This is a genomic window from Polaromonas sp. P1_G1 (genome assembly GCF_056405595.1).
Window position 1 is genome coordinate 1 of sequence record NZ_JBFUBU010000008.1, and the last position, 113,030, is coordinate 113,030.

Consider the following 113,030-nt stretch of genomic DNA (forward strand, 5'->3'; position numbering starts at 1 on the left):
CCGCAGTCTGGGTCCCTACGCTTCGCTACGGGCAACCTGCGGTGCTCGAGCCAAGCGGGGTCCGGCTAAACTCGCTTCGCTCAGACAACGCCGGCCCTGATCCGCTTGTCTCTGCGCTCCTCGGCCCAGCCAGGACGGGGCAATCGGGAACGGGGACAGAAGACAAACACCAAAGAACAAACCAAGACAAACAAGGACTCGCCATGGCGAGTCCTTGTTTCTTCAGGTATTCGGTATTGGTATCCGGCTGTTTGGTATTTCTCTCCCCGCTCCCACCCCTTGTGGATGCGCCGAGGAGCGGAGGTTCAGGCGGATCAGGGATCGCGTTGTTTGAGCCGAAGGCGAGTTTAGCGAGACCCCGCCTGGACCGAGCACCGCAGGTTGCCCGCAGCGAAGCGAAGGGACGCAGCAACCAGGGTCGCCTTTTCTTTTGCTTACTTTTCTTTTGGCGAAGCAAAAGAAAAGTGAGTAGCCGCCGGGCTACCCCCGGCCAACCGCCCTCAGCAAAGAGCACAGAGGAGAGGAAGCGCACTAGCCGGAGCAAGACCGGCTCGATCAACCGGCTTGCGACCCCCGATGCGCCCACCCAGTAGTGTGCTTCTCAACATAACTAAACAACTCATACATAGCCATCGCCATAGCCCCAATCACCACCAACCCGGCAAACGCCAACGCCAGCCGTTGCTGCGACCCGGCACTCTGCATGAGGTAGCCAATCCCCGAATCCCCAGCCGTCATTTCGGCCAGCACCGTGCCGACAAAAGCCAGCGTGATCGACACCTTGAGCGAGGCAAAAAAGTAGGGCATGGACCTCGGCAGGCCGACCTTGATGAGCACGTCACGGCGTTTGGCGCCGAGCACGCGCAGCACGTCTTCAAGCTCGGGCTCGAGCGTGGCCAGGCCGGTGGCCATGTTGACGGTGATGGGGAAAAACGAGATAAGGAAAGCGGTCAGGATGCCGGGGCCTATGCCTATGCCGAACCAGACGATGAGGATGGGCACGATGGCCGCCTTGGGCACGGCGTTGAAGGCCACCAGCAGCGGGTAGACCGCCGCATAGGCCAGGCGCGACGAACCGACCAGGAAACCCAGCAGCACGCCAACGACGATGGACAGGCCGAAACCGACCATCGTGACCCAGAAGGTTTTCCAGGCGGCTTCGGCAATCGGGCCGGCGAATTCGGCCATGGCCTGGGCAATCGCCAGCGGCGCCGGGAAGATGAACTCGGGCACCGAGAAACCCGCGCACACGGCCTGCCATAGCGCCACCACCAGCGCCAGCAGCAGCCATGGCGCCCAGCGTTCCAGCTGTTTGTTGTTCATATTCATGGCTGCGCTCCGCCGCGCATCGCGCCTATGTGGCCGCGCAGTTCGTGCACGATGTCGCTGAATTCGCGGGTGTAAGTGACTTCCAGGTCGCGCGGGCGCGGCAGGTCGATTTCGCGCCGGACGACAAAACGGCCCGGGCTTTTGCTCATCACGTACACCGTGTCGGCCAGGAACACCGACTCGCGCAAATCATGGGTGACCAGGATCACGTTGAAGCGCTGCTCGGTCCAGAGGTCGCGCAGGATGCACCACAGCTCTTCGCGTGTGAAGGCGTCGAGCGCGCCGAAGGGCTCGTCGAGCAGCAGCATCTTGGGTTCGTGGATCAGCGCGCGGCAGATGCTCACGCGCTGCTGCATGCCGCCCGAGAGCTGCCAGGGGAATTTGTCCTCGTATCCGGCCAGGCCTACCTTTTGCAGCAGCCGGCGCGCGCGTTCTTCGAACTCCTTGCGTTTGGCCTTGAACTGGCTGCGGTAGGGCTCGACGATTTCGAGCGGCAGCAGCACATTGCCGACCGTGGTGCGCCAGGGCAGCAGCGAAGGCGCCTGAAAGGCCATGCCCGAGATCTTGAGCGGCCCGGTCACGGGCCGGCCGTCGATCAGGATGCGGCCCGCCGAGGGCATCTTCAGGCCGGTGGCCAGTTTCATGAAGGTGGACTTGCCGCAGCCCGAAGGCCCGACGATGGCGATGAACTCTCCTTGGCGCACCTGAAGGTCTATGGCCTCGACGGAAAATTGTTTGCGCGCGAGCAGCTCGTCGTTGTAGGCGAGCCAGACGTCCTTGAAGTCGACGAAAGGATTATTGTCGGCAGTAGCCAGGGACATGCTTATTTCTTGGGGACCGGCAGCACATTGAGTTCAGCCGCCATGGGCAGGAAGCTGCCGTTCCACACCAGGGCAGGGTCCACGCGGGTCTTGGTGCCGAAGGCGTCGGACACCTGCGAGGCCATCAGCGTGAGGCGCGGGGCTTTGACCTGGCCGAAGCCCTCGGCGCGCGCGTCGGGGCTGTTGATCACGGTGTCTATGGCCAGGCGCAGGCGGCGCACTTCGAGCGGCACGTTGATGATGCCGTCGCGCGCCTTGACGAATTCAATCGCAGCGGCCGGGTCGGCCACCACGTCTTTCACGCCCTTGGTGAAAGCCTGCAGGAAAGCCTTGACGGCGGCCGGATTCTCCTTGATGAGCTTGGGCGAGGCGATCACGACGTTGCCGTAGTGCTTCACGCCGAAGTCGGCATAGGGCAGCACCACCACATCCTCGGCCTTGACGCCGCGCGCCTCGAGGTTGAGCAGCGAGGTAAAGGTGAAGCCGGTGATGGCGTCCACGTCGCCGCGCGCCAGCATGGTCTCGCGCAGCGGCGGGTCCATGGTGACCCACTGGAAGCCGGTGACCTTGTTGGCCTTGGCAAAGACCGGGAAGGCGCGGCGGCCGGCRTCGAACACCGGTGCGCCCATTTTTTTACCGTTGAGGTCGGCGGGCGTCTTGATGCCCGATTTCTTGAGCGCCATGACCGAGGCCGGCGTGTTGTTGTAGACCATCATCACGGCCACGGGTTTGTTGGGTGCGTCGGGATTGTTGGCATGGAACTCCATGACCGAGGCTAGGTCGGCAAAACCCATGTCGTAGGTGCCCGAAGCCACACGCGTGACCGCGCCACCCGAGCCGTTGCCGGCATCCACCGTCACGTCGAGCTTGTTGGMCTTGAAATAACCCTTGGCCACCGGCGTGAGGAAGAGGGCGGCGGGACCCTCAAAACGCCAGTCGAGCTGGAACTTGATGGGCGTGTTCTGCGCGTGGGCGAGGCTGAAGGCCGCGGTGGCGGCAAGCAGGCCGGCGGCCCTGGCGAGTTGCGCGGCGGAAAACAGGGGCATGCGATAGGTCATGGGGTGGTCCTGGGCCAAAAAAGTGAGCACTGGCCGCCCGGAGGAGCGGCAGCGGGAGCTACGGGAGGATTAGCAAAAACAATGCCGTGCCTGGTGGGCGAGGGGGCAAAACATCCTCGCCGACACGGCGTGCGGCCTATTTTCGGCGAAAGTCGCGCCGGGCTTGCCGCTTTTGCGGTTTTTTCCGTCCGTGATTACCCCCGAAGCGGGGGCATCGCGCCAAGGGCTCAGGCCAGCAGGTCGCGCAGCGTGCGCGCAATCACCTTGGTGGCGCGGCGCAGGTCTTCGAGATCGAGGCGCTCGTYGGCGCGCTTGGCGTGCGACTCGAGCACGGTGCGCGGGCCGGCGCCGTAGATCACGCCGGGAATGCCGGCCTCGGCATACAGGCGCACGTCGGTATAGAGCGGCGTGCCCATGGCCGGGATCTTCTGGCCGAACAGGGCCTCGCCGTGTTTCTGGATGGCTTCGACCAAAGGTTTGTTGCCGGGCAGCGGCCGCATGGAATTGGCCAGCAGCAGGCGCTTGATGTCGACGGTGATGCCCTTGCGTTCAGCCGCCGCGTCGGCGATCACCTTGCGGATAGTGGCTTCGACTTCGGCCGGGTTCTCTTCGGGGATCATGCGGCGGTCCAGCTTGAACATCACCTTGCCGGGSACCACGTTGGTGTTGGTACCGCCTTCGATGCGGCCCACGTTGAGGTAGGGGTGTTTGATGCCCTCGACTTTGGACGTGACCTGCTGGTACAGCGCGTTCTGCATATACAGCGCGTTGAGGATGTGCACCGCGCCCTGCAAGGCGTCGACGCCGGTGTCGGGAATCGCGGCGTGCGCCATCTTGCCGTGCACCGTGACTTCCATCTGCAGGCAGCCGTTGTGGGCGGTGACGACTTCATACGAGAAGCCGGCCGCGATCAGCAGGTCGGGTTTGGTGAGGCCCTGCTTGAGCAGCCAGCCCGGGCCCATCTCGCCGCCGAACTCTTCGTCATAGGTGAAGTGCAGCTCAACCGCGCCCTTGAGCGGCGCGCCCAGCGCTTCGAGCGCGCGAACCGCGAAGGTGAAGCTCGCGAAATCGCATTTGCTGACGGCCGAGGCGCGACCGTAGATCTTGCCGTCCACGATCTCGCCGCCGTAGGGGTCTTTGGTCCAGCCTTCGCCGGGCGGCACCACGTCGCCGTGGGCGTTGAGGGCGATGGTCCGGCCTTCGCCCTTGTTGCCGTACTGGCGGCACACGATCAGGTTGGTGATGGACTCCATGCCGTAGCCGCGGACTTCGGCTTCTGGAACGGGATATTTTTCAGCGTCGAAGCCGAAGGCCTTGATGAGTTCCGCGGTGCGCTCGGCATGCGGCGCGTTGTTGCCGGGCGGCGTGTCGGTGGGCACGCGTATGAGTTGCTGGAGGAAGGCGGTTTCCTCGTCGAAATGGGCGTCTATCCAACTGTCGAGCCGGGCGTAATCGGTAGGGAAGGTCATGGTGGTCAGGGCGCGAGATGGGTGAGCAGATGGGTAAAAGCCTGGATCGCAAGCTCGATGTCGTCGCTGGTGCTGCTTTCCAGCGGGTTGTGGCTGATGCCGGAGTTCTGACCGCGCACAAAAAGCATGGCCTGCGGCATCACCTTGTGCAGCTTCATGGCGTCGTGGCCGGCGCCGCTGGGCATGGCATGCAAAGGCACGCCCAGCGAATCGACCGCGCGCTCCCAGCGCTGCTGCCAGGCCGGCGCGCTGGGCGCGGCGGCGGCGCGCTCGGTCAGCTCGGTCGTGTAATGCACGCCGCGGCGCTCACAAATGGTTTTGAGCTCGGCCAGCACGTCGGCCACCAGCGCGTCGCGCTGCGCATCGACGGGCGCGCGCAGGTCCAGCGAGAACAGGCAGCGCCCCGGCACCACGTTGATGGAGCCGCTGGGCACCTGCAGCATGCCCACGGTGCCGACGGAATCGCCGTCCTGCGCGGCCCGGCGCTCCACGTAGAGCAGCAGTTCGGCGGCCGCGGCGGCCGCGTCGCGGCGGCGGTTCATGGGCGTGGTGCCGGCGTGGCTGGCCATGCCGGTGATCTCGCAGAGGTAGCGCACATTGCCGTTGATCGACGTCACGATGCCCAGCGGCAAATCGAGTTCGTTGAGCACCGGGCCTTGCTCGATGTGGACTTCGACAAACCCGAGGTAGCTGCCGGCCTCGCGTTTGATGTTGCCGATGTCTTCAGGCTTCAGGCCGGCGTTCCGCATGGCCTCGCGCATGGTGATGCCGTCGGCGTCCTTCTGGTCCAGCCACTCGGGCTTGAAGTCGCCGATCAGCGCGCCGGAACCGAGGAAGGTCGCTTTGTAGCGCTGGCCTTCCTCCTCGGCAAAGCCCACGACCTCGATGTTGAAAGGCAGGCGCTTGCCCTGGCGGTGCAACTCGCGCACACAGGCCATGGGCGCGAAGATGCCGAGCCGGCCATCGTACTTGCCGCCGTTGCGCACGGTGTCGTAGTGGCTGCCGGTGAGCAGGGTCTTGGCGCCCGGCGCCGAGGCCTTGTAGACGCCCACCACATTGCCCACCGCATCAATGCCCACCTCGTCAAAGCCACAATCCCGCATGGTGCCGCTGATGAAGGCCGCACAGGCGCGGTGCGCGTCGGTCAGGTAGGTCACCGTGAGCTGGCCTTTTTCAAGATAGCCCGGGTCGCTGTACCGCGACATGGCTTCGTGCCAGTCCCACACGTCGTTGCCCAGCGCGGGCGTGGCGGCGAACTTGTCGTTAAGCCGCAGTTCCACCACGCGGTGGATGTTGCGCAGGTTTTCCTGCAGCTCGAAGTCGGGATGGTTCTGCAGGCGGCGCGCGAAGGTGTCGATGATCTGCTGCCGTCCCAGGCCGGTGCCGCGCGGGCCGCGCACCGCGAGGATGAAAGGGAAACCGAACTTGGCGTTGTAGTCAGCGTTCAGCTTTTGCAGCGTGGCGAACTCTTCGGGTGTGCAATCGGTGAGGCCGGCCTTGCCCTGTTCGTGGGTGGATTCCGCCGTGAGGCTTTTGCTCACCATGGCCTTGCCGGCCAGTTCGGGATGCGCCTGGATGAGCTTGATCTGCGCGTCCCTGCCGGCTGCGCGCAGTACCTGGGCCATCGCGTGCTTGAGCTGCGCCAGCGAACGGAAGGGGCGGGCGTCGAGTGCTTTTTCAGCGACCCAGGGCGAGTGCTCGTAAAGCCCGTCCAGCAGCTGCAGCGCCTGGTCGCGCGGCGCGGTGTTGACCTGTTCAAGGGTGATGGCCATGTTCAGCTTTCCTGCCGGGGCGTGTAGGGGTGGGTGGCCTGCCAGTGGCGGGCGATGTCGATGCGGCGGCAGACCCAGACGCGGTCGTGCTTTTGCACATGGTCGAGGAAACGCTGCAGCGCCACGATGCGGCCGGGCCGGCCCAGCAGCCGGCAGTGCATGCCTATGCTGAGCATTTTTGGCGACTCATCGCCCTCGGCATACAGCGCGTCGAAGCTGTCGCGCAGGTAGATAAAAAAGTCCTCGGCCTGCGCGAAGCCCTGGGGCAGGGCGAAGCGCATGTCGTTGGTGTCCAGCGTGTAGGGCACGACCAGCCGGGGCACCACGGCGCCGTCGGTTCGTTTGACCTCGGTCCAGAAGGGAAGGTCGTCGCCGTAGTAGTCGCTGTCGTATTCGAGCCGGCCATCGTCGGCCACCAGGCGGCGCGTGTTGGGGCTGTCGCGGCCGGTATACCAGCCCAGCGGGCGCGTGCCGGTGAGCTTTTCGATCGCGTCCAGGCCCAGGCGCATGTGTTCGCGCTCGGTGGCTTCGTCGACCTKYTGGTAGTKGATCCAGCGSYRGCCGTGGCAGGCGATCTCRTGGCCGAGTTCGGTGAAGGCCGCGGCCACCTCGGGGTGGCGCTGCAAGGCCATGCCGACGCCGAAGACGGTCAGCGGCAGCCCGCGCTTTTCAAATTCGCGCAGGATGCGCCACACGCCCACGCGCGAGCCGTATTCGTAAATGCCTTCCATGCTCAGGTGGCGGTCGGCAAAGCTGGGCGGGTTGGCCATCTCGGACAAAAACTGCTCGGAACCGGCGTCGCCGTGCAGCACCGAGTTCTCGCCGCCTTCTTCGTAATTGAGCACGAACTGCACGGCGATGCGGGCCTGGCCGGGCCACTGCGCATGCGGCGGATTCCGGCCGTAGCCGACCAAGTCTCTGGGGTAGCTGTTGTTCATCATGACAAGGCCATCGAAATATCGTTGGTCGGCACCTTGCGGTCGAAGGCCAGGTTTTCCTCGACGTGCAGCAGGTGTTCGGTCATCAGGCGCACGGCCAGGGCCTCATCCTTGGCGGCCAGGGCCTTGACGATTTCGGCGTGCTCGTCGTTGGAGTGTTCTGCGGCGCTGGCGGTCTGGTACATCAGCGTGATCAGTGCGCAGCGCGAGATCAACTCGCCCAGCATCTGCGCCAGCACTTCATTGCCCATGAGCTCGGCCATGCGCACATGAAAATCGCCCAGCAGCTCGGTGCGGCCGGACACGTCGCCGGTGTCAAGCGCGGCTTTTTCCTGGGCCACGTGTTCTTTCAGCGCCTTGATCTTCGCGGGCGTCACCTCGCGCACAAAGGCGCGTGTCATCTCGGCTTCCAGCATGCGGCGCACGGCGAACACCTGGCGCGCTTCCATCACCGAGGGCGCCGCCACAAAGGCGCCGCGCGCCGGCTCCAGGCGTATCAGCCGGTTTTGCGAAAGCTGGAACAGCGCCTGCCGCACCAGCGTGCGCGAGACACCGAAATGGTCGGCGAGTTTTTGTTCCGCCAGCTTGGTGCCCGGGTGCAGCCTGTGCTCCACAATGGCCTTGGTCAAGGCCTCGACAATGGCGTGGGTGGTCGATGATTCCATCGGGTCATGATAGCCGTAAACCCAAAAACTGTATACACTTTTGGTAAACCGAAATCGAAACCCAAGAGCTGCTCACAAACCCAGCGAAGCGGTCCTGGCTAGGCGCGACGCCGCAGACAGTGCTGAAGGCACGGCAAGACGGCTGCACAACGCCAGGAGGGTTTTTGAGCGGCTCCCCCAACTACTACCAAGGAACGCCATGGGACTGAGCACACATGTACTCGATACGATGCACGGTTTGCCTGCAGGCGGCATGAAAGTCTCGCTGTTTACGACCCAGGCGGGGCAGGCCACGCTGGTGAAAACCTTCGTCCTCAATGACGACGGCCGCAGTCCCGACGGGCCCCTGTACGACAGCAGCAACTTGAAAGCGGGCACTTACCGCCTGGTGTTTGACGTCGCGGATTACTTCAAAGCGCGCGGCGTGGCGTTGCCCGAGCCGGCCTTCCTGGACCAGGTCAGCCTGGACTTCGGCGTGGCCGACATCACCGCGCACTACCACGTGCCCTTGCTGGTGAGCCCCTGGAGCTATTCGACCTACCGCGGCAGCTGAGCCTTTCCATGAGGCCCGTGTCATGCGGGCGTCATCTGGGACGTTAACAATCAGCTCTTTTTACTACTGAGCCTCTTCCCCCATGAACGTCAAGCCGATGGGCGCGCTGAGCCGCCGCCAAGCCCTGCTGTTGTCCGCGGGCACTGCCGCCAGCCTGGTGGCTTCCGCCGCGCTGGCACAAGGCCCTTCCAATACTCCCGCCGCTTACCCCGAACGTCCCGTCAAGATCGTGGTGCCGTTTGCGCCCGGCGCCGGCACCGACGCGATGGGGCGGCTGATCGCGCAAAAGCTCGGTGAAGTCCTGGGCGGCACGTTTGTGGTCGACAACCGCGCGGGCGCTTCGGGCGCCATCGGCACGCAGTTTGTGGCGCAGGCGCCGGCCGACGGCTACACGCTGCTGCTGGTGGCATCGCCTTTCACCACGGTGGCGGCTTCGCTGCCCAGCGCCAACTACGACCCGCTGCGCCAGTTCACGCCGGTTGGCATGATCGCCAGCGGCCCGCTGGTCTGGGCCGCCAACAAGCAGCTGCCGGCCAACAACATGAAGGAGCTGATCGCGCTGGCCAAACAGAAACCCGGCGCGCTCAACTACGGCTCCGCCGGCGCGGGCGGTGTCAACCACCTGGTGCTGGAATCGCTCAAAGCCCGCACCGGCACCTTCATCACGCACATCCCGTATCGCGGCGTGGCGCCGGCCACCATGGACATGATTGGCGGGCAGATCCAGCTTGTGACCGGCACCATTCCCGCGCTGCTGCCCTTCATCAAGAACGGCAGCGTCAAGCCGCTGGCCGTGACCAGCGCCAAACGCTCCAGCGCCTTGCCCGACGTGCCCAGCATGACGGAGTCCGGCCTGAAGGGCTTTGACGTGCTGAATTACTTCGCATTGGCCGCGCCTGCCGGCACGCCGCCGGCCGTCGTCAACACCCTGAACGCCGCCATCAACAAGATCGTGGCCATGCCGGACGTGCTGGCCCGTTTCAAGGCCGACGCTGTCGACGCCGCGCCCGGCACCCCGGCGCAACTGGGCCAGTTCATTGAGGCCGACTACCGCGCCTGGGTCAACGTCGTCAAGACGCAGAATTTGACGATTGATTGAGGGGCGCAGGTGTCGGTTTGGGTTCCGGGGCCGGGGTCGCCCGGCATGCGACTCACTTTTTTTGCTTCGCCAAAAAAAGTAAGCAAAAAAAGGCGACCCTGGTTCCTGCGTCCCCTGCGCTGCGCTCCGGGGCAACCTGCGGTGCTCGGTCCAGACGGGGTCAAAAACAACTCGCCTGCGGCTCAAACAAGTTTTTGCCCTGATCCGTCTGGACCTCCGCTCCTCGGCGCATCCACAAGGGGTGGGAGCGGAATGCAAACAGCCAACAGCCGAAGATAAAAACGGAATACCTGCAGCAGTCGGGGGCCTTAGTCAGTCCTGTCCTTCTGTGAGCGTGTCGAGTTGGAACTTGCCGCTCTTGTGCCACAGCCAGGTGTCGGTGTAGACCACCTTGCCCATGCGGGTGGGCGCTGGGAAAGGCGATGCCTTCTGGACAGTGCTTTCGATTTCAGCCATCACTTCGGGCGCGTGGCGCGGCGCGCGCATCCAGTCCAGGCGGGTCACGCGGCCGACCCTGTCGATCTCCACGTTCAGCACGCCGACGGCATACAGCAGCGGCGGCATGCGGCCCTTGTAGACACGGTCTGAATTGAGGCCATAGATGTGCGTGGCGCCGTCTTCGCGGTAGGCGCGCGGCGTGGAGGCGCTGGAGCTGCGGGCCGAACCCTGGGGGCCGGCGATGGGGCCGATCACCGGGGTGTCCGGCGCCTTGGCGGGTCCGGGCGCGGGCGTGGCGTCGGGAGCGGTCTTGCAGGCGCTCACGATGGCGGCCCCGGCCGCGGACAGCAGGGCCATCAGCCAGAAGCGCCGCGGGGCGGAAGAAGAAGTTGCAGTAGAAGGGGAGGAAGGCATCTCTGGTCTTGTCATGGTTTGCCTCTCTGGGCCTCTTGGGGCCGGCTCATGGGGTTTTGCGTATACCCGCCATCGTGCGCGGAGACCGCGCGCTGGCCGGGGGTGGTGCTAAGGTCTCATTTTGCCGACTATTCCATTTCCTTACGCTTTCAACACGTCACCAATGGTTTCCCGCAACACCGGTTTGTTACTTGACACGCTGCTGGCCCGCCTGGCCACAGCGCCGGCGGTGCTGGTGCGGGTGGCCGAAACACAGGGTTCGGTCCCGCGCGAGGCGGGCACCTGGATGGCTGTGTTCGCCGATGCCATCGTGGGCACCATAGGCGGCGGCCACCTCGAATACGAGTCCATCGCGCGGGCTCGTGCACTGCTCGGCGGCGACACCCCTGCCGATGCCGGCGCGCTGGTGCGCGTGGCGTTGGGCCCGTCGCTGGGCCAATGCTGCGGCGGTGTGGTGCAGCTGCGCTTCGAGCGGGTGGAGGCCGGCGATGCGGCGGCGCTGCGGCTGGACGCGCCGCGGCTCACGCCGGTGGCGTTGTTCGGCGGCGGCCATGTCGGCCATGCGCTCGCGCAGGTGCTCGTGCCCCTGCCGTTCGCGCTGACCTGGATAGACAGCCGCGACGGCGTGTTCCCGGACAGCGTGCCGCCGCGCGTGGTGTGCGAGCATTCGGAGCCGGTGCAGGCAGCAGTGCCTGGCCTCGCGCCGCAGTCGCGTGTGCTGATCATGAGCTTCAGCCATGCGGAAGACTTGGACATCGTGGCCGCCTGCCTGAAGCGCCAGCGTGAGCAGGGCGACTTGCCTTACATAGGGTTGATCGGCAGCAAGAGCAAATGGGCGGCCTTCTGGCACCGGCTGGAGGCCAGGGGCTTTACGGCGGAAGAACTCGCGCATGTGACCTGTCCGATAGGCGTACCCGGCATCACAGGCAAGGAGCCGGAAGTCATTGCCGTCGCTGTCGCGGCGCAGTTGTTGCAGAGCATCGATGCGGGCTGAGCCTGTGCCGTTTGGCTTTGCGCCTGACGGCAAAGGCTATAAACTCGCGTCACCAGGTCGCAGCGGAGCCGGGAACGACGTAGTCAACCACGCGTTCTCTTGTTCGTGACCCGTTTTCTGCTTACAGCGCCCGCAGTGGTGAGCAGGCTGAAATCGCGGTGCCTGCACGGGCCCCGCAAGGGTTGAGGGAATATGGAAAGCTACCTTCTGGACTGGGCCAACCTGCTGCTGCGCTGGGTCCACGTCATCACCGCCATCGCCTGGGTCGGCTCCTCGTTTTACTTCGTCTTCCTCGACAGCAGCCTCACGCCGCCGGTGGATGAAGACCTCAAGAAACAGGGCGTGAGCGGCGAGCTCTGGGCCGTGCATGGCGGCGGTTTTTACCACCCGGTCAAATTCGCCGTCAAGCCGCCGCAACTGCCGGCCCACCTGCACTGGTTTTACTGGGAAAGCTACAGCACCTGGCTGTCGGGCTTTGCGCTGTTCACGGTGTCCTACCTCTGGAACGCCGGCACCTACCTGATCGACAAATCATTGATGAACTGGTCGCCTGGCGCGGCGGCCGGTGTGGCGCTGTCTTTCTTCGTGGTGTTCTGGATGCTGTACGACGGCATCTGCCAGCTGTTCGGCAAGGGCAAAAATGGGGACGCCATCGTGGGCGCATTGGTCGCGGTGCTGGTCTGCATCGCGTCCTGGCTGGCCTGCCACTGGTTTGCCGGGCGCGCGGCCTTTTTGCTGGTGGGCGCGATGATGGCGACCGCCATGAGCGCCAATGTGTTCTTCTGGATCATCCCCGGCCAGCGCAAGGTCGTGGCCGCCATCAAGGCCGGCGAGCCTGTGGACCCGGTGCACGGCCAGCGCGGCAAGCAGCGCAGCGTGCACAACACCTACTTCACGTTGCCGGTGCTGTTCGCCATGCTCAGCAACCACTACAGCTTCACCTGGAGCCATCCGCAAAACTGGCTGGTGCTGATCCTCATGATGCTGGCCGGTGCGGCGATACGCCAGTTCTTCGTGCTGCGCCACGGCTACAAGCTGGGCCGCAACCGGCACCCGCTGCCGTATGCGCTGGTGGGTGTGGTGGTGATCATCGGCGTGATCATCTGGATGAAACCCGCGCCCATCGCTGCGGCTGCACCGGCCGCCGTCTCATCGGGCGCCGGTTATGACAAGGTGCAGGCCATCCTGGCCCAGCGCTGTTACCAGTGCCACGGGGCGCAGCTGCAGATGAAGAATGTGCGCCTCGATTCCCCCGGGGCTGTCAAGCAGCACGCGACCCAGGTCTACCAGCAAGCCGTGGTCACGCGGCTGATGCCCATGAACAACGCGACCGGCATCACCGAGGATGAGCGGCTGGCCATCAAGCAGTGGTTCGACGCGGGCGCGCGAACCGAATGATGATTACCAGCTGCTGGCCAAGCCCGCAGCCCTCGTCGACGGTTTTTCAAAATGCCGCGCCAAAAAATCCACAAAGGCCTTGACCCGGGCTGAATGCTGGTGGCGGGCCGGATACACCGCATGGATGTCGGCCGCCGGCGTTCGGTAGTTCTCCAGCACCTGCACCAGCCGGCCGCTGCGCAGGTATTTGGCGATGTCCCATTCGGCACGCATCAGGATGCCGTGGCCGTCCAGCGCCCAGTTCACCGCGATCTCGCCGTCGCTGGTGCTCAGGTTGCCGTGCACCTTGATGGCCTGCGTCTGCTTGCCTGACGCCAGGCGCCACATCCCGTAGGCCTCGTCGCCCTGACGTATGCCTATGCAGTTGTGCCGCGCCAGGTCGTGCGGCACCCGGGGTGTGCCGTGGCGGGCCAGGTAGGCCGGCGCGGCGCAGAGCAGGCGGCGATTCGGCGCGATCAGGCGCGCCACCACGCGGGCGTCGGGCGGCTCGCCGAAGCGTATGCAGACGTCAAAAGCATCTTCGGTCAGCGGCGGCGGGTTGACCGTGAGCTGCAACTGCACCTCCACCTCGGGATGGGCTTTCACGAAACGCGAGACCAGCGGCGCCACGTGGCTGCGGCCGAAACCCAGGGTGGCGTTCACGCGTAGCAGGCCCTTGGGGGCCGCCACGGCGCTGGAGACCTGCTGTTCCATGTCGTCGATGTCGGCCAGGATGCGGCGTGCATGCGTCAGGTAAATCTCGCCTTCCTGCGTGAGGCTGGCGCGTCGCGTCGTGCGGTTGAGCAACTGCACGCCCAGCCTGGCCTCCATCTGCGCCAGCCGCTTGCTGACGGCCGCGGTGCTGACGCCGAGCTCGCGCGCCGTGGCCGACAGGCTGCCGTAGCGCGCCAGCAGGTTGAAAAAAGCCATCTCCGATGGAGCGGGGTTTGCCGGATTCATTCGTAACCTGAAGTTAACAATGGTCTCACTTTAAAGGCTTTTGTTGTTCCCGCCAATCGCTACATTGGAGGCATCACCACCGGCATCACCACTGAGGAAACCATGAAGACTTACAAAATCGCCTGCATTCCCGGCGACGGCATCGGCAAGGAAGTCGTCCCGGCCGGCCAGCAAGTGTTGCAAGCGCTTGCCGCCACGCAAAAGAATTTCCGTTTTGAGTTCACGTCCTACGGCTGGGGCGGCGACTGGTACCGCAAGCACGGCGTCATGATGCCCGACAAGGGCCTGGACGAATTGCGCGGCCAGGACGCCATCCTGTTCGGCTCGGCCGGCGACCCGCACATCCCCGATCACATCACGCTGTGGGGTCTGCGCCTGAAGATCTGCCAGGGCTTCGACCAGTACGCCAACGTGCGGCCCACGCGCATACTGCCCGGCATAGACGCGCCGCTCAAGCGCTGCACGCCGGAGCAGCTCAACTGGGTCATCGTGCGCGAGAACTCCGAGGGCGAGTATTCGGGTGTGGGCGGGCGCGCCCACCAGGGCCACCCGATTGAAGTGGCAACCGATGTTTCGATGATGACGCGCGCGGGCGTCGAACGCATCATGCGCTACGCCTTCCGCCTGGCGCAGTCGCGCCCGCGCAAGCTGCTGACCGTGGTCACCAAGTCCAATGCCCAGCGCCACGCCATGGTGATGTGGGACGAGATCGCGCTGCAGATCAGCAAGGAATTCCCAGACGTTACCTGGGACAAGGAACTGGTCGACGCCTGCACCGCGCGCATGGTGAACCGCCCGGCCTCGCTGGACACCGTGGTCGCCACCAACCTGCATGCCGACATCCTGAGCGACCTGGCCGCGGCGCTAGCCGGCAGCCTGGGCATCGCGCCCACCGGCAACATAGACCCGGAACGCCGCTACCCCAGCATGTTCGAGCCCATCCACGGCTCGGCCTTCGACATCAAGGGCAAGGGCCTGGCCAACCCGGTCGGCACCTTCTGGAGCTGCGTCATGCTGCTGGAACACCTGGGCGAGGCCGAAGCCGCCGCGGTGCTGATGGCGGCGATTGAAAAAACCACCGCCAATGCCGCGCTGCACACCCGCGATCTGGGCGGGCAGGCCACCACCGCGCAGGTCACCGAGGCCGTCTGTGCGGAGGTCGGCAGCCGCCTGTTGCAGGCCGCCTGAGCCTTTCAACGCGCCGCCGGCGCGCAGTGCGCTTTTGAATGCCGGCCGGTTCCCGCTCCCAAAAAACACCCGGAGACAAAGCATGAACACCGACGTCAAAAAGTGGATAGGCATTTTCTGCATCGCGGCAACGCCCGCCGCCATGGCACAGCCTTCGCCAGCCGCCCCCGCCTGCCCCGACAAAAATGTGCAGTACTGGCAGGCCTTTCCGCCGGGCGGCGAGTCCGACCTGTCGGCGCGCCACCAGCAGGTCGTGCTCAAGAAAAAATGCCCGGTGGTCGACACCATCATCCAGTACAAGGCGGGCGCGGGCGGCGGCCTGATGTGGGGCCAGATGAACAATCTGCCCGGGGACGGCCTCAACGTCGTGGGCATCAACCTGCCGCACATCGTGTTCCAGCCCATCGAGGGCGAGGTGCAGTACAAGACGGCCGACATCGTGCCGGTGTTCTGGTTCCACTACACCCCCGACGTGCTGGTGGTGCCCGAGAAAAGCCCCATCAAAACCTTCGCGGACTTCATCGCGGCCGCCAAAAAGAACCCCGGCAAGCTCAACCTGGGCGGCTCGGGCCTGAATTCGGCCAACCATGCGGCGCATGAGCGGCTCAACGCGGCCTTCGGGATCAAGAGCACCTATGTGCCTTACAAAGGCACGGGTGACATGTCCATCGCCGTGATCGGCGCGCAGGTCGACGGTGCGGTGACCTACACGCCCTTTGCCATCAGCAACAAGGGCCGGGTGCGGCCGCTCGCGGTGGCCATGGAAAAGCGACACCCGCTGATGCCCGACGTGCCCACCTTCCGCGAGCTGGGCGTGGACTGGGTGGACGGTGCCTACCGCGGCATCGGCGTGCCCAAATCCACGCCGCCGGAAGCGCGCAAGCGCCTGTCGGACCTGTGGGCCGCGCTCAACAGCGAGCCGGAGATGAGGGAGCTCGCCGCCAGAAACGGCTTTGAACTGATCAGCGTGGGCATGGACCAGATGGATGCCTTCATGAAGGAGCGCATAGCCCTCTACACCGAAGGCGCGCGGCGGCTGGGGCTGGGGAAGAAGTGACGCCCCGCAGGCAGCTCATTCTTCCTGGAACCGGCCTTGGTCCTTGGTTCCTTAGTGAATGCTGGTGGTGTTCGAAAAGAGGTTCAGCACCACCACGCCCGCGATGATCAGCGCCATGCCCACCATGCCCCAGAGGTCTATCTTCTGCTGGTGGACGAAGAAGCTGGTGATGCTGATCAACACAATGCCCAGGCCCGACCAGATGGCATAGGTCACGCCGGTGGGAATCGACTTCATGGTCACCGTGAGCAGGTACAGCGCCGTGCCGTAGCCGGCGATGCTGACCAGCGAAGGCACCAGCCGGGTAAAACTTTCGCTGGACTTGAGCGCCGTGGTGGCGATGACTTCGGCAATGATGGCGATGCCAAGGGCCAGGTAGGCGTTCATACGGTTTCTGCTTTCTTCTTCAGGGGATGAGGGTGACAGGCCATTCTAGGCAGCGCCTGTTTTTGCCGTATCCCCCAAACCCCCGGGGCCTGCCGGGTTACTGCCCGGTTACCACGGCACAATCCGGGGTGGAGACATTTCAATGACCGCCGCCAAGACACCCATTCCCAGCACTCCCAGCATGCCCAGCAACACCACCCCCGATGCCGCCACCCAGCCGCGCGAGTTCCTCGAGCACCTGTACCGCGCCGCCGTCACGCGCGCGCTGCCGCTTGAAAACACCGCCCGCTACCTGCCCGAGCCGCCCACCAAAGCCAGCGGCGGCCGCACCATCGTGATTGGCGCGGGCAAGGCCGGCGGCTCCATGGCGCAGGCGGTCGAAGCCTTGTGGCCGGCTGAGGCGCCGCTCGAAGGCCTGGTCGTTACGCGCTACCACCACATTCCGCCCCGGCCCGATGGCCTGAAGCCGCGCATTGAAATCGTCGAGGCCGCGCACCCGGTGCCCGACGCCGCCGGGCTGGCGGCCGCCCAGCGCATCCTGGCCATGGTGCAGGGCCTGACCGAARACGACCTGGTGCTSTGYCTGATCTCGGGCGGCGGCTCKGCCCTGCTGACCTTGCCGGCCGAAGGCCTGACGCTGGAAGACAAGCAGCGCATCAACAAGGCGCTGCTCAACAGCGGCGCGAACATTTCCGAGATGAACTGCGTGCGCAAGCACCTCTCGCGCATCAAGGGCGGGCGCCTGGCCGCGGCCTGCGCGCCGGCGCGCGTGGTGACGCTCACCATTAGCGACGTGCCGGGCGATGACCCGTCCATCATCGCCAGCGGCCCCACGGTGCCCGACGCGACCAGCTGCGCCGAGGCCGTGGCGATCCTGCAGCGCTACGGCATTGAAGTGCCGGGCGCCATCATGAGCCTGCTGGAGCAGGGCGCGCTGGAAACCCCCAAGCCCGGCGACGCGGTCTTCACCGGCCATGAGGTGCACATGATCGCCACGCCCCAGCAAAGCCTGGAAGCCGCCGCCGCCGTGGCGCGCGCGGCCGGCTTGCAGGCCTGGATCCTGAGCGACGAGATGGAAGGTGAATCGCGCGAGGTCGGAAAGGTGCATGCGGCGCTGGCCCGTGCCGTGGCGCTCAAGGGCCAGCCCTTCAGCAGGCCCTGCGTGATCCTGAGCGGCGGCGAGACCACGGTCACCGTCCGCAAGCAGCCCGAAGGCACGCCGCGTGGCCGGGGCGGGCGCGCCGGCGAGTTCTGCCTGGGCCTGGCGCTCGCGCTGCAGGGCCAGCCCGGCGTCTACGCGCTGGCGGCCGACACCGACGGCATAGACGGCGTCGAAGACAATGCCGGCGCCTTTGTGGCGCCCGATACCTTGCAGCGTGCGCTGGCCCAGGGCATGAAGATAGACCCCTACCTGGACCGCAACGATGCCTATGGCTATTTTGAGCCGCTGGGCGGCCTGGTCATCACCGGGCCCACGCACACCAACGTCAACGACTTCCGCGCGCTGCTGATCCTGTAAGCGCGGCTCAAACGGCGTTCAAGCCGCCGGAACCCTGGCTGCCCGCCGTCTCGGGCGGGTGCGTGACGATGGACTTGAGTTCCGGCCTGGCCGCCTGCAGGGGCTTGAGGTCGGGCACCGGCCGGCGCAGGCTGTCGCTGCCTTCGAACACCTGTTCCAGCGCCCGGCTCGCGGCCAGCAGTTGCGCATCACCATGCAGCCGCCCGATCACCTGCAGGCCGAAGGGCATGCCGTGTTCGTCCTTGCCGCAGGGCAGGGCCAGCGCCGGGTTGGTGGCCAGCGTGACCACGTAGGTCAGGCCCAGCCAGTGGTAGTAGTTGCGCATGGCCTGGCCGTCGATGTTGCCGGCGAACAGCTCCGTCCAGGGGAAAGGCGTGACCGGCGTGACCGGTGCCAGGATCAGGTCGTATTGCTCGAAGGCTTTGGCGAAGCGGCGTGAGATGCGCGTCTGCTCCAGGTGTGCCCAGGCGCGGTCGGCCAGCGTGATGGCGGCGGCGATTTCCATGTTGGCGCGCACATTGGGCCCCAGCGTTTCGGGCGCCTTGCGGTAGGTGTCGGCAAAGGCCGCGACAAAACTCTCGGCGCGCAGCGTGTCGAAGGCGCGATCGGCGTCGCCCAGTTGCAGGTCCACCGGTTCGCAGCTGGCCACCAGCGGCCGGATGGCCTCCACGCGCTGGCGGAACACGCGGCGTATTTCCGGGTCGACGATGCACAGGCCGAAGTCTTCGGTCGTGCCGACGCGCAGTGTGGACAGGTCCGCGGGCTTGAGCGGCCAGAAGCCGGCGCCGTCCACCGGGTAGGACAGCGGGTCGCGCGCATCGGCGCCCACGCTGGCGGACAGCAGCAGCGCCGTGTCGTCCACATTGCGGCCCATGGGCCCGAGCACCGAGATGACCGACCAGCCCAGCGGCCGCGCGTCATTGGCCACCAGGCCGGGCGAAGGCCGCAGGCCGACCACGCCGCACAGCGCCGCCGGGATGCGCAGCGAGCCGCCGGTGTCCGAACCGGTGCAGATCGGCAGCATGCCGGCCGCCAGCGCCGCGGCCGAGCCGCCCGAGGAACCGCCCGCATTGAGCGCGGGGTTGAAGGGATTGCCCGTCGCGCCCCAGACCGGGTTGCGGGTGTTGGCGCCCGCGCCCATGTCGGGCACATTAGTCTTGGCCGTGACGATGGCGCCCGCCGCGCGCAGCTTGGCCACCAGCGCGTTGTCCTTGGCCGGCACGTTGCCGCGCAGTCCCACGTTGCCGTAGGTGGTCAAGAGGCCCGCCGTGTCCTGCAGGTCCTTCACGCCCAGCGGCAGCCCGTGCAGCGGCCCCAGCGGGCCGCCGCGCATCACCTGCGCCTCGGCTTCGCGCGCGGCCTCGCGTGCCCGCGTGAAGTCGGTCGCGCAGATCGCGTTGATGGCGGGGTTGAGGCTTTCGATGCGGCCTATGCAGGCGTCCATCAATTCCACCGGCGAAACCTGGCGGCTACCGATCAGGCGACGCAGTTCAACGGCGGAGATGTCTGGCAGGGTGGAGGGCATATCTGTCTCGTTCAGTCTGTTTTGTTCAATCGGTCTTGATCTGGGAACGCTCTGCCAGGGCTTTCATGCGCGCGATCTCGGCCGTGACCATGCCGGACCAGTCGGGAACCGCTGTGTAGCCGGGCTCGAAGCCGGCGGCCTTGAGCTTGTCCAGTGTTTCGGGATTCGCCATCACCGTCATCAATGCTTTTTCAAGCCGTGCCTTGACGGGCGCCGGCACGCCCTTGGGCACCACCACGGCCAGCCAGGCGTTCATGTCGACGGCCGGGTAGCCGGCCTCGGCCATGGTCGGCACGTTCGGCAGCAGGGCGGAGCGCTTGTTCATGGCCACGGCCAGCACGCGGATCTTGCCGGACTTGAGCTGCTGCGACGCGGCGACCACGGTATCGAAGGACACCGGGATCTGCCCGCCCATCAGGTCGGTCATCAGCGGGCCTGAGCCCTTGTAGGGCACATGCGTCATCTTCAGACCTGTGGCGGTGTTGAACATCGCGCCGGCGAAGTTGGAACTGGTGCCGTTGCCGAAGCTGCCGTAGAGGTATTTGTCGGGGTTGGCCTTGGCGGCGGCCACAAACTGGTGCACGTCGGTGGCGGTGACCGATGGGTTCACCAGCATCGCCAGCGCCACCGAACCCACCAGGCCGATCGCCTCAAAACCCTTGGCCGGGTCGTAGGACAGCTTGGGCTGCAGCGCCGGGTTCAGCGTGAAAGTGGAGTTCGAGCTCACGAGCAGGGTGTAGCCGTCGGGCTTGGCGCTGGCGACCGCGGCCGCGCCTATGGCGGTGCCGGCGCCTGGTTTGTTTTCGACCACCACGGGTTGGCCCAACTGGTCGCCCAGGGCCTTGCCCAGGATGCGCGCCAGCACGTCGGCCGCGCCGCCGGCCGGGAAGGGCGCGACCAGCGTCACGGGCCGCTCCGGAAAATCGGCGGCGCGGGCAGGCCCGCCCACGGCTGCCAGCCCGCAGAAGATCATGCCGCCGGCGATCAGCGTGCGGCGCAGTGCGTTGAATGACATGTGGTGCATGGTAGGCCTCTTTGAAGTGTCGGTCGATGGTGGGACGGGGACAGGCGGCAGCGTCATCGCAGGCGGGCCGGCGACAGCGCGCGGACGTCCAGGCCCTGCCGCAGCAATTCTTCGGGCAGCGCGGCCTGGCGCAGCAGGGCATCGGCCAGCGCGCTTGCGCCCGCCGCGCTCTGGATGCCGTAGCCGCCTTGGGCTGCAAGCCAGAAGAAGCCGGGGCAGGCATCGTCCTGGCCTATCACCATTTCGCCGTCGGGCACAAAAGAGCGCAGGCCGGCCCAGGTGCTCGCCGGCCGGCGTATGGTCAGGGTCGAGACGCTTTCAATCTGGTGTATGCCCATGGCGATGTCGAGCTCCTCGGGTACCACGTCGTGCGGCACCGTGGCGTTGGCATTGGCGGGCGAGCCCAGCAACTGGCCCGCGTCGGGCTTGAAGTAATAACTTTCGTCCACGCCCACCACGGCAGGCCAGTGCGAAGCGTCCACACCCTCGGGCCCCTTGAAGGTGAAGGCGCTGCGCCGGTGCGGCACCAGGCCTATGGGCCGCGCGCCGAACACGGCGCCCAGCTCGTCGGCCCAGGCCCCCGCGGCATTCACCACGGTGCGGGCGCGCAGCGTCTGGCCGTCGGCCAGTTCCACGGTCCAGCAGCGGCCATCGTGCGTAGCGCTGGTCACGCCCGCGCTGGTGCGCAGTTCGCCATCCCCATCCGCCTTGCGGCGAAAGCCGCGCAGGAAACCCTGGTGCAGGGCATGCACGTCCAGGTCCTGTGCGCCGGCGTCGTACAGCGCGCCGTGCACCAGATCGGGACGCAGGCAGGGCACATGGGCCAGCGTGGTGCCGGCGTCCAGGGTCGCCAGGCCTGGGCAACTGGGCGACAGTTCCTTGCGGGTGTCGGCCAGTTCTTTTTCCTGCCCGTGCGTGGCGAGGTAAATCACGCCGCGCGGCTGCATCAGGTCGGGCGCGAAGCCTTCGGGCGGCTGCTCGTAGAAGGCGCGGCTGGCGCGCGTCAGCGCCCGCACCATGGGCGGGCCGTAGCTTTCCATGAACATGGCGGCGGAGCGGCCTGTGGAGTGGTAACCCGGCTGGGACTCGCGCTCGAGCAGCGCGACGCTGCGCTGCCCGGCCAGACGCCAGGCCAGGGAAGCGCCCGCAATGCCGGCGCCGACGATCAGGATGTCATATTCTTTCATTCAAATTCTCTCATTTGAGAATTCTCACATGCGAGAATCATGCCTGTCCAGCCGATTTACCGGGATTACGCCTGATTTGCGCCAAACAAAGGGAAAACACCATGGCCCCACGCCCCGCCCGCCCGCCCGCCGCCGCCCCCGAAGCGGACCGGGTGCAACTGGGCCTGAGCCTGCGCGCGCACCGCAAGGCGCGGCGGCTGACGCTCAAGGACCTGTCCGGGCGTTCCGGCGTGGCGCTGTCCACCCTGTCCAAGATGGAGCTGGGCCAGATCTCGGTCAGCTATGAAAAGTTGGCCGCCGTGGCCCGGGCGCTGTCACTGGACGTGGGCCAGCTGCTGGACGCGCGGGCCGCGGCGCCGCAGCCCGGCGCGGCCAAGCCCGTGGTGGTCTGGTCCGGTGCTGGCGACGCGCCGGCCTACAGCTCGGGCAACTACGACTACCGCGCGCTGGCCGCCGGTTTCCCCGGCAAGCGCATGACGCCGATGCACGGCCGCATCCTGGCCCGAGCGCGCGACCAGTTCTCCGATTTCGTCCGCCACCCGGGGCAGGAGTTCCTGACGGTGCTGTCGGGCCGGGTGCGCATCGAATTCGAAACCGGTGAAATCATCGAGGTGGGCCGCCACGAGTCGGCTTATTTCGACAGCGGTGTCGGCCACATCTACGTCTCGCTGGGGCGCGCGGATGCGCAGGTGTTGGTGGTGATGAGCGAGTAGCCGCGGCGTCCGTACATTGGTTATCGCAGGCCGGCGCGATGCCGGACGACGTCATGGCCGCTTTCGGCCAGGTCCCAGAAAATTCCCGCCATGAGCTGCAGCCCTTCACGCGCCACGCTGCCCAGCAGATGCTCATTGGGCGCGTGCTGGCTGCAGGCCGGGTAGGAGTGCGGGAACCACAGTGTCGGCATGCCCAGCAGCTCGGCGAAGACGTCGTTGGGCAGCGAGCCGCCAAAGTTCGGCAGCAGGGACGGGGCTTTTCCGGTGCTGCGCCGGATGGAATCCAGGCCCCAGCGCACCCAGGCGTCATCGGGGTCGAGCCGGGTGGCGGCCATCGGTTCGCCGTCCGGCTGCACGTCGATGTCGTCGAAGCCGTGGGCATCGAGGTGCTCCCGGATGCGTGCCACAAAATTGGCGCTGTCGCTGCCCACGACGAAGCGTATCTGGCACAGCGCAAAAGCGCGGCCGGGAATGGCGCCGACCGGCGCGTCGGGGTTGCCGGTCTTGTAGGCCAGGACTTCCACGGTGTTCCAGCCGTAAACACGCTCGGTGGGTGTGAGGCCGGGTTCGCCCCAGTCGCTGTCGATGGCGGGATCGCCCGGGTCACCCCCGACGCTGATGGTCTTGAGCGCATCCCTGACGTTGGCCGGCAGCGAGTCAGGCAGCAGTCCCTTGACCAGTACGCGTCCTTTGGCGTCCACCAGGCTGGCGATGGCGTGGGCCAGCCGTGTGCCGGCATTGCGCAGCAGGCCGCCCCAGTTGCCGGAATGGTGGCCGCCGTCCCGCAGGTGCGCCCGCAGGCTGAAATTGAAAAAGCCGCGCGAACCCAGGAACAGGGTGGGGCTGGAGGCGGCCACGCGCGGGCCGTCGGACGCGATGAACACGTCGGCGGCGAGCTCCTCGTGGTGCAGGGCACAGAACTCGCGCAGGCCCGGTGAGCCGGTTTCTTCACCGGTCTCCAGGACGATCTTGAGGTTGTAGCCGAGCTTTCCCCCGCGTACCGCCAGCACCTGGGCCAGCGCGGCGAGGTTGATGGTGTGCTGCCCCTTGTTGTCCGCGGTGCCGCGGCCGTACCAGCGGTCCCCTTGCACCGTGACGCGCCAGGGATCAAGGCCCTCGCGCCACAGCCCCTCCTGGCCGCGCACCACGTCGCCGTGGCCGTAGGTCAGCACGCTGAAAGCCGCGTCGGCTTCGGTGCGCGTGGCCAGCAGGAAGGGCCCGCCGCCGGCATGCGGGTTGGCAAGGATGCGGTACGTGAACCCGAGCTGCGTGAGCTGGGGCGCGATGTGCTCGTCCAAGTAGGCGCGAAGCTGCGGTGCGCCGGCCGGGTTCTGGCTTTCGCTCCGGACGGCGACACGGCGTGACAGCGTTTCGAGGAAGCGTCCGTCATCGAAATAGGCGGCCGCCCTGGCCAGTGCGTCGTCTCTGCTCATGATGGGGAGGAGGTGAAGTAGTGTGAGGTGTGCGGGGGCTGGTGCTTTTCAGTCCGAACGGATATTGGCACGTTGCGCGGTGGCGCGCATGATGGGCAGGTCGTGGTCTATCAGGGCGGCGACGGCGCTGGCCGGGGCGTAAGCGGGCTCCAGGCCGTTGGCCAGCAGCTTGTCCCTGACCTCCGGGTCGGCCATGGTGTTGGCGAGCGCCAGTTCAAGGCGAACCCTCACTTCGCGCGGGATGCCCCGCGGCGCCACGATGGCGAGCCAGGAGTCCGCGTCAAAGCCCGGGTAGCCGGACTCCGCGACAGTCGGCACATTCGGCAGCAGGCTGGAGCGCCTGGCGGCGGTCACGGCAATCGGCTTGATCTTGCCGGCCTTGATCTGCGGCAGCGTGGCCGCCACCGTGTCAACAGAAAACGGGATCTGGCCGCCGACCAGGTCGGTGATGGCGGGGGCACTGCCCTTGTAGGGCACATGCTCCATCTTCAATCCCGTGGCGTTCAGGATGAGTTCACCCGCAAAGTGGCCCGTGGTGCCGGTGCCGAACGAGCCGTACATGTACTTTCCCGGCGATGCCTGCACGGCGGTGATGAGCTGCTTGATGCTGCCGACAGGCACCTGCGGATTGGCCACCAGGATCAGCGGCACACGCGCCGTCAGCGCGATGGGCTCAAAGCTCTTGACGGGGTCGTAGGGCAGCCGGGAGTTGATGGCCGGGTTGACCGTGAACGTCGACCCCGAGCTGATGAGCAGGGTATAGCCGTCCGCGGCAGCCTTGGCCACGTAGCCTGCGCCCACGATGGTGCCGCCGCCCGCGCGGTTTTCAATGACGACGGGTTGCCCCAGCCGTTCGCCCAGCTTCTGCCCCACCAGCCGGCCCACGATGTCGGTCGCGCCACCCGCGGGGAAAGGTACGACCAGCTGGATGGGCTTGACCGGATAGGCCTGCGCCCTGGCCCCCGTTGCCGCCAGCATGGCCAGCAACAGTACGGAGAGGATGCGAAGGAACTTGGGGGCTGGCTTCATGGCTTGCTTTCATCGAAAAAAAAGGCGCTGGCAACAGGCGGGGTGCGTTGAAACCTTCGCTGCGGGCTTCAGCCGTTGCGAAACAGGAAGCTGTAGGCGTTGAGCGCCGGGACGCCGCCGAGGTGGGCATACAGCACTTTCGAGCCCGCCGGGAATTCGCCCAGCCGGGTCTTCTCGATCATTCCGTGCATGGACTTGCCTTCATAGACCGGGTCGGTCAGCATGCCTTCCATGCGGGCGCACAGGCGGATGGCTTCCAGCGTCCCTTCGTTCGGCAGGCCGTATTCCGGGCCGCCGAAGCGGTCGTCCAGCACGACGTCCTTGGCCGTGATGTCGCGGCCCAGTTCGACCAGTTCTGCCGTGCCCTTCGCGATGCGCAGAATCTGGTCAAAGGTCTGCTTGGGCTTGGCCGAAGCATCGATGCCGATGACCTTGTCGGCGCGTCCATCCGCCGCGAAGCCCACCACCATGCCGGCCTGCGTGCTGCCGGTGACCGAGCAGGTCACGATGTAGTCGAACTTGAAGCCCAGCTCGGCCTCCTGCTGGCGCACTTCTTCGGCGAAGCTGACGAATCCCAGCCCGCCGCGCGGGTGTTCCGAACAGCCGGCCGGGATCGGGAAGGGCTTGCCGCCGGCCTTGCGCACGTCGTCCATCGCCTGCTCCCAGCTGGGGCGTATGCCGATGTCAAAACCGGCCGCGTCCAGGCGCACGTCGGCGCCCATGATGCGCGACATTTCGATATTGCCGACCCGGTCATACACCGCGTCGGAGTAATTCACCCAGTTCTCCTGGACCAGCACGCACTTCATGCCCAGGTGCGCGGCAACGGCGGCCACCTGGCGCGTCTGGTTGGACTGGATGCCGCCAATGGACACCAGGGTGTCGTAACCGCCTTCCAGGGCTTCGGGAATCAGGTACTCCAGTTTGCGCGTCTTGTTGCCGCCGAAAGCCAGCCCGCTGTTGCAGTCCTCACGCTTTGCGAAAAGATCGACCTTGCCGCCCAGGTGGGCGCTGAGCCGCTTGAGCGGCTGGATCGGCGTGGGGCCGAAGGTCAAAGAGTGGCGGGGGAATTTCTTGAGGTTCATGCGAATGGCTCCTGGGGTTAAGACGGGTCTCCAGGCATCAAGACTTGCGAATAAAGACGGCATACCCACGCTTTCTTCAATTGCTGCATTGATGCTCCGTTGAGGCCAATATTAAAAACAAATGACAAAATGGTGGTTGCAAAATTCTTCTAAAATTCAAAACGAATATGGTTTCCTTGCCGGGTTTTTTGATTTTTATTCTGTATAGGTTCATATGAGCACAACAAAATTTCTCGAAAAAAGCAGCGCACCGGCTTCCCTCAGGGAGGCGCTGGACCGCACGGACCGGGCGATCCTCAAGGCGCTCCAGCGCGACGCCTCGGTGTCCAATGTGGCGCTGGCGGGCAAGGTGAACCTGAGCGCACCCGCATGCCTGAGGCGCGTGGAGCGGCTCAAGGAGCTTGGCTTGATCAAAGGGGTGGTGGCGCTGCTCAACCCGCACCTGCTGGACCTTGGCATGCTGGTCATGATCGGCGTCGTGCTGGACCGGTCGACACCCGAGTCCTTCGCCAATTTCGAAAAAGCGGCGCAGACGGTGTCCGGCTGCATGGAATGCCACGTCGTGACCGGCGAGTTCGATTACTTCATGCTGGTGCGCACCCGGGACAACGACAGCTTCAATCGCCTCCATGCGGAGCAGCTGCTGTATTTGCCGGGTGTACGGCAGGTCCGTACCTTCATGGTGCTCAAGCAGGTGCTCTCGACCACTCAATTGCCGATCTAGTGCCGATCCAGTGCTGGTCAGGCTGAGATTTTTTCCCAGCTCAGGTCAAACTTCAGCAAATATTTGCGCAGCCTGTCCGCGTCGTTGACCACGCTGCGCTGCGTGCGTGATACGTTGAACAGCGCCCGGCCGGCATCACTGAGGGAGTCGCTTTTGCGGCACACCTCGATCACGGCCTGAAGCTGCAGCCGGTCAAAATAATCCAGCGTGTCCGCGGCCCCGCCCAGCAGGCCGGCGAGCGATACGGCGCCACCGCCCGCTTCCGGCTCTGTCACCTGCCACTGCCAGCGCAGTCGCGCGATCTCTGCTTCCACCAGGCCCAGGCCTATGCGGCCGTTGTCGCCCAGCGTGGCAAGGCGCGTGATGGAGGCGCTGAGGTCGCGAAAATTGCCGGTCCAGACGGCTTCACCCGACTGCGCGAAGTGTAGATACGCGGCGCGGGCTTCGGTGGTCATGCGGGTCTTGCGGCCCAGGTCTTCGGAGGCCAGCATGAGCTGGTGGTCCATATTGGGCTCGATGTCCTCCCGGCGCTGGGAGAGGCCGGGCAGGGTGTAGGTCCAGAGGTTGATGCGCGCGAACAGGTCTTCGCGAAAGCGCCCGCGCGCGACTTCCGCGCGCAGGTCCTTGTTGGTGCCGGCTATCAGCTGGAAGCTGCTTTCAACTTCCTTGTCGGCGCCCACGGGCAGGAAGCGTTTTTCCTCGACGGCCTTGAGCAGCATGGCCTGCTCGTCCAGGCCCAGTTCGCCGATTTCGTCGAGAAACAGCACGCCCTTGTCGGCGGTGCGCAGCAGGCCGGGACGGTCGCCGGCCGCGCCGGTGAAAGCGCCTTTTTTGTGGCCGAACAGCGCGGAAGCCGCGCCGTCGCCGTGCAGGGTCGCGCAGTTCACGTCGACAAAACCGCCGCCGACCTGGTGGCGTGATTTTTTGAGTTCGAAGATGCGCCGCGCCAGCATGGACTTGCCCGCGCCCGTGGGCCCGGTCAGCAGGATGGGCGCCTTGCTCTGCACGGCAATGCGCTCGATTTCCTCGATCATCGTGTTGAAGCGTGGGTTGCGCGTGGCAATGCCGCTCTTGAGGAAGGAGACGGCGTCTTCCTGCGCAACCGCCAGCCGCGCGTTGATCGCGTCGTAGCGCGACAGGTCCAGGTCTATGAGTTCATAACTGCCGGTGCCCTGGCCTTGCCGGCCCCGGGGCGGCGCCGTCTGCAGCAGCACGCCGGGAATGAAGCGCGCCTCCACCAGCAAGAAAAGGCAGATCTGCGCGACGTGCGTGCCGGTGGTGATGTGGGCCCAGTACTCCTCGCGCTCGGTGTCGAAGGCGTAGGCGCCCATCCAGTCATACAGCGCGCCGTAGACCTCGCCGAAGTCCCAGGGGTTGGCCAGGTTCATCTCGACCAGGCGGACCTCGGTACCGGGCGAGAGCTGGACCACGTCGTCGCGCACCCGCTCGGCCAGTGCCTTGCTGCGCGCGTCGTGCATCAGCTCCAGCCGGTCGACGACCAGGTCTTCATGCTGCGCGATCGACACCGTCGGTCGCCATTTCTCCCAGCGCCCCGAACCCAGGCCCGAATCCAGCTGGGTGCCCAGGAAACCTATCACGACTTTTTTCTTCATATTTCTAATGTACTAGCTTTAAAGATAGAAAAATAGGGATGTTAGTACCTCTGATTCGAAGAAATCTTTACATAAAGAAGAAAAATATTGAATTAAATCAACGATCTTCTGAGTTGGCGGAAAACTTCCAAGCGCAGCTGGCACGGCGCCTGCAATACATAGTGCGTCACCACAACGGTGAATGCAAACAAGGAACAAGAACATGGCAAACACACAACTATTTCAAAGCAGCAAAGGCGCTTTCCTGCCCGTCGCCACCGCCGTCAACGAGGCGGGTGGTGTGGCTTATGCCCTGGCACCCCGGCATGCTCTGGTGCAGTTGGCCGTAACCGGTTGCCTGAACAATGTGTACTACGCCGGTGCTGCCGAGCAATTGGACAAAGTGCTGGAACTGGCTGCACAGGTTGACGCGAGCTTCGTGGCCAAAACCGCCATCTATGCCCGTGAGCGCGGCCATATGAAAGACATGCCGGCGCTGCTGTTGGCGTCGCTGGCGACTCGCGACGTGGCATTGTTTGCCAAGGCGTTTCCCCGCGTGGTGGACAACGGCAAGATGCTGCGTAACGTGGTGCAGATTCTGCGTAGCGGCCGTGTGGGCCGTAAATCAATGGGTTCGCGCCCCAAGAAATTGGTGCAGGCCTGGTTGTGCAACGCCACCGAGAAGCAACTGCTGAACGCCAGCGTGGGTAACAGCCCGTCATTGGCCGACGTCGTGAAGATGGTTCACCCAAAACCGGCTGAAGCCTGGCGTGCCGCATGGTTTGCCTGGTTGATTGGCCGCGACTTTGACGTGAACCAGTTGCCCGAAGCGACGCGTGCTTTTGAAGCCTATAAAAAGGACCGCAGCGGTGTGGCGCCTGACGTGCCTTTTCAGATGCTGACCGCGTTGAATTTGACCACCAACCAGTGGACGCAGATTGCAAAGAACGGTTCGTGGCAGATGGTGCGGCAGAACCTCAACACCTTTGCGCGCCACGGTGTGTTTGGTACGACCAAGGCTGAGAAGGCCATTGCCGCCAAACTGCGTGATGTGCAAAGCATTGAGAAAGCCCGCGTGCTGCCCTACCAGTTGATGGCAGCTTACAAGGCTACGGACACGGCTGTGCCCCAGCAAGTGCGTGAGGCATTGCAAGATGCGATGGAAATCGCGTTGAAGAACGTGCCGGCTTTGGCGGGTAACGTGGTGGTGTGTCCTGATGTGTCGGGCTCCATGAGCTCGGCGGTGTCCGGACACCGTGGTTCTGCGACCAGTGCGGTGCGTTGTATCGACGTGGCGGCCTTGGTAGCTGCGGCCCTGCTGCGCAAGAACCCGGCGACCATGGTGCTGCCCTTCGAGCAAAAAGTCGTCAACTTGTCGTTGAACCCGCGAGACTCGGTGATGACCAACGCGGAGAAGCTGGCGGCCGTGGGAGGTGGCGGAACCAACTGCTCGGCGCCGCTGGCCCTGTTGAACGCCGGGAAGGCCAAGGCCGATCTGGTGGTGCTGGTGTCGGACAACGAGTCGTGGGTGGATAGCAAGCGTGCCGGTTCTACTCAAACCTTGCGTGAGTGGGAAGTGTTCAAGCAACGCAACCCGCAAGCCAAGTTGGTGTGTATCGACATCCAGCCCTATGCCCATACGCAGGCGATGGAACGGCCCGACATCCTGAACATCGGTGGTTTCACCGATGAGGTGTTCAAGGTGCTGGCTTTGTTTGCTGCAGGAGCATTGGGAGCCGACCATTGGGTCGGATTGATAGACGAGCTGGCTTTGTGAGCCATGACTCCATGTGTTGAGCGTCTCGCCTGAGGAATGCCGGTGTGATTACATCCAAACTGTTTTCATCACACCACCTGTTAGTCCTCAGGCGGGGACGCTTTTTTTAAGGGGTAGAGAAGAGGGTTTTCAAAAGCACGAATGCTGGTGGGATTACATCTGAACAGCCGGGGTCGTTCCCGGCCATGCAGAAGCTGAAAGGCTGATGCGTGAAAATCTCGCCGATTCTTGTCGTGTTTTTGAAAGCTCTTGAAAAGAGCGAAAAGTTTTGATTGCCAGTGGCAAATGCGGTTGGAATTACAGCACTGTTAATGCCGAGGTCGCGGGTTCGAATCCCGCCGGTGCTGCAATGGGCTTGTACCCGAGCCCATTGCAGCACCGTAGCTCAGTCTGGTAGAGCACGTATCCATTTCAACAATTTTGTTGCTGCTGGTGATCAAAAAGAAAAAAGGGTTTTGGATGAATGCCCGTGAAATTACAGGTAGACGCAGCGTGCAAACGCTCTCACGCCGGAAGGCGCGGGGTCTGGGTTCAAACCCCAGCTTGGCAACAAGTGGCGGAATTTCATTTCACAAACTTTAGTCGTCCGTTTTATTAAAAAAAAAGAAAGAAGGAAGAACAGCAATGAACTACCAACAACACGAAGTCACCGGCGGTGTACCGGTAAAAATGTGGACCAAGGGCGTGCCGGTGGAAGCCCAGGCCCTCAAGCAGCTCGAAAACTCGGCGCGCCTGCCCATTGTGTTCAAGCACGTGGCTGTGATGCCCGACGTGCACTACGGCCTGGGCRCCACCATCGGCAGCGTGATCCCGACCTTCAAGGCCATCATTCCGGCGGCTGTCGGTGTGGACATCGGCTGCGGCATGATGGCCTGCAAGACCACGCTGCGCGCCGAAGACCTGCCCGACAACCTCGGGCCGCTGCGCTCGGAAATCGAAAAGGCCGTGCCGCATGGTTCGGCACCCAAGACCTATCGCCGCAACGGCTCGGTGCGCGAAGTCGGCGCCTGGACGAATCCGCCCAGCGCGGCCGATGCTGCCTGGGGCCAGCTGGTCGATGAGTTCGAGGCGCTATGCCTGGACTATCCGCGCCTGAAGAACACCAACAACCACCGCCACATGGGAACCCTGGGCGGCGGCAACCACTTTGTCGAGGTTTGCCTCGACGAAAGCGGCGGGGTGTGGATCATGCTGCACAGCGGTTCGCGCGGGGTGGGCAATGCCATCGGCACCCACTTCATCGAACTCGCGAAGAAGGACGCGGAACTGCACCAGCGCAACCTGCCTGACAAGGACCTGGCTTACCTCGAGGAGGGTTCGCAGTACTTCGGTGACTATGTGCGCGGCGTGGGCTGGGCGCAGAAGTTCGCGCGCCTGAACCGCGAGGTGATGATGCAGGCGGCCATCGGTGCGCTGCGCAAAGTGATCAGCAAGCCGTTTGAGACGCACCTGGAGGCGGTGAACTGCCACCACAACTATGTGCAGAAGGAAACGCACTTTGGGCAGGAGGTGTTTGTGACCCGCAAGGGCGCCGTGAGCGCGAAGGCGGGGGAGCTCGGGATCATTCCCGGCAGCATGGGCGCCAAGAGTTTCATCGTGCGCGGCAAGGGCAACCCGGACAGCTTCATGAGCTGCAGCCACGGGGCCGGCCGTACCATGAGCCGCACCCAGGCCAAAAAGCTGTTCACGGTGGACGACCAGATCAAGGCGACCGAAGGCGTGGAATGCCGCAAGGACGCCGACGTGATCGACGAGATCCCGATGGCCTACAAGGACATCGATGCCGTGATGCTGGCGCAGAGCGACCTGGTGGAGGTGGTTTACACGCTCAAGCAGGTGGTGTGCGTGAAGGGATAGGGCGCGCCGCTTCGAGGGAGGAGGGCGCCCTGGTCCGGGCATTTGAAAACAAGAAACAAGAAGACAGAAAGAAGAAAAAATGATTGAACTTGATGGCTCGCAAGGCGAAGGCGGCGGGCAGATCCTGCGCACGGCCCTGGCGCTGAGCCTGGTGACGGGCAAGCCCTTTCGCGTGGACAACATCCGCGCCAGGCGGCCCAAGCCCGGCCTGATGCGCCAGCACCTGGCCTGCGTGAACGCCGCGGTGGCTGTGGGCGGTGGCCTGGGCCACAGCACGGCCCTCAATGCCGCCGGCCAGGCCGTGCAGATTGGCGAAACCTCGCTGCTGTTCACGCCCGGTGAAGTGCGTGCGGGCGATTACGAATTCGCGGTCGGCTCGGCCGGCAGCTGCATGCTGGTGCTGCAAACCGTGCTGTGGCCGCTGCTGCAGGCCAAAGAGGCCTCCACGCTGCTGCTCAGCGGCGGGACGCACAACCCGATGGCGCCTTCGATCTCTTTTCTGACCCTGCTGGCGCCTTTTTTCTCGGGCGGCGGCGATGCGCTGTTTGAGATTGAACTGCGCCGCCACGGCTTTTACCCCGCCGGCGGCGGGGAGGCGCGCGTTCGCCTGCATCCGCCCGCCCGTGGTTTTGCGGCCATCGACATCATGCAGCGCGGGGCGCTGCTGGAGGCCTATGCCGAATGCCTTCACGCGGGGCTGCCGAAGGGCGTGGCCGAGCGCGAGCTGGCCGTGCTGCGGCAGGGCCTGGGCTGGGGAGAGGACTGCCTGCGCGACCGCGGGCTGCGCAGCAACGAAGGTCCGGGCAATGCGCTGCTGGCCGTCCTGCGTTACGAGCACATCACCGAAGTCTTTGCCGCCTATGGCGAAAAGACCGTCAGCGCCGAGCAGGTCGCCCGCCGCCTGCTGCAGGAGGTCAGGGACTACCTGGCGCACCAGGCGCCGGTGGGCCCGCACCTGGCGGACCAGCTGATGATCCCGCTGGCCCTGGCGGCCATGCAGGGAAGGATGGGCCGCTACTGGGCGACGGAGCTGACCGAGCACACCCGCACGAACGCCCGCACCATTGAGGCCTTCCTGCCCGTGAGGTTCTCTTTCGAGGCGCTGGAGGAGGGTACGGTGATTTCGGTGTCCACCTGACTGATGCGTCGACCCGCGGCAGGCTGGCTTCAGCGTGCCGCGGATTTCGTCGCTGCATCGTCCAGCAGCATGGCGGCGTCTCTTCGCATCAGGACGCGCACCAGCCAGGCGAACCACGCCGCGGCAATCGCCGCCGCGATCCACACCAGCATCTGTCCCAGCCGCGCCTGGTCGTCCAGCAGGTAGGCGTTGCAGACGCGCACCGGTGAAGTCTCATACAGGTTGCCCACGACCGCCATCATCGGCAGCACATTGCCCAGGAAGAATCCCTGCACCAGCAGGCCCGCCGCCCGCCATGACAGGCGCAGGGCCGCCCCGCAGGCCAGCAGGGCCAGGCATTTGAGGATTTCAATACGGTCGTCCACCAGCGCCAGGTCCAGAACGCGGGGAATCATCAGGATCGCGAGCATCAACGCGGTCGCGAACAGGCCGCTGATGCCATGCGCGTTCCACAGGTTCAGGCGTGCCAGCCAACGGCCCGGCAGCGACGCGGCGAGCAGCCAGCCGGCCAGTATCAGCAAAGGGTATTGCACCAGCATGTGACGTGTCATGCTGGCTTCCAGTACCTGCCGCGCAGCGGGCCAGGCCAGCAGGCATAACAAGGCTGCGGCCATGACGGCCAGCGTGCCGCGCGAAGGATGGGCGGGCATCTTCATGGCGATGGCGCGGCGGCGCCTGCAAGATGCTGCGCATAGTCGAGCGTGAGCTGCTGCTCCGCGTAATCAAAGATGCGGACCAGCCGGCCTTTCTGGTCGATGACGAGAAAGGCCGCGTTGTGCTCAAAATCGCCGCGGCCGTCGGGAACCACCACGACCTGGAAATCGGCCAGCAGGCGCTGCGTTTCCTGCGAGTCCTGCACACGCACAAAGCGCCACAGCGCCGGGTCGGCGCTTAATTTCGACGCATAGGCTTGCAGCACGGCGGGCGTGTCGTGCACGCCGTCGAAGCTGATTGACAACAGCTTGACCTTGCCGCCCCGGTGCTGCAGAACTTGCTGCAGTTGTTGGAAGCTGCTGCCCATCGCCAGACAGACGCTCTGGCACCGCGTGTAGACAAAATCCACCAGCGTGACGGACTGCCCGTCGGCCAGGTGCTGCGACAGCGCCCGCGGGGCAATGCCGGGTCCATCGATGGCGACGGCCGGAGCCGGCACCGGCTGCAGGGCAACTTCAAGCCGGCGCGCGCCCTCAGCGGTCCAGACCTGGAAATCATGCGTCAGCCACGCGGCGGCGGCATAGCCCGCCAGGGCCAGCATGATGCTCAGCAAGGCGGTGCGAAACATCGAAGCGCTCAGGAGGCTTTGGCCGTCAATGCCTTGAGCTCGGCGCCGCCGTTAAAGGGGGCGGTGCGCGTGCCGGCCTTGCGTTCGGTTTCGAACAGCTCGGGTTTGATGGCACCGGCCTTGTTGGACCATTCGGAGCGGACGTAACTCGCTACCGCGGCCAGTTCGGCGTCGCTGAGTTGCGCGAAGGCCGGCATGGCGCCCTTGAAGGTGCTGCCCATGACCGTGATCTCCCCGGTGACGCCGTGCAGCAGGATGTTGGCCACGGTGCGCTCGTCGCCGGCCACCCATTCGGAACCGTCCAGCGGCGGGAACACGCCCGGTAGCCCTTTGCCGGTAGCCTGGTGGCAGGCCGCGCAATTGGCGGTGAACAGCTGTTTGCCGTTGGCCGCCGTGCTTGCGCCCGGGGCCGGGCCCGACAGGTCGGCCAGCGTGCGCCGGTCCCCGAGGTCGGCGCGGCCGAAGGAGCCGGACAGCGCGATGTAGCCCGCCCCCCACAGCACCAGTGCTGCCGCCCCAAGCAGGAAGAGCAGCGGAATGGGCTGGCCCTTTTCGGAGGGCTCGGCCTGTTCGCGCTCCTGGGCCCGGCTCTCGGATGTCTTGTCGTTCAGCATGGGGTCACCTTGTGGGGCTCAGGGCTTGGGGGAGGGCGGCAACACCGGGTAGGTGTGGTTCAGGCCCTGCAGGTACTTGACCAGGTCCAGCGCCTGGGGCGTGGGCACCACCACCTGGCCCACGTTGGGCCCGTAGGCGGGCGGCAGGGCCAGCGGCTGCTCGCCTTCGCTTTCGGCGTCTTTGGCGTCCTTGACCGTGAAGAGGTAGGGGTAGGACGGCATGATGGAGCCGGGCACGTAGGCGCGCGGCTGGTACAGGTGGCCCAGGTGCCAGTCCTTGCTGGGCTGGCGCACCCCGATGTTGAAGAGGTCGGGCCCGGTGCGCATGCTGCCCAGCAGGTGGGGCTTGTCGTAGAAATAGTCGGCCGGCACCGAGGCCCGGCCCCAGCCGCGTTCCGCGTCGGGGCCGAAATTGCGGTCGCGCGGCTGCTGGCTGTGGCAGTACACGCAGCCGTTGGCGATGTAGACCTCGCGCCCGCGCAACTGGGCGCTGGTGTAGCCCTTGAGCTGCGGCGGCGGCTTGATGTCGCGTACCTGCATATAGGGCATGACCACCAGGGCGGCTGTGGCAACGCCCAGCGCCACCATGGCGCCCGATGCCAGCTTGACTTCATTTTCCATGTGCGGCCCCCAGTTCCGTGCTTCGCGTGTCGTTGGGCCAGAACAGCGCGGCGCCCGCGCGGCCCGGGCCGAAGCGCAGTGCCATGGCCAGGAAGTGGCCGACGAACACCAGGTGGCTGAGCACCATCAGGCTGCCTCCCACGGATCGCCATTTGAGGTAGGGCAGCGTCACTTCAACCGAAGCCATGAAGGGCTGCGCGGCGTCCAGCATGGCCACGCCCTGGAGCCAGCCGCCAATCGTGAGCCCGACGAAATAGATGGTCGCCCCGACGGCCGCCAGCCAGAAATGCAGGGTGATCAGCTTTGGGTAGGGCCACTCCCAGTTCAGCACGCGGGGCATCATGAAATAGATGGCGCCGAACAGCACCATGGTGACGAAGGCATAGGCGCCCAGGTGCGCATGGGCCACCGTGAAATGGGTGAAATGGGTGATCTGGTTGACGCTGCGCAGCGCCTCCAGCGAGCCCTGCAGCGAGGACGCCAGGTACATCAGCCCGCCGAACATCATGAAGCGCAGCGTGGGCGAATAAAGCGCCAGGTGCATGCGCCCCCGTAGGGTGGCGCCCATGTTGATGCTGAAGGCGATCACGGGAATCACCATCATGATGCTTTGCACGATGGACAGCGTGACCAGCCAGCCCGGCACCGGGCCGCCTATGAGATGGTGGCCGCCGACCTGTCCGTAAAAAAAAGCCAGCGTCCAGAAGCCGAGCAGCGAGAGGTTGTAGGAGCGTATCGGCCGGCCTATGACCTTGGGCAGGAAGTAATAGATGGCGCCCACGCTGACAGGCGTGAACCACAGGCCCAGCACGTTGTGGCCGTACCACCAGTTGGTGGTGGCCTGCTGCACGCCCGTGTGCACGCCGGGCATCTTGCCGACCAGGAAGAGCAGGGCGATCCACAGCAGCGCCGCCGCCATGTACCAGACACTCACATAGAGGTGCGAAACCTTGCGGTTGACCAGCGTGAACAGCACCGGCAGGATGACCAGCGCAAAGCCGGCGAACATGAAGATCGCGATCTGCCACGGAATCTCCAGGTATTCCATGCCGTCGTTCCAGCCGGTGGCGATGGCGCCTATGCCGCCGGCGATGCCCATGTTGATCAGCGCGCCGCCCAGCATGACCCAGATGGCGCCGTACAGCCGCGTGCGCAGCAGGCGCGGCAGCAGCCAGACCACCATGCCCAGCGCGGCGTTGGTGATCCAGCCGTAGAGCACGCCGGTCAGGTGTACCGTGCGTATGCGGCCGAAGGTCAGCCAGGCATAGTCGGTCAGCCAGTCGGGCTCATGCAGCTTGATGGACGAGACCAGGCCGGCCGCCGAGCCCACCACCAGCCACAAGCAGGCAAAGGTGATGAACATGAACACCGGAAACGCGGTGGATCGGTCGGAGCTGATGCGGTCCAGCAGCTCGGCGGCATCGGCCGCGTGCGTCTGGATGCCGCCTTCCTTCACCGCCTTCTGCATGGACGCCTGCGCGGTGTCTTGCAGGGCCGGGTCGTCCACCTGGCCGACTTCGCCGCGCGCGAAGATCACCGAAGCGGCCGTCGGGTTTTCTACCAGCAGCCCCTTGCGCAGGGACCAGATGAAAACGAACAGGCCGATGATGGACAGCAGGAAGGCGCCCAGCAGGCTGATGACGGCGCTGTCCATCATGCGGCTCCTTCAGGCGGCGCCGGGCACCGCCCGCTCTTGGGGGTTGCAACAGTCATGAATCACTCCTCCGGTATTGAAGGGAAGTTCCCGCTGGCGCGAAGCTTCCTCTGGCCTTCTGGGTCGCCGCGAGCGGTGGACGCCTGCAGTGGAGCGTTCATCCTACGCCTTTGGCCTCTCGCGGGCCAGCCCACGAGCCTGGAATGCGTGCCTTGCTATGAATTTTGTAGCTTTTAGCGTCTGCCGGCGCGGGAATGGAAGCCCGCCTGGTATTTTTGTACGATTTAAGTTTGACATCATCAAGCCATGCTAGCCTCGCGCGCATGTTGAACCGCATCCCCTCCTTCCTGCGCCATGTCGGCCCGGGCGTTGTCACCGGCGCCGCCGATGACGACCCTTCCGGCATCGCCACCTACACGCAGGCAGGGGCGCAGTTCGGCACCGGGCTGCTCTGGACGGTGTTTCTGTCCTTGCCCTTCATGATCGCCATCCAGTTGGTCAGCGCCCGTATCGGGCGCGTGACCGGCAAGGGCGTGGCGGCCAACCTACGCGAGCACACGCCGCGCGCCTTTTTGATGAGCATGGTGTTTCTGCTGGTGGTGGCCAACACCATCAACATCGCGGCCGACATCGCCGCCATGGGCGAGGCCCTGCAGCTGGCCGTGGGCGGCGGCAATCATTTCCATGCGGTGGCCTTCGGCATCATCACCGTGCTGCTGCAGGTCTTTGTGCCCTACCGCAAGCTGGCGCCCATCCTCAAGTGGCTGACCCTGTTCCTGTTTGCCTACGTGATCGCCGTGTTCCTGGTGCAGGTGCAATGGGCCCAGGTGCTGCACGACCTGGTTGTTCCCAAGCTGCAGTGGACCTCGGGCTACTGGATGATGATCGTCGCGCTGCTGGGCACCACGATCTCGCCCTACCTGTTTTTCTGGCAGGCCTCGCAGGAAGTGGAAGAGCTGCGCTTGAAGGGCGGCGTGCTGGGCGCCGAAAAGAAAATCCGCCGCGACCTGCGCCGCGTCAAGCGCGACACCTACATCGGCATGTTTTTCTCCAACACCATTGCCTTCTTCATCATGGTGCTGGGCGGCGCGGTCCTGTATGCGGCCGGCATCCACGATGTGACCTCGGCCGCGCAGGCGGCGCAGGCGCTGCGGCCGCTGGCCGGCGACTTTGCCTTCGCGCTGTTCGCCGGCGGCATCATCGCCACCGGCCTGCTGGCCGTGCCGGTGCTGGCTTCGTCGGCCGCCTACGCAGTGGCCGAAGCCTTCGGCTGGCCCGAGGGCCTGGAGCGCCACTGGTACGAGGCCAAGCGCTTTTACGCCATCATCGTCATCGCCACCGTGGTCGGCACCGGCATGGACTTCACCAGCATTGACCCGATGAAGGCGCTCTATTGGAGCGCGGTGATCAACGGCGTGGTGGCCGTGCCCATCATGGCCGGCCTGATGCTGCTGGCCGGCCGCAAGTCGGTGATGGGCAATTTCACCTCGGGTTTCAAGACCACCTGGTTCGGCTGGGGTGGGGTGGTGGTGATGGGGTTTGCGGTGCTGATGATGTTGCTGGACTTGTTTCGCTCGCTCATATAGGGCGCGGCCCGTGCAGGAACATCACTCGAACTGAGCTTTCAGCGCGTCGGCCGCCGACTTGAGGATTTCCCGCGAGAGCTTTTCGTCGTTCACCGCGCGCGCCATGGAGACCGCACCCACCAGCGTGGACAGGGCTGCGATGGCCTTCATGCGTTTGGACTTCTGCTTTTCACCGGCGATAAGCTTGGTCAGCAGCGCCAGATAGCTGCCGACCTGTTGCGTATAGGCGCTGCGCGCCCGCTCATTGCTGCGGGCCACGTCGCCCGCCAGGGTGGTGACGGCGCAACTGGTGGCCAGGCTGTCGCGGTGCGCGGCGCTCAGGTAGCCGTCGACCAGCAGGGCCAGAACGGCCGCCGGCGGCTGTTGAAGGTTCTCCACGGCCTGGACGGCGCGGCCGCCGTCCAGCAATGCGCGCTCCACCGCCTCGGCCACGAGTTCGTCGCGCGAGGCGAAGTGGCGGTAGAACCCGCCGTGCGTCAGGCCCGCCTCCTTCATGAGATCGGCGACTCCGATGCCGTCGATGCCTGACTCGCGAAAGCGCGCGGCGGCCGTGCGTACCACGCGGTCGCGGCTCTCGGCCTTGTTTGCCTTGGAATGGCCCATTCGGAAAAAACCTCACATCGGTGACTTGACAGTCTGGATTATGACCGTCATCATTCCTGATGTGGATGATGATCGTCATTCAGAATGACAAAGGCTTTCCTCCACGCCCTCCTGTACTCCCAACAACCAAACCCGGCATTACCATGAAAACCTTTCTTCGCCTCGCCTTCGCGACCATGACTTCCGCCGCCGCATTCGCCGCCCCGGCCCAAGCGCTGACTGAAGCGCAGGCCCGGGCCGCCATCGCGCCCTGGTATGCGATGTTCAACCAGCCTTTCCAGGGCGATGTGGGGGCGCAGCACGACAAAGTTGTGTTGCCGGACTACAAGACCTGCTGGGGCCCGGAAGATGTGCCCGGTGGCTGCTGGGGACGCGAACAGTCGATCAAGACCATCGCCAACTTTGCCAAAACCATCCCCGACATGAAGTTCGACATCAAGGAGGTGCTGGTGTCCGGAAACCGGGTGATCGTGCGCGGCGAAGTGAGCGGCACGCCCTTCGGCGACTTCTTTGGCGTACCCTACGGCGGCAAGAGCTTCAAGATCTCGGCCATCGACATCCAGACCGTTGAGGGCGGCAAAATCGCCCGGACCTGGCACATGGAGAACTGGCTGCTGGCCCTGGGCCAGTTGCGGGCCAAGTGATCCCGGACCCTAGGCGCCATCCCGGCGCATGACCCACAAGCGCTGCGGCCCTGCACCCTTGTCGCCCAGCTTGTCATAGGGATTGCGCAGCCGGCACTTGTCGATCGACAGGCAGCCGCAGCCTATGCAGTCGTCCAGCGTGTCGCGGAGTTTCTTGAGCTGCGCCATGCGTTCGTCGAGGTCGGCGCGCCAGGCGGCCGACAGGCGTTCCCAGTCGGCGCGGCTGGGCGCGGCTTTCGCGGGCAGGGTCGCCAGGGCGGCTTCGATGTCGGCCAGTGCGATGCCTACGCGCTGCGCGACGCGCACAAAAGCCACGCGCCGCAGCATCTCGCGCGCGTAGCGGCGCTGGTTGCCCTCGGTGCGGGTGCTGCTGATCAAGCCCTTGGTTTCATAGAAATGCAGCGTAGAAACCGCCACGCCGCTGCGGCGCGCCATGTCGCCGACCGAAAGTGTGGGGAAGATGCCGGCCTGTTCCAGTTCCGTGCCCATGGGAATCCTTTTGAAAATAGTGCTTGACCTCAACTTTACTTGAGGTTCCAGACTCGGGGTTTCGCAAGCCAATCCGGCCTACCATTTCAAAGGAGTTGTCTCATGCCCAATGAATCTTCAGCCCCCACTTCCACTTCCACTTCCACTTCCACTTCCACTTCCACTCCGACTTCCGTATTTCGCATCGACAAGTTCGTGGTGCCCTCGCAGTCGATCTCCGCGTTTGTCGAGAGAATCCACCACGTCCAGCGCATGCTGGGCGAGCTGCCGGGCTGCCTGCAGAAGCACGTGCTGACCCAGACCGGCGACAGCAGCGAGTTCGATGTGGTGACGGTGGTCGAATGGGCCAATGCCGATGCGGTGGCCGCCGCCCAGGTTGTCATGCAACAGCAGCTCGCCAACGAGGGCTTTGACATCCAGGCCTTCAGGAAGAAGCTGGGCGTGCGCGGGGATTCGGGGATGTACCGCGAGGCTTGATTTTCCGTCTCTCTCGGAGCAGGCGCTCAAACGCCGCTTCAGTTGCGGGGACGCAGGCTACCGCTGTGCTTAACCACGCCTGAGCGAAGCGCTGACCCGCCTGTCGCCCCGTGAAGTGTTGGCAACGACGCGCGATGAATCCAGGCACAGTCATCTTTTCGAGAAAGGAACAAATGCGTGCGCAGTCGTTGGTACGGCTCCTTGAGGGACGTAGGAGCTGGTTGCACTGATGCGTATGCCTGAGCTACCGCCTTCCTGGGCCCATCGAAACTCACAGCCTTCGTGGCCTTGGCGCAACCAGGCCTCCTTGTTTTTTGGAATGCGCACCGTAGAGTCGCTCCCGTTCTTGCTGCTGCTTTCGGGTACCAGAGAGAAGGTCGTATCCGGCTTTAGGGCGCCGGGAGACGTGATGCCCATAAACCCACGGGCAGCCGGATCGAATTTCACAACTGCTTCGCCTGTGTCGGACAGCGAGGTGCTACGAACCCAGCAGAGGGAGGGAGAGCCTTGCGCCTCCGCGCCTGAAATAGTGAATCTCAGAACGAATATCAATAAAGCGGATCGCCACATGCGTTGCTCCCTTGCACGGCCTGATGTTGATCTGTCCAGGGGCATGAGCTTACGTCAATAATTTTGGCGAATCACCATAGCCGACGGCCCTCAGCACATTCTCCGCCGTAGCCGGCGCATCCATCACCACAAGTTGATCCCCTGGCTTTGCAGCCCCACCGCATCCCGTAACGCCTCATATACGCTGATCGCCAGCATCAGCGGCGGCTCGCCCACGGCCTTGCTGCCGAAACGCTGCCGCAGCTGCGTGGTAGCTCGTGCCAGCAGGCCCACGTCCACCCTACGGCGGTGAAGGTGGTGCCCAGCGCAATGCAGTACTGGGGCTGGCCTGGCATGTCGACAACACGTCGCAGACGCTCAAGGGCTTTCTGGACATGACGCCGGACCTTGCCGTCCCCTGACGCAAAACAAAGCGACCCGAGGGTCGCTTTGTTTCGCAGGCCCACGGCTTACCAGGGCAGGGCGTCACCCATATGGAAGAAGCCGCCGCTGGGGCCTTCCGCCGGCAAGGTGGCCAGGCGCACGCTGGTCTTGGCGCCGTCTTCCACATTCATGGGTGCTGAAGGGCCGCCCATTTCCGTGTGCACCCAACCGGGGTGGGCCGAGTTGACTTTCACGCTGCTGTCCTTGAGCTCATAGGCCAGCTGCACGGTATACGAGTTCAGCGCCGTCTTCGAGGTGTCGTAGGCCGTCGACTTCATTTCATAGATCGGCGACGCCGGGTCGGAATGCAGGGTCAGCGAACCCAGGATGCTGGCCAGGTTGACGATACGGCCGGCCGGCGCTTTTTTCAGCAGCGGCAGCAGCGCCTGCGTCAGCGCCACCGGGGCGAAGAAGTTCGTCTCCATGGTGTCGCGCAGCACTTTCTCGGGCAGGGTCGACGCGGTGTAAGGATGGCTCACGCCGGGTTCGCCTTCCAGGAAAACGCCCGCGTTGTTCACCAGGATGTCCAGCCGGCCGGCCCGTGCCTGGAAAAAGTCCGCAGCCCTGGCGCGGTCGGCCGGCTTGGTCGCGTCAAACACGATGGACTCGGCCATCACGCCATCGGCCTTCAATTTGGCCACGGCATCCATGCCCGCCTGTTCGCTGCGCACGCCGATCACCGGCAGGATGCCGAGTTTGCCAAGTTGCCGGGCGGTTTCAAAGCCCAGGCCGCGGTTGCCGCCGGTGATAAAGGCGATTTGGGTATTCAAAGGTGTGCTCATGCCGTTCTCTATGCTTTCAAGGATGGTTGGGTAGGTCCACTCGGCACCGGCACGCCTTCAAAAGAAAGAAGCACGGCCGGCTTGCCGTGCATGGCAACTGGGGCCGGGCCGCGGCTTCATAAGGGCACGGTTTTTGAATTCACTGTTGCGGGTGGGCCAACAATGGCGATGTATCCCTCTGGAAGAGGGAGCAAGAAATCCCGGCTAGGGGAGGGTTAGCGCCCGCAGTACGTGCTCAGGCGTGGCCGGCGCTTCCAGCACCACAGTCCGTTCCGGGCGCGCCGAAGCAATCGCATCCCGCAAGGCCTCATACACGCTGATCGCCAGCATCAGCGGCGGCTCGCCCACGGCCTTGCTGCCGAAGACGTTGTCTTCGCGATTCGGTTCGGGCCATAGGGCTATCTTGAAGTGTTCAGGCACGTCGCCGGTCGCCGGGATCTTGTAGGTGCTGGGCGCGTGCGTGCTCAAGAGGCCCTTGTCATTCCACACCAGTTGCTCGGTCGTGAGCCAGCCCATGCCTTGCACAAAGCCGCCTTCGATCTGGCCTATGTCTATGGCCGGGTTGATGCTGGTGCCCACGTCATGCAGGATGTCGACCTTGAGTACGCGGCTTTCGCCGGTCAGCGTGTCGATGGCRACTTCGGTGCAGGCGGCGCCGTAGGCGAAGTAATAAAACGGCCGGCCGGTCAGCGTGGCTTTGTCGTAATGGATTTTGGGCGTGCGGTAAAAGCCGTCGCTCCACAGCTGGATGCGGTTGGCATAAGCCAGCTTCACGACTTCGGTGAAAGGCCGCGCGCCTGCCGGCGTGATGACCTCGCCGCCTTCAAACTGCACGGCGCCCGCGCCGCAGCGGTCCAGGCCGGCCACGAACTGCGCGAGGTTGTCGCGTACGTTGCGGGCCGCGTACTGCGCGGCGCGCGCATTGAGGTCGGTGCCGGCCGAGGCGGCCGTGGCCGAAGCATTCGGGACCTTGCTGGTGTCGCTGGCGGTGGCCAGCACCTGGGCCAGCGGCACGCCGAGTTCGTCSGCCACGATYTGCGCGACCTTGGTGTTCAGGCCCTGGCCCATCTCGGTGCCGCCGTGGTTCACCTGCACGCTGCCGTCGGTGTAGACATGCACCAGCGCGCCGGCCTGGTTGAACAGCGTGGCGGTAAACGAAATGCCGAACTTGACGGGCGTGATCGCGATGCCGCGCTGGATGACGGGGCTGGTTTTGTTCCAGGCGGCGATGGATGCACGCCGCTGACGGTATTGGGATGACTGTTCCAGCTTGGCCAGCAGCGGTTCGAGGATGTTGTCCTCGACCTTCATCTGGTAGTGCGTCAGGTCGCGCTCGCCGATGCCGTAGAGGTTGCGCCTGCGCACGTCCAGCGGGTCCAGGCCCAGGGTGCGCGCGATGTCGCCCATGATGGCCTCGATCACGATCATGCCTTGTGGCCCGCCGAAACCGCGGAAAGCGGTATTGCTCTGGGTGTTGGTCTTGCAGCGGTAGGACGCAATCTCCACGTCCTCAAGGAAATAGGCGTTGTCGGCGTGGAAGACCGCGCGGTCGGCCACCGGGCCCGAGAGGTCTGCGCTAAAGCCGCAGTTGACTGCCATGGTCAGCTTGAGGCCGGTGAGGCGCCCCGTGCCGTCAAAACCCACGTCGTATTCGTAGGCGAAAGGATGCCGCTTGCCGGTGACCAGAAAGTCGTCGTCGCGGTCCATCCGCAGCTTGACGGGGCAATGCAGCTTGTGCGCGGCAATCGCGGCCCAGACGGCCATCTGGCCCGACTGTGTCTCCTTGCCGCCAAAGCCGCCGCCCATGCGCCGGCATTCGACGCGCACCGCATGGTTGGCGATGCCCAGCGCGTGGGAGACCCAGTGCTGGATCTCACCCGGGTGCTGGGTGCTGGAATAGACCAGCCACTGTTGTTGCTCTTGCGGCACGACGTAGGCGACCTGGCCTTCAAGGTAGAAATGCTCCTGGCCACCGACTTCCAGTGTGCCGTGCAGTGTGTGGGCCGCTTTCTTGAGTGCTGCTGTGGCATCGCCGCGTTTGACGAAGACCGGCGGCAGCACGTAGTTTTCGGCCTTGAGCGCGTCCTGCACCTTGAGCAGCGCGGGCAGGGGCTCGATATTGCACACCACCTTGCGTGCGGCGCGGCGTGCCTGCATTACGGTGTCCGCCACCACCACGCCGATGACCTGGCCTATGTGCTGCACCGTGTCCTGCGCGAACACCGGCTCGTCATGCGAAAAATTGCCTAGCACCGGGTCGCCCGGGATGTCGCGCGCGAGGATCACGTCGCGCACGCCGGGCATGGTCAGGGCGGCGGCGGTGTCAACGCCCAACAGCTTTCCATGCGCCACCGTGGACAGAATAGGCGCCGCATGCAGCGTACCCCGCAGTTCGGGAATGTCATCGACATAGGTCGCGGCGCCGGCCACCTGCGCGCGCGCGCTTTCATGCGGCGTGGAGCGGCCGGCCGCGCGCGTGGCGGCGGGCTGGCGGGCCAGCGAACGTTTTTCGGCCGGGTCGGCGGGCGGCATGCTGTCGGCCCTGGCATTGGCCGTGCGCAGTTCCGGGTCGGCCACGGCGTCGCGGCTGACGGGAATGTCCTTGGCGTTCATGCCGCCTCCTCCAGCCGGAAGGACGCCAAGTTGATCTGTTGCAGGCCCTGGCTTTCAAGCCAGTAGCGCTGCAGCAGGTTGCCCAGCACCTCGCTGCGGTAGGTGGCCGAGGCCCGCATGTCGGAAATCGGCGAGAACTCGGCGCGCAAGGTGGCCATGGCCTGGCGGACGGTGGCCTGGGTCCAGGGCTGGCCTGTCAGCGCTGCTTCAGTCTGGATGGCGCGCACCGGCGTGGCGGCCACGCCGCCCGCGCCTATCGAGGCGGTGATGACCTTGCCGTCTTCAATTTGCAGGTTGATGGCCAGGCAGACCGCGGAGATGTCGTCGTCATAGCGCTTGGAGATTTTGTAGACCCGTAGCCGTTCCGGCCCCTCACCCCAGCCCTCTCCCCAGAGGGGCGAGGGAGCCATACCGCTTTCCCTCTTTCGGCTGTTTGCTCCTTCCCCCGCTGGGGGAAGGTTGGGATGGGGGCCAACCGGCCTGGGCACCTTCACCCAAGCCAGCACCTCATCCGCCGCCATCACATTCGTGCGATAGCCGGTATAGAGCTTCTCCAGCGGCATCTCGCGGTGCCCGCGCACACTTATGAGCACCACATTCGCACCTAGCGCGATCAGCAGCGGCATGGAATCGCCAATCGGCGAGCCGTTGGCAACGTTGCCGCCCAGCGTGCCCGAGTTGCGCACCGGCAGGCCGGCAAAACGCGCCGCGAAGTTGTGCAGTTGCGGCCGGTCTTTCACCAGCGCGGCATAAGCATCGGCCAGGGTCACGGCCGCGCCTATGGCGATGTGATGCGGGTAGTGCTCCACGCGCCGCAGTTCTTCGACCTGGGTGACGTCCAGCACCTGGCCGAATTCCCTGTGCATCTTTGTGACCCACAGGCCCACGTCGGTGCAGCCGGCCACCAGTTGGGCTTCGGGCTGGTCGGCGCGGGCCCGCAGCAGGCCGGCCAGCGTGCGCGGAGCCAGGTACTCGGCTTCGGTGACTCCCGGCTCAGTGCGGACAGATTTGAGCTGGTGCAGCAGGGCGCTTTCATCGACCTTGACAGGCGGCAACGCCGCCATGGCCTGCGCGGCGTCCAGGATGGGCCGGTAGCCGGTGCAGCGGCAAAGGTTGCCTGAGAGTTCCTCTTGCGCCAGCTCACGCGTGATGGGCTGGCCCTGGCACACGTGGTTCTGGTACATGCCGAACAGGCTCATGACGAACCCGGGGGTGCAGAAGCCGCACTGGGAGCCATGCTTGTCGACCATGGCCTGTTGTGCGGGGTGCAAAGCGCCGTCTTGCGCCGCAATATCCTCAACTGTCCATAAGGCCATGCCGTCAATCGAATGCGCCAGCCGTATGCAGCTGTTGATGGCACGGTAGCGTACCTGCCCGCCGTCCGCCTCGCCCAGGACCACGGTGCAGGCGCCGCAGTCACCCTCGCCGCAGCCTTCCTTGGTGCCGGTGCAGGCCAGGTCCTCGCGCAGCAGCTCCAGCAGGGTGCGGCTGGGTGGTACATTGCTGACGGAAACAACCTCGCCCCGCCGGATGAAGCGGATAGGTCTGGAAAAAAGTGGGACAGCCATGCTTCAGGTTAAACACTCGCGCCGTGCCCGGCATATCAAAGCCCATATCAAGCGCATGGGTGAAAGGGTATGAAAGACCAGGCGCTTTTCGACAAGATAGACCTCCATCTCATCAGGGTCTTGAACACCGTGCTTACTGAACGCAGCGTATCACGCGCCGCCATCCGCCTGGGTATGTACCAGCCCGCCGTCAGCGCGGCGCTCAAGCGCCTGCGCGCGCTGGCCGGCGACCCCATCCTGGTGCGCTCGGGCGCGGGCATGGTGCCCACCGACGCGGGGCTGCGCATGATTGAGCCCTCGGCCAGCATCCTGCGCGCGGCCGGCATGCTGTTCAGCGATGCCCGGGGCTTTGACCCGGCCACGGCCGACACCACCTTTCGCCTGGCGGCCAGCGACTACCTCGACCCCCTGTTCCTGCCGCAGCTGGTCGCGCAGGTGAAGGCGCAGGCGCCGCGCTGCCGCATCGAGATCCAGCCGCTGTCGGCCGATTCCGATTACCGCGCGCAGCTGGCCCAGGGCCAGGCCGACATCGTGATCGGCAACTGGGCCGCGCCGCCCGACGACCTGCACATGGCGCGCCTGTTCGGCGACGAGGTGGTCTGCCTGGTGGCCAAGGATCACCCGGCGGTGCGCCGCGGCTGGGACAGCGCGAGCTGGCTGGAAGCCGAGCACATCGCGCCCTCGGCCCTGCACCCGGGCGCCAAGGGCGTGATCGACGAACACCTGGACACGCTGGGCCTGTCGCGCAACATCACGGTGCGCTGCCCGCATTTCGGCCTGATGCCGTCCATGGTGGCATCAAGCTTGCTGGTGATGACCACCGGCCGCCAGTATTGCGAACGTTTTGCCGGCATCCTGCCGGTCACAATACTGCCCAGCCCGATCGCCTTCCCCCGCATGATGTATTACCAGCTCTGGCATGAACGCACGCATGCCTCCAACGCCGCCAAATGGCTGCGCGACCGGGTCAAGTCGGTGGCGTCCATGCTGCGCAAGGAATAGCTGTCACCAGCCGGGCCGGCGATGCGAGCCATAAGACAATAGAAGACCAGAAGATAAAAGACGAAAAACGGGACACCACGAGACAATGACCGCAACACCGCCCCAGACCGACAGCCCTGCCGGGCCGCCCCCGCGCCTGCGGCTTGAGGGCATCAGCAAAAGTTATCCCGGCGTGGTGGCCAACAGCCATGTCTCGCTGGCCGTGCGGCCGGGCGAAATCCACGCCGTGCTCGGCGAGAACGGGGCGGGAAAGTCCACCCTGATGAAAATCATCTACGGCGCCGTCAGGCCCGACGCCGGCACCGTGGAAATGGACGGCCAGCCGGTGACGGTGCGCAACCCGCACGAGGCGCGCGCGCTGGGCATCAGCATGGTGTTCCAGCATTTCAGCCTGTTCGACACGCTCACGGTGGCTGAAAACGTCTGGCTGGGGCTGGATAAACACCTGAGCCTGGCGGAGGTCTCCAAACGCATCAGCGAGACCACACAAGCCTACGGCCTGCAGCTGGACCCGACGCGGCCGGTGCACACGCTCAGCGTGGGCGAACGCCAGCGCGTGGAGATCGTGCGCGCGCTGCTCACGCATCCCCGGCTGCTGATCCTGGACGAACCGACCTCGGTGCTGACGCCGCAGGCGGTCGAAAACCTGTTTGTCACCCTGCGCCAGCTGGCCGCGCAGGGCTGCAGCATTTTGTACATCAGCCACAAGCTGCATGAAATCCGCGCGCTGTGCACCGCCTGCACGGTGCTGCGCGGCGGAAAGGTGTCGGGCGAATGCGACCCGCGGCAGGAATCCAACGCCTCGCTGAGCCGCCTCATGATTGGCGCCGAGCCGCCCGCGCTGGAACACCGCGAGCTGCACGCCGGCGCCGTGGTGCTGGACGTCAGGCAACTCGATTTGCCCCGGGAAGAACAGTTCGGCGTCGACCTGCACCAGGTGGCCCTGCAGGTGCGCGCCGGCGAGGTGGTCGGCATTGCCGGTGTCTCGGGCAACGGCCAGAAGGAGTTGCTCTACGCGCTCTCGGGCGAAGACACCCGCGCCGCCGGCGATGCGATCGTGGTCAAGGGCCAGCCCGTGGGCAAGCTGGGGCCGGGCAGGCGGCGCGCGCTGGGGCTGCATTGTGTGCCTGAGGAGCGCCTGGGCCGCGGCGCCGTGCCCTCGCTCTCGCTGGCGCGCAACCTGCTGCTGACGCGCAAGGAGTCCGTCGCCGGCAACGGCTGGCTGAATGGCAGCGCACTGCAGGCGCAGGCCGAGCGCATCATCGCCGCCTACAAGGTCAAGTCGGGCGGGCCGCAGGCGGTGGCCAAGTCGCTGTCGGGCGGCAACCTGCAGAAATTCATCATGGGCCGCGAGATCGATGCGAAACCCGCGCTGCTCATCGTCTCGCAGCCGACCTGGGGCGTGGACGTGGGCGCGGCCACACAGRTACGCGGCGAACTGCTCAAGCTGCGCGACGCCGGCTGCGCCGTGCTGGTGGTCAGCGAGGAGCTGGAAGAACTGTTCGACATCTGCGACCGGCTCTATGTGATGGCCAAGGGCCAGCTCTCGCCCTCGCTGCCGCGCGCCGAGGCCACGGTGGAACGCGTGGGCCAGTGGATGAGCGGCCTGTGGATGCAGACGGAGGCCTCGCATGCCGCAGCTTGAAGTCCGCCCCCAGCCGTCCTCCTTCTGGAGCTACGCCTCGCCCCTGCTGGCCTTGCTGATCACGGTGCTGATAGGTGTGGCGCTATTTGTGGCGCTGGGTAAGGACCCGGTCAAGGGCCTGCAGGTATTTTTCTGGGAGCCCATCAAGTCGCCGTATGCCATCGGCGAGCTGCTGGTCAAGGCCACGCCGCTGCTCATCATCGCGCTGGGGCTGGCCGTGTGCTTTCGCTCCAATGTCTGGAACATAGGCGCCGAAGGCCAGTTCGTCATGGGTGCGGTTGCGGCCGGCGGCATCGCGCTGCTGGCGGAGAAAACCACCGGCCCCTGGATCATTCCCGCGGTGCTGCTGGCCGGCATCCTGGGCGGCATGGCCTGGGCCGGCGTGACGGCCTTGCTGCGCGACCGCTTCAACGCCAATGAAATCCTGGTCAGCCTGATGCTGGTCTACGTGGCCGACATGGTGCTCAACTTCCTGGTCTTCGGCCCCTGGAAAGACCCGAACGGCTACAACTTCCCGCAGACCAAGACCTTCGAGGCTGTGACGCAGATCCCGCGGCTTATGCAGGGTTCGCGCGTGAACATCGGCATCATCCTCGCGCTGCTGGGCGTGGCCGGGCTGTGGCTGTTTTTGTTCCGCACCTATGCGGGCTTCCGGCATGAGGTCAGCGGCCTGGCGCCGGCCGCCGCGCGTTACGCCGGCTTCTCGTCGCGCCGCGCGCTGTGGCTGGCGCTGCTCACATCCGGCGGTGCGGCGGGCCTGGCCGGTGCGCTGGAAGTCGCCGGCCCCATAGGCCAGCTCACGCCCTATGTGCCGGCGGGTTATGGTTTTGCCGCCATCATCGTGGCCTTTGTCGGGCGGCTGCACCCGGTGGGCGTGGTGTTCTCGGCCCTCCTGATGAGCATGTTCTACATTGGCGGCGAACTCGCGCAGTCGCGCCTGGGCCTGCCCAAGTCCATCACCGGCGTGTTCCAGGGCCTGTTGCTGTTCAGCCTGCTGGCCTGCGACACCCTGATCGCCTACCGCCTGAAACTGGCCAAACCCATCACCATGCCGGTGGCCACGCCGCCGTCTGCCGAAGTCCTGAAAGGAGGCGCGTGATGGATTCGACCGCGCTGCTGATCGCCGCGACGCTGAGCGCCGGCACCGTGCTGGCCATCGCGGCCCTGGGCCTGCTGATCAATGAAAAAGCCGGCATCGTCAACCTGGGCGCCGAGGGCATGATGCTGTGCGCCGCGATCGCCGGCTTTGCCACGGTGGTGCACACCGGCAACAGCTGGCTGGGCTTTGCGGCCGGCATGGCGGCCGGGGCTTTCCTTGCGGCGATCTTCGGCGTGCTGGTGATCTGGCTCAACACCAACCAGTACGCGACCGGCCTGGCGCTGAGCCTGTTCGGTGCGGGCTTTTCGGCCTTTGCCGGCATCAAGTACGTGCAGGAAAAACTGCCCGAGCAGGCGCACTACCCGATTCCCTTCCTGGCCGACGTCCCGTTGCTGGGCCCGGCGCTGTTCCGCCAGCACCCCATGGTCTATATCGCGATGGCGCTGACGGCCGGGCTCGTCTGGTTTTTGTACCGCACGCGCGCCGGCCTGGTGCTGCGCTCGGTCGGTGAAAGCCCTGAATCGGCGCATGCGCTGGGCTACCCGGTGCGGCGCATACGGCTGGCGGCCGTGGTGGCCGGCGGCGCGCTGTGCGGCCTGGCCGGCGCCTATGTGTCGGTGGCTTACACGCCGCTGTGGGTCGAGGGCATGATCGCCGGCAAGGGCTGGATCGCGCTGGCGCTCACCACCTTCGCCACCTGGCGCCCGGCACGGGTGTTGCTTGGTGCCTACCTGTTCGGCGGCGTGACCATGCTGCAGTTCCACCTGCAAAGCCTGGGCGTGAACGTGCCCACGCAGTTTTTGAGCATGCTGCCCTACCTGGCCACCATCGTGGTGCTGGTGCTGATCTCGCGTAACCCGCTGTGGATTCGCGTCAACATGCCCAGTTCCATCGGCAAGCCGTTTTACCCCGGCGCATGAGATCCTGTTCTGAGTTTCCGCCGCATAATTGCTTTTTTTTCGACGCGCCTTTTTAGCTTTTGACTTTCTTCACCTTCCTTCCACGAAAGCGAGATGACATGACTGACCTGCAAAAACGTTCCCTGCTCAAGCTGGCGGCCCTGTCCGCGGTGGCTGCGGCGGCCCTGGCGGGCTGCGGCAAAAAGGAAGAGGCCGCCCCGGCAGCTTCCGCCACCGCACCAGCCGCTTCGGCACCCGCCGCCAAGGCCGAACCCCTGAAGATCGCCTTTGCCTATGTCGGCCCGGTGGGTGACGGCGGCTGGACCTATGCGCACGACAACGGCCGCAAGGCGGTGCAGCAGGCCTACGGCGACAAGGTCATCACGAGTTTTGTTGAAAAAGTGCCCGAGTCGGCCGACGCCGAACGCGTGATCCGCGACATGGCGGCCCAGGGCAACAAGCTGATTTTCGGCACCACCTTCGGCTACATGGAACCCATGCTCAAGGTCGCAGGCGACACCAAGGACGTGAAGTTCGAGCACGCCACCGGCTACAAGCAGGCCGACAACATGCGCACCTATGACAGCCGCACCTACGAAGGCGCCTACATGGCCGGCGTGATCGCCGGCAAGATGAGCAAGACCGGCACATTGGGCGTGGTCGGCTCGGTGCCGATTCCAGAGGTGGTGCGCAACATCAACAGCTTCACACTGGGCGCGCAGTCGGTCAACCCCAAGRTCAAGACCAAGGTGGTGTGGGTSAACGARTGGTTCAACCCGCCCAAGGAAACCGAAGCCGCCACCGCCCTGATCAACGGCGGCGCCGACGTGCTGTTCCAGAACACCGACTCCTCCGCCGTGCTGCAGACCGCCGAAAAAATGGGCAAGCGCGCCTTCGGCTGGGACTCCGACATGACCGCCTACGGCCCCAAGGCCCACCTGGCCTCGGCCGTGATCAACTGGGGCCCGTACTACGTCAAGGCCGTGGGTGAGGCGCTGGAAGGCAAATGGAAAGGCAACACCGCCTCCTGGTGGGGCGTCAAGGAAGGCGCGATCGACATCGTGTCCATCGCCGCCGACGTGCCCGACGACACCAAGAAGCGCGTCGAAGAAGTGAAGGCCGGCCTGAAGGACGGCAGCTTTTCGATCTGGAAGGGCCCGATCACCGACAACACCGGCAAGGAACTGCTGGCCAAGGACGTGGTGGCCGACGACAAATTCCTGGGCGGCCTGAAGACCTACGTCAAGGGTGTTGAAGGCAAGGTTCCAGGCAACTGATGAAGTGCCTTTCCCCGGGAGCGCGGAGTATTTCTCCCTCTCCCTCTGGGAGAGGGCAGGGGCTGAGCGCTGCGGCTCTGGATGCGCCTGCGCGCATCCGGACAGCGCGAAGAAGCCCAGGCTCTGCCTGGGCTGCGGTCTGCAAGACAGGGCTGGCGGCGATTGCAATGCCGACGTTGCATGCTTTGGACGCCGCCCCCATCCCAACCTTCCCCCAGCGGGGGAAGGGGTCATACGCTGCCTTCGGGCAGCTTTTTTGTTTAGGGAGCTGACATGACTTTTTCCGTCAAACCCGTAGCAGCGGGAAGCATGCCCGCGCTGCTCATGGCGGCTTTGCTCTGCCTTGCCGGTTGTGCGACCCAGACCCGGAATGAGCCTTTGAAAGCAGAAGCTCCCGTTGAGCCCTTCAAACTGGCCTTTGCTTATGTCGATTCGGGGGAGGGGGCCTGGACTTCCGCCCACGAAAACGGCCGCAAGGCGGTGCAGCAGGCCTATGGCGGCAAGGTGGCGATCACCGTTGCGCAGAAGGTGCCTGAATCTTCCGATGCGGAGCCTGTCATCCGGAATCTTGCACGACAGGGCAACAAGCTCATCTTCGGCACGACGTTCGGCTATATGGAACCCATGCTCAAGGTCGCCAACGATAGCCGGGACGTGAAGTTTGAACACGCTACCGGCTACAAGACAACGGGGAATATGCGTGTCTATGACAGCCGGGTTTACGAAGCCTCTTATATGGCGGGCGTTGTGGCGGGCAGCATGAGCAAATCGGGGGTGCTTGGCGTGGTGGGGTCCATCCCCATCCCGGACACCGTACGAAATATCAACAGCTTCACGCTGGGTGCGCAGTCGTCCAACCCCGCCATCGTCGTCAGGGTCTCCTGGGTCAATGTCTGGTTCGATCCCATCCAGGAAGCCTCCGCGGCATCCGCATTGATCCGGGGTGGCGCGGACATTCTTTTCCAGACGACCGATTCTTTCGCCGTGATGCAAACGGCGGAAAAAATGGATAAGCGCGCGGTCGGTTGGCTGGTGGACATGAAGGCGTTCGGCCATAAGGCTCACCTGGCTTCCGCCGTGGTGAACTGGGGTCCGTATTACGTGAAGGCTGTAGGGCAAGCCATGAACGGAACCTGGACTGGCAAGGGGGGATACTGGAACGGTACAAAAGAGGGTGCTGTGGATCTGGTTTCCATCGCCGCTGACGTGCCCGCCGATACCCAAAAACGCGTCGACCAGGTCAAGGCCGGTCTCAAAGACGGCAGTTTTTCGATCTGGAAAGGCCCTATCACCGACAACACCGGCAAAACCTTGCTGGCCAGGGACGTGGTGGCGAGCGACCCATTTATCGGCGGCTTGATGGTTTATGTCAAAGGCGTCGAGGGTAGGCTTCCCGGCCGCTGATGTCCTGTTCCCTTTCCTTCTGCCCGCATATTTTGGTTGCCGTCAGATAGCGTTTTGTTTTTGGAGCTAACAATGACTTTTTCCGTCAAACCCGTCGCAGCGGACCGCCTGCCCGAACTGCTCGGGCGCATGCCCAAGGCCGAGCTGCACATGCACATCGAGGGTTCGCTGGAGCCCGAATTGATCTTCGCGCTGGCCAGCCGCAATGGCGTGCAGATTCCGTACGCCAGCGTCGAAGAACTGCGCAACGCCTACGCTTTCACCAACCTGCAGAGCTTTCTCGATATCTACTACGCCGGCGCCAGCGTGCTGATCACGGAGCAGGACTTTTACGACATGGCGCAGGCCTACCTGCGCAGGGCCGCCGCCGACAACGTGGTGCACACCGAGATGTTTTTCGACCCGCAGACGCACACGGCGCGCGGCGTGAGCATGGAAACCGTCATCACCGGCCTGCACCGCGCCTGCGTGGATGCGCAGGCCGAGCTGGGCGTCAGCGCCTCGCTGATCCTGTGTTTCCTGCGCCACCTGAGCGAGGAGGACGCGTTTGAGACGCTGGAGCAGGCCTTGCCTTTTCGCGACAAGTTCATCGGCATAGGCCTGGATTCGGGCGAGGTCGGCAACCCGCCCGAAAAGTTCGCGCGCGTGTTCGCGCGCTGCCGTGAGCTGGGCTTTCACCTGGTGGCCCATGCCGGTGAAGAAGGCCCGCCCGAATACGTCTGGACGGCGCTGGACGTGCTGAAGGTCGAGCGCGTGGACCACGGCGTGCGTTCCAGCCGCGACCCGCTGCTGATGCAGCGCCTGGCCCAGGACCGCATCGCGCTGACGGTGTGCCCGCTGTCCAACCTCAAGCTCTGCGTGTTTCCCGACCTGGCCAGCCACAACCTGCGCGAATTGCTGGACGCCGGCCTGGCGGCCACCGTCAACTCGGACGACCCGGCCTACTTCGGCGGCTACATGAACGAGAATTTCACGCAGACTTTCGCGGCCACCGGCATGGATGCCCGCCACGCCTACATGCTGGCGCGCAACAGCTTCGAGGCCAGCTTTATCGACGCCCCGGCCAAGGCGCGTTATGTGGACCGCCTCAACGAGAGCTTCGAGCGCTTCAGCTGAACACGCGGGGTTATTTCCGTCGGCGCCTGCCTCGGCGGCGACCCAAACGTATGATCCGGGTAGAACCCTGAAGCAAGCAAGGACCCCCGGGCATGGCCTCCACATCGCAGCCGCATCAAGAGTCTTCCCCCGCACCGCACGGCGCCTGGCCCATCGCCCTCGCCGGGCTGGTGGCATTGGCCGTCGCCATGGGCATAGGCCGCTTTGCCTTCACGCCGCTCTTGCCCATGATGCTCAGCGACGGCGTGGTCGACCTGCCCACGGCCAGCTGGCTGGCCAGCGCCAACTACTTCGGCTACATGCTGGGCGCGATTCTCTGCACATTGCAGCCCTGGCTGTGGGCGCGCTTCAAGGGGCTGCCCTCGCTGGCCTACTCCTCGCTGGTCCGCGCCGGGCTGGTCGCGACCGGCGTGCTCACGCTGAGCATGGGCTGGCACTTCCCCGCCGCGTGGCCGCTGCTGCGTTTCGCGGCAGGCGTGACCAGCGCGGTGGTGTTTGTGTTTACTTCGGGCTGGTGCCTGTCGCAGCTGGCCAAACGCGGCGTGCCCGCGATGGGCGGCATCATCTACGTCGGCCCGGGCGCCGGCATTGTGGTCAGCGGCCTGTTCGCCACCGGCATGGTGGCCTGGCACTGGACAGCCGCCACGGGATGGATGCTGTTCGGCGTGCTGTCGTTTGTGCTGGCGGCCCTGGTGTGGCACATCCTGCGCGGCGGCGACGAGCGCCTGGTCGCGCTGGTGCCGCGCGCGGCCGCCTTGCCCGGTGCGGCGCCCCAGCACCACGGCCATGCCGAGATGACGCTGCTGACGCTGGCCTACGGCCTGGCCGGTTTCGGCTACATCATCACCGCCACCTTTTTGCCGGTGATCGCGCGCGCGGCCCTGCCGGGCTCGGCCTGGCTGGACATGTTCTGGCCCATCTTCGGCCTGGGCGTGATGCTGGGCGCGCTGCTGGCCACGCGGATGCCGCCGGGCAAAGATTTCCGCCTGCTGCTGGCGGGCTGCTACTTCCTGCAGGCCCTGGGCATTGCGGCCAGCCTCTGGAGCCCCAGCCTCGCGGGCTTTGCATTGGGCAGCCTGATGCTGGGCATGCCCTTCACCGCCATCACCTTTTTTGCGATGCAGGAAGTGCGCCGCCTCAAGTCCGCCACGGCCGCGAGTTTCATGGGCTTGCTGACCGCCACCTACGGCGTGGGGCAAATCCTCGGCCCGCCGCTGGTCGCGGTGTTGCTCAAGCGCACGCCCAACGCGGGCGCGGGTTTCACGCTGTCGCTGGAGATAGCCGCCGCTTCGCTGCTGGTGGGCGCCGTGATGTACCTGTGGATGGCCAGGGCCTACCCGGTGCTGCCGGCGCTGCCGGCCGGCCATGCCGCCGTCGGCAAATAAAGAAGGCGTTTTCTTATCAGCCCGGGCCGGGCTGCTGCACCAGCGCCATGGCGAACTTGCCGCCGCCCACCGACCAGTCCGAGTAGTCGTTCTCGTGCATGAAGATAAAAACGTCGTCGGGCGCGACACCGGCATTGGCCTTCAGGTTGCGCGCGATGGCCGCGTAAAGCGCGCGTTTCATCGCGTCGCTGCGTCCGCGCCGCAGGGTGATCTCGACGACCACCGGTTTGTCCGAGCGCGCCATGCCGTTGAAGGTCCGGTTAAAGAAAAACTGCCGCGCATCGTAGTCGCTCACCAGGTTGAACAGCTCGTCTTCCGGCATGCCAATGCTCTCAACCAGGGCCTGGTGGATGCCGTCGACGATGCCTTGCCGGTGTTCGGTACTGGTGCTTTGGTGGACGCTGGTGCGGATAAAAGGCATGTGATTTTTCCTCAATTTAAGTAAACGGCTGGTGCGAATTCTCCCAAGTGGTTGTGATCTGGACAAACGATTTGTTGGCACGCTGTATGTGCCATAAACTCACATCATGACGCGCCGCCTCCCACCCCTGAATGCCTTGCGTGCCTTCGAAGCCGCCGCCCGCCTGGGCCGCATGACGGCCGCCGCCGAGGAGCTCTCGGTCACACCCGGCGCCATCAGCCGGCAGGTGCGGCAGCTCGAACAGGCGCTGGGCGTGCCACTGTTCGAAGGCGCCAAAAACAAGCCGCAGCTGACGGCCGCCGGCGCCTCGCTGCGGCCGGCGCTTTCCGCCGCGCTGGACCAGATGGAAGCCGCCGTGCGCGAGGTACGCAGCGGCGAGGCCGGAACGCTGGACGTGTCCTGCTTCAGCACCTTCACCGTCAAATGGCTGATTCCGCGCCTGTACGGTTTCAACGCGCTGCATCCGGAGACCGAGATCCGCCTCAGCGCGGCCGAACAGGCGGCGGACCTGGACCGCGGCCGCTACGACCTCGCCATCACGGTCGCCGAACGCGGCGCCCAAGCCTCGGCCACCTTGCTGCCGCTGTTTGTCGAGCGCCTGGGGCCTGTCATGGCGCCCGCCCTGTCGGCCAGGGCGGATGTGCGCCAGCCCCAGGACCTGGCCGGCCTGCCGTTGCTGCACACCCGCACGCGGCCCGACGCGTGGCAGACCTGGTGCGAAGCACGCGGCGCCACCTTTCCCGGGCAGGGCGGCCCGGCCTTCGAGCACTATTACTTCACGCTGGAGGCCGCGGTGGGCGGTCTGGGCGTTTGTATCGCACCCTGGCACCTGGTGATGGACGACCTGCGGGCCGGCCGCCTGGTGGCGCCGCTGGGCTTTGAGGAAAGTGCCTACCAATATGTGGCCCTGCGCCGGGCCGGACCGCATGCGCGGCTGGACAGCTTTTGCGGCTGGCTGCAAAAGCAGGCGCGCGAGATGCCTGTGCCTTGAGGCCGAAATCGGCCCGCAAATTCCCTGAAAACCCTTCATCAGCCCTGAACCGTTAAAATCAGACACTTCGGCGTGCTGTCCCGGCGCGCCCGCATCCGCTTATCTCCGGGGCCATGTAGAGGACTACCATGTATAAAAACCTCGCGACCCCCGGTCTTTCGGCTTGTGTGGGCGCCTGTTTTATTTCTCCCGCTCAACTTCCTGTTTCGCACCAGCTGCTGTCTGCAATGGCCCGTGGCCGCGTGAAAGCCGCGCCATGAGCTACCAGGTCAAGGAAATTTTCTACACGCTGCAGGGCGAGGGCGCCAATGCCGGGCGGCCCGCGGTGTTTTGCCGCTTTGCCGGCTGCAACCTCTGGTCCGGCCGCGAGCAGGACCGCGCGACGGCCGTCTGCCAGTTCTGCGACACCGACTTTGTGGGGACCGACGGCACGCTGGGCGGCAAGTTTCGGGATGCCGACGCGCTGGCCGAGCGCATTGCCGCGCAGTGGCCGGCCGGCGACAGCGCGCACCGTTTTGTGGTGATGACCGGCGGCGAGCCGCTGTTGCAGGTCGATGCGGAACTGATCGCGGCTCTGCATGCGCGCGGCTTCCAGATCGCGGTTGAAACCAACGGCACGATTGCCGCGCCTGAGGGCATTGACTGGATTTGCGTGAGCCCCAAGGCCGGCGCGCCCTGGGTGCAGCGCGCGGGCCAGGAGCTCAAGGTGGTGTGGCCGCAGCCAAGCTTTGACCTGGCCGAGCTCGAGGCCGCCGACTTCACGCATCGCTACCTGCAGCCCATGGACAACCCGCAGCGCCAGCAGAACACCGAAACGTGCATACAGCTGTGCATGGCGCGCCCGGCCTGGCGGCTCAGCCTGCAGACCCACAAGATCACGGGCATCCGATGAAAAAGCTGCCCACGCCAGAACCCATGCGCTGCGAGATCAGCCAGACTTTTTACTTTGACGCGGCCCACACGCTCAAGCGCGCCATTGAGGCCGACAGCAGCAAACGTGTGCACGGCCACACCTACAACGCCGAGGTGTTTGTCGCCGGCGAGCCCGACGCGGCCACCGGCATGGTGATGGACCTGGGCCTGGTGCGGCGTGAAATCGCCGTGCTGCGCGAGGAGCTGGACCATCATCTGCTCGACGACGTGAAAGACCTGGGCCCGCCCACACTTGAGAACCTCTGCCAGTTCATCTTCCGCAAGCTTGATGCGCGTTTGCCGGGCTTGACTTCGGTGCGCGTCTGGCGCGCTTCGCTGGGCGACGGCTGCCGAGTGAGCCGCTGAACTCTTGTTCCCTCTCCCCCTGGGAGAGGGTTAGGGTGAGGGCCATCGGCGTCCGATACACCTTATCGCGTTTTACATATCGCGGCACGCATCTGCTGCGGTAACCTAGCCCCCATGAAAGCCTACCGCGCCGCCCTGCTGTATTTCACCGGCCCCGCCCAGGCCGCCTACGAGGCCGACGGCCTGCTCGTGGTGGGCCCCGATGCGCAGGGCCGCCAGGTGGTTCAGGCCGTGGGCAGCTACCTGGCGCTGGCATCGCGCTTTGCCGAGGTGGAGACCGAACACCTGCCGGGCCGCATCATCGCGCCGGGTTTTGTGGACATGCACATCCACTACCCGCAGCTGGACGTGATCGGCTCGCCGGCCGACGGCCTGTTGCCCTGGCTTGAGAACTACACCTTTCCCGAAGAAAGCCGCTTTTCGGGTGCCGCGCATAGCGCGGAGGCGGCTGTTTTTTTCCTGGACGAGCTGCTGCGCAACGGCGTCACCACCGCGCTGGCCTTTGCCACCTCGCACACCGAATCCGTCAATGCCCTGTTCACCGAAGCGCAAAACCGCAGCCTGCGCCTGATGACGGGCAAATGCCTGATGGACCAGAACTCGCCCGAGGGCGTGCGTGACGACACCGTGCAAAGCCTGGCCGACACCGAGGCCCTGATCCAGCGCTGGCACGGCGTGGACCGGCTGGGTTATGCCATCACGCCGCGGTTTGTGCCCAGCTGCAGCGAAGCCCAGCTGCGCGGCGCCGGCGAGCTGGCCGCCAAATACCCCGACGTCTGGATTCAATCCCACGTCGCCGAAAACAAGGACGAAATCGCCTGGGTGCACAAGCTCTACCCCGAGGCGCGCAGCTATTTGGGCGTCTATGAGCAGTTCGGCCTGCTGCGCCCGCGCGCCGTCTATGCCCATTGCATCCACATCGACGACGAAGACCGCGCACTGATGCGCGCTACCGGCACGGCGGCCGCCGTCAGCCCGACCAGCAACCTCTTCCTGGGCAGCGGATTTTTTGACTACGAAGGCGCCGAGCGTATTGGTTTCCCCTACGGCCTGGCCAGCGACGTGGGCGGCGGCACTTCCTTCAGCCCCTTCCACACCATGCTCGCGGCCTATTACGTGGGCCGCGAAGGGCAGACCAAGCCCGGCCTGTCACTCACGCCACAGCAGCTGTGGTGGCAGCACACTGCGGGCGCGGCGCGCGCGCTGGGGTTGGAGGGCGTGGTGGGCAACCTGCAGCCGGGCTGCGAGGCCGACTTCGTGGTGCTCAACCCGCAGGCCACGCCGCTGCTGGCGCGCAAGACCGCGCTGGCGKCCAATCTGGGCGAGTTGCTGTTCGCGCTGATCGTGCTGGGGGATGACCGGGTGATTGAGCGGACGGTGATTTCGCAGGCCGGCGGCGGCTGAACCATCTTGCTCCCTCTCCCTCTGGGAGAGGGCAGGGGTGAGGGCTGCGGCTTGTGCAGGAGGCTGCGGCATTTCTTGCGCCGCTGGCCCTCACCCTAACCCTCTCCCAGAGGGAGAGGGGATAAAACCCGTTCAGGCCGTCACGCTGCTCTGGTTCGGAATCCCCTCCATGGGCGCCTCATCCGTCCCAATGGTCGTCCGCGTGAACGACTCCACCTGCTGGCGCGCGGCCTCGGGGTCGCGCAGCCAGTCGGCGTAGAAGCTGAAGGGGCAGTTCGGTGTTCCCTTGTCACCGTCGCCCGAATTGATCATGCCGGTGTAGCCGCGGTGCAGCAGCTTGAACAGGTGGTTCTCCGATTGGCCGTTGCGGCGGAAGTCGCGGATCAGGCTCTTGGACAGCGCCGCGTACTGCACGCCCATTTCCTCTTCGCCGCATTCGCCCAGCGTGCGGCCGTCAAAGCCTATCAGCGCCGAGTGGCCGAAATAGGAATACACGCCGTCAAAACCCGAGGCATTGGCCACCGCCACATAGGTGTTGTTAGCAAAGGCCATGGCCTTGGAGATCAAAATCTGCTGCTCCTTGGCCGGGTACATATAACCCTGGCAGCGCACGATAAGTTCGGCGCCTTTCATCGCGCAGTCGCGCCAGATCTCGGGGTAGTTGCCGTCGTCGCAGATGATCAGGCTGATCTTCATACCCTTGGGGCCGTCGCTCACATAGGTGCGGTCGCCGGGGTACCAGCCTTCAATCGGCACCCAGGGCATGATCTTGCGGTACTTCTGCACGATCTCGCCCTGGTCGTTCATCAGGATCAGCGTGTTGTAGGGCGCCTTGCGCGGGTGCTCTTCGTGCCGTTCCCCGGTCAGCGAGAACACGCCCCAGACCTTGGCGCGCCGGCAGGCGGCCGCGAAGATCTCGGTCTCAAAGCCCGGCACCGTGGCTGCGTTCTCGTGCATCTCCTTGCTGTCGTACATGATGCCGTGGGTGCTGTACTCGGGGAAGATCACCAGGTCCAGGCCCGGCAGGCCCTTCTTCATGCCTTCGAGCATGCGCGCGATGTTGTTCGCGTTCTCGACCACCTCGGCCTTGGTGTGAAGCCTGGGCATCTTGTAGTTGACCACCGCCACGCCAACGGTGTCCTTGCTGCTTGAAATGTCGCCGTGAATCATGGGGTGTTCCTTCAGTGACTGATCATCCAGGGGCGCTTGCTCGGAAAGGCCTTGTTGCCGTTGGGCGCGGTCAGCGTGGCGCCGCGTTTGCCGCTGGAGCAGCAACCGCAACCGGCCGGGTGTTTGAGCCGCGCGTAGTCGCCGGATCGCTTGGGCTCATGCCGGGCGCGCTCGTTGGTGTCCATCGCGCGGCGTGTGCCGTCCTCCATCAGTGCCAGCGAAGGCGCGACGGACAGGATTCGCGCGGAAGGGCTGCCGCAGGCCGGGCAGGCGGCCGCCTGGTTGCGCATGGAGACCGAGCGCAGTGCGTCGAAGCTGCCGCATTGCGGGCAGTCGTAGTCGTAGGTGGGCATGGCGCTTGTCTCCCGTGTCAGGGCAGGTCGTGCGACAGCGGCATGCTGATCTTGCCGTCGATGTGCTTGATCGGCCCGGATGCGTTCGGGTTGATGTCGAAGTCGAAGATGCCGGTCGGCAGCCACAGCGTGGCGCAGGAGTTCGGCACGTCGACCACGCCGCTGATGTGGCCCTGCACCGGCGCCGTGCCCAGGATGGAATAGGCCTGCGCGCCCGAGTAGCCGAACTTCTTCAGGTACTCGATGGCGTTCAGGCAGGCCTGGCGGTAGGCGACGTTCACGTCGAGGTAGTACTGCTTGCCGGCCTCGTCGACCGAGATGCCTTCAAAGATCAAATAGTCGTCGTAGCGCGGTGTGATGACGCTGGGCTTGAAGATCGGGTTCTTGATGCCGTACTTGGCCATGCCGCCCTTGATCAGCGTGACCTTCATGTGCACCCAGCCGGCCATCTCGATGGCGCCGCAGAAGGTGATTTCGCCGTCGCCCTGGCTGAAGTGCAGGTCGCCCACCGACAGGCCCGCGCCGTCGACGTAGACCGGGAAGAAGACCTTGGAGCCGCGCGACAAATCCTTGATGTCGCAGTTGCCGCCGTGCTCGCGCGGCGGCACGGTGCGCGCGCCCTCGGCCGCTGCCTTGTCGCGCGCGGCGCCCGTCATCTTGCCCATGTGGGCCGTGCCGGCCGAAGGCGGGTTGGCCAGGCCGGTGCGTGTCGGGTCGCTGTCGATCAGCGCCTGCTCGCGCGTGTTCCACATGTCCAGCATGGCCTTGTCGGGCAGGCAGCCGATCAGGCCGGGATGGATCAGGCCGGCGAAGTTCACGCCCGGCACGTGGCGCGAGCTCGTGAACATGCCCTTGAAGTCCCAGATCGATTTCTGCGCTTCGGGGAAATGGTCGGTCAAAAAGCCGCCGCCGTTCTTCTTGCTGAAGAAGCCGTTGAAACCCCAGAGGCTGTCCTGCTTGGCGCCTATGTCCAGCAGGTCGACCACCAGCAGGTCGCCGGGCTCGGCGCCCTTGACGCCGACCGGGCCCGAGAGGTAGTGCACGGTGCTCAGGTCGATGTCGCGCACGTCGTCGGCGCTGTCGTTGTTCTTGATGAAGCCGCCGGTCCAGTCGAAGGTTTCCAGGATGAAATCATCGCCCGGGTTGACCCAGCAGGCCATGGGGATGTCCGGGTGCCAGCGATTGTGGATGTTTTCGTTGAGGGTGGGTGACTTCGTCAGGTCAACCTTGATCAGCGTGTCGGTCATGCCATATCTCCTGGTGGTGATGAATAAAAAGAAAAAGAAAAATCAGACGGAAAGAAACTGCTTGATGCGCGCCGTGTCGGTGCCGGCGCGTGTGCTTTCATGCACCAGCTGCCCGCCCTCGATGACAAACAGCCGGTCGGCCACGTCCATCGCGAAGCTCAGCACCTGCTCGGAGACCACGATGGTGATTTCGCGCATCTTGCGAATTTCGTTCAGGGCTTTGGCGATGTCTTTGATGATGGAGGGCTGTATGCCCTCGGTCGGCTCGTCCAGCAGCAGCACCTTGGGGTTGGTCACCAGCGCGCGGGCAATCGCCAGCTGCTGCTGCTGGCCGCCCGACAGGTTGCCGCCCTTGCGGCCGCGCATGTCGAAGAGCACCGGGAACAGTGCGTAGATCTCGTCCGGGATCTGCTTGTGTTTGGCGTTTTCCAGGCCGGTCAGGATGTTCTCCTGCACCGTCAGCGTCGGGAAAATCATGCGGCCTTGCGGCACATAGGCCACGCCCTTGGCGACGCGCTGGTAGCTTTCGTCTTTCGAGATGTCCAGCCCGTCGACTTCAATCGTCCCGGACTTGAGCGGCAAGATGCCGATCAGCGACTTGAACAGCGTGGTCTTGCCCATGCCGTTGCGGCCCATGATGGCCACGGTTTCATTCTTCTTGGCGCTGAAGCTGATGCCGTGCAGCGCCTCGCTCTGGCCGTAGCTGACGTGGAGGTTGTTGACATTGAGCATAGGTGTTCTCCTTAGTGGCCCAGGTACACGTCGATCACGCGCGGATCGGCCTGCACTTTTTCCATCGATCCCTCGGCCAGGATCTTTCCCTGGTGCATGACGGTCACCTTGTCGGCGATGCGCTTGACGAACTCCATGTCGTGCTCGATGACGATCATGGCGCGGCCCTTGCAGATGCGTTTGAGCAGCTCGGCCGTCAGTTCGCGCTCGCGCACGCTCATGCCGGCGATGGGTTCGTCCAGCATCAGCAGTTCCGGATCCTGCATCAGCAGCATGCCGATCTCCAGCCACTGCTTTTGCCCATGCGAGAGCAAGCCGGCTTCGGTGTCCACCTGGCCGTCCAGGCCGATCTCGGCCGCCACGGCCTGCACGCGGGCCTTGACTTCTTCGCTGCGCTTGAAGAACAGCGCACCGAACACACCGCGCCCGCGCGGGAAGGACACTTCCAGGTTCTGGAACACGCTGAGGTTTTCGTAGATGGACGGCGTCTGGAACTTGCGGCCTATGCCGGAGCGCACGATCTGGTATTCGGGCAGCTTGGTCATCTCGGCGTTCTTGAACTTGATGCGGCCGTGGCTGGCGCGGGTCTTGCCGCAGATCAGGTCCAGCAGCGTGGTCTTGCCGGCACCGTTGGGTCCTATGATCACGCGCAGCTCGTTCTGGTCGACGTAAAGGTTCAGGCTGTCGATGGCCTTGAAGCCGTCGAAGGAGACCGTCAGGTCTTCGACCGACAGCACAAAGTCCTTGGGGGTCATGGCGGGAGCGATCATGGTGGCGTCCTTTGTGTCAGGTCTGCTGGCCAGTCAAGCCGGCGGGCAGCGTGTGCGTTTCATGCGTCGTCACTGCCGGCGGCGCCGTCGGAGGAGCGGCAGGCGGGGCAACTTTCTCGCGGCGCGCGAAACGCCTGGCCAGCCAGGGCTTGACGCGCTGCGTGTAGACACCGGCCAGGCCGTCGGGGAAGGCCAGCACCACGCCCAGGAACATGCCGGCCATCAGGAACAGCCAGAGGTCCGGAAAGCTCTCGGAAAAATAGGTCTTGCCGAAGTTCACCAGCAGCGCACCGTAGACCGCGCCCACCAGCGACATGCGCCCGCCGACGGCGGCGAAAATTACCATCTCAATCGAGGGAACGATGCCGACCAGCGAGGGCGACATAAAGCCGACCTGCAGGGTGAACATCGCACCGCCCACGGCCGACAGCATGGCCGCGAAGCAGAAGGCGAAGACCCGGAACATGGCCACGTCGTAACCCGAGAACCGCACGCGGTCCTCCTTGTCGCGCATGGCCAGCAGCAGCGTGCCCAGCTTGCTCTTCTGTATCCAGGTGCACAGCACGATGGCGCCCAGCAGCAAGCCCACGGTGACAAAGTAGAGGATGTACTTGGCGCTGTCGGTGCGCGTGTCCCAGCCGAGGATGGTCTTGAGGTCGGTCATGCCGTTGACGCCGCCGGTGTAGCCCTGCTGGCCGATGATGAGCACCGTGAGGATCAGCGCCACGGCCTGCGTGATGATGGCGAAGTAGACGCCGCCCACGCGCCGCTTGAACATGGCGTAGCCGATGATGAAGGCCAGCAGCGTGGGCACCACCAGGATCAGCAGCAAGGTTAGCGGGAAGGATTGAAAAGGCTTCCACCAGATCGGCAGCGCGGTGATCTGGTTCCAGTCCATGAAGTCGGGAATGCCGGGCGTGGACTGGATCTTGGTGGTGATGGGGTCGCTGGCCTCAAGCTTCAAAAACATCGCCATGCCGTAGCCGCCCAGGCCGAAGAACACACCCTGGCCCAGGCTCAGCACGCCGCCATAACCCCACAGCATCACCAGGCCCAGCGCGACGAAGGCATAGCTGAGGTATTTGCCCACGAGGTTGAGGCGAAACAAATCCAGCGCGAGCGGAAAGGCCACCAGCAGCACCAGGGCCAGCAGGGCGACGTTGCCCAGGCCGTTGCGCACTATCCATTGCTTGAGGCTGTTCATGAAAAACTCCGGTTGTCTAGATGGGAATAAGGTGAAAGCTCAGCGCCGTACCTTGGAAGCGAACAAGCCTTGCGGGCGCAGCATCAGGATGGTCACGATGGCCATCAGCGTCAGCACCTTGGCCATGGAGCCGGTCATGAAGAACTCGGCGATGGACTGGGTCTGCGCGATGCCGAAGGCCGAGACCACGGTGCCCAGCAGGCTGGCCGCGCCGCCGAAGGTGACGACCAGGAAGGCGTCAACGATGTAGAGCGAGCCGCTGGTGGGGCCGGTGGAACCGATGGTGGTGAAGGCCGCGCCGGCCACGCCGGCGATGCCGCAGCCGATGGCAAAGGTCAGGCGGTCGGTCTTTTTGGTGTTGATGCCGGTGGCGTTGGCCATCACGCGGTTGGCGACGGTGGCGCGCACGCGCAGGCCCCAGCGCGACTTGTGCAGCGCGACCAGCACGCCGCAGGTCACCACCAGCGTGAGCGCCATCACGAACAGGCCGTTGATCGGAATGTCCAGGCCGGGCGCCGGCGCCCAGGAGCCCATGAGCCAGTCGGGCAGGGTGGGGCTGACTTCCTTGGCGCCGAAGGTGGTGCGGAAGATCTGCTGCATGCCCAGCGACAGGCCCCAGGTGGCCAGCAGCGTGTCCAGCGGGCGCTTGTAAAGGTGGCGTATGAAGGCCCATTCAGCCAGCCAGCCGGCGGCGAAGGCGAAGATGAAGGCTGCCGCGATGGCAAACGGAAAGTAGGCTTGCACAAAGCCGGGCGCGTAGGCCTCCGACAGGTGCGAAAACAGGTAGATGGTGTAAGCGCCTATGGTCATGAACTCGCCGTGCGCCATGTTGATGACGCCCATCTGGCCGAAGATGATGGCCAGGCCCAGGCCCATGAGCAGCAGCACGGAAAACAGGCTGAGCCCGGCAAAGCCTTGCATCAGGCCGATGTTGAGCATTTCGGAAAGGTTCATGGTGAGGCTCCGGTGCGGCGGGTCAATCAAAAAGGCAATACCTCAGTCAAGAAAGCCCCTGCCGGCTCACCCCGCCGCATGGCGGAGTGAACCGGTAGGGGCGCTCACACTTATTGGTAGCCCTTGGGGAAGGGATTCGGTTCGATCAGGGCCGGCGACTCGGCAACCACCTTGAACTGGCCGTCGGCCTGCGCCTGGCCGATGCGGGCCTTGCTCCACAGGTGGTGGTTTTCATGCAGCTTCACGTAGCCTTCGGGCGCGGTCTTGAGCTCGATGCCGGTGGAAGCCGCGGCGATCTTGTCGACGTCGAAGCTGCCGGCTTTTTCGACCGTGGCCTTCCACAGCCAGGGGCCGAGGTAGCCGGCCTGCGTCACGTCGCCGATCACCGCGTCCTTGCCGTACTTGGCCTTGAAGGCCGTCACAAAAGCCTTGTTGTTGGGGTTGTCCAGCGACTGGAAGTACTTCATGGAGGCGTAGAAGCCGTTCATGTTTTCGCCGCCAATACCGAGCACTTCGTCCTCCGTGACAGAGATGGTCAGCAGGAACTGCTTGGCGGCGGTGACGCCGGCCGCTTTCAGCTGCTTGTAGAAGGCCACGTTGGAGCCGCCGACCACCGCGATGAAGATGCAGTCGGGTTTGGCGACCTTGATCTTGTTGATCAGCGAGTTGAAGTTGGTGTGGCCCAGCGGGTAGTACTCTTCGCCGACGACCTTGCTGCCGGTCAGGTGGGTTTCGATGTGCTTGCGGCCTATCTTCATCGAGGTGCGCGGCCAGATGTAGTCGGAGCCGACCAGGAAGAAGGTCTTGGCTTTCTTTTCTTTCGAAGCCCAGTCCAGGCCGTAGAGGATCTGTTGCGTGGCTTCCTGGCCGGTGTAGATCACGTTCTTGCTCTGCTCCAGGCCTTCGTAAAAGGTCGGGTAGTAGAGCATGCCGTTTTCTTTTTCGAAGATGGGCAGCACGGCCTTGCGCGAGGCTGAGGTCCAGCAGCCGAAGACGGCGGCGACCTTGTCGTTGACCAGCAGCTTCTTGGATTTTTCGGCGAAGGTCGGCCAGTCGGAGGCGCCGTCTTCCTTGATGACCTTGATCTTGCGGCCCAGCACGCCGCCCATGGCGTTGATCTGGTCGATGGCGAGCTGCTCGGCCTGGATGGAGCCCGTCTCGGAAATCGCCATGGTGCCGGTGGCCGAGTGCAACTGGCCCACGGTCACTTCGGTGTCGGTGACGGCCAGCTTGGTGGTGTTGACCTTGGCCGTGGGAAATTGCTGGGCTTGCGCCCAGCCGGGCAGGCCGGCCAGCGGCAGGGCCGCGGCGACGCCCTGCATGAGGCGGCGGCGGTTGATGAAGGAAGATGGATCGCGATCGTCGTTGGACATGCTGGGCTCCTGCGGTTGATGAAAAGATGAGTGGTTGAAGAGGTGAAGGCTTGCATTGAAGTCAGGTGAATCATGTTCACAAGGGGCGCGCATCCCTATACGTCAATCAACGTAGCCACCCTTTTTGGTGCAACGGGCACACTTCTTGCGGAACGCTTTGGGTGCGTTGCCGCAGCCCTACGGCCGTTTGACGGAGACCGCCTTGACCATCGCCACCCAGAAAATTTTCCGTATTCGACGCGAGTACAACGCGTGGGTGGCCGACGAATCCATCGAGGACTACGCGCTGCGCTACACGCCGCGCGGCTTTCGCAAGTGGTCGGAGTGGCGCGTGGGCAACACGGCTTTCGGCGCCATGTCCTTCCTGGCGCTGGAGGCGATAGGTGGCGCCATCGCGCTCAACTACGGCTTCACCAACGCGCTGTGGGCCATCCTGGTGGTGGGGCTGATCACCTTCTTCACCGGCCTGCCCATCAGCTATTACGCGGCGCGCTACGGCGTCGACATGGACCTGCTGACGCGCGGCGCCGGCTTCGGCTACCTGGGCTCGACCATCACCTCGCTGATCTACGCGAGCTTCACCTTCATCTTCTTCGCGCTGGAGGCGGCCATCATGGCGCTGGCGCTGCAGATGTACCTCGATATTCCCATCGCCTGGTGTTACGTGATCAGTGCGGTGGTCATCGTGCCCATGGTGGTTCGCGGCATCACGCTGATCTCGCGCCTGCAGATGTGGACGCAGCCGCTGTGGGGCGTGCTGTTGTTATTGCCCTACCTGGCGGTGCTCTGGAAGAATCCGCAGGCGTTTTCCGACTTCACGGGCCTCACCGGCCGCACCTCGGGCAGCAGCGAGTTCGACCCGCTCATGTTTGGTGCGGCGGCCACCGTGGCGTTCTCGCTTGTGGTGCAGATCGGCGAGCAGGTCGACTTTCTGCGCTTCCTGCCCGAGAAGACGCATGCGAATCGCCGGCGCTGGTGGGCGGCGGTGCTGATGGCCGGGCCGGGCTGGATAGTCCTGGGCATGCTGAAAATGCTGGGCGGCGCCTTCCTGGCTTTCCTGGTGCTGCAGCACGAGTTGCCGGCCGCCAAGGCGGTGGAGCCCACGCAGATGTACCTGGCCGGCTTCGCCTACGTCTTCAGCGACCCGGCCTGGATACTGGCCGCGACCGTGGTCTTTGTCGTGGTGTCGCAGCTCAAGATCAACCTGACCAATGCCTACGCCGGCTCGCTGGCCTGGTCCAATTTTTTCGCGCGGCTCACGCACAGCCACCCGGGGCGTGTGGTGTGGCTGGTGTTCAACGTCGCGATTGCGCTGCTGCTGATGACGCTGGACGTGTTCTCAGCGCTCGAAAAAGTACTGGGCCTTTACAGCAACGTGGCGATTGCCTGGGTGGGCGCGTTGGTGGCGGACCTCGTCATCAACAAGCCGCTGGGCCTGAGCCCGCCGGGCATCGAGTTCAAGCGCGCGCATCTGTACGACATTAACCCGGTGGGCCTGGGCTCCATGCTGCTGGCGACGGTGGTGTCGGTGTTCGCCTATACCGGCGCCATGGGCCCCAAGGCCGAGGCCTTTTCGCCTTTTATCGCGCTGGGCCTGGCACTGGTGCTGTCGCCGTTGCTGGCCTGGCTGACCAAGGGGCGCTATTACGTCGCGCGCAAGCCGCAGGCCATGGGAGTGCCCGGCCAGAGGGTGCGCTGCCACGTTTGCGAGAACGCCTTCGAGGCCGAAGACATGGCCAGCTGCCCGGCCTACGGCGCCCCCATCTGCTCGCTGTGCTGCACGCTGGAGTCGCGCTGCCACGACCGCTGCAAGACGCGCTCACGCGCCGCCGAGCAGGCTGAGGAATTTTTGAGCAAGCTGCTGCCCAGCGCGCTGTCGAGCCGCGTCAACTTCCGCGTCGGCCACTACATGGTGGTGATGCTCTCGCTGTGCGCGCTGCTGGCCACGGTGATGGGCATGGTCTACATGCAGGAGACCACCTTCCCGGCTTCGGGTGATCTCTCTAGCCTGCTGCGCTCGGCCTTTGTGAAAGTGTTCGCCATGCTGCTGCTGATCGTCGCGGTCTGCAGCTGGTGGGTGGTGCTGGGCAGCGAAAGCCGGCGCATGGCGCAGGACGAGTCGAACCGGCAGAACCAGCTGCTGTCGCGCGAGATCGAGGCGCACCAGCGCACCGACGCGGCGCTGCAGACCGCCAAGGAAGTGGCCGAGTCGGCCAACCAGGCCAAGACGCGCTACGTGGCCGGCATGACGCACGAGCTGCGCACGCCGCTCAACAGTATCCTGGGCTATTCACAAATCCTGCTGAAAAGCGAGGCGCTGGCCAGCACGCCACGCGAAGCCGTGCAGACCATACAGCGCAGCGGCGAACACCTGCTGCAGCTCGTCGACGGCCTGCTGGACCTGGCGCGCATCGAAGCCGGCCGGTTGCGGCTGGAACCGATTCCGGTGCCGTTGCCCGACTTCCTCGAAGGCCTGGTCAGCATGGTGCGGCCGCAGGCTGAGGCCAAGGGCGTGGACTTTTTCTACACCCACAGCGGCCGCATGCCGGCCTGGGTGCAGGCCGACGCCAAGCGGCTGCGACAGATCATCATCAACCTGCTGAGCAATGCGGTGATGTTCACCGACACGGGCAGCGTGAAGCTGCATGTGGACTGCCGGCGCGAGGTGATCCGCTTCGACGTGGTGGACACCGGCATAGGCATCGCGCCGCAGGACCAGCAGCGCATCTTTCTGCCCTTTGAGCGCGGCGCCGCGGGGGCGCGCCAAAGCGAGCCCGACAAGGGCAGCACCTTCAGCGTGCGCCTGTATTTGCGCGAGATCGACGACCCCGGCCCGATGGCCGACCCGCCGCACCAGATCGCCGGCTTCTTCGGCAAGCGCCGCACGCTGCTGGTGGTCGACGACCAGCCGGTGCAGCGCCAGATGCTGGCCGGCATGCTCACGCCGCTGGGCTTTGACATCAAGGAGGCGGCCAGCGGCCTGGAGTGCATAGACAGCCTCAAGGACGGCGTGCCAGACGCCATCCTGCTGGACATCAGCATGGACGACCTGGACGGCTGGGAAACTGCGCTGCAGATACGCCACCGGGGCTACGACAGCGTGCCCATCATCGTGGTGTCGGCCAATGTGTTCGAGAACCAGGCCTCGCGCCTGAAGGCCTCGGGCTGCCAGGCCTTTGTCGGCAAGCCGGTGCTCGAATCCGAGCTGATGGACGCCTTGCAACGCCACCTGGGGCTGGAGTGGGTGACTTCGGTGGTTTCGCCRGCGCCGCTGGCGGCCGGCGTGGCAGGAGAAAGCTCGCTGGGCCTGCCCGAGGAGGCTCGGGCCGGGTTGATACGCCTGGTAAAGCTGGGCCATGTGCACGGCCTGCACCGCCTGCTGGATCGCGTCGCGGCCGAAGACCCGGCGCTGGCCGCCAGTTGCGCGCGGCTGCGCGGTTTTGTGAGCCGATGCGAGCTGGAGTTGCTGCTCGATCATTTGACGGAGGGTGTCGATGCTTGAGGCCGCTGAAGAACAACAGCGACCGGTGGTGCTGGTGGTGGACGACGCCCCCAGCAGCCTGGGCATGCTGTGCGACACGCTGGAAGGCGAGGGCTATACCGTGCTGGTGGCGCGCGACGGCGACTCGGCCTTGCAGCGCCTGGAACTGGTCGCGCCCGACGCCATCCTGCTGGACGCCGTCATGCCCGGCCTCTCGGGCTTCGACACCTGCCGGCAGATCAAGGCCAACCCCGTCATGGCGCACATCCCGGTGATCTTCATGACGGGCCTGTCGGAGACGCCGCACGTGCTCGAAGGTTTTGCCTGCGGCGGCGTCGACTACGTCGTCAAGCCGCTGCGCGCCCAGGAGGTGGTGGCACGCCTGCACACCCATACGCGCAATGCGCGCATGACGCGGTTGGCGCGCGAAGCCGTGGACGTGGCCGGCTTCGGCGTGGTGCTGGTCGATGCGCGCGGGCGTGTCGCCTGGCGCTCGCCGCAGGCGGCCCTGTGGCTGCGGACTGCGGAAGGCGGGGCGCAGCCGGGGCGCCTGCCGGATGCGGTCTATCCGGCGCTGGAGGGCGACAGCGGCGAGGTGCTGCTGGCCCTGGCCGGCGTGCAACTGTCGGTGCGCAACATGGGCCGGGTCGGCATAGGCGAGACCATGCTGCTGCTGGAGCAGCGCGGCGCGAACTCTGCCTCGCCCTCGCGCCTGGCCAATGCCGCGCTGACGCCGCGTGAAACCGAGGTCCTCTCCTGGCTGGCCAAGGGCAAGACGAATCGCGACATCGGCGACATCCTGGGCATGAGCCACCGCACGGTAAACAAGCACCTGGAGCATATTTTTGAAAAGCTGGGGGTCGAGACCCGGGCGGCCGCCGCGGCACTCGCGACCGGACACGTGTTTTAAGGGCTTCCTCATGGTGGGCGGGGGTTGGATGCTCCTGAATCCATAGCGTGAGGGCTCCCCGGCCTGGGCAGCCGCCCGGCTTGCCTACAATCGGGGAACAGTGAGGAGTTTCCCCGAATGAGCATCAAGAGCGACAAATGGATACGCCGCATGGCGGAAACCACCGGCATGATCGAGCCCTTCGAGCCCGGCCAGATACGCGCCGCGGCCGGCGGCCAGAAGATCATCAGCTACGGCACCAGCAGCTACGGCTACGACATCCGCTGCGCGCCCGAGTTCAAGGTCTTCACCAATATCCACAGCACGGTGGTGGATCCGAAGAACTTCGACGAAAAAAGTTTTGTCGACTTCCACGGCGACAGCTGCATCATCCCGCCCAACAGCTTCGCGCTGGCCCGCACCGTCGAATACTTCCGCATCCCGCGCAACGTGCTGACCATCTGCCTGGGCAAAAGCACCTACGCCCGCTGCGGCATCATCGTCAACGTCACGCCGTTTGAGCCCGAATGGGAAGGCTACGTGACACTGGAGTTCTCCAACACCACGCCGCTGCCCGCCAAGATTTACGCGGGCGAAGGCTGCGCGCAGGTGCTGTTCTTTGAAAGCGACAAGGACGACGTCTGCGAAGTCTCGTACAAGGACCGCGGCGGGAAATACCAGGGGCAGGTTGGGGTGACGCTGCCGAAGGCCTGACGGCTCTCCCGGGGGGAGGGCTCAGGGCTTGGCGACCTGGGGGCGGCTGGCAAAGCCGCTCATGTATTTGAGGGCATCGCCTATGGTGTCGCGCCAGACCGCCCATTCATGGTCGCCGTCGACGACGCGGTATTCCACCAGCTTGGGCTGGTACTCAAACAATTTCTGGAACAGGCCGGCCGAGTGGTAGGCGATGGAAAAAGTGTCGTGGTCGCCGCTGTTGATATACATCGGCACCACGACTTTTTTGCTTTTGTAGGCTTCCCAGCTGGCGGTGTAGTTCAGGCGGTCCCACGAGGCCTGGTCAAACTTGCCGTTGAGCTGGAACGGCGCGACCTGCATGGCCGAAGAATGGGCCGGTGGTGTCGGTGAATAGATTGCCGGACTCAATGCCGCGGCGGAAACAAACAGCTCAGGGTATTTGAAAACGGCATTCACCGTGCCGAAACCGCCGGCGGACAGGCCGGCGATCATGCGGCCTTCGCGCGCGTTGATGGTCCTGAAGTTGCTGTCGATGTGGGGGATGAGCTCCTTGATGAGCGCGGTTTCGGCCTTGTCCTTGTTGCCGTCCACCCACCAGCTGGTGCCGCCGCCCGGCATCACGATGATGGCCGGCTGGACGCGGCCTTCCCGGACCAGCGTGTCCATGGTCGCCTGGACTTGGCCCTTGACCAACCAGTCGTTCTGGTCGCCGGCGTTGCCGTGCAGCAAAAAAATCACCGGGTAGCGCAACCGGCCGTTTTCATAGCCGTCCGGCAGGTAGAGGGTGTAGCGGTAGTCCGCATTCAGGGCCTTTGAGCTGAAGGACCTGGCGGTGACCTCGCCGGCAAGCGCCAGCGGCGCGGTGGCCGCGAGCAGTGCCAGCAACAGCCAGCCCAGCAGTTTTCGAATTGACTGGAATCCCATGTTCGTCCCCATCTCGGTCTCCTTGTGGTGTGAGGGCGAGTATCCGGTAAATCCCGGAGCCCGGCCAGCGCCGCGGGGAGGCTTGCTACTTCACCAGCAACACCGGCGTCTCGCTCTCCGCGACCACGCGCTGGGCCACGCTGCCGATCAGCGCCCGGCTCAGCAGTCCCTGGCCGTGCGTGCCCATGACGATCAGGTGCGCTTTCTCGCGCTTGGCGGCGCGCAGGATTTCGGCGGTGGGCGAGCCGACCACGGCGACGGTTTTGAACGCCATCTTGTGGCGTTTGAGGAAGCGTTCTATGGGCGCCAGCACCTTTTGGGATTCTTCGGCATGGTAGGCCGTGACGTTGGCCGAGCCCAGCATGCTCTTGACGCGGCCCGGGACCGGCGCCTGCACGTTGATCACCACCACTTCGCCTTCGGCGCCGGCGAGGTCTTCATGGTTGACCAGGAAGGCCAGGGCTTTTTTGGTGTACTTGCTGCCGTCGGCTGCGAACAAAATCTTCATGGTTTTATCTCCAGTTTGAACGGGCCAGCGTAACACCGGCATTGCCATTGCGGTGTAGGTGAGCGCCTGCTTGCCTGGTCCGTTCAGGCCAGCGCCGTGCGCGCCGCGGCCAGGTCCCAGCCCGCCCAGCCGCAGCTTTTGAAGAGCACCGGCCCGTCGGGCTTTTTCATGTCCTGGCGTATCACCTCGCCCAGGCTGGCGAAGCGGGCCACGTCCAGGCCGGCCTGCAGCAGGTCGCCGGCTTCATGCACGGCGTCGGTGGTGTCGACCAGCACGCTGCCCTGCGCCGCGACGTATTGGCACAGCGCGGCGCTGAGTTCCACCATGGTCGGCGTGTAGGCGCCGACGGCGCTGATGAAGCCGTCGTCGCGCGGCAGGGCGCTGAGGACCACGCCGCCGGCGGGTGTGCAGGTGGCGGCCAGCGGGCAGTCGGCCAGCGCGGTGTCGGCGTCGGGCACGACGCGGCCGTTCAGGCCCAGCGACTGCGCATGCTGCGCCAGAGCCTGGGCGCTGGCGTGGCTGCGCGAGCTGATGCGGAAATCGCGCACGCCCAGGCCTTGGGCGAAGGCTTCGAGGTGGGCCACGCCCTGCACGCCGGCGCCGACGATCAGCATGGGGCCGCGGGTGTTGGGCGCCAGCCGCTGGGCGGCCAGCAGCGAAACGGCGGCGGTGCGCCTGGCGGTGACGGTGGGGCCGTCCAGCATCAGCCGGCGCCGGCCGCTGGCCACGTCGAACACCACCACGTCGCCCTGGATGGCGGGCAGGCCGGTGCCGGCATTGGCGGGGGTCAGGGTGATGAGCTTGGCGATCGCGGTGCGGGCGTCCAGCGCCGGCATCACGAAGAGGCTGCCGCCGCCGGGCAGCGCCTGCACCACCCGCTGCGGCACCTGCACCGACTCGTCCTTGAGCAGGCGTATGAGTTCGGTGACCAGTAGCGGGTAGGGCAGCCGCGCGGCGGTCTGTCCGGCGTCCAGCGAGGTGGGATACGGGTGGAGCGTCATGCCTGCGATGGTAAGCGGGATGGCCCGGAAAGTGGTGGGTGGCCTGGCGCCCCGGCCGAATGTCACGAAAGGTTTTTATCCTACAGCGCGACGGGCAAGGCGCCGAATGGACTATTGCAATGCCGGCCTAGCATGGTGTAACCCAAGGGAGGTTGCCATGTTCTCTGAGCATCTGAGGAAATTCGATGAAATGCCTTACAAGACGATGCTGCTGGTAGCGGCGGGTCTTGTCATTCTTTGCCAGCTGGCCGCCATGGCCTTTGTGGCCGATTCGCAGGTCGCCAAGGCCAAGCTGCGCGACGAGCAGCGGCAGGTGGAACTCGCGGCGATCGCGCATTGCATGGAAACCAGCGCGGGCGCCGCGCGCCACAACTGCATCCAGCAGGCCCGCGTCGTCGCCGGCGCTTCGACGCCGCCCGCCGCCGACAGCGTGCCCAAGGCGCCGGCTTTTGCCGATGCTTCCGCCTCCGCGGGCAGCGCGATGCCGGCCCGCCCGGTGCGTCCACCGCGGGGCTTTATGGCCGCGTCCTTCGCCGTCCGTTAGGGTTGCCTGTTGTCAGGCCCGCGTAGGGCCGCCGCGGTTAGCATTCACTCACGATGCAACCGTCACGCCCTTTGTCACGCCCTCTTTCACGGCTTTATCAGCCGCGCAACCCGCTGTTCTGGCTGATGCTCACGCTCAACAGCCTGTCGCCGCTGCTGGCCTGGGTGGTGCACAACCGTCCGCTGAACGCCTGGGCCACGCTGCTGCTCACCGGCTTCGCCGTGGGCAATGCCATCCTCGGCACTTTTTTGCTGTGGCGGCTGCTGCGCGACGAACCTGCCGCGCCCGCGCGGGACGGCAAAACCGGCCCGGACGCTAGCTGACGGTTCCGGCGCCTTTGGCGATGTCATGCGTCGTTGACAAGGCCGTTGCCACGGCCAGCCGCAGCCCGCGCACCGTCTCCTCGAGCGGCAGGCTGGGCGCGCCCTGTTCGGGCAGATAAGGTACATGGATGAAGCCGCCGCGCGTGCGCTTGAAGCCGCGCCTGGTGGCCAGCGCATGCATGAGCGCATAAAACACGTGGTTGCAGACAAAGGTGCCGGCGGTCTGCGACACCTCGGCCGCCACACCCGCCGCTTGCAGCGCCTGCAGCATGGCCTTGATGGGCAGGCTGCTGAAATACGCCGCCGGCCCGCCCGCCACCACCGGCGTGTCGACAGGCTGGCCGCCGTGATTGTCGGGAATGCGGGCATCGTTGACGTTGATGGCGACGCGCTCCAGCGAAATCGCGCCGCGCCCGCCGGCCTGGCCGATGCAGATCACCAGCGCCGGCTTGTGCAGCCGAAGCAGCCGTGTGAGTTCATCCATGGAGGCCTGGAACACGGTGGGCAGTTGCGCCGCCACCACGAGGTGTCCGCCTATGCGTTTGCCGCCCAGCGCCTTCACCGCCATCCAGCTGGGATTCAGGGGCAAGCTGCTGTGCCCGGTATCGCCAAAGGGATCGAAGCCGGTCAGCAGGACGCGGGGAAGTGGCGAGGCGGAAGAGGCGGAGGAGGTGGGGGCTGCGGGCATGCGCCATTGTGAAGGCGGCTGCGTTTTGGCTACCATGCCCCCATGAATATCCCCGCACCTGATCCGGACCTTTCCGCGCTGGTCGCCGACCTGACCCGCGCCCGCCTCGAAGCCCAGCCGCTGCCCTGGCCCGCCGCCGTGCCGGCCGATGTGCCGCTGGCCTATGCCACCGCGCTGGCCGTGCGTGCCGCGCGAAGTGGGCAGGGCGACAGGCCGGTGGGCTACAAGGTCGGCTTTACCAACCGGACCATCTGGCCGCGTTATGAGGTCTACGGCCCTATCTGGGGCACGGTGTGGCACAGCAGCCTGGCGCGTGTCGATGCCGCTGGGCCTAACGAAGGCGTGCTGTCGCTCAAGGGCCTGTGCGAGCCGCGCATAGAACCCGAGGTGGTGTTCGGCCTGCGCGAGGCGCCGCCGCCCGATTGTTCGGCCGAGCAGTTGGTGGCCGCTATCGATTGGGTGGCGCACGGTTATGAAATCGTGCACACGCATTTCCCGGGCTGGAAGTTCAGCGCCGCGCAGGCCGTGGCCGACGGCGGGCTGCATGGCCGGCTGCTGGTGGGCCATCCTGTGAAGCTGGCCGCCGGCACGGCGCCCGAAGCGCTGATGGCATCGCTCACGGGCCTGAAGCTCAAGTTGTATGGCGACGGCGTGCTCAAGGACCAGGGTGTGGGCGCCAATGTGCTGGACGGCCCGGTGCAGGCCTTGCTGCATTTTGTGCGGGAGCTGCGCGCCACGCCGGGCGCACCGGCTTTGCGGGCCGGCGACATCATCACCACCGGTACGCTGACCGATGCCTGGCCGGTGCGGGCCGGGCAGACCTGGCACACCGAGATCGAGGCGTCCGGGTCCGTAGCCGGCGCGCTCAAGGGGCTGGTGGTCCGGTTCGAGTAGCCGGGGCTTTATTTTTTGATCACGGCGCCGGTTTCGCTGTCGAACTTCACGACGCGCACCTGGCCGTTCTGGCCGGGAAAGTCGTCGAACACCGCGCGCACCAGGTAGGGAACCACCAGCGGCAGGTCGCCGCTGCCGCCTTCGTAGACGGCGCGCGATTCAAACACTGTGCGCGGCGGCTTGCCGGGCGGCGTGCCTTTGGTGTCGAGCAGCCGCAGGCGCAGGCTGTTGGTGTAAACCGTCATGCTGACCGGCCGGTCGCCCACGTAGCGCGGCCCGAAGGGGTCGGGCACCCAGCCGCCGCCATAGAGGCGGCCCGCGGCATCGCGGTAGGGCGGCAGGAACACCATGTTGTCCTGGTAAATCGGCTGCATCCAGGTTTTTTCCTCGCTTCGGCTGCTGGCCGCCACGTCGACCTGGAGTCGCCCGACCTGGCCTTCAGCGGCGCGTTTGAGGCCGCGTTTTTCGAGTTCGGCCTGCACATAATTTTCGTAGGTGGCCTGTTCCAGTTGCCGCGTGATGTCCACCGGCGTGATGTAGCTGAAGGTGCTGCCCGCCGCGTCGGCGGGCCACTGGTTGAAGCTGGTCACGCGGGTGGTGATGGGGCTGGCGCAGGCCGTAAGCAGCGTCGCCAGCAGCAGCGCCAGGGCCAGGCGCGGCGAGCGGAACAACACGGACAACACGGCGCCGGCGCTACGCCGCGGGCCTGGGCCTGCGGGCGAGGGGTGGGTCAAAGCGTTCATGGGGGATGGATACACCAGGGTTCAATTTTGTTCCGCCGCGGAACGCCGCTCAAGTAAAGTCGGCGCATGCGCTGACACGCGCCCAAGGCCCGGGATGGGGCCGCGGCGGGCGGGCTCAGGCAAGTATTGCACGGCATAAGGGGGACAGCATGAAATGGGAAGGCAATCGCGAATCCGACAACGTCGAAGACAGGCGCGATGACGGCGGCGGCGGGGGCGGCGGTTTTGGCTTCGGCGGCCGCAGCATAGGCATAGGCACCATCGTGGTGGCGCTGGTCGGCGGCTGGATTTTCGGCATCAACCCGCTGACCATCCTGGGGCTGCTCAGCGGCGGCGCGCCGCCGGCCCAGGTGCAACAGCAGGGCCCGGCCCACAAGCCGCCGGCCGACGACCGCATGGCCAAATTTGTCTCCACCGTGCTGGCCGACACCGAGGACGTCTGGACCGACGTTTTCGCCAAGGGCGGCGGCACCTACCAGAAACCCCGGCTGGTGCTGTTCCGCGGCGCCACACAGACGGCCTGCGGCCAGGGCCAGGCCGCCATGGGGCCGTTTTACTGCCCGGGCGACCAGAAGGTCTACATCGACCTCGGCTTTTATGAAACCCTGTGCAGCCGCCTGGGCGCGCCCGGCGATTTCGCCCAGGCCTACGTGATCGCGCACGAGGTCGGCCACCACGTGCAGAACCTGCTGGGCATCAGCGCCAAGATGGACCAGATGCGCGGCCGCGTCAGCAAAGCCGAGTACAACGCCCTCAGCGTGCGGCTGGAACTGCAGGCCGACTGCTTTGCCGGCGTCTGGGCGCACAACGCGCAGAACGCCCGCCAGATCCTGGAGCAGGGCGACGTTGAGGAGGCCATGAACGCCGCCGCCAAAATCGGCGACGACGCCCTGCAGCGGGCCGGCGGCGGCGCGGTGGTGCCCGARAGCTTCACCCACGGCACCAGCGCCCAGCGCCAGCGCTGGTTCGACACCGGCTTCAAGACCGGCAGCGTCAAGGCTTGCGACACCTTCAGCGCCCGGAGTTTGTAGACTGAATGGCATTAGTCCTTTATTGGTGGGGCTTGTGAGCTATCAAATTCATAGCGAACTGCCGCCGGAACCGGCCTGGGCGGCCGGCCCGGAATAGCCCTGGCGCCCTGAAGGGCCGGCAAAACCGGCCAATTCGCCCAAAGTGCGACAATAGAGGGCTGAGGAAGCTCTGCACAAAGCCTTGCCCCGCGGTCCAGACCGCACGGGACCCGGGCGGTCTGCGGCGTTACCTTTCCCGCCAATGGCTGTGCTGTTGGCTGCAATACGCGCCTTGGCAATCCCATCCCCGACCGCGCGCTACTACCGCAACAGTTACCCGCTAGTGTTAGGCAGAGCTTTCTTATGACATCCTCTTTTTCCAATCTTTCGCTGGCTGAACCGCTGGCCCGCGCCGTCGCCGAAATGGGCTACGAGACCATGACCCCCATCCAGGAACAGGCCATCCCGGTCGTCCTGCAGGGCAAAGACGTCATGGGCGCCGCGCAGACCGGCACCGGCAAGACGGCAGCCTTCGCCTTGCCGCTGCTGCAGCGCATGATGAAGCACGAAAACGCCTCGACCTCGCCCGCGCGCCATCCGGTGCGCGCGCTGGTGCTGCTGCCCACGCGCGAACTCGCGGTGCAGGTGGCCCAGCAGGTCGAGCTGTACGCCAAATACACCAACCTGCGCAGCACCGTGGTGTTCGGCGGCATGGACATGAAGCCGCAAACGGCCGAGCTCAAAAAAGGCGTGGAAGTGCTGGTGGCCACCCCCGGCCGCCTGCTGGACCACATCGAGGCCAAGAACGCGGTGCTCAACCAGGTCGAGTACGTGGTGCTCGACGAGGCCGACCGCATGCTGGACATCGGCTTCCTGCCCGACCTGCAGCGCATCCTGAGCTACCTGCCCAAGCAGCGCATCACCTTGTTGTTCTCGGCCACCTTCTCGCCTGAAATCAAGCGCCTGGCCTCCAGCTACCTGCAGGACCCGGTGACCATCGAAGTGGCGCGTTCCAATGCCACGGCCTCCACCGTCGAGCAGCACTTCTACAGCGTGGGCGCCGACGACAAGCGCCGCGCGCTGCACCAGATCCTCAAAGAACGCGGCATGAAGCAGGCCTTCGTGTTCGTCAACAGCAAACTGGGCTGCGCGCGCCTGGCCCGCTCGCTGGAGCGCGAGGGCCTCAAAACCACCGCGCTGCACGGCGACAAGAGCCAGGACGAGCGCCTCAAGGCGCTGGAAGCCTTCAAGAAGGGCGAAGTCGATTTGCTGGTCTGCACCGACGTGGCCGCGCGCGGCCTCGACATCAAGGACGTGCCGGCGGTGTTCAACTTCGACGTGCCCTTCAATGCGGAAGACTATGTGCACCGCATCGGCCGCACCGGCCGCGCCGGCGCATCCGGCCTGGCCGTGAGCTTTGTCGCCGCCAGCGATCAGCGCCTGGTCGCCGACATCGAGAAACTGATCAAGACCAAGATCGAGCTCGAGCCCATCGAATTCGAGGAAGACCGCCCGCGCATCAGCGAGCAGGGCCGCATCAACGACGGCCGCCGCATGTACCGCGAAGCTGAAGACGGCGGCAGCCCGCGCGAGGCACGCCAGCCGCGCGAACGCCGCGAATACACGCCGCACCGCCAGCCGGCCGCGCAGCGCGACCCCTTCTTCGACCAGCCCTACGAATCCACAGCCGCGCCCGAAGCCCAGCCCGCCTGGGAAGCCGCTTCCAAGGCCGCTCCCGCACGCAGCAGCGTGTCGGCCAACATCAAGCCCAAGAAAAAGGTCGCAGCGCTGTTCAAGAACCAGTCCACGGTCTAAACCGCCGTCGGTTCACGCCTACGGCTGGTAGCGGGGCTGTCCGGTGCGGGGCGCGCACCCCGGCTTCTACGCTGTCTCCATGATGGCGAAATCCGACCCGAACCTGAAGCCGCTACCCCAGCCTCCACGTTCAGCGGCCTTCGGGCTTCCCGCGCCTTTTCACCCACTCCTGAGAATCTTTCGCCCCTTGAGGCGCGCCGTCGACCACTGGATTGACGCCGGCGGCATGCGCATGAGCGCGGCCATGTCTTTCTACGGCATCCTGAGCCTGGCGCCGCTGCTGGTCCTGCTGGTCGCCGTGCTGGGCTGGTGGCTGGACCGCGCCTACCTCGAAACCAGCCTCGTCGACCAGATCCGCAGCGTCATCGGCGCGCAGGGCGCCCAGGTGGTGCAGCAAGCGCTGTCCAGCGCGCAGGCGCCGTCGGAGGGCATCACGGCCTCGCTGCTGGCGTTTGCGCTGCTACTGTTCGGCGCCACCGGCGTCTTCGCGGAATTGCAGGACGCGTTTGAGCGGCTGTGGCGCCAAGGCAGCGGCGAAGTGCCGCAGCAAAAGTGGTGGCACGGTGCCTCGGTGCGCCTGCGCGGGGTGGCTTACATCCTGGCCTTCGGTTTCCTGTTGCTGGTGTCGCTGGCGATCTCGACCTTCCTGGGCCTTCTCTCGGGCTGGGCCGGCGGTTATCTGCCGATCGAAAAAGTCGCCTGGGTCCTCAATGAGGTCGTGTCTTTCGGCTTTTGTGTGCTGCTGTTTGTGGCGCTCATGAGAATCAGCGTAGGCCCCAAGCCTTCTTTGCGCTATCTGGTGATGGGTGCCGCCGCGGGGGCCATCCTGTTTGCGGTCGGCAAGCACCTGATGGCTTTTTACCTCTCCACCGCAGCCGTGGTGTCGGCGTATGGCGCGGCCGGCTCGCTGGTGGTGATCCTGATGTGGATTTACTTTTCGTCGGCCGTGCTGCTGCTGTCCGCCAGCGTGGCGCGCGCCTGGGCCGACGAAGCGCGTGAGCCGCAGCCGGTTTCAGCCTGACTTGCCGGCCTTGTCTTTCTTGCCGGGTTTTTGCGCCTGCTCGCAGGGCACGGCGATCAGTTCAAAGCTGCCGGCCTGCGCCCCCAGTTTTGCCGCCGTGAGGCAGCCGCCCCAGACGCAGCCGGTGTCCAGCGGCAGGGTGTTCCTGTGTAAGCGCGGCGTGCCGCCTTCCTTGGCCAGCGTGGACCAATGGCCGAAGGCCAGCGGCGTGCCGGCTGTCTGGCGCCCCGGCACGTCAAACCACGGCAGGTAGCCGGCAGGCGCGTCGCCGGCGCCTTCGGTGCTGCCGAACTCCATTACCCCTTCGAGCGTGCAAAAGCGCAGGCGCGTGAGCGCGTTGACCACCACGCGCAGCCGGTCGGCGCCCTGCAGGCCGTCGCTCCAGTGGTCCGGCGTATTGCCGTACATGGCGCTGAAGAAGCCCTTGAGGTCGCCGCCGCGCAGCACCTGCTCGACCTCGGACGCCAGCGCCATGGTTTGCGCCACCGTCCACTGCGGCAGCACACCGGCGTGCACCATCAGCCAGCCGTGGCGGTGCAAGGCCATGGCGCGGTGGCGCAGCCAGTCGAGCAGCGTCTCGCTGTCCTCCGCCTGCAGGATGTCCTGCACGGTGTCCTTGCGGCCCGGGGGGCGCGCGCCCTGCCACAGGGCGAGCAGGTGCAGGTCGTGGTTGCCCAGCAGGCATTGCGCCGCATCGCCCAGGGCCGCCAGGCGGCGCAGCACCTTGAGCGAGTCGGGGCCGCGGTTGACGAGGTCGCCGAGGACGTAGAGCGTGTCGCGGCTGGGCGAGAAATCGATCTTGTCGAGCAGCCGCCCCAGGGGCACGTCGCAACCCTGAAGGTCGCCGATACAGTACATTGACATGTGTTTATTTTGCGCCAGGCCACATGGACTTTTTGCTGATTGCTTTTTTGACGCTGCTCAACGGCGTGTTTGCCATGTCGGAAATGGCCCTCGCCTCGAGCCGCAAGGCCAGGCTCACGGCCATGGGGGAGTCCGGCGACAAGGGCGCGCAATCCGCGCTGGGCCTGCTGGACAACCCCACGCAGTTTCTCTCATCGGTGCAGGTCGGCATCACCTCCATCGGCATGCTCAACGGCATCATTGGCGAGGCGGCCTTCAGCGACGGGCTGGCGGCCTGGATCCAGACCTTCGGCGCGCCGCAACGCGCCTCCCAGATCACCGCCACCGCGCTGGTGGTCACCATCATCACCTTCATCACCATCGTCTTCGGCGAGCTGGTGCCCAAGCGCATAGGCCAGCTCTACCCGGAAACCGTCGCGCGCCTGGTGTCGCGGCCCATGATGTGGGTGGCCATCGGCTTCAAGCCTTTTGTGCGGCTGCTGTCCATCAGCACGCAGGCGGTGCTCAAGCTGCTGCGCATCGACAACACGGCCGGCCGGGCCGTGACCGAGGAAGAGATCGCCGCCAGCCTGGAAGAGGGCGTGGACGCCGGCCTGATTGAAGAGCACGAGCACCAGATGGTGCAGAACGTGTTCCTGCTCGACGACCGGCTGCTCACCTCGCTGATGCTGCCGCGCTCCGACATCGAATGGCTGGACGCCTCCGACACCGTGGCCCAGGCCATCGACAAGGCCGGCGCCACCGGGCATTCCTGGTACCCGGTGTGCCGCGGCAGCCTCGACGACGTGGTGGGCGTGGTCAACGTGGCCAAACTGCTCGCACTGCGCGGCCAGATCCAGCCTGTCGCGCCAGCCCCGGGCCAGAGCCTGGGCGCCGTGCCGTCGGTGGCGGACCGCATAGGCGCATACGCGGTGCCGGCGGTGTTCGTGCCGGAAACGCTGACCGGCATGGAGCTGCTCGAACAGTTCCGCGCGCGCTCCACCCGCATCGTGTTTGTGGTCGACGAGTACGGTGTGGTGCAGGGCCTGATGACGCCCATGGACATGCTGGAGGCCATCACCGGCGAGTTGCAGCCCGGCGCCCAGGTCGACGCCTGGGCCACCGAGCGCGAGGATGGCAGCTGGCTGATCGACGGCGTCATGCCCGTCGCCGAACTCAAGGCCAGGCTGGACATCAAGGAATTGCCCGAAGAAGGCAAGGGCCGCTACAACACGGTTGCCGGCCTGCTGCAGAGCGTCTCGGGCCGGCTGCTCAAAACTGCGGAGGCCGTCGAATGTGCGGGCTGGCGTTTTGAGGTGCTGGACCTGGACGGCAAGCGCATCGACAAGGTGCTGGCCAGCCCGGTGCCTGCATCTGTCGAGTCGTAATGACTCGTTCTTTATCCTGTGGCGATTTCGAGACTTTTACCGGCCGTTATGTGAATTAAGTCGTGTTTTAAGGCCTTCGATTTACAGGTGAGACGCCGCAACAACACCGTTATACGTAAATGGTTGTAACTTGAAGGTCCTGTGTTTTAAACTGAAAAAAAGTTTAAGGCACCCATGTTTGATGTTTTTGTGTTGGCCCTGACGGCCACAGCCGTGTCAGGGATGGCGACGGGAGCGGCCTGCCACCATGGCTGGCTGGCGCGCGCCGCGCGCAAGAAGCGCCGCATTCCGGCGCAATGGCACCTGCAGGTACGGCCGCTGCTGCTCGAGGCCGAGCAGGAAGTCTGGCACTGGCTGCAGCGCGCTTTCTTTGACCACCACGTGGTGGTCAAGGTCCCCGTCATCCGTTTTGTCTCGCCGCGCAACGAAGCCGAAGGCCAGCGCTCCTACGAACTGCTCAAGAACGTGTACTGCAGCTTCACGGTCTGCGCCGCCGACGGCACCGTCATCGGCTGCCTTGACGTGCCCGGCCCGCAGGGCCTGAGGGCCAGCAACCGCGACCTCAAGCGCAAACTGTTCGCCGAATGCGGCATCGCCTACGCCGTGGTGCGCGCCAGCAACCTGCCGACGCTGGAGGACGTGCGTGCCGCCTTCCTCGGTGAAATCGATCTGTCGGACGATGAGCCGTCCTTCCCGGCCGTGCTTGGCGAGCCGCCCATGGCTTTGCCGGGGGACGCGGAAGCCGACGCCCTGGCCACCGTGCCCGACACCATGCGCGCGGCCGACGGCGGCGCCCTGGTCGCCGATGCGCAGCAGGTGGAACATGCGGCGCATGTCGACATGTCCGCCATGGCTGCGGCCCGCAGCAGCCTGCGGGCCAAGCTGGAGCGCAACCGCAAGATCCGCTTCACCAACTTCGACCCGCTCAGCACCGGCTCCGGCATCGTTCAGGACGAGGCCGACCACCAGTTCGCGGCCCCCTGGGAAGACTCCTTCATCACGCCCGACGACATCCCGCAGGACGGCGCCAGGCCCTGAGCCGTCCACAAAACCCGCCCGGCCCGCGTATAGTTGCCGGATGACTTCGATCGCAAAACAGGCACGACAGGGCATGCGGCGGCTGCTGGCGGTTGCCAGGCTTCTTGCGCTGCTGCCGGCCCTGGCCTGGCCGGGCGCCGGCTTGTGGGCTGCCGACATCCACGTCATGACCTCGGGCGGCTTCACCGCCGCCTACAACGAACTGGTCCCCGACTTCGAACGCGCGACCGGGCACAAGGTCATCACGTCCTACGGCGCATCGATGGGCAATGCGCCCGATGCCATTCCCAGCCGGCTGGCGCGCAAGGAGCGCGTCGACGTCGTGATCCTGGCGGCGCCCGCGCTGGATGCGCTGGCCGGCGAGGGCAAGGYGGTAGCCGGTAGCCGGGTGGACCTGGTGCGCTCCTTGATTGGCATGGCCGTGCGCGCCGGCACGCCCAAACCTGACATCGGCAGCGTCGATGCGCTCAGGCGCACCTTGCTGGAAGCGAAGTCCATCGCCTACTCGGCCAGCGCCAGCGGCGTCTATATCTCCACCGAATTGTTCCAGCGCCTGGGCATTGCCGACCAGGTCGCCGGCAAAAGCCGCCGCATCCTCAGCGAGCGGGTCGGCACGGTGGTGGCCCGCGGCGAGGCCGAGCTGGGTTTTCAGCAGGTCAGCGAGTTGCTGCCGATTGCGGGCATTGACTATGTCGGGCCGCTGCCCGCCGAGGTGCAGCGCGTCACGGTGTTTTCAGCCGGCATCGCGGCGGATGCCCGGGAGCCCGATGCGGCCCGCGCGCTGATCCGCTTTTTCACCACTGCGGCGGCCGCGCCCGTGATCCGCAAAACCGGCCTGGAGCCCATCACCGTCACGCAGCCCTGAAGCGCGGGGCGCGTCAGGGGTAATAAAGCTGCTCCAGCCGGGCCGCTTCCAGGTAGATCGACGGCAGGCTGATGTTGCGGGCGCGCAGCGCTGCGGCGCGCACGGCCACGCTGTAGCGCGTGTCCTGGCTGGCCGGCGGCGCCTGGCCTGCGGGCTTGGCCTTGAGCCAGCTCAGTGCGTCGGCTGCGGCGGCTTCTCCCATGGATTTGGCCGACGGCGCCACGCTGAGCCCCCCGCCTTGCTGCACGTACTCGATGTCGGTGCCCAGCGGCAGTGGCGCCGCGTGGGCTTCCATCCAGCGTATGAGTTCGGCTTCCGGCACGGCGCCGGCCGCGCCGGGCCCGGCCGGCAGCTTGCCGTGGGACAGCATCAGCACCACGTCGGCCTTGCCCTCCATGCCCTTGACGGCCGCCTGCCAGGCGGCGAAGTCGCCCGGCGTGTGGACGCTCGCCACGCTGTGCGGCGCCCAATCGAAGGCTTCAAGCTGCTTGACCCGCCCCTTGCCGGTGGGGCTTGTGTCGCTCAGCACCGCCAGCCGCACGGGCTGGCCCTTTTTGACGTATTGCAGCAGGTCGCGGATGGCTGCCAGCGGCATGGTTTCGGCCACGCCGGTGACGTTGGCGGCGCCCACGTAGCCGTATTCCGCGGGTTCATGGTCTATGGCGGCGAACACCACCTTGGGACGGGCCTTGCCGGCGAAGCGGCGCATCACGTATTCCTGGGCCTCGTCGTCCACCCCGATCACGACGTCGGGGTCGAACTGCGCGATGGTGCGAAGGCCTTCCTTCGCCGCGTCCTGGCGGTGGTCTTCGTCGGGCAGGGCGTCTATGCCCAGGTAGTGCCAGCGCACCGTCATCGGCTGCCGATTTTTGCCCAGGGCCTGGCGTATGCCTTCGTCCATCTTGCCGACGGTGGTGGAGCTGCGCTCCGAGCTGTGCAGCACCAGGATGCGCGGCTTGGACAGGTTGAACAGGCCCAGCAGCAGCAGCGCGGCCAGCAGCGCCGCGGCCGTGAGGGCGGCCAGCGTTCCGCTCTTCATACCAGCCCCAGCCATTCCCAGTAGGGAATCGATAGATAGGCCGCCAGCAGGCGCGCGAGGTTCATCCAGTGGTTATAGCGCAGGAAATCCGAGTGTTTGTAATAGCGGTCCAGCCCGCTGCCCTGCACCTGGAGGTACTGCGAGCTCTGGTAGGGCAGGAACCAGATGTCGCTGAACATGGCGGTCAGGAAGACCACCACCCAGGGGTTGATGAACTGCGCCTGCCCGATGGGAATCAGGATCACCGCGGCCACGATCATGCCCGCGGTGATCGGCAGCACCAGGCGCAGCAGCAGCGTGACCGCCAGCGCCACGGGAATGAACCAGGCCATCCGGCCGCCGACAAAATCGAACAGGCCGCCGGCCGAGTGCGCCAGCGCCGTGTCCAGGCCCAGGTAGCTGATGGCGCGGCTCAGGCCGTCCAGGCTGAGCAGGAAAAAAATCATGGGCCAGTCGATCTTTTGCTGGAAGTCCTTCTTGCTCAGCAAGCCCATCAGCAGCAAGCCGGCCAGCAAAAACGCGGCCAGCCAGGCCGGCGAGATCTGGTGCCAGTCGGCGGTGCCGGCCCCCACCAGGAAGAACAGGAAGCCGGCCAGGGCGGCTTGTTCGGGCTTGGTGATGGGGCCCAGCAAATCCAGCTGGCGCTTGAGCCTTTCCTTGGGCAGGGCGGCCTGCGCCGTGCGGCCGAAACACAGGCGCACCACCAGCAGGTGCGCGGCGGTGACGGTCAGCGCGGCCACGCCGGCCGCCGCAAACCAGAACAGGCCCTGGAACTGGTCCTGCAATTGCAAGGGCAGCATGCCGAAGGCCGTCAGGTTGGAGGACTTGCTGGTCAGCAGCATGGGCGAAAACAGCATGGCGCCCGAGAAGGTCGCGGCCATCAGCGCCGTCGCCGACTTGCCCTGTGCCGGCAGGTTCAGGCCGTCGATCATGTCGCGGTAAAAAGGCAGCACCAGCGACAGGCGGGCGTTGCCCGAAGGCATGATGGGCGAGAGCAGGTAGCCCGACAGCAGCAGCGCCGCCTGGTGCCAGAAGGGTGTGTCGGGCAGCTTGATCAGCAGCCACAGCATGAAGCGGTAGCTCAGGCCCGAGGCCGAGATCACGGCCGCCAGCGCATACACCCCGACCAGCGTCGTGAGCGTGCGCGACGAGAAGCCGGCCAGCGCGACCTCGGAGGGCACCAGGCCCACGATCAGCACCGCGGTGATGGCCACCAGCGGCGGCACGAATTCGTCGGCCAGGTTGAACAGCCACATCAGCACCGTGGCCGACAGGATGGCCAGGAACAGCGAGGCCTCCACCACCAGCCCGGCCATGCCGGAGAGGAAATAGATCGCGGGCGGAACGCCGATGACGGCCAGCCAGCCGACCAGCTCGCGCTTCGAAACCGGCTTGGGCGGCTTTTTGGCGGCGGGCTTGACCGGCGGAAGAAAGTTTTCACCGCCCACATAGCCCATCAGCGCCAGCAGGGCCCGGCTGCGCAGCGACGGCGACTTCGCGCTGAGTTCCGTCAGGGCTTCGCGCGTGAGGCGCAAGGCCTTGACCGGCGCGGTGGCGCTCACGCTGCACAGGTAGTTTGCCGTGTCGCCGGCGGCTTCTTCGCCGCAGCGCATGCCGGCCAGGGCCAGCGTGCGCCCGCCCGGCGTGCTCAGCTGCAGCGCGCCGGACTGGAGCACATACAAAAATCCGGCCGGCGTGCCTTTTTCATACAGCGCTTCGCCGGCGGCGAACTCCACCCAGTGCAGGCTGGCCAGAAGGCGCGCCAGCTGGCTGCCCGACAGGTCGGCAAACAAGGGGTCCTGGCGCAACAAGGCCAGGGCGTCGGAATCAGGGGTGGCTGAAAGCGGCATGGATTCGCGGGCCTAGCACGCGGCGCTGGGGTGAATCCGGAGGGACGTTTGCATCGGCGTTCCTGGCCTGTTTTTTTTAATTGAGTTGCCGGCACCCTGCTGAAGGGAGCCGGCGTGTTTTGAGCGCATTACATCATTGTTTCGGCGACACCGGCAGCCTGGAAACCCGTAGCATTTTGAGCCGCCGGGGCGTCTGCCCGGCTTCGGTCAGTTGGCCTTGGCGGCGTCAAAAAGCGTTTTCATTTCCGGGGGCATGGCCGTGAACAGCGGCTTGCCGCCGGCTTTGGCCGGCTTTAAAAACCATTGCTCATACCAGCCCTGTGCGGCGCCGCTGCGCATGGATTCCTTGATGGAGGCATTGACCAGCTCGCCCATGGCGGCGTCGCCCTTGCGGTAGCCGATGGCGATGGTTTCCACCGACAGGCGCTCCGGCAGGATGGTGTAGTTGCCGGCGTCGGGCTGGCTGGCGAGCTGCGCCGCCAGCATCACGCCGTCGCGCGCATAACCGGCCGCCCAGCCCAGTTGCAGCTGCCCCAGCGCGGCGTCGGGGTTGACGGCCTTGGCGTGTTGCCACTGCAGCGAGTGGGACTGCGCATAGCGGTCAAGGGCCGGCACGACCGTGCTGCCGTCGATGCCGACGATGCTCTTGCCCTTCAGCTGCTCCAGCGTGCTGATCATGTCCTTGTTGCGCACGGCCACCTGGATGGCGTCGACAAAAATCGGCGTCGAAAATTCCATGCGCGCGCGGCGCTCCGGCGTGTCGGTCACGTTCTCGCAGAGCAGGTCCACACTACCCTCGGACAGCAGGCGGACGCGGGCGTCCACTTCGGTGGCGATGTAGCGCACCGGCAGGTTCTTGTTGCCGGCGGCCTGGCGCAGGCGCTCGATCATGGGTTTGCAGAACTCGATGCTGTAGCCCAGCGGTTTTTCCGGCGTCTGGTGATACGAGAAGGGCGCCGCCAGCGCGCGGTAGCCGATGTTGATCTGGCCGCGGCTCTTGATCTTTTCCAGCGTGGCCTGGGCCCCGGCCCATTGCGGCATCGCGACGGCCAGCAGGGCCAGGGCGGCCGGCAACAGTCCTGCAAATGGTGTCTTCATAAGAACCTCCCGTTGTTCGGGTCCATTCTTAGGCAAAGCCCCTCAATACGCAACGCCGCCAGGGCAGGGCTTCCCCGGTACGACCAAGGTACTCATTGTGGGCGGCCGGCGCTTCCCGCGGGCATGAAAAAAGCCCCTGTTCCTTGCGAAACAGGGGCTTTGAAGGGGCCGGGCTGCGCAGCGCCCGTGGTTCAGCGCACCACGCAGTCGATGGCGGCCGCCTTGTTGCCGCCGGTCGCGCCATTGCTGCCGGTTGAGGGGAGGAACGCCACCGGGGGTACCAACAGAATACCTGGAACTTTGGGTAGAGGGGATGGCGGCGTCGTGAACGTGGGCGTGAAACCAAACTGGCCGGGCGCGAAACTGGTGGTGCCGCCTTGGTTGCTCAGGTTGACCAGGCCGTCTATCACGTGCACATACAACCCCGGTGCCAGCGCGGGAGAGGGGGAGGACCGGGGGATGCCCAGTGGCGCGGGCTGCGCCAGGGCTGCGGTGGAGACCAGTGCGGCCAGCAAGGCCAGGCAACTTGAAATGAATTTTTTCATGGGATTTCCTGCTGTGTTGGGGTTGTGGAGGCGGCTCAGTCGGCTCAAGGCTGCCTGAGGGAAACCTCCATGCTGGCGCTGCCCTGCAGATTGCCCGCGGGCGTGATGATCACGGCGGCGTCGGGGCTGCGTTTTCCCAGCGCGCCGGCCGTGCTGCTGAAGCCGCCTTGCGTCAGCGCCAGCTCCACCTTGTCGAGTCCGGGCTTGCCGGCGTCGTAGCTGTAGCGCGTCAACACCAGCAGGGACTCGGGCTGCAGCACGATGGCCGCGCCGTCCACAAACTCCAGGCGGGCGAAGGCGTTGCGCCCGGTGGTGACGCTATCGCCCTGGCGCAGCGGCGAGTTTTCGGCCAGCACCCGGCTGCGGCCCTCGGCGCTTTTGGCCACCGTCAGGCCGGAAACCTTGGTGACGGTGCCGACCACCTGGGCCTGCGCAAGCGGGGCCAGCAGCATCAGCGCGATCGCCATCGCACATGCGGGAAGCAGGGGAGTGAAAAATGTTGGCAGCTTCATGTCATGCACCTCAGTTGCAGAATGTTTTTGGCGGTGGCGGTGCTGTTTTGGTAACGGTTTTAATGATCATCTGGTCCTCTTTTTTGTCGTTCTTTTTCTCGTCATTGCCGGACGCCGATGAAGTTCCCGAGCTGCCGGCCGCCGGGATGGAAACCGGCATGGCGGCGACCTGTTCGGGGGTGGATTCACCCTCGAAAATAAACAGCGCCCCGCCGGGACTGAGCTGTCTGACGATGACGTTCGACGCCGTGGTGGCCGCCGTGGTGGCGGGCTGGACCGCGACCGCGACAGGGATGGCGGCCGACAGCACCTGGCAGAGCATTGAATTGGGCGAGGTCGAGCAGATGCTCGCTGAGGAAGCGGTTGTCGTGATGCGGGCAACGGTGCCTGAGCCGGGGTAGCTGACGGCCAGGTTCGCCGTGCCGGCCGTGCCRGTGATGTTGGGTGCATCGACCGTACTGAAACTGCCGCTGCCCGAACCCGTTGCCGTCACAACGTTGTAAAACGACGCGGCAAGCGGCACAAAGCCGTTGAGCGCGCGGACGTTGAGCCGGCCGTTCAGGCTGGCAGTGTTGCTGATGGCGAGCCTGTCAAAGCTATCGGTGGCCGCCAGCTTGATGTTGAGCACCCCGGTGCTGCCCTGCGTGTACTTGCCCTGGACGGACAGCGTGCCGACGGATCCTGCCGTGCCCGGTGACACGGTGCCGTTGTTCAGCAGCGTCCCGGTGCCGCCCAGCGCCAGGGTGCCGGCACCGGCCAGCGTGCCGCCGGCCTGCACATTCACGCCCGCGGCGTTGATGGCCGAGCCGCCCGCCAGCGTCGTCGTGCCGCTCGCGATGTTGAGCGTGCCGTTGGCATTGCCCCCGCTTTGCGACACGGTGAGCGCGCCGCCGTTCAGCGCCAGGTTGGCATTGAGCTGTACCGCGTGGTTGTCCGCCGGGTAGTTGTTCAGGTAGTTGCTGTTCAGGTTCAGGGCCAGCTTGTTCGAGGTGCTGGTGATGGGCGCGTTAATGATGATGTTGTTGTTGGCGTTCAGCGTCAGTGCCGCGTCGCCCCCGGCGGTCTTGTTGATGGCAGCCGATACCGTGATGTCGCCGTGCGCCATGTCCATGGCAGGGTTGCCCGTGCCCGTGGTGATGCTCACATTCGTGCCGGCATCGAGCTGGGCAACGATGGTCGCCGCGTTGATACGGGCGCCGGTCTCATTGGAGGTGATGGCATTGGTGCCCACGACGCCGGCATCCGGCCCGGCCGCCACGATCTCGATGTTGAAGGGGTCTATGTGCCATTCGCCGCCCTGGCCGACCGTCGGGACGTTCACCACGTCCAGCGAGTTTTTGCCCGAGGTATCGACATAGCCGCCGCGGCCCGCGCTGCCGGTGGCTGACACCTGGCCGTCAATGGAGGCCGCGTTCTCGGCAATCAGCACCACATTGCCGCCGGTCGTGCCGTTGGCGCTGATGCTGGAGGTCGCCGAGGTCTTGAGGTCGCCCGAAGCGCGCAGGAAAATTCGGCCGCCTTCCCGCACCGCGCTGGACGCGTTGATCGTGCCGCTGTTGCTCACCAGGCCGGCGGCCAGGCCTATGCGGCCGGCTTCGGCCGTGATCTGGCCCATGTTGCGGACTTCGCCCGGCGTGCCGGTGATGGCGACGGAAACGCCCGGCGTTGCCGTGTCCACCAGTTGCACGGTTTGCCCCGCCGCCAGCAGTACCTCGCCCTGGGGCGCGTTCAGGCTGCCGGTATTGGCGACATTGGCGCCCACTAGGTAGATGCTGCCGCCGCTGGCCGCGTTGATGGTGCCCTCGTTGCGCACTTCGCCCGGTGTGCCCGTGCCCTTGAAGTTCATGCGGCCGGCCAGGAAATCGCTGTCGCTGACGTTCAGCGAACTTGCGATGAAACGCGCCACGTCGATGCGCGCGCCCGGCCCCACCATGATGCCCGCCTGGTTGATCAGCCACAGGGCCCCGTCGGCCCTGATTTGTCCCTGGATCAGCGACGGGTCGCCGCCGTTGACGCGCGCCAGCAGCGCGGCGGAGCTGTTGATCTGGTGGATGTCGACCAGCGCATTGGAGCCGACGCTGAAGGTCGCGAAGTTGGCGATCGCCTGCTGGCTGGTCTGGTTGATGGTCAGCGTGTTGCCGTTTTTTGTGATCGCCGCGTTGCCCGAGGTGACGTTCCAGCCCGTGGGCAGGGTGCCGGCCGGCAAGCCCTGGGCAAAGGCCTGCGTGGCGCAGGCCACCCACAGGGCGCTGGCCAGCAGCGAGAGGCGAAGGGGACTGGAATGCGGGTTCGAATGCATGGTGATCATGGTGATGGACCTTGTGTTCTTCTTCGTCTTCTTCAGAACGCCAGCGAGGCGCTCAGGTGGGCATTCCAGTCGCCCCGTTTTTCCGTGAGGGAGGTGCCCGCGTTGTTCACGCGCGCCAGGTCCACGTTCAGGCTGAAGTCGCGGCTGAAGACATAGCGCAGGCCCGCGCCCAGGCTGGACACCGTGACGCTGCCGGGCACACCGCTGCTGCCCACCTTGTTGTTGCTGCCGTGGCCCGCGTCAACAAAAAATACGCCGCGCAACTGGCCCGGCAAGCCGACGCTGCCGGCGAACTCCGGCGTGTACAGCTCGGCATTGGCCACGATGCCGCTGTCGGCCGCCACGGCCCGCTCCTGAAAGCCGCGCACCGTCGTCGATCCGGCCAGCCCGAACTGCTCGCCGGCGAGCAGCGGCGTGTCGGTGAACTGCGCGCTGCCGGCCAGCCGGGCCTGCCAGCCGCCGGCCAGGGCCTTGAACCAGGAAGCCGTGCCGCGCGCGGCCATGAAATCGTCGCGCGTCGCGCGGTTGCCCGGCGTCAGGTAAGAGTAGCGGTCCGTGCGGCCGTCAATATTGGTGTAGCGCTCGCCGCTGGCAATGTTGCGCGACAGGCCCACGCTGTAGCCGGATATCTGGTCGACACCCTCGGTCTGGCTGCTGTAGGTGATGCTCAGCGGCGTGGTCTTGTAGGGCACACACGAGGCAATCGGCGGTGTCGGCGGTGCGATGCTCACCGTGACGCCGCCGACCTCGCAGCGCGAGTCGACGAATTTGTGGTCCAGGCCCAGCACCAGCTTGGCCGTGCTTTCGCCGCTGCGGCCCAGGAAATGGTTCCAGCGCAGGCCATAGACGTCGCCCTTGCCCGTGAAGCCCAGCAGCCCGCCCAGCACCGGGGAGCTGGCCGGCGAATTGACGCTCGATTTGCCATAGATGAAGTCGACGCTGTCGCCAAAGGCATACAGCGGGACGCGGTAGCCGACCGAAAAGACATTCAGGTTCACGCCCGAAGGGCTGTCCGGCGAGGTCGTGTAGGCCAGCGTGCCCACGTGGTCGCGGTTGAAGAGGTTGGCATGCTGCACGGCAATGCCGGTGCGCCAGCGGCCGCTGGACGGCGAACCCGTGTTGTCCAGCGTGGTGATGACGCGCAGCGGCTTGTGGTCTGTGACCAGGACTTTCGCGTCTATGGTGCCGGGTTTCTCGCCCTCGGCCAGCGTCACGCCGACCTGTTTGGCCGGGCTTTCATTGGCCAGCTGGATGGATTCGGAAATCGCGCCCAGGCGAGGCGCGCCGCCCACCTGCAGCCGCACCAGGCTGGCGCGGATATTGGCTTCGTCGAAATGTTCATTGCCCGTGATGGTGATCGAGGAGATCACGCTTTCCCGCACCAGCAGCTTCACCGCGCCGCCGGCCAGTTCCTGCTCTGGCACCGACACCAGCACCGTGCTGTAGCCGGCCTTGCGATAAGCCTGCTGCAAGGCTTCAATCGCCAGCTGGATGTCGGCAAAACCGCGCTGCGGCCCGGCCAGCGGGCCGACCAGGCGATCCACTTCCGCCGCGGGCAGCAGGGTATTGCCTTCAACCTGGAAACGCGTGATGTCAAAACGCTCATCGGCCGCGAGGGCCGTTGAGGCGGCAGCTACTGCAAGCATGCCGGTGAGGCCGCAACGGGCCAGGTGTCTGATCAAGCGGCTTTGACTCATTTGTTCTTATCCACGGGGGGCGGTGGGCTGAACAAATGACTYGGGAAAAGGAGCTCTCGGAAGGCTCTGTTCAGGGCGTCTGTAGATCGTAACAGCGCGTAACTGAAAAAAGCACCTTCAAGCCGCGAATTTACTTAGTGAACTCACTTATTGTTGTCACTTCACCGCAGTTTTTCGGGGGTCTCATCGATCAAGGTGGATTCAACGCGAAGATATTGCTGCGCCGAGCAGCTGAAACCCACCGAACAGCAAAAGGCAAAGCAAACCAGCGAAAGCAAATGCGGCTATCCAAGGGAAAGCGTTTGATGGCGGTCGGCGTTGGTTTTTTTGAATTTGCCTTGCTGCCATAGCTACCAAAGTTTCAAGACCATTGGATCATCGACGCTGCTAAGGAATTTGGCTCCAAAATGCGAAAACCCAGCTTGGTTCAAAGCAATATTCAAGCGTCCACCTGACACCTTGAGGTCGAACAAACGGTGGAATGGTTGATGGCCTTGAAAAAAGCGGCGGGTGATGGGCTTGGAGTCTACGTCCTTAGATAGGATCAATCGCGTATGGCCTGCGGCGCAGGCTTGCATCGCAAGCCGATCCACCGTCCAGTTGGGCGTAACAGTCGAGTTTGTTAATGGTGGGATTGGAAACTGCTCTAGATCACCAAGCGGGCACTTCAGGGGATGTCCAAGACTAACAATCTTGGGCAAGTTGAACAGCGAAACAACGAACAACCAGCCGTCCTTATAAAGATGAAAAAACAACCGTCTTAGTTCAACGGTGTAGTTACGTGGCTTGCCAACAATCGTAGCGAATATGGTCAGCACGGAATCCATCGGTATCAGTTCGTCTTTCCCCAGCCAGTACGCTTCATAGTAGCCACCGACACCTTTTGTAAGCGTGTGAAGTGTGCTGCGCGTATCTTGCTCCAGAAAAATGGCGGGAAGCATGTGCATGGTCCGGAATCTCTTGATTTCAAGATCATCACTGTCGAGTCCGCATTCAATCCAGTGATTTGCCCGAGCTTCAAGCCAATTCGCCACATCGGCGGCGCCGCTACCGATAGCCCGGACTACGCCGAAATAGGGCAATGAGAGTTTTATCGCCGATGCATCAAATGTGCGTGTGTACAGTGCATCGCCTGCAGAGCCGATAACCTCGAACTGAGAAAACCCCTGAAATTCTGTATATCTGGACGCCGTATCGGCGATTGCCCATGGGCTGCGATCAGCTAGCAGATGTTGGAGATGTGTAGGCAGCGCGCAAGTACCGTTGGAGATGCGCTGCAGGTTCTCTGCTAGTTTTTCTATGTGTTCGACATTGCCTGCGGCCAATAGCATTCCACGGCCCGATTGCGCTTTAAATTCCACGTACTTACGCACGAGCCGTGTCGGACTTAGCGGCAAAGCCGACAACAGATTTCCGGTATAGCCCGTTGTTGGAATGGTTAGATGCCGACCGGGCTGATCAGTCGTCAGCAAGACATCGGAAACGGCTACTCGGAGGTCTTCAAAAACAGCAACAACAGTCATGCCTTTTCCAATTGAATCGAACACCCGACCTTCTCATTACGAAGGTTGGCCCGCTAATCCAGTCGCCGCAGTTTTTGCGGGAAATCATGGGTACATCACCCTCAATGAGATGGGCCGCATCTTCCCGTGGATGCATCGTCACCAAGAAGATCCGTGCCGAAAGAGGCCACTGCTCAAGCTTGAGCCTCCCCAAAGTCGAAGTCGGGAAACTTGCTGAAATAGTCCATCAGCATTTCCGTCAGTACCCTGATCTTCCGCGCGGGATGCTGGCCCGGTGGGCGCACCACGTAGGCGCCTGCCGGCCTGGTCGGGTGTTGCGGCATGACCGTCACCAGTGCGCCGGAAGCCAGATGGGGACGGGTGAGTCCAAGGGGCAGGTAGCCGATGCCGATACCTGCTACCGCCGCTGCGACGAGCGCAATGCCGTTGTCTGCCTTGAAGCGGCCCTGGGGCCGGACAGAGACGACTTTGCCTTCCTTCATCAATTGCCAGGTTTCCGTGCCCTGCATCAGCGCTTCGTGATCCAGGAGTTCGTCCAGGGTTTGAGGCGTGCCGTGCGCTTTGATGTAGGCCGGGCTGGCGACCAGGCTCCCGTTCACAGGCCCGACACATTGAGCCATCAGGTTGGAGTCCGCGAGATGGCCCACGCGGATGGCGCAGTCGTAGCCTTCAGCGACCAGGTCGACGAAGCGGTCGCTGTAGCAGGTCTGGATGTGAAGCTGTGGATGCCGGCTCGCCATCTCGGCGAGTACGGGTGCGAAGTGGGTGGGGCCGAAGGACAGCGGCGCCGCGACGCGTAAGCGGCCGCGAAGCTCGCCGGCGGGCAGGATGGTCTCTTTGGCAATTTCTATCTCGGCACACACCCTGGCTGCATAGTCACGAAATGCCGCACCCGCCTCCGTCAGAGATGCACCCCGCGTGGTGCGAGCCAGCAACTGAACGCCCAGCTCCGCCTCAAGCCTGATGAGCCGCCGGCTGACGATGGACTTGGCTACGCCGAGCCGGAGTGCGGCAGGTGAAATGCCTCCGGCATCAGCAACTTCCACGAATGTCCGCAGTTCCTCGATATCCACTTCAGTGTTCCCCATTTCGCGACACAGCTCGCCACGAAATGGTACTACCGCATAAAAAAGAGGAACAGCAAAATGCTGTTCAGGGACGTCGCCACTGGCGCATGCGTCCCCGAATCACCCCCTCTCACAACGTCAAAAAGGATGCATCAATGACTCTTCGCAACGGCCTTGCTTCGCTTCTTCGTCCGGAAGACTCCGTACTCCTTCTGATCGACCACCAGCCCTACCAGCTCGCGAACGTGAACAGCCACGAACCGCAGATGGTGATCAACAACACGGCGGGTCTGGCCAAGGCCGCCAAGGCCTTCGGTGTCCCTACCATCCTGACCTCGGTGGTCGCCGCAAGGGGAGGACTCCTCTTTCCCCAGATCACCGACGTGTTCCCCGGCCAGGAAGTGATTGACCGCACGTTCATCAACACCTGGGAGGACAAGAAGGTGGTGGACGCGGTGAAGGCGACGGGCCGCAAACAGCTGGTCATCGCCGGCCTGTGGACCGAGGTGTGTGTCGCGATGCCGACAATCCAGGCCCTCGGCGAAGGCTGGGACGTGACCGTGATCACCGATGCGTCGGGCGCCGTTTCCGTCGAAGCCCATCAGGTCGCCATCCAGCGCATGATCGCAGCCGGCGCGAACATGATGACCTGGCTGGCGCTGGCGGCCGAATGGCAGCGCGACTGGGCCAGGGCCGAACAAGCGGCAGCACTGACGCCAGTGATCACGCAGCATGCCGGCGGCAGCGGTATTGCGTTCCTGTGGGAGCAGCAACTCCTCAACACGCCTGTGCCTGGCAACGCAGGATGATCTAAACGGGGATGAGGAGATTCTTGAGAGACGCGTGCGACAGGCCCGTTCGCTTATCGAGTCTCTTCCTACCTCTCTATAGCAAGTCCGTCATGCCTCGATGCGGGCAGGCGGCGTGGTCAACGACCACGAACCCACTATGTTCGTCACGCGGAGTTCGAAGCGAAGCATGCCTGAGACTCCCCGGGCGTGTTGCCGCCAGCAAAAACGATCAATGACTGTGCTGGGCCCAGCAGGCCATATCCCTATCTAACGCGCACCGCCGCGGAGCTCAGTTCGCTGATCGCCGCACGGTGGCGGTCTTTCAAATCCCTCGAATGGAGAAATAGCAGTGAAGTTGATACTACTGATCGGATTCATGGTGGTGAACGGCTTGGCCAACACCCATGCACAAGCCAGGCAAGAGGCGCCGGGCGCGGACCTGATCGTGCACAACGCCAGGATCTTCACCGGCAATCCCGGGCAAGCCGCGGCGTCCGCCCTGGCCGTCAAAAACGGCCGCATCTACTCGGTCGGCACGGATGCCGAGGTGCTGGGTTTGAAGAACGCCAACACCCGGGTCATCGATTCAGGCGGCCGGCGGCTCATTCCGGGCATCATCGACGCGCACACCCACGTGCTCAACGAGGGCGGATACAACTACACCCTGCGATGGGAAGGCGTGCCGACGCTGCGCCGGGCCCTGGCGATGCTGGGTGAGCAAGCCAAACGTACACCTGAAGGCCACTGGGTGAAGGTGATTGGCGGCTGGTCCCCCTACCAGTTCGAGGAGAACCGTTTCCCCACCCTGGACGAACTCCGCCGGGCCGTCCCCAATCGCCCGCTGATCGTGCAGTACGCCTACAACCGCGCCTTCATGAACCAGCAGGCGATGGATGCCCTCGGCGTGGGCACCGACAAGTTTCCCAAGCTGCCGGGCACCGAGTTCGAGAAGGACGAGCGAGGCAGGTACACCGGTGTGGTCCATGGCTACACGTTCTTGTTCATCGCCCTGGAGACCATGGTTCCGCAGCTCTCTTTCGACGAGGAGGTGAGCTCGCTGGTCCAGACGGTCCACAGCCTCAACCGCTTCGGGGTCACGTCCATCGTCGATGCGGGAACGGGCTTCCGCGGGTATCCCAAGGCAGTGCCCACCGTGGACGCCCTTGCCCGCGACAACCGCCTCAACATCCGCATGCCCTTCGTGGACATCCAGTTTGGAGAGGGCAGCGTGGTGGACGCGCAACTCACGGCGATCACGAAGACGGCGCCTATCAGTCCCGGGCACAACCTGCATCCGCAGCTGGCGCACGGCCACGTCTACCGCGGCGCCGGCGAGTTGCTGTCGGCGGATGTCCACGATCATGAGAACTTCGACCGTCCGGCGGTCGTCATCGAGCCGGACAAGATGCGGGAACTGGTGGAGCGGGATGTTTCCAAATTAGTCCAGAGGCGAACTCCTTTCCGCGAGCACATCAGCTACGACGAGAACATCACGCCTTTCCTCGATGCACTCGAGAAGCTGAACCAGAAGATGCCGCTCGACGGCCTGCGCTGGAGCATTGAACACGCCGAGACCATCAGTCCCGCGAACATCGCCAGGGTGAAGGCGCTGGGCGGCGGCATCGCCCTGGACACCAAGATGGCGCTGCACGGCGACGGATTCATCAAGACCCACGGCCGCGACAAGGCATTGCTGACCCCGCGCCTGCGCCAGCTCGTTGACAGCGGCATCCCCCTGGCCATGACCACCGACGCCTTCCGGGCGGCCTCGTTCAATCCGTGGGTCGGCATCAGCTGGATGGTGTCGGGGAAGTCGGTCTCCGGAACCGAGGTGCTGGCCAGGGACAACCGCCTGTCACGCGCCGAAGCGCTGAGGCTCTTCACCCGCGGTGCGGCGTGGTTCATGAACGCCGAAACCGAGCTGGGCATGATCGCCCCCGGCCACCTCGCCGACTTCGTGCTGCTGGACAGGGACTACTTCGAGGTGGCCGAATCCCAGATCAAATCCATTTCCTCGGTCTTGACCGTCATGGATGGCCGGGTGGTGTACGGCGCGCAGGACTACCACTCGCTTTCGCCGGCACTGCCCGAGATCCTGCCCAGCTGGTCACCGATCAAACATTTCGGCGGCTACCCCCAAACCCGGTGAGGCCTGAAACCATGAACCCTCTCAACGACCTGCCCATTTCCGCCGGTGAAAGTTTTCGCCGCGTCACCTTCAGGACGCGCGGAGCTACACACGGCCCGATCACCCGCTTGATGAGCCCATCGGACCTTGGCCACATGCTCAAGCCCTACGTGTTTCTCGACCTTTTTGACGTCGACCTCCACGACCCGCGAGCAGGTTTCTCCATCCACCCGCACTCGGGACTTGCAACGATCACCGTCATCACCGACGGAGACCTGAGATTCGACGACCCCACAGACGGAACCGGCCACATCGGTTTCGGCGGCTTCGAGTGGATGCGCGCGGGCAAGGGCGTGTGGCACGGTAAAGAGCTGTCCGGCGGGACGACGCCGAGAGCCAAGGGATTTCAGCTCTGGATTGCCTTGCGCTCCGACCTTGAGCATGAGCAGGTGGATAGCCAGTACCTTGAAGCCAGGCACGTCCCGACTGCCGGGCCCGCGCACGTGATTCTCGGCAGCTACGAAGGCGTCCGCAGCCCGGCACGCGCCCCTGGGGGTGTGACTTACCTGCTGGTGAGGCTGGCCGCCGGCACCGAGTGGACGTTCACGCCACCTTCGACAGAGCCGCTTGCCTGGCTGGCGGTCTCAAGCGGTCTTTTGATCGGGGGGACCCCAGCCGAAGCCGGTGAAATGGTCATTTTTGAGCAGGCAGTTCAGCCGATCAAATTGAAGGCTGGCTCAACCGGCGACGCCATCTTCGTGATCGGTTCCGCAACACCACATCCCCATGATTTGCATCTTGGGAGCTACTCGGTCCACACCTCTGCGGACGCACTGGCCAAGGGTGAGGCCAACATTGAGCGCTTGCGGCGGCTCCTGCTCGCCGCCGGCGACCGGCGAAACGCCAGCGGCACGATCCCGGTTTTCAAGGCGTGAGCCTCCTGATGCGTCGCGGCCCGAAGCGTGGCCGCACGCGGTAGCTCGTCAAGTGGGTCTGCGTTGGGCTGATCAATGAGCCCCGTGATCAAGGATGCCCATTCGGGTCCAGAAAAGCAAAAAGCCCTCAATCGAGGGCTTGTGCTTTTGTGAAAACCAACTGTCATCAGTGATGACACCAGCTGTTTTCGGTTAGTAACCACTATCGCGTTACCGCGGTAAATGGTGCCGGAGAGATGAATCGAACACCCGACCTTCTCATTACGAATGAGCTGCTCTACCGACTGAGCTACACCGGCGTTTTATGGAATACAGCCCGAGATTATAGCCCGGAGTGGTAGGAGGTCACCCGTTCGACCTCATTTTTGGAGCCGAGCATGACGCTGACGCGCTCGTGGAGCTTGCCGGGCTGCAGGTCGAGGATGCGCTGTTTGCCGTTGGTGGAGGCGCCGCCGGCCTGCTCGATCAGCCAGCTCATGGGGTTGGCTTCGTACATCAGGCGGAGTTTGCCGGCCTTTTCGGGCTCGCGTTTGTCCCAGGGGTACATGAAGACGCCGCCGCGGGTCAGGATGCGGTGCACGTCGGCCACCATGGAGGCGATCCAGCGCATGTTGAAGTCCTTGCCGCGCGGGCCGTCCTTGCCCTGCAGGCACTCGTCGATGTAGCGCTTCACCGGTGCGTCCCAGTGGCGCATGTTGCTCATGTTGATGGCGAACTCTTTGGTGTCCTCGGGGATCCTGACGTTTTCTTCGGTCAGCACAAAGGAGCCCTGCTCGCGGTCCAGCGTGAACATGGCGACGCCGTCGCCGACCGTCAGCACCAGGGTGGTCTGCGGGCCGTAAATGCAGTAGCCGGCCGCGACCTGCTTGTTGCCGGCCTGCAGGAAGTCTTTTTCTTCGACGCCGGCATGGCCTTCGGGCTTTTTGAGCACGCTGAAGATGGTGCCGATGCTGACGTTGACGTCGATGTTGCTGGAGCCGTCGAGGGGGTCGAACAGCAGCAGGTATTCACCCTGAGGGTAGCGGTTGGGCACCACGTAGATGCTGTCCATTTCTTCGGAGGCCATGGCCGCCAGGTGGCCGCCCCATTCGTTGGCCTCGATCAGCACCTCGTTGGCGATGATGTCGAGCTTTTTCTGGATTTCGCCTTGCACGTTTTCACTGCTGGCGGTGCCGAGCACGCCGCCCAGCGCGCCTTTGTTGACGGCCTGGCTGATGCTCTTGCAGGCGCGCGCGACCACTTCCAGCAGCAGCCGCAGCTGCGAGGGGATGTGGCCGTCCATGCGCTGCTGCTCGACCAGGTAGCGGGTCAGGGAGATTTTTTGGGACATGGGGGGCTCCGTTCGATGAAAGGTTGGATCGGTTGGGCGGCGATGTTGTTGTCGGGTATGGCCGGGCGAGGTGATCAGCGGGGCTTGCCTTGCTGTTTGCGCTCTTCAAATTCGGCCAGCGTGGCCACGGCGCTCTCCAGCAGGTACTCGTCATCCTTGGCGCGCGCAATATCCACGCGTTGCTGGAAGAAGGCGCGTGCTTCGGCAGTCCGGCGTGTTTCGTGCGCGAGCACCCCGAGCTGGAACAAGGCGTCGAGCACGATATCGGTGTCCTCCAGGGCCTTGCCCAGCGCCAGGCGCTGTTGCAGCCAGGTTTTTGCCTCGGCATGTTTGCCCAGCTCGTAGGCATTTTGCGCCAGGTTGTTGATGACGCCGGACAGGCGCTTGTCCGTGCCGAAGCCGAAGGCGGCTTGCGCATCGGTGAGCAGTTGCCGGTTGTGCGCCAGCGCTTCGGCGAAGCGGCCGGCCTCGTGCAGGGCATAGCCGATTTCTTCGCGCATACCCAGCTTCTGCTCGACGCTCAGCGTGACGCCTTCGTGCGCGGCCCAGTGGACCGACTGCTGAAGGTGTTCGATGGCGATGTCGTATTCCTTGGCCTCCAGGGCCGACTCACCGATGGCGTAGTGTTGTTCATAACGCCCGGTGGGGGTCAGCTTTCCTTTGGCGGAGCGCATGGCCAGGGCGCGCAGGCCCAGAGGCAGGCCTTCGGTGTCCTGCTGGCGTTTGCGGAACACCGCGAACTGCAGCCACAGCAGGTCGGCCATTTCGTCGGAGTCGGCTCCCACGGCTTCGGCCAGGGGCTGCAGAGCGGCCAGGTCGGCCGACATGCGTGAACCGCTGAACATGCCGCTGGCGTCGTACACGGTGTCGCGCAACCGGTTGAACTTCTTCGCAAACCGCTGTGCGGGGGTACCGAATGAGAAGAATGCCATGGCGGTGTCGTCCTCGTTCAGTCGGCCAATGCGCGCGAGACGACTTCGTGGGTGTCTTTGCTCAGGTCGGTCTTGGCCGCGACGCGGGCAATCGCTTCGCGCGCGGCGCTGCGGTAGGGCTCGGCCAGCTTGCTCCAGCGGTCCAGGGCGCGCGCCAGGCGGGCGGCGACCTGCGGGTTGATGGCGTCGAGCTCCATCACGCGGTCGCTCCAGAACACATAACCGGCGGCGTCCGCGCGGTGGAAGGCGGCCGGGTTGCCCTGGCAGTAGGTGCTGACCACGCTGCGCGCGCGGTTCGGGTTGCGCAGGCTGAAGTCGGCATGCTTCATGAGCTGCTTGACGGCCGGCAGGATGTTGCCGTTGCGGTCCGGCGCGCCGGCCTGCAGGCCGAACCATTTGTCGATGACCAGGGCTTCGTCCTTGAACATCGCGTGGAACAGCGGCAGCGCTTCGCCGGCCAGGGCATGGCCGCTGGAGACCAGTGCGGCCAGCGCGTTGAAGCGGTCGGTCATGTTGCCGGCGTCCTTGAAGCGCTGCAGGGTTTTCTGCGGCCAGGCGGTGTCGCCGGTGGTTTGCGCGGCCAGGCACAGATAGGTCAGCGCCATGCCCGCGAGCGCGCGGCGGCCGCTGGAGATGGGGTCGGGTGTGTAGGCGCCGGTGTCGTGGTTGGCCTGGTAGGCGGCCTCCCAGTCGGCGGCCAGGGCTGTGGCCAGCTGCAGGCGCATGGATTCGCGCACCGCGTGGATGCGCTGCGGGTCGACCACCTCGAGCTGCTCGGCCAAATAGGGTTCGGACGGCAGCGTGAGCACCAGTTCCTTGAAGGCCGAGTCGAGCGTGGGGTGGCGCAGCACCTGGCGCATGGCGTCGAGGTAGGCTTCGTCGAGTACTGCGGCGGGCGTAGAGACCGCGGTGATGGCCGCGATGGCGCGGTTGACGGCCAGGCGCTGGCCGGCTTCCCAGCGGTTGAAGGGGTCGCTGTCGTGCGCCAGCAGGTGCAGCAGCTGGGCGTCGGTGTAGTCGAACTCGAGCACCACCGGGGCGGTGAAGCCGCGCAGGATGGAGGGCACGGGCTCGGCGTCGATGTTGGTGAAGGTCAGGGTTTCGCTGGGCTGCGTGAGCACCACGGTGCGGGTGCTGGCGGGCGGCTGGCTTTCGCCGGCGAGCTGCAGCGGCAGGTCTTGCCCATCCGCGCCCAAGAGGCCCAGGCCGACCGGGATCACAAAAGGCTGCTTGACGGCCTGGCCCACCGTGGGCGCGCAGCTTTGCGCCAGCGTCAGCGTGTAGGTGCGGGCGGCTGCGTCATAGCTGCCTTGCGCGCGCACGCGCGGCGTGCCGGCCTGGCTGTACCAGCGCTTGAACTGGGGCAAGAGGCGCGCCAGGTCCGACATCGGGTTGGCGTCGGCGATCGCCTGCGCAAAATCGTCGCAGGTCACGGCGTGGCCGTCGTGGCGCTCAAAGTACAGCGTCATGCCGCGGGCAAAGCCCTCGCGGCCGACCAGGGTCTGCATCATGCGCACGACCTCGGCGCCTTTTTCGTAAATGGTGACGGTGTAGAAGTTGCTGATCTCGACGTAGCTGTCGGGCCGCACGGGGTGGGCCATGGGGCCGGCGTCTTCGGGGAATTGGGCGGTGCGCAGCACGCGCACGTCCTCGATGCGCTTGACGGCGCGGGCCGAGGGGGCGCCGGCCAGGTCCTGGCTGAACTCCTGGTCGCGGAACACCGTGAGCCCTTCTTTCAGGCTCAGCTGGAACCAGTCGCGGCAGGTGACGCGGTTGCCCGTCCAGTTATGGAAGTACTCGTGGCCGACCACGCTCTCGATGTTGGAAAAATCCACGTCGGTGGCGGTGGCCTGGTTGGCTAGCACGTACTTGGTGTTGAAGATGTTCAGGCCCTTGTTCTCCATGGCGCCCATGTTGAAGTCGCTGGTGGCGACGATCATGAAACGCTCCAGGTCCAGCGGCAGGCCGAAGCGGGCTTCGTCCCAGGCGACAGAATGCATCAGCGAGGTCATGGCGTGCTCGGTCTTGTCGAGGTCGCCGGGACGCACGTAGACCTGCAGCGTGTGCTGCTTGCCGGCGCGCGAGGTGATGCGCTGCTCACGGCTGACCAACTGGCCGGCCACCAGGGCGAACAGGTAGCTGGGCTTTTTGTGCGGGTCCACCCATTTGGCGAAATGCCGCGCGCCGTTGGGGCCGGGCTCCAGCGGGCCCTGGTCGACCAGGTTGCCGTTGGACAGCAGCACCGGGTACTGGGCCTTGTCGGCGCGCAGGGTCACGGTGTAGCTGGCCATCACRTCGGGGCGGTCCAGGAAGTAGGTGATGCGGCGRAAGCCCTCGGCCTCGCACTGCGTGAAGAAGGAGTCGTTGCTGACGTAGAGGCCCATCAGCTTGGTGTTCTTGGCCGGGCAGGTGGTGGTGAAGATTTCGAGGTCGAAGGGCTCGTGGCCTTCGGGCAGGTTTTCCAGCACCAGCTGGTTGCCTTCCATCTTGAAGGAAGTGCCCTGGCCGTTGACCAGCACGCGCGACAGATTGAGCTCTTCGCCGTCGAGCTTGAGCGGCTGGGCCGGCACGTCGGGGTTGCGGCGCAGGCGCATCTTGTTGAGCACGCGGGTCTTCGCCGGGTCCAGGTCGAAGCACAGGTCGACGGTGTCAATCCAGTAGGCGGGGGCGATGTAGTCGGCGCGGTTGATGACCACCGTGGGTCCTTGTCCTGATCCACGGTCATCGGGCATTTGCAACATGGCTACTTCCTCAAAATCAAAACAGTCTAAAAACTCAAATCAAATCAGCAAACCCCGGCCGGCCGGCGCGGCCGCCCGGGCGGGCCTTTATCAGACGCCCTGCTTCAGCGAGGCCTCGATGAAGACGTCCAGGTCGCCGTCCAGCACTTTCTGCGTGGCCGAGACTTCGACGTTGGTGCGCAGGTCCTTGATGCGGCTGTTGTCCAGCACGTAGCTGCGGATCTGGTGGCCCCAGCCCACGTCGGTCTTGGTGTCTTCCAGCTTCTGCTGGGCTTCCTGCTGCTTGCGCAGCTCGAAGTCGTAGAGCCGCGAACGCAGGCGCTTCCAGGCCACGTCGCGGTTGCTGTGCTGGCTGCGGCCGTCCTGGCACTGCACGACGATGCCGGTCGGGATGTGCGTCAGGCGCACGGCCGAGTCGGTCTTGTTGATGTGCTGGCCGCCGGCGCCGCTGGCGCGGAAGGTGTCGGTGCGCACGTCGGCCGGGTTGATCTCGATCTCGATGGAGTCGTCGATCTCGGGGTAGACGAACACCGAGGCGAACGAGGTGTGGCGACCGCCCGAGGAGTCGAAGGGTGACTTGCGTACCAGGCGGTGCACGCCGGTTTCGGTGCGCAGCAGGCCGAAGGCGTACTCGCCCTCGATCTTGATGGTCGCGCCCTTGATGCCGGCGGTGTCGCCGGGGGATTCGTCCTCAACGGTGGTTTTGAAGCCCTTGCGCTCGGCGTACTTGAGGTACTGGCGCAGCAGCATGCTGGCCCAGTCGCAGGCTTCGGTGCCGCCGGCGCCGGCCTGGATGTCCAGGAAGCAGGGGAGGGGGTCGGCCGGGTTGTTGAACATCCGGCGGAATTCCATTTTTTCGACTTCGGCGGCGATCTTGGCGGCATCGCCTTCAATCGACTGCATGCCGGCTTCGTCGCCTTCGCCCTTGGACATCTCGAAGAGTTCGGTGTTGTCGGAAAGCTCGGAGCTCAGGCGGTCGATGACGTGGACCACGTCTTCCAGCGATTTCTTTTCCTTGCCGAGTTCCTGCGCGCGCTTGGGGTTGTCCCAGACCTTGGGGTCTTCCAGCGCGGCGTTGACTTCGTTCAGTTTTCGTTCTTTGGCAGGGTAGTCAAAGATACCCCCGAAGTTCGTTGACCCGGTTGCTGAGGTCGACGAGCTGGTTGCTGATGAGGTTGATGCGTTCTGCGTCCATGGTTCTTCTGTCCTGAAAGTGGTGGCCGCAGGGGGCGGCCTAACCCGCTATTTTCTCACGACACAGAGGCGTTTAGCCCAGAAAGCCCTCAATCAGTGTTGCCAGCTGTTCCGGCTGGTCGTGGTGCAGCATGTGGCCGGCGTCCTGGATCACGGCGACCTGGGCCTGGGCCACCTGTTTGAGCCGTTCGTGGTACTCCGCCAGGCTGTATTTGCCCTGCCACCAGCGGGCCAGAGAATCGTCGGAGGCCTCGACGGCCAGCGTGGGGGCGCTGATGCGGCGGTAGATCGCCAGGGTTTCGTCGACGCGGTAAAGCTGCGCGCTGCCGATCTTGTGCGCGGCTTCGCCCAGGATCTGCCATTTCCCCGCGGCATCCGGGCGCGCCCAGTGGCCGGCCAGCCAGCCGGCCTTGTCGGCCGTCAGGCGCGGGTTGGTTTTCATGAGGCGGCGCGCCACGCCGTCCACGTTGTCATAGGCCTTGAGTTCGAGTTCGCCGCGCCGCAGGCTTTTGAGCTCGTCCATCCATTTGGCATAACGGCCCGGCGCTTGCTCGGGCTGGCTGGGCGGCAGGCCGAAGCCTTCGAGGTTGACCAGCCGGCGCACGCGCGCGGGCCGCACGCCGGCATACAGCATGGCGACGTTGCCGCCCATGCTGTGGCCGACCAGGTCCACGGGCTGCTCACCCGCATAGTGGTCGAGCAGGAAGTCCAGGTCGGCGAGGTAATCTGCAAACCAGTAGTTGTCGGCGGGGTTGCCCTCGGGGCCGGAGCCCGTCAGCCCGAAGCCGCGCCAGTCGGGCGCGATGATGCGGCGGCCTTTCGCGAAGGCGTCCGACAGGGCGTCGACCATGAACTGGTAAGAGGCGGCGACGTCCATCCAGCCATGGACCAGCACCAGCGGCGGCAGCGCGGGGTTCGCGCCAGTCGCGCTTTCCCAGAGGCGAACGTGGTAGTTGAGGCCGCGTATAGGGACAAACTCGCTGCGGGAAGATCTTTTTTCTTTGTACATTGGTCTAAGAACCTGTTTACGGTTTAAACGGGGCCGCGCAAGCACCTTCTCGGGATGGGATGCAAGGCGCGGTGCGCTGCCCATAGCCCAGCTATGGGTTAGCATCGCAACGCCGCAGACCGCCCGAGAAGGTGCTTGCCCTTCGGGTTGGGGTGAAATCGGGCGATTGAGCCACCCGAGCCCTTGCATGGGCATTAGCCCATGCAGCGTGCCCGGTCGGCCCACTCATCCCGATTGCACCCCAACGCGACCCCGTTTAAATCGTAAACAGGTTCTTTATGATAAAGAGACATGAGATGACGCGCAGTCAAAGCAGGGACAAGCCGGCCGTCCCCAAATCCCCGGCCGCCGCGCAAGCCGACCACTACGCGGCACTGCACACCGGTTTTCGCTGGCAGGTGGATGAATTTTTCAACATCGCCGAGGCCTGCTGCGGCCGCTGGGCGCGGGGCGAACCCCGTACCGCGATACGCATACACAGGCCGGGCGCCAAAACCGTTCTCCATAGCTACCAGGAACTGCAGAAAGCCGCTGATGCTCTGAGCCATGTGTTGGCGGGGCTCGGGGTCAAGCGCGGCGACCGTGTCGCCATCGTGATGCCTCAGCGCCTGGAAACCGCGGTCGCCTATATGGCGGTGTTCCAGATGGGTGGGGTCGCTATGCCGCTGTCCATGCTGTTCGGCCCCGAGGCGCTCGAGTACCGGCTGCAGGACAGCGATGCGGTGGTGGCCATCTGCGACGAAAGCTCGATGGCCAGCCTCAAGGCCATTCGCGGCCATTGCCCGGCCTTGCGCACGGTGATCGCCGCCGGCACGGCCCAGGGCCAGGGTGATGTCGACTACGGCAGCGCGCTCGCGGCGCAGAAGGGCGTCTTCGCGGCCGTCAAGACCAAGGCCGAAGAAGGCGCCATCCTGATCTACACCAGCGGCACCACCGGCCCGCCCAAGGGCGCGCTGCTGCCGCACCGGGCGCTCATCGGCAACCTGCCGGGGTTTGTCTGCAGCCACAACTGGTTTGGCTTTGACGGAAAGGCCAACAAGAAGTCCGACGCAGTGTTCTGGTCKCCGGCCGACTGGGCCTGGACCGGCGGGCTGATGGATGCCTTGCTGCCCAGCCTGTATTTCGGCCGGCCCATTGTCGCCTTCAACGGCCGCTTCAGCCCCGAGCTGGCGTTCAACCTGATGGCGGTGCAAGGCGTGACACACACCTTTTTGTTCCCCACGGCCCTCAAGGCCATGATGAAGGCCTATCCCAAACCGAAGCAGCATTTCAGGATGACGCTGCAGGCCATGATGAGCGCCGGTGAAGCGGTGGGCGACGCCGTGTTCGCCTACTGCCGCGAACAACTGGGCGTGACCGTTAACGAGATGTTCGGCCAGACCGAGATGAATTACGTGGTCGGCAACTGCAGCCGCCTGTGGCCCGCGCGCCCCGGCAGCATGGGCAAGGCCTACCCGGGCCACCGCGTGGCGGTGATCGACGACGAGGGTAATGAATGCGCGGTCGGCGTGCCGGGCGATGTGTCGGTGAACCGCTATGACGTCCACGGCAACCTCGACCCGATCTTCTTCCTGGGCTACTGGAAAAAAGAGGCCGCGACCCGCAACAAGTTCACCGGCGACTGGTGCCGCACCGGCGATCTGGCGCGCCGCGACGCCGACGGCTACCTCTGGTATGAGGGCCGGGCCGACGACGTGTTCAAGGCCGCCGGCTACCGCATAGGCCCCGGCGAGATCGAGAACTGCCTGGTCAAGCACGCGGCCGTCGCCAATGCCGCCGTGGTACCCAAGCCCGACCGCGAGCGCGGTGCGGTCGTCAAGGCTTATGTCGTGATCGCTCCCGACCAGGCCGCGGCCCGCGCGGCCCATCCGGGCGGCGCGGCGCGGTTTGACGAAGAGCTCACGATGAAGCTGCAGGCCCACGTCAAGAACCTGCTGGCGCCTTATGAGTACCCGAAGGAGATTGAATTTATTGAGGCGTTGCCGATGACGACGACGGGCAAGGTACAAAGACGCGTGCTGCGATTGCAGGAGGAAGAACGCTTCAAGGCGCAGTCATAGTCCTGACGCAGACATAAAAAAAGCACCCGAAGGTGCTTTTCTTATGGGTTAGCCAGTACTCAGCAGTACTCAGCGAGCGGCTACTTGCTCGGCCACATAGATTTCAACGCGGCGGTTTTTATCGCGGCCTTGCTGCGTGGCGTTGTCGGCGACAGGTTCGCGTGAACCGCGGCCGTCGGTCACGATGCGGGTGCGGGCCACGCCGCGGCTGACCAGGTAGTCGCGGGCCGAGTCGGCACGGTCCACCGACAGCGGGTTGTTGATGGCGTCGGAACCGGTGTTGTCGGTGTGGCCGATGATGGTGATCGTCGTGACCGGGTTCTGGTTCAGGCTGGTCGCGAACTGGTTCAGGATGGGCGCGAAGTTGGGCTTGATGGCCGAGCGGCCCACGTCAAACGAGACGTCGCTGGGGATGTCCAGCTTCAGGCGGTTGTCGGTGGTCTGGCTCACGGCCACGCCGGTGCCGACGGTGGCGCGTTCCATCGCGGCTTTCTGGTCCTGCATTTTCTTGGACCAGATGTAGCCGCCGCCCGCGCCGACCGCACCGCCCAGCACCGCGCCGGTGGCGGCACCCTTGGAGCCGCCGGTGGCCGCGCCCAGCAGCGCGCCCGCGACAGCGCCTATGCCTGCGCCCTTGGCCGTGTCGGACTGGGTTTCCGTCATGTTGGCGCAGCCGGAAAGCATGGCGGCGGCCAGGACGGCGCAGCTCAGGGAAGTGGTGGTCAGTTTGTTCATGGAAGTTCTCCTCGGGAAAAATTGGACGATGTCGTTATGAAGCTGTTTATGAAGCCGTGTTGACGTTTCAGGATTCAGCCACGAGCGATTAAA

General features: G+C 65.0%; 102 protein-coding genes and 1 tRNA gene. 45 read left to right on the forward strand and 58 right to left on the reverse strand.

Going from position 1 to position 113,030, the window contains the following annotated elements:
- Positions 1–555: 555 nt before the first annotated feature.
- The 7 genes from AC1D1Y_RS04845 to AC1D1Y_RS04875 form a co-directional block, all read right to left on the reverse strand.
- Positions 556–1,323 carry an ABC transporter permease gene (locus AC1D1Y_RS04845; protein WP_477681504.1) on the reverse strand — a complete coding sequence of 256 codons (768 nt, stop codon included), beginning with the start codon at positions 1,321–1,323 and terminating at the stop codon, positions 556–558.
- A gap of 2 nt (positions 1,324–1,325) precedes the next feature.
- A complete protein-coding gene (locus tag AC1D1Y_RS04850; protein ID WP_477681354.1) occupies positions 1,326–2,150 on the reverse strand; it encodes an ABC transporter ATP-binding protein in 825 nt (274 codons plus the stop codon).
- A 2-nt stretch (positions 2,151–2,152) separates the two neighbouring features.
- Positions 2,153–3,208 carry an ABC transporter substrate-binding protein gene (locus tag AC1D1Y_RS04855; protein WP_477681355.1) on the reverse strand — a complete coding sequence of 352 codons (1,056 nt, stop codon included), beginning with the start codon at positions 3,206–3,208 and terminating at the stop codon, positions 2,153–2,155.
- A gap of 227 nt (positions 3,209–3,435) precedes the next feature.
- Positions 3,436–4,677, reverse strand: a complete 1,242-nt coding sequence (locus AC1D1Y_RS04860) for a M20 family metallopeptidase (protein WP_477681356.1) — start codon at positions 4,675–4,677, stop codon at positions 3,436–3,438.
- Positions 4,678–4,682: 5 nt separating this feature from the next.
- Positions 4,683–6,449, reverse strand: a complete 1,767-nt coding sequence (gene uraD, locus AC1D1Y_RS04865) for a 2-oxo-4-hydroxy-4-carboxy-5-ureidoimidazoline decarboxylase (RefSeq protein ID WP_477681357.1) — start codon at positions 6,447–6,449, stop codon at positions 4,683–4,685.
- Between the two features lie 2 nt (positions 6,450–6,451).
- On the reverse strand, positions 6,452–7,387 hold the full coding sequence (gene puuE, locus AC1D1Y_RS04870; RefSeq protein ID WP_477681505.1) for an allantoinase PuuE: 936 nt from the start codon (positions 7,385–7,387) through the stop codon (positions 6,452–6,454).
- Positions 7,387–8,052 carry a GntR family transcriptional regulator gene (locus tag AC1D1Y_RS04875; RefSeq protein WP_477681358.1) on the reverse strand — a complete coding sequence of 222 codons (666 nt, stop codon included), beginning with the start codon at positions 8,050–8,052 and terminating at the stop codon, positions 7,387–7,389. The genes puuE and AC1D1Y_RS04875 overlap by 1 nt, the downstream gene beginning before the upstream one ends.
- Before the next feature lie 199 nt (positions 8,053–8,251).
- Between AC1D1Y_RS04875 and uraH the strand changes: the two genes are divergently transcribed.
- Positions 8,252–8,605, forward strand: a complete 354-nt coding sequence (gene uraH, locus AC1D1Y_RS04880; protein ID WP_477681359.1) for a hydroxyisourate hydrolase — start codon at positions 8,252–8,254, stop codon at positions 8,603–8,605.
- Positions 8,606–8,687: 82 nt separating this feature from the next.
- Positions 8,688–9,704 carry a tripartite tricarboxylate transporter substrate binding protein gene (locus AC1D1Y_RS04885; protein WP_477681360.1) on the forward strand — a complete coding sequence of 339 codons (1,017 nt, stop codon included), beginning with the start codon at positions 8,688–8,690 and terminating at the stop codon, positions 9,702–9,704.
- Between the two features lie 312 nt (positions 9,705–10,016).
- Here the strand turns inward: AC1D1Y_RS04885 and AC1D1Y_RS04890 are convergent, their stop codons facing one another.
- Positions 10,017–10,571: a hypothetical protein gene (locus tag AC1D1Y_RS04890; RefSeq protein ID WP_477681361.1), complete on the reverse strand. Its 555-nt coding sequence runs from the start codon at positions 10,569–10,571 to the stop codon at positions 10,017–10,019.
- Positions 10,572–10,719: 148 nt separating this feature from the next.
- Here AC1D1Y_RS04890 and xdhC point away from each other — a divergent pair, with 148 nt between their 5' ends.
- A complete protein-coding gene (gene xdhC / locus AC1D1Y_RS04895; protein WP_477681362.1) occupies positions 10,720–11,550 on the forward strand; it encodes a xanthine dehydrogenase accessory protein XdhC in 831 nt (276 codons plus the stop codon).
- Between the two features lie 192 nt (positions 11,551–11,742).
- Complete coding sequence (locus AC1D1Y_RS04900) at positions 11,743–12,948, forward strand: urate hydroxylase PuuD (protein ID WP_477681363.1); 1,206 nt, start codon at positions 11,743–11,745, stop codon at positions 12,946–12,948.
- 3 nt (positions 12,949–12,951) lie between these two features.
- Here the strand turns inward: AC1D1Y_RS04900 and AC1D1Y_RS04905 are convergent, their stop codons facing one another.
- Entirely contained in the window at positions 12,952–13,887 is a 936-nt protein-coding gene (locus AC1D1Y_RS04905) for a LysR family transcriptional regulator (RefSeq protein ID WP_477681364.1), read from the reverse strand.
- A gap of 102 nt (positions 13,888–13,989) precedes the next feature.
- Between AC1D1Y_RS04905 and AC1D1Y_RS04910 the strand changes: the two genes are divergently transcribed.
- Both AC1D1Y_RS04910 and AC1D1Y_RS04915 read left to right on the forward strand, forming a co-directional pair.
- Positions 13,990–15,075 (forward strand): tartrate dehydrogenase, encoded by a 1,086-nt coding sequence (locus AC1D1Y_RS04910; protein ID WP_477681365.1) that lies wholly within the window; start codon positions 13,990–13,992, stop codon positions 15,073–15,075.
- Positions 15,076–15,157: 82 nt separating this feature from the next.
- A complete protein-coding gene (locus AC1D1Y_RS04915) occupies positions 15,158–16,132 on the forward strand; it encodes a tripartite tricarboxylate transporter substrate binding protein (RefSeq protein ID WP_477681366.1) in 975 nt (324 codons plus the stop codon).
- Positions 16,133–16,183: 51 nt separating this feature from the next.
- Here the strand turns inward: AC1D1Y_RS04915 and AC1D1Y_RS04920 are convergent, their stop codons facing one another.
- Positions 16,184–16,519, reverse strand: a complete 336-nt coding sequence (locus tag AC1D1Y_RS04920; protein ID WP_477681367.1) for a DMT family transporter — start codon at positions 16,517–16,519, stop codon at positions 16,184–16,186.
- Positions 16,520–16,661: 142 nt separating this feature from the next.
- On the opposite strand from AC1D1Y_RS04920, the gene AC1D1Y_RS04925 reads away from it, so the two are divergent.
- Entirely contained in the window at positions 16,662–18,038 is a 1,377-nt protein-coding gene (locus AC1D1Y_RS04925; RefSeq protein ID WP_477681368.1) for a glycerate kinase type-2 family protein, read from the forward strand.
- 7 nt (positions 18,039–18,045) lie between these two features.
- On the opposite strand, the gene AC1D1Y_RS04930 is transcribed toward AC1D1Y_RS04925, so the two are convergent.
- Genes AC1D1Y_RS04930 through AC1D1Y_RS04940 form a run of 3 tightly spaced genes read right to left on the reverse strand, consistent with a single transcriptional unit; the run spans position 18,046 to position 21,774 of the window.
- Positions 18,046–19,563 (reverse strand): amidase, encoded by a 1,518-nt coding sequence (locus tag AC1D1Y_RS04930; protein ID WP_477681369.1) that lies wholly within the window; start codon positions 19,561–19,563, stop codon positions 18,046–18,048.
- A 25-nt stretch (positions 19,564–19,588) separates the two neighbouring features.
- Positions 19,589–20,587, reverse strand: a complete 999-nt coding sequence (locus AC1D1Y_RS04935; protein ID WP_477681370.1) for a Bug family tripartite tricarboxylate transporter substrate binding protein — start codon at positions 20,585–20,587, stop codon at positions 19,589–19,591.
- Between the two features lie 53 nt (positions 20,588–20,640).
- On the reverse strand, positions 20,641–21,774 hold the full coding sequence (locus AC1D1Y_RS04940; RefSeq protein WP_477681371.1) for an NAD(P)/FAD-dependent oxidoreductase: 1,134 nt from the start codon (positions 21,772–21,774) through the stop codon (positions 20,641–20,643).
- 101 nt (positions 21,775–21,875) lie between these two features.
- Between AC1D1Y_RS04940 and AC1D1Y_RS04945 the strand changes: the two genes are divergently transcribed.
- The gene (locus AC1D1Y_RS04945; protein ID WP_477681372.1) at positions 21,876–22,487 is read left to right on the forward strand and encodes a helix-turn-helix domain-containing protein; all 612 of its coding nucleotides are present in this window, start codon (positions 21,876–21,878) and stop codon (positions 22,485–22,487) included.
- A gap of 20 nt (positions 22,488–22,507) precedes the next feature.
- Here AC1D1Y_RS04945 and AC1D1Y_RS04950 read toward each other — a convergent pair whose 3' ends face one another.
- The 3 genes from AC1D1Y_RS04950 to AC1D1Y_RS04960 all read right to left on the reverse strand — a co-directional run bounded on the left by AC1D1Y_RS04950 (position 22,508) and on the right by AC1D1Y_RS04960 (position 26,034).
- The gene (locus AC1D1Y_RS04950; RefSeq protein WP_477681373.1) at positions 22,508–23,920 is read right to left on the reverse strand and encodes a M20 family metallopeptidase; all 1,413 of its coding nucleotides are present in this window, start codon (positions 23,918–23,920) and stop codon (positions 22,508–22,510) included.
- A gap of 48 nt (positions 23,921–23,968) precedes the next feature.
- Positions 23,969–24,949, reverse strand: coding sequence for a Bug family tripartite tricarboxylate transporter substrate binding protein (locus tag AC1D1Y_RS04955; RefSeq protein WP_477681374.1), 981 nt, complete (start codon positions 24,947–24,949; stop codon positions 23,969–23,971).
- A gap of 68 nt (positions 24,950–25,017) precedes the next feature.
- Positions 25,018–26,034 (reverse strand): 1-aminocyclopropane-1-carboxylate deaminase, encoded by a 1,017-nt coding sequence (locus AC1D1Y_RS04960; protein WP_436157967.1) that lies wholly within the window; start codon positions 26,032–26,034, stop codon positions 25,018–25,020.
- A 214-nt stretch (positions 26,035–26,248) separates the two neighbouring features.
- Here AC1D1Y_RS04960 and AC1D1Y_RS04965 point away from each other — a divergent pair, with 214 nt between their 5' ends.
- Positions 26,249–26,758 carry an Lrp/AsnC family transcriptional regulator gene (locus AC1D1Y_RS04965; RefSeq protein WP_477681375.1) on the forward strand — a complete coding sequence of 170 codons (510 nt, stop codon included), beginning with the start codon at positions 26,249–26,251 and terminating at the stop codon, positions 26,756–26,758.
- A 17-nt stretch (positions 26,759–26,775) separates the two neighbouring features.
- Here the strand turns inward: AC1D1Y_RS04965 and rtcR are convergent, their stop codons facing one another.
- Positions 26,776–28,371 (reverse strand): RNA repair transcriptional activator RtcR, encoded by a 1,596-nt coding sequence (gene rtcR / locus AC1D1Y_RS04970; protein ID WP_477681376.1) that lies wholly within the window; start codon positions 28,369–28,371, stop codon positions 26,776–26,778.
- A 202-nt stretch (positions 28,372–28,573) separates the two neighbouring features.
- On the opposite strand from rtcR, the gene AC1D1Y_RS04975 reads away from it, so the two are divergent.
- From AC1D1Y_RS04975 to rtcA, 3 genes are all read left to right on the forward strand, one after another.
- Positions 28,574–30,127, forward strand: coding sequence for a vWA domain-containing protein (locus AC1D1Y_RS04975; RefSeq protein ID WP_477681377.1), 1,554 nt, complete (start codon positions 28,574–28,576; stop codon positions 30,125–30,127).
- 624 nt (positions 30,128–30,751) lie between these two features.
- Positions 30,752–31,984, forward strand: coding sequence for an RtcB family protein (locus AC1D1Y_RS04980; protein ID WP_477681378.1), 1,233 nt, complete (start codon positions 30,752–30,754; stop codon positions 31,982–31,984).
- 79 nt (positions 31,985–32,063) lie between these two features.
- Positions 32,064–33,122: an RNA 3'-terminal phosphate cyclase gene (gene rtcA, locus AC1D1Y_RS04985; RefSeq protein WP_477681379.1), complete on the forward strand. Its 1,059-nt coding sequence runs from the start codon at positions 32,064–32,066 to the stop codon at positions 33,120–33,122.
- A gap of 29 nt (positions 33,123–33,151) precedes the next feature.
- On the opposite strand, the gene AC1D1Y_RS04990 is transcribed toward rtcA, so the two are convergent.
- From AC1D1Y_RS04990 to AC1D1Y_RS05010, 5 genes are read right to left on the reverse strand one after another with little or no spacing between them, the layout of a single operon-like run.
- On the reverse strand, positions 33,152–33,778 hold the full coding sequence (locus AC1D1Y_RS04990) for a hypothetical protein (RefSeq protein WP_477681380.1): 627 nt from the start codon (positions 33,776–33,778) through the stop codon (positions 33,152–33,154).
- Complete coding sequence (locus tag AC1D1Y_RS04995; RefSeq protein ID WP_477681381.1) at positions 33,775–34,404, reverse strand: SCO family protein; 630 nt, start codon at positions 34,402–34,404, stop codon at positions 33,775–33,777. Before AC1D1Y_RS04995 ends, AC1D1Y_RS04990 begins: the two co-directional genes overlap by 4 nt.
- An 8-nt stretch (positions 34,405–34,412) precedes the next feature.
- A complete protein-coding gene (locus AC1D1Y_RS05000) occupies positions 34,413–35,018 on the reverse strand; it encodes a c-type cytochrome (RefSeq protein ID WP_477681382.1) in 606 nt (201 codons plus the stop codon).
- A gap of 18 nt (positions 35,019–35,036) precedes the next feature.
- Positions 35,037–35,639 (reverse strand): cbb3-type cytochrome c oxidase subunit II, encoded by a 603-nt coding sequence (locus AC1D1Y_RS05005; RefSeq protein ID WP_477681383.1) that lies wholly within the window; start codon positions 35,637–35,639, stop codon positions 35,037–35,039.
- Positions 35,629–37,293, reverse strand: a complete 1,665-nt coding sequence (locus AC1D1Y_RS05010; protein ID WP_477681384.1) for a cbb3-type cytochrome c oxidase subunit I — start codon at positions 37,291–37,293, stop codon at positions 35,629–35,631. Before AC1D1Y_RS05010 ends, AC1D1Y_RS05005 begins: the two co-directional genes overlap by 11 nt.
- Positions 37,294–37,616: 323 nt before the next feature.
- On the opposite strand from AC1D1Y_RS05010, the gene AC1D1Y_RS05015 reads away from it, so the two are divergent.
- Positions 37,617–38,879, forward strand: a complete 1,263-nt coding sequence (locus AC1D1Y_RS05015) for an Nramp family divalent metal transporter (protein WP_477681385.1) — start codon at positions 37,617–37,619, stop codon at positions 38,877–38,879.
- Between the two features lie 21 nt (positions 38,880–38,900).
- Here AC1D1Y_RS05015 and AC1D1Y_RS05020 read toward each other — a convergent pair whose 3' ends face one another.
- Complete coding sequence (locus tag AC1D1Y_RS05020) at positions 38,901–39,482, reverse strand: TetR/AcrR family transcriptional regulator (RefSeq protein ID WP_477681386.1); 582 nt, start codon at positions 39,480–39,482, stop codon at positions 38,901–38,903.
- Positions 39,483–39,625: 143 nt separating this feature from the next.
- Here AC1D1Y_RS05020 and AC1D1Y_RS05025 point away from each other — a divergent pair, with 143 nt between their 5' ends.
- A complete protein-coding gene (locus AC1D1Y_RS05025; RefSeq protein WP_477681387.1) occupies positions 39,626–40,126 on the forward strand; it encodes an ester cyclase in 501 nt (166 codons plus the stop codon).
- 9 nt (positions 40,127–40,135) lie between these two features.
- Here AC1D1Y_RS05025 and soxR read toward each other — a convergent pair whose 3' ends face one another.
- Complete coding sequence (soxR, locus tag AC1D1Y_RS05030; RefSeq protein WP_477677817.1) at positions 40,136–40,615, reverse strand: redox-sensitive transcriptional activator SoxR; 480 nt, start codon at positions 40,613–40,615, stop codon at positions 40,136–40,138.
- Between the two features lie 102 nt (positions 40,616–40,717).
- Between soxR and AC1D1Y_RS05035 the strand changes: the two genes are divergently transcribed.
- On the forward strand, positions 40,718–41,092 hold the full coding sequence (locus AC1D1Y_RS05035; RefSeq protein ID WP_477681388.1) for an antibiotic biosynthesis monooxygenase: 375 nt from the start codon (positions 40,718–40,720) through the stop codon (positions 41,090–41,092).
- An 827-nt stretch (positions 41,093–41,919) separates the two neighbouring features.
- Complete coding sequence (locus AC1D1Y_RS05040; RefSeq protein WP_477681389.1) at positions 41,920–42,063, forward strand: hypothetical protein; 144 nt, start codon at positions 41,920–41,922, stop codon at positions 42,061–42,063.
- 48 nt (positions 42,064–42,111) lie between these two features.
- On the opposite strand, the gene AC1D1Y_RS05045 is transcribed toward AC1D1Y_RS05040, so the two are convergent.
- From AC1D1Y_RS05045 to AC1D1Y_RS05055, 3 genes are all read right to left on the reverse strand, one after another.
- On the reverse strand, positions 42,112–42,867 hold the full coding sequence (locus AC1D1Y_RS05045; protein WP_477681390.1) for an SDR family oxidoreductase: 756 nt from the start codon (positions 42,865–42,867) through the stop codon (positions 42,112–42,114).
- A 204-nt stretch (positions 42,868–43,071) separates the two neighbouring features.
- Positions 43,072–45,399 carry a xanthine dehydrogenase molybdopterin binding subunit gene (xdhB, locus tag AC1D1Y_RS05050; protein WP_477681506.1) on the reverse strand — a complete coding sequence of 776 codons (2,328 nt, stop codon included), beginning with the start codon at positions 45,397–45,399 and terminating at the stop codon, positions 43,072–43,074.
- A gap of 77 nt (positions 45,400–45,476) precedes the next feature.
- Positions 45,477–47,048 carry a xanthine dehydrogenase small subunit gene (locus AC1D1Y_RS05055; RefSeq protein WP_477681391.1) on the reverse strand — a complete coding sequence of 524 codons (1,572 nt, stop codon included), beginning with the start codon at positions 47,046–47,048 and terminating at the stop codon, positions 45,477–45,479.
- A 69-nt stretch (positions 47,049–47,117) separates the two neighbouring features.
- Here AC1D1Y_RS05055 and AC1D1Y_RS05060 point away from each other — a divergent pair, with 69 nt between their 5' ends.
- The 8 genes from AC1D1Y_RS05060 (at position 47,118) to AC1D1Y_RS05095 (ending at position 56,875) form a co-directional block, all read left to right on the forward strand.
- Positions 47,118–48,050, forward strand: coding sequence for a LysR family transcriptional regulator (locus AC1D1Y_RS05060; protein ID WP_477681392.1), 933 nt, complete (start codon positions 47,118–47,120; stop codon positions 48,048–48,050).
- 85 nt (positions 48,051–48,135) lie between these two features.
- Positions 48,136–49,695 (forward strand): ABC transporter ATP-binding protein, encoded by a 1,560-nt coding sequence (locus tag AC1D1Y_RS05065; protein WP_477681393.1) that lies wholly within the window; start codon positions 48,136–48,138, stop codon positions 49,693–49,695.
- On the forward strand, positions 49,682–50,794 hold the full coding sequence (locus AC1D1Y_RS05070) for an ABC transporter permease (protein WP_477681394.1): 1,113 nt from the start codon (positions 49,682–49,684) through the stop codon (positions 50,792–50,794). The genes AC1D1Y_RS05065 and AC1D1Y_RS05070 overlap by 14 nt, the downstream gene beginning before the upstream one ends.
- A complete protein-coding gene (locus AC1D1Y_RS05075) occupies positions 50,794–51,714 on the forward strand; it encodes an ABC transporter permease (RefSeq protein ID WP_477681395.1) in 921 nt (306 codons plus the stop codon). Before AC1D1Y_RS05070 ends, AC1D1Y_RS05075 begins: the two co-directional genes overlap by 1 nt.
- 98 nt (positions 51,715–51,812) lie before the next feature.
- Positions 51,813–52,970 carry a BMP family ABC transporter substrate-binding protein gene (locus AC1D1Y_RS05080; protein WP_477681396.1) on the forward strand — a complete coding sequence of 386 codons (1,158 nt, stop codon included), beginning with the start codon at positions 51,813–51,815 and terminating at the stop codon, positions 52,968–52,970.
- Positions 52,971–53,243: 273 nt separating this feature from the next.
- Positions 53,244–54,374: a BMP family ABC transporter substrate-binding protein gene (locus AC1D1Y_RS05085; RefSeq protein ID WP_477681397.1), complete on the forward strand. Its 1,131-nt coding sequence runs from the start codon at positions 53,244–53,246 to the stop codon at positions 54,372–54,374.
- A 72-nt stretch (positions 54,375–54,446) separates the two neighbouring features.
- Positions 54,447–55,490, forward strand: coding sequence for an adenosine deaminase (locus tag AC1D1Y_RS05090; protein WP_477681398.1), 1,044 nt, complete (start codon positions 54,447–54,449; stop codon positions 55,488–55,490).
- 92 nt (positions 55,491–55,582) lie between these two features.
- Positions 55,583–56,875 (forward strand): YbfB/YjiJ family MFS transporter, encoded by a 1,293-nt coding sequence (locus AC1D1Y_RS05095; protein ID WP_477681399.1) that lies wholly within the window; start codon positions 55,583–55,585, stop codon positions 56,873–56,875.
- 16 nt (positions 56,876–56,891) lie between these two features.
- Here AC1D1Y_RS05095 and AC1D1Y_RS05100 read toward each other — a convergent pair whose 3' ends face one another.
- Complete coding sequence (locus AC1D1Y_RS05100; protein WP_477681400.1) at positions 56,892–57,296, reverse strand: tautomerase family protein; 405 nt, start codon at positions 57,294–57,296, stop codon at positions 56,892–56,894.
- Positions 57,297–57,402: 106 nt separating this feature from the next.
- On the opposite strand from AC1D1Y_RS05100, the gene AC1D1Y_RS05105 reads away from it, so the two are divergent.
- From AC1D1Y_RS05105 to guaD, 4 genes are all read left to right on the forward strand, one after another.
- A complete protein-coding gene (locus AC1D1Y_RS05105; protein WP_477681401.1) occupies positions 57,403–58,287 on the forward strand; it encodes a LysR substrate-binding domain-containing protein in 885 nt (294 codons plus the stop codon).
- A gap of 256 nt (positions 58,288–58,543) precedes the next feature.
- Positions 58,544–59,179 carry a 7-carboxy-7-deazaguanine synthase gene (gene queE, locus AC1D1Y_RS05110; protein ID WP_477681402.1) on the forward strand — a complete coding sequence of 212 codons (636 nt, stop codon included), beginning with the start codon at positions 58,544–58,546 and terminating at the stop codon, positions 59,177–59,179.
- A gap of 23 nt (positions 59,180–59,202) precedes the next feature.
- Positions 59,203–59,565, forward strand: coding sequence for a 6-pyruvoyl trahydropterin synthase family protein (locus AC1D1Y_RS05115; RefSeq protein WP_477653673.1), 363 nt, complete (start codon positions 59,203–59,205; stop codon positions 59,563–59,565).
- Between the two features lie 114 nt (positions 59,566–59,679).
- A complete protein-coding gene (gene guaD, locus AC1D1Y_RS05120; protein WP_477681403.1) occupies positions 59,680–60,969 on the forward strand; it encodes a guanine deaminase in 1,290 nt (429 codons plus the stop codon).
- Positions 60,970–61,101: 132 nt separating this feature from the next.
- Here the strand turns inward: guaD and AC1D1Y_RS05125 are convergent, their stop codons facing one another.
- From AC1D1Y_RS05125 to urtA, 8 genes are all read right to left on the reverse strand, one after another.
- A complete protein-coding gene (locus AC1D1Y_RS05125; RefSeq protein WP_477681404.1) occupies positions 61,102–62,139 on the reverse strand; it encodes an aliphatic amidase in 1,038 nt (345 codons plus the stop codon).
- Between the two features lie 11 nt (positions 62,140–62,150).
- Positions 62,151–62,492 carry a zinc ribbon domain-containing protein gene (locus tag AC1D1Y_RS05130; protein ID WP_477681405.1) on the reverse strand — a complete coding sequence of 114 codons (342 nt, stop codon included), beginning with the start codon at positions 62,490–62,492 and terminating at the stop codon, positions 62,151–62,153.
- Positions 62,493–62,509: 17 nt separating this feature from the next.
- A complete protein-coding gene (gene fmdA / locus AC1D1Y_RS05135; RefSeq protein ID WP_477681406.1) occupies positions 62,510–63,739 on the reverse strand; it encodes a formamidase in 1,230 nt (409 codons plus the stop codon).
- A gap of 42 nt (positions 63,740–63,781) precedes the next feature.
- A complete protein-coding gene (gene urtE / locus AC1D1Y_RS05140) occupies positions 63,782–64,471 on the reverse strand; it encodes an urea ABC transporter ATP-binding subunit UrtE (protein WP_477681407.1) in 690 nt (229 codons plus the stop codon).
- Positions 64,472–64,482: 11 nt separating this feature from the next.
- Positions 64,483–65,226, reverse strand: a complete 744-nt coding sequence (gene urtD, locus AC1D1Y_RS05145; protein ID WP_436158030.1) for an urea ABC transporter ATP-binding protein UrtD — start codon at positions 65,224–65,226, stop codon at positions 64,483–64,485.
- Positions 65,227–65,257: 31 nt separating this feature from the next.
- Positions 65,258–66,445 (reverse strand): urea ABC transporter permease subunit UrtC, encoded by a 1,188-nt coding sequence (gene urtC / locus AC1D1Y_RS05150; RefSeq protein WP_477681408.1) that lies wholly within the window; start codon positions 66,443–66,445, stop codon positions 65,258–65,260.
- A 39-nt stretch (positions 66,446–66,484) separates the two neighbouring features.
- Positions 66,485–67,399 carry an urea ABC transporter permease subunit UrtB gene (gene urtB / locus AC1D1Y_RS05155; RefSeq protein WP_477681409.1) on the reverse strand — a complete coding sequence of 305 codons (915 nt, stop codon included), beginning with the start codon at positions 67,397–67,399 and terminating at the stop codon, positions 66,485–66,487.
- Positions 67,400–67,509: 110 nt separating this feature from the next.
- Entirely contained in the window at positions 67,510–68,772 is a 1,263-nt protein-coding gene (gene urtA, locus AC1D1Y_RS05160) for an urea ABC transporter substrate-binding protein (RefSeq protein WP_477681410.1), read from the reverse strand.
- Between the two features lie 202 nt (positions 68,773–68,974).
- Here urtA and AC1D1Y_RS05165 point away from each other — a divergent pair, with 202 nt between their 5' ends.
- The 3 genes from AC1D1Y_RS05165 (at position 68,975) to dcd (ending at position 73,856) form a co-directional block, all read left to right on the forward strand.
- On the forward strand, positions 68,975–72,274 hold the full coding sequence (locus AC1D1Y_RS05165; RefSeq protein ID WP_477681411.1) for a hybrid sensor histidine kinase/response regulator: 3,300 nt from the start codon (positions 68,975–68,977) through the stop codon (positions 72,272–72,274).
- Complete coding sequence (locus tag AC1D1Y_RS05170; RefSeq protein ID WP_477681412.1) at positions 72,267–73,163, forward strand: response regulator; 897 nt, start codon at positions 72,267–72,269, stop codon at positions 73,161–73,163. The genes AC1D1Y_RS05165 and AC1D1Y_RS05170 overlap by 8 nt, the downstream gene beginning before the upstream one ends.
- Positions 73,164–73,280: 117 nt before the next feature.
- Positions 73,281–73,856: a dCTP deaminase gene (gene dcd, locus AC1D1Y_RS05175; RefSeq protein ID WP_436158004.1), complete on the forward strand. Its 576-nt coding sequence runs from the start codon at positions 73,281–73,283 to the stop codon at positions 73,854–73,856.
- Between the two features lie 21 nt (positions 73,857–73,877).
- Here the strand turns inward: dcd and AC1D1Y_RS05180 are convergent, their stop codons facing one another.
- From AC1D1Y_RS05180 to AC1D1Y_RS05190, 3 genes are all read right to left on the reverse strand, one after another.
- Entirely contained in the window at positions 73,878–74,762 is an 885-nt protein-coding gene (locus tag AC1D1Y_RS05180; protein WP_477681413.1) for an alpha/beta hydrolase, read from the reverse strand.
- A gap of 85 nt (positions 74,763–74,847) precedes the next feature.
- A complete protein-coding gene (locus AC1D1Y_RS05185; RefSeq protein ID WP_477676523.1) occupies positions 74,848–75,270 on the reverse strand; it encodes a universal stress protein in 423 nt (140 codons plus the stop codon).
- An 83-nt stretch (positions 75,271–75,353) separates the two neighbouring features.
- Positions 75,354–76,271, reverse strand: a complete 918-nt coding sequence (locus AC1D1Y_RS05190) for a delta(1)-pyrroline-2-carboxylate reductase family protein (protein ID WP_477681414.1) — start codon at positions 76,269–76,271, stop codon at positions 75,354–75,356.
- A gap of 157 nt (positions 76,272–76,428) precedes the next feature.
- On the opposite strand from AC1D1Y_RS05190, the gene AC1D1Y_RS05195 reads away from it, so the two are divergent.
- Together AC1D1Y_RS05195 and AC1D1Y_RS05200 are read left to right on the forward strand one after the other, a co-directional pair.
- Positions 76,429–76,815, forward strand: a complete 387-nt coding sequence (locus AC1D1Y_RS05195; protein ID WP_477681415.1) for a hypothetical protein — start codon at positions 76,429–76,431, stop codon at positions 76,813–76,815.
- Between the two features lie 71 nt (positions 76,816–76,886).
- The gene (locus AC1D1Y_RS05200) at positions 76,887–77,138 is read left to right on the forward strand and encodes a hypothetical protein (protein ID WP_477681416.1); all 252 of its coding nucleotides are present in this window, start codon (positions 76,887–76,889) and stop codon (positions 77,136–77,138) included.
- Here AC1D1Y_RS05200 and pcp read toward each other — a convergent pair.
- Complete coding sequence (gene pcp / locus AC1D1Y_RS05205; RefSeq protein WP_477681417.1) at positions 77,131–77,826, reverse strand: pyroglutamyl-peptidase I; 696 nt, start codon at positions 77,824–77,826, stop codon at positions 77,131–77,133. The two genes, AC1D1Y_RS05200 and pcp, sit on opposite strands and share 8 nt — an antisense overlap.
- Before the next feature lie 42 nt (positions 77,827–77,868).
- Between pcp and AC1D1Y_RS05210 the strand changes: the two genes are divergently transcribed.
- Positions 77,869–78,720: a 2-keto-4-pentenoate hydratase gene (locus AC1D1Y_RS05210; RefSeq protein WP_477681418.1), complete on the forward strand. Its 852-nt coding sequence runs from the start codon at positions 77,869–77,871 to the stop codon at positions 78,718–78,720.
- Positions 78,721–78,728: 8 nt separating this feature from the next.
- Here the strand turns inward: AC1D1Y_RS05210 and AC1D1Y_RS05215 are convergent, their stop codons facing one another.
- A complete protein-coding gene (locus AC1D1Y_RS05215) occupies positions 78,729–79,463 on the reverse strand; it encodes a DUF4136 domain-containing protein (RefSeq protein WP_477681419.1) in 735 nt (244 codons plus the stop codon).
- A gap of 149 nt (positions 79,464–79,612) precedes the next feature.
- On the opposite strand from AC1D1Y_RS05215, the gene ypfJ reads away from it, so the two are divergent.
- From ypfJ to AC1D1Y_RS05230, 3 genes are all read left to right on the forward strand, one after another.
- Complete coding sequence (ypfJ, locus tag AC1D1Y_RS05220; protein ID WP_477681420.1) at positions 79,613–80,494, forward strand: KPN_02809 family neutral zinc metallopeptidase; 882 nt, start codon at positions 79,613–79,615, stop codon at positions 80,492–80,494.
- 342 nt (positions 80,495–80,836) lie between these two features.
- Entirely contained in the window at positions 80,837–82,288 is a 1,452-nt protein-coding gene (locus AC1D1Y_RS05225) for a DEAD/DEAH box helicase (RefSeq protein WP_477653386.1), read from the forward strand.
- A gap of 82 nt (positions 82,289–82,370) precedes the next feature.
- Positions 82,371–83,309: a YihY/virulence factor BrkB family protein gene (locus AC1D1Y_RS05230; RefSeq protein ID WP_477681507.1), complete on the forward strand. Its 939-nt coding sequence runs from the start codon at positions 82,371–82,373 to the stop codon at positions 83,307–83,309.
- Here the strand turns inward: AC1D1Y_RS05230 and AC1D1Y_RS05235 are convergent.
- Entirely contained in the window at positions 83,301–84,173 is an 873-nt protein-coding gene (locus AC1D1Y_RS05235) for a symmetrical bis(5'-nucleosyl)-tetraphosphatase (RefSeq protein ID WP_477681421.1), read from the reverse strand. The genes AC1D1Y_RS05230 and AC1D1Y_RS05235 overlap by 9 nt on opposite strands.
- A 23-nt stretch (positions 84,174–84,196) precedes the next feature.
- Between AC1D1Y_RS05235 and AC1D1Y_RS05240 the strand changes: the two genes are divergently transcribed.
- The 3 genes from AC1D1Y_RS05240 (at position 84,197) to AC1D1Y_RS05250 (ending at position 87,443) form a co-directional block, all read left to right on the forward strand.
- Positions 84,197–85,540 (forward strand): hemolysin family protein, encoded by a 1,344-nt coding sequence (locus AC1D1Y_RS05240; RefSeq protein WP_477681422.1) that lies wholly within the window; start codon positions 84,197–84,199, stop codon positions 85,538–85,540.
- Between the two features lie 174 nt (positions 85,541–85,714).
- Positions 85,715–86,578, forward strand: coding sequence for a DUF2726 domain-containing protein (locus AC1D1Y_RS05245; protein WP_477681423.1), 864 nt, complete (start codon positions 85,715–85,717; stop codon positions 86,576–86,578).
- 40 nt (positions 86,579–86,618) lie between these two features.
- Complete coding sequence (locus AC1D1Y_RS05250) at positions 86,619–87,443, forward strand: substrate-binding domain-containing protein (protein ID WP_477681424.1); 825 nt, start codon at positions 86,619–86,621, stop codon at positions 87,441–87,443.
- A 13-nt stretch (positions 87,444–87,456) separates the two neighbouring features.
- Here the strand turns inward: AC1D1Y_RS05250 and AC1D1Y_RS05255 are convergent, their stop codons facing one another.
- The 7 genes from AC1D1Y_RS05255 to AC1D1Y_RS05285 all read right to left on the reverse strand — a co-directional run bounded on the left by AC1D1Y_RS05255 (position 87,457) and on the right by AC1D1Y_RS05285 (position 96,441).
- The gene (locus tag AC1D1Y_RS05255) at positions 87,457–88,482 is read right to left on the reverse strand and encodes an ABC transporter substrate-binding protein (protein WP_477681425.1); all 1,026 of its coding nucleotides are present in this window, start codon (positions 88,480–88,482) and stop codon (positions 87,457–87,459) included.
- Positions 88,479–90,332, reverse strand: coding sequence for an SLC13 family permease (locus AC1D1Y_RS05260; RefSeq protein WP_477681426.1), 1,854 nt, complete (start codon positions 90,330–90,332; stop codon positions 88,479–88,481). The genes AC1D1Y_RS05255 and AC1D1Y_RS05260 overlap by 4 nt, the downstream gene beginning before the upstream one ends.
- 207 nt (positions 90,333–90,539) lie before the next feature.
- Positions 90,540–91,430, reverse strand: a complete 891-nt coding sequence (locus AC1D1Y_RS05265) for an amino acid ABC transporter substrate-binding protein (RefSeq protein ID WP_477681427.1) — start codon at positions 91,428–91,430, stop codon at positions 90,540–90,542.
- 191 nt (positions 91,431–91,621) lie between these two features.
- Positions 91,622–91,975 (reverse strand): hypothetical protein, encoded by a 354-nt coding sequence (locus AC1D1Y_RS05270; protein WP_477681428.1) that lies wholly within the window; start codon positions 91,973–91,975, stop codon positions 91,622–91,624.
- Positions 91,976–92,019: 44 nt separating this feature from the next.
- Positions 92,020–92,487 (reverse strand): FecR family protein, encoded by a 468-nt coding sequence (locus AC1D1Y_RS05275; protein WP_477681429.1) that lies wholly within the window; start codon positions 92,485–92,487, stop codon positions 92,020–92,022.
- Positions 92,488–92,497: 10 nt separating this feature from the next.
- Positions 92,498–94,795: a two-partner secretion domain-containing protein gene (locus AC1D1Y_RS05280; RefSeq protein ID WP_477681430.1), complete on the reverse strand. Its 2,298-nt coding sequence runs from the start codon at positions 94,793–94,795 to the stop codon at positions 92,498–92,500.
- 32 nt (positions 94,796–94,827) lie between these two features.
- Entirely contained in the window at positions 94,828–96,441 is a 1,614-nt protein-coding gene (locus AC1D1Y_RS05285; protein WP_477681431.1) for a ShlB/FhaC/HecB family hemolysin secretion/activation protein, read from the reverse strand.
- Between the two features lie 188 nt (positions 96,442–96,629).
- Here AC1D1Y_RS05285 and AC1D1Y_RS05290 point away from each other — a divergent pair, with 188 nt between their 5' ends.
- The gene (locus tag AC1D1Y_RS05290; protein ID WP_477681432.1) at positions 96,630–96,842 is read left to right on the forward strand and encodes a hypothetical protein; all 213 of its coding nucleotides are present in this window, start codon (positions 96,630–96,632) and stop codon (positions 96,840–96,842) included.
- Here the strand turns inward: AC1D1Y_RS05290 and AC1D1Y_RS05295 are convergent, their stop codons facing one another.
- Both AC1D1Y_RS05295 and AC1D1Y_RS05300 read right to left on the reverse strand, forming a co-directional pair.
- Positions 96,843–98,015, reverse strand: a complete 1,173-nt coding sequence (locus AC1D1Y_RS05295) for a hypothetical protein (protein WP_477681433.1) — start codon at positions 98,013–98,015, stop codon at positions 96,843–96,845.
- A gap of 173 nt (positions 98,016–98,188) precedes the next feature.
- Entirely contained in the window at positions 98,189–99,088 is a 900-nt protein-coding gene (locus tag AC1D1Y_RS05300; RefSeq protein ID WP_477681434.1) for a LysR family transcriptional regulator, read from the reverse strand.
- Positions 99,089–99,237: 149 nt separating this feature from the next.
- On the opposite strand from AC1D1Y_RS05300, the gene AC1D1Y_RS05305 reads away from it, so the two are divergent.
- From AC1D1Y_RS05305 to AC1D1Y_RS05315, 3 genes are all read left to right on the forward strand, one after another.
- Positions 99,238–99,891: a hydrolase gene (locus tag AC1D1Y_RS05305; protein WP_477681435.1), complete on the forward strand. Its 654-nt coding sequence runs from the start codon at positions 99,238–99,240 to the stop codon at positions 99,889–99,891.
- A gap of 331 nt (positions 99,892–100,222) precedes the next feature.
- Positions 100,223–102,022 carry an amidohydrolase gene (locus AC1D1Y_RS05310; protein WP_477681436.1) on the forward strand — a complete coding sequence of 600 codons (1,800 nt, stop codon included), beginning with the start codon at positions 100,223–100,225 and terminating at the stop codon, positions 102,020–102,022.
- 11 nt (positions 102,023–102,033) lie between these two features.
- Positions 102,034–102,936: a pirin family protein gene (locus AC1D1Y_RS05315; RefSeq protein WP_477681437.1), complete on the forward strand. Its 903-nt coding sequence runs from the start codon at positions 102,034–102,036 to the stop codon at positions 102,934–102,936.
- A 223-nt stretch (positions 102,937–103,159) separates the two neighbouring features.
- On the opposite strand, the gene AC1D1Y_RS05320 is transcribed toward AC1D1Y_RS05315, so the two are convergent.
- The 6 genes from AC1D1Y_RS05320 to AC1D1Y_RS05345 form a co-directional block, all read right to left on the reverse strand.
- A tRNA-Thr gene (locus tag AC1D1Y_RS05320) sits at positions 103,160–103,235 on the reverse strand.
- 23 nt (positions 103,236–103,258) lie between these two features.
- A complete protein-coding gene (locus AC1D1Y_RS05325; RefSeq protein ID WP_477653411.1) occupies positions 103,259–104,266 on the reverse strand; it encodes a class 1 fructose-bisphosphatase in 1,008 nt (335 codons plus the stop codon).
- A 74-nt stretch (positions 104,267–104,340) separates the two neighbouring features.
- Positions 104,341–105,198, reverse strand: coding sequence for a tetratricopeptide repeat protein (locus AC1D1Y_RS05330; RefSeq protein ID WP_477681438.1), 858 nt, complete (start codon positions 105,196–105,198; stop codon positions 104,341–104,343).
- 17 nt (positions 105,199–105,215) lie between these two features.
- Positions 105,216–107,939 (reverse strand): aminopeptidase N, encoded by a 2,724-nt coding sequence (gene pepN / locus AC1D1Y_RS05335; protein ID WP_477681439.1) that lies wholly within the window; start codon positions 107,937–107,939, stop codon positions 105,216–105,218.
- 90 nt (positions 107,940–108,029) lie between these two features.
- A protein-coding gene (gene prfB / locus AC1D1Y_RS05340) for a peptide chain release factor 2 (protein ID WP_436157927.1) occupies positions 108,030–109,134 on the reverse strand; the annotation gives its coding sequence in 2 pieces (ribosomal slippage) (positions 108,030–109,052 and positions 109,054–109,134; 1,104 coding nt in all).
- 72 nt (positions 109,135–109,206) lie between these two features.
- Positions 109,207–110,142, reverse strand: a complete 936-nt coding sequence (locus AC1D1Y_RS05345; protein WP_477681440.1) for an alpha/beta fold hydrolase — start codon at positions 110,140–110,142, stop codon at positions 109,207–109,209.
- Positions 110,143–110,438: 296 nt separating this feature from the next.
- Between AC1D1Y_RS05345 and AC1D1Y_RS05350 the strand changes: the two genes are divergently transcribed.
- Complete coding sequence (locus tag AC1D1Y_RS05350; protein ID WP_477681441.1) at positions 110,439–112,202, forward strand: acetate--CoA ligase; 1,764 nt, start codon at positions 110,439–110,441, stop codon at positions 112,200–112,202.
- 69 nt (positions 112,203–112,271) lie between these two features.
- On the opposite strand, the gene AC1D1Y_RS05355 is transcribed toward AC1D1Y_RS05350, so the two are convergent.
- On the reverse strand, positions 112,272–112,937 hold the full coding sequence (locus tag AC1D1Y_RS05355) for a YiaD family glycine zipper/OmpA-like lipoprotein (RefSeq protein ID WP_477681442.1): 666 nt from the start codon (positions 112,935–112,937) through the stop codon (positions 112,272–112,274).
- Positions 112,938–113,030 lie beyond the last annotated feature (93 nt).

Coding starts and splice junctions, on each gene's coding strand:
- AC1D1Y_RS05195 (WP_477681415.1), top strand. CDS start 76,429: ATGTTCTCTGAGCATCTGAGGAAATTCGATGAAATGCCTTACAAGACG.
- AC1D1Y_RS05255 (WP_477681425.1), bottom strand. CDS start 88,482: ATGAAGAGCGGAACGCTGGCCGCCCTCACGGCCGCGGCGCTGCTGGCC.
- AC1D1Y_RS05125 (WP_477681404.1), bottom strand. CDS start 62,139: ATGATTCACGGCGACATTTCAAGCAGCAAGGACACCGTTGGCGTGGCG.
- AC1D1Y_RS05020 (WP_477681386.1), bottom strand. CDS start 39,482: ATGGGCCATTCCAAGGCAAACAAGGCCGAGAGCCGCGACCGCGTGGTA.
- AC1D1Y_RS05245 (WP_477681423.1), top strand. CDS start 85,715: ATGTTTGATGTTTTTGTGTTGGCCCTGACGGCCACAGCCGTGTCAGGG.
- AC1D1Y_RS04910 (WP_477681365.1), top strand. CDS start 13,990: ATGAAGACTTACAAAATCGCCTGCATTCCCGGCGACGGCATCGGCAAG.
- AC1D1Y_RS05330 (WP_477681438.1), bottom strand. CDS start 105,198: ATGGCATTCTTCTCATTCGGTACCCCCGCACAGCGGTTTGCGAAGAAG.
- AC1D1Y_RS04900 (WP_477681363.1), top strand. CDS start 11,743: ATGGAAAGCTACCTTCTGGACTGGGCCAACCTGCTGCTGCGCTGGGTC.
- AC1D1Y_RS04935 (WP_477681370.1), bottom strand. CDS start 20,587: ATGCACCACATGTCATTCAACGCACTGCGCCGCACGCTGATCGCCGGC.
- AC1D1Y_RS04850 (WP_477681354.1), bottom strand. CDS start 2,150: ATGTCCCTGGCTACTGCCGACAATAATCCTTTCGTCGACTTCAAGGAC.
- AC1D1Y_RS05005 (WP_477681383.1), bottom strand. CDS start 35,639: ATGGAAAATGAAGTCAAGCTGGCATCGGGCGCCATGGTGGCGCTGGGC.
- AC1D1Y_RS04965 (WP_477681375.1), top strand. CDS start 26,249: ATGAGCACAACAAAATTTCTCGAAAAAAGCAGCGCACCGGCTTCCCTC.
- AC1D1Y_RS04875 (WP_477681358.1), bottom strand. CDS start 8,052: ATGGAATCATCGACCACCCACGCCATTGTCGAGGCCTTGACCAAGGCC.
- rtcR (WP_477681376.1), bottom strand. CDS start 28,371: ATGAAGAAAAAAGTCGTGATAGGTTTCCTGGGCACCCAGCTGGATTCG.
- uraD (WP_477681357.1), bottom strand. CDS start 6,449: ATGGCCATCACCCTTGAACAGGTCAACACCGCGCCGCGCGACCAGGCG.
- AC1D1Y_RS05265 (WP_477681427.1), bottom strand. CDS start 91,430: ATGAAGACACCATTTGCAGGACTGTTGCCGGCCGCCCTGGCCCTGCTG.
- AC1D1Y_RS05295 (WP_477681433.1), bottom strand. CDS start 98,015: ATGACTGTTGTTGCTGTTTTTGAAGACCTCCGAGTAGCCGTTTCCGAT.
- AC1D1Y_RS05025 (WP_477681387.1), top strand. CDS start 39,626: ATGAAAACCTTTCTTCGCCTCGCCTTCGCGACCATGACTTCCGCCGCC.
- AC1D1Y_RS05190 (WP_477681414.1), bottom strand. CDS start 76,271: ATGACGCTCCACCCGTATCCCACCTCGCTGGACGCCGGACAGACCGCC.
- AC1D1Y_RS05060 (WP_477681392.1), top strand. CDS start 47,118: ATGAAAGACCAGGCGCTTTTCGACAAGATAGACCTCCATCTCATCAGG.
- AC1D1Y_RS05355 (WP_477681442.1), bottom strand. CDS start 112,937: ATGAACAAACTGACCACCACTTCCCTGAGCTGCGCCGTCCTGGCCGCC.
- urtA (WP_477681410.1), bottom strand. CDS start 68,772: ATGTCCAACGACGATCGCGATCCATCTTCCTTCATCAACCGCCGCCGC.
- AC1D1Y_RS05260 (WP_477681426.1), bottom strand. CDS start 90,332: ATGCCGCTTTCAGCCACCCCTGATTCCGACGCCCTGGCCTTGTTGCGC.
- AC1D1Y_RS05215 (WP_477681419.1), bottom strand. CDS start 79,463: ATGAACGCTTTGACCCACCCCTCGCCCGCAGGCCCAGGCCCGCGGCGT.
- AC1D1Y_RS05325 (WP_477653411.1), bottom strand. CDS start 104,266: ATGTCCCAAAAAATCTCCCTGACCCGCTACCTGGTCGAGCAGCAGCGC.
- AC1D1Y_RS05235 (WP_477681421.1), bottom strand. CDS start 84,173: ATGTCAATGTACTGTATCGGCGACCTTCAGGGTTGCGACGTGCCCCTG.
- AC1D1Y_RS05185 (WP_477676523.1), bottom strand. CDS start 75,270: ATGAAGATTTTGTTCGCAGCCGACGGCAGCAAGTACACCAAAAAAGCC.
- AC1D1Y_RS05130 (WP_477681405.1), bottom strand. CDS start 62,492: ATGCCCACCTACGACTACGACTGCCCGCAATGCGGCAGCTTCGACGCA.
- AC1D1Y_RS04885 (WP_477681360.1), top strand. CDS start 8,688: ATGAACGTCAAGCCGATGGGCGCGCTGAGCCGCCGCCAAGCCCTGCTG.
- AC1D1Y_RS05010 (WP_477681384.1), bottom strand. CDS start 37,293: ATGGACAGCGCCGTCATCAGCCTGCTGGGCGCCTTCCTGCTGTCCATC.
- AC1D1Y_RS04905 (WP_477681364.1), bottom strand. CDS start 13,887: ATGAATCCGGCAAACCCCGCTCCATCGGAGATGGCTTTTTTCAACCTG.
- AC1D1Y_RS05090 (WP_477681398.1), top strand. CDS start 54,447: ATGACTTTTTCCGTCAAACCCGTCGCAGCGGACCGCCTGCCCGAACTG.
- AC1D1Y_RS04940 (WP_477681371.1), bottom strand. CDS start 21,774: ATGAAAGAATATGACATCCTGATCGTCGGCGCCGGCATTGCGGGCGCT.
- urtD (WP_436158030.1), bottom strand. CDS start 65,226: ATGACCCCCAAGGACTTTGTGCTGTCGGTCGAAGACCTGACGGTCTCC.
- AC1D1Y_RS05170 (WP_477681412.1), top strand. CDS start 72,267: ATGCTTGAGGCCGCTGAAGAACAACAGCGACCGGTGGTGCTGGTGGTG.
- AC1D1Y_RS05345 (WP_477681440.1), bottom strand. CDS start 110,142: ATGTACAAAGAAAAAAGATCTTCCCGCAGCGAGTTTGTCCCTATACGC.
- fmdA (WP_477681406.1), bottom strand. CDS start 63,739: ATGACCGACACGCTGATCAAGGTTGACCTGACGAAGTCACCCACCCTC.
- rtcA (WP_477681379.1), top strand. CDS start 32,064: ATGATTGAACTTGATGGCTCGCAAGGCGAAGGCGGCGGGCAGATCCTG.
- AC1D1Y_RS05035 (WP_477681388.1), top strand. CDS start 40,718: ATGCCCAATGAATCTTCAGCCCCCACTTCCACTTCCACTTCCACTTCC.
- AC1D1Y_RS05100 (WP_477681400.1), bottom strand. CDS start 57,296: ATGCCTTTTATCCGCACCAGCGTCCACCAAAGCACCAGTACCGAACAC.
- AC1D1Y_RS05285 (WP_477681431.1), bottom strand. CDS start 96,441: ATGCTTGCAGTAGCTGCCGCCTCAACGGCCCTCGCGGCCGATGAGCGT.
- AC1D1Y_RS05070 (WP_477681394.1), top strand. CDS start 49,682: ATGCCGCAGCTTGAAGTCCGCCCCCAGCCGTCCTCCTTCTGGAGCTAC.
- AC1D1Y_RS04975 (WP_477681377.1), top strand. CDS start 28,574: ATGGCAAACACACAACTATTTCAAAGCAGCAAAGGCGCTTTCCTGCCC.
- AC1D1Y_RS04950 (WP_477681373.1), bottom strand. CDS start 23,920: ATGAGCAGAGACGACGCACTGGCCAGGGCGGCCGCCTATTTCGATGAC.
- AC1D1Y_RS04915 (WP_477681366.1), top strand. CDS start 15,158: ATGAACACCGACGTCAAAAAGTGGATAGGCATTTTCTGCATCGCGGCA.
- AC1D1Y_RS04960 (WP_436157967.1), bottom strand. CDS start 26,034: ATGAACCTCAAGAAATTCCCCCGCCACTCTTTGACCTTCGGCCCCACG.
- AC1D1Y_RS05015 (WP_477681385.1), top strand. CDS start 37,617: ATGTTGAACCGCATCCCCTCCTTCCTGCGCCATGTCGGCCCGGGCGTT.
- AC1D1Y_RS05105 (WP_477681401.1), top strand. CDS start 57,403: ATGACGCGCCGCCTCCCACCCCTGAATGCCTTGCGTGCCTTCGAAGCC.
- AC1D1Y_RS05055 (WP_477681391.1), bottom strand. CDS start 47,048: ATGGCTGTCCCACTTTTTTCCAGACCTATCCGCTTCATCCGGCGGGGC.
- urtB (WP_477681409.1), bottom strand. CDS start 67,399: ATGAACCTTTCCGAAATGCTCAACATCGGCCTGATGCAAGGCTTTGCC.
- urtE (WP_477681407.1), bottom strand. CDS start 64,471: ATGCTCAATGTCAACAACCTCCACGTCAGCTACGGCCAGAGCGAGGCG.
- AC1D1Y_RS04945 (WP_477681372.1), top strand. CDS start 21,876: ATGGCCCCACGCCCCGCCCGCCCGCCCGCCGCCGCCCCCGAAGCGGAC.
- AC1D1Y_RS05075 (WP_477681395.1), top strand. CDS start 50,794: ATGGATTCGACCGCGCTGCTGATCGCCGCGACGCTGAGCGCCGGCACC.
- AC1D1Y_RS05225 (WP_477653386.1), top strand. CDS start 80,837: ATGACATCCTCTTTTTCCAATCTTTCGCTGGCTGAACCGCTGGCCCGC.
- AC1D1Y_RS05115 (WP_477653673.1), top strand. CDS start 59,203: ATGCGCTGCGAGATCAGCCAGACTTTTTACTTTGACGCGGCCCACACG.
- queE (WP_477681402.1), top strand. CDS start 58,544: ATGAGCTACCAGGTCAAGGAAATTTTCTACACGCTGCAGGGCGAGGGC.
- AC1D1Y_RS05180 (WP_477681413.1), bottom strand. CDS start 74,762: ATGGGATTCCAGTCAATTCGAAAACTGCTGGGCTGGCTGTTGCTGGCA.
- AC1D1Y_RS04930 (WP_477681369.1), bottom strand. CDS start 19,563: ATGCCCTCCACCCTGCCAGACATCTCCGCCGTTGAACTGCGTCGCCTG.
- AC1D1Y_RS05210 (WP_477681418.1), top strand. CDS start 77,869: ATGAATATCCCCGCACCTGATCCGGACCTTTCCGCGCTGGTCGCCGAC.
- AC1D1Y_RS04845 (WP_477681504.1), bottom strand. CDS start 1,323: ATGAACAACAAACAGCTGGAACGCTGGGCGCCATGGCTGCTGCTGGCG.
- uraH (WP_477681359.1), top strand. CDS start 8,252: ATGGGACTGAGCACACATGTACTCGATACGATGCACGGTTTGCCTGCA.
- AC1D1Y_RS04990 (WP_477681380.1), bottom strand. CDS start 33,778: ATGAAGATGCCCGCCCATCCTTCGCGCGGCACGCTGGCCGTCATGGCC.
- AC1D1Y_RS05270 (WP_477681428.1), bottom strand. CDS start 91,975: ATGAAAAAATTCATTTCAAGTTGCCTGGCCTTGCTGGCCGCACTGGTC.
- dcd (WP_436158004.1), top strand. CDS start 73,281: ATGAGCATCAAGAGCGACAAATGGATACGCCGCATGGCGGAAACCACC.
- AC1D1Y_RS04955 (WP_477681374.1), bottom strand. CDS start 24,949: ATGAAGCCAGCCCCCAAGTTCCTTCGCATCCTCTCCGTACTGTTGCTG.
- AC1D1Y_RS04890 (WP_477681361.1), bottom strand. CDS start 10,571: ATGACAAGACCAGAGATGCCTTCCTCCCCTTCTACTGCAACTTCTTCT.
- AC1D1Y_RS05315 (WP_477681437.1), top strand. CDS start 102,034: ATGAACCCTCTCAACGACCTGCCCATTTCCGCCGGTGAAAGTTTTCGC.
- urtC (WP_477681408.1), bottom strand. CDS start 66,445: ATGAACAGCCTCAAGCAATGGATAGTGCGCAACGGCCTGGGCAACGTC.
- AC1D1Y_RS05085 (WP_477681397.1), top strand. CDS start 53,244: ATGACTTTTTCCGTCAAACCCGTAGCAGCGGGAAGCATGCCCGCGCTG.
- AC1D1Y_RS05230 (WP_477681507.1), top strand. CDS start 82,371: ATGGCGAAATCCGACCCGAACCTGAAGCCGCTACCCCAGCCTCCACGT.
- AC1D1Y_RS05045 (WP_477681390.1), bottom strand. CDS start 42,867: ATGAGCACACCTTTGAATACCCAAATCGCCTTTATCACCGGCGGCAAC.
- AC1D1Y_RS04995 (WP_477681381.1), bottom strand. CDS start 34,404: ATGTTTCGCACCGCCTTGCTGAGCATCATGCTGGCCCTGGCGGGCTAT.
- AC1D1Y_RS05275 (WP_477681429.1), bottom strand. CDS start 92,487: ATGAAGCTGCCAACATTTTTCACTCCCCTGCTTCCCGCATGTGCGATG.
- AC1D1Y_RS04920 (WP_477681367.1), bottom strand. CDS start 16,519: ATGAACGCCTACCTGGCCCTTGGCATCGCCATCATTGCCGAAGTCATC.
- xdhC (WP_477681362.1), top strand. CDS start 10,720: ATGGTTTCCCGCAACACCGGTTTGTTACTTGACACGCTGCTGGCCCGC.
- AC1D1Y_RS05095 (WP_477681399.1), top strand. CDS start 55,583: ATGGCCTCCACATCGCAGCCGCATCAAGAGTCTTCCCCCGCACCGCAC.
- AC1D1Y_RS05305 (WP_477681435.1), top strand. CDS start 99,238: ATGACTCTTCGCAACGGCCTTGCTTCGCTTCTTCGTCCGGAAGACTCC.
- pcp (WP_477681417.1), bottom strand. CDS start 77,826: ATGCCCGCAGCCCCCACCTCCTCCGCCTCTTCCGCCTCGCCACTTCCC.
- AC1D1Y_RS05000 (WP_477681382.1), bottom strand. CDS start 35,018: ATGCTGAACGACAAGACATCCGAGAGCCGGGCCCAGGAGCGCGAACAG.
- AC1D1Y_RS05240 (WP_477681422.1), top strand. CDS start 84,197: ATGGACTTTTTGCTGATTGCTTTTTTGACGCTGCTCAACGGCGTGTTT.
- soxR (WP_477677817.1), bottom strand. CDS start 40,615: ATGGGCACGGAACTGGAACAGGCCGGCATCTTCCCCACACTTTCGGTC.